General features: G+C 34.1%; 142 protein-coding genes (2 of these 142 running past the window's edge). 82 read left to right on the top strand and 60 right to left on the bottom strand.

Translation table 11 applies throughout. The features are described from left to right. On the top strand, window positions 1–1,020 hold the 3' portion of the coding sequence (locus JRJ22_RS20150; RefSeq protein ID WP_206101209.1) for a pyrimidine-nucleoside phosphorylase. It extends 279 nt beyond the left edge of the window; only the last 1,020 of its 1,299 coding nucleotides appear in the window; its start codon lies beyond the left edge, outside the window; the stop codon is at window positions 1,018–1,020. Between the two features lie 102 nt (window positions 1,021–1,122). Here the strand turns inward: JRJ22_RS20150 and JRJ22_RS20145 are convergent, their stop codons facing one another. The 59 genes from JRJ22_RS20145 to JRJ22_RS19855 all read right to left on the bottom strand — a co-directional run bounded on the left by JRJ22_RS20145 (window position 1,123) and on the right by JRJ22_RS19855 (window position 62,286). Then, complete coding sequence (locus JRJ22_RS20145) at window positions 1,123–2,001, bottom strand: endonuclease NucS domain-containing protein (RefSeq protein WP_206101208.1); 879 nt, start codon at window positions 1,999–2,001, stop codon at window positions 1,123–1,125. Continuing rightward, complete coding sequence (locus JRJ22_RS20140; RefSeq protein WP_206101207.1) at window positions 1,994–2,641, bottom strand: helix-turn-helix domain-containing protein; 648 nt, start codon at window positions 2,639–2,641, stop codon at window positions 1,994–1,996. The genes JRJ22_RS20145 and JRJ22_RS20140 overlap by 8 nt, the downstream gene beginning before the upstream one ends. Window positions 2,642–2,817: 176 nt before the next feature. Then, complete coding sequence (locus JRJ22_RS20135; protein ID WP_206101206.1) at window positions 2,818–3,096, bottom strand: hypothetical protein; 279 nt, start codon at window positions 3,094–3,096, stop codon at window positions 2,818–2,820. A gap of 219 nt (window positions 3,097–3,315) precedes the next feature. Continuing rightward, window positions 3,316–3,714, bottom strand: coding sequence for a hypothetical protein (locus JRJ22_RS20130; protein WP_206101205.1), 399 nt, complete (start codon window positions 3,712–3,714; stop codon window positions 3,316–3,318). Between the two features lie 35 nt (window positions 3,715–3,749). Next, window positions 3,750–3,941 (bottom strand): hypothetical protein, encoded by a 192-nt coding sequence (locus JRJ22_RS20125; protein ID WP_206101204.1) that lies wholly within the window; start codon window positions 3,939–3,941, stop codon window positions 3,750–3,752. Between the two features lie 22 nt (window positions 3,942–3,963). Next, on the bottom strand, window positions 3,964–4,686 hold the full coding sequence (locus tag JRJ22_RS29485; RefSeq protein WP_206101203.1) for a M15 family metallopeptidase: 723 nt from the start codon (window positions 4,684–4,686) through the stop codon (window positions 3,964–3,966). 82 nt (window positions 4,687–4,768) lie between these two features. Next, window positions 4,769–5,242 carry a phage holin family protein gene (locus JRJ22_RS20115; protein ID WP_232380901.1) on the bottom strand — a complete coding sequence of 158 codons (474 nt, stop codon included), beginning with the start codon at window positions 5,240–5,242 and terminating at the stop codon, window positions 4,769–4,771. Window positions 5,243–5,321: 79 nt separating this feature from the next. Then, complete coding sequence (locus tag JRJ22_RS20110) at window positions 5,322–7,133, bottom strand: DNRLRE domain-containing protein (RefSeq protein ID WP_206101201.1); 1,812 nt, start codon at window positions 7,131–7,133, stop codon at window positions 5,322–5,324. A gap of 37 nt (window positions 7,134–7,170) precedes the next feature. Beyond that, window positions 7,171–9,237, bottom strand: coding sequence for a hypothetical protein (locus tag JRJ22_RS20105; protein ID WP_206101200.1), 2,067 nt, complete (start codon window positions 9,235–9,237; stop codon window positions 7,171–7,173). Between the two features lie 61 nt (window positions 9,238–9,298). Continuing rightward, complete coding sequence (locus JRJ22_RS20100) at window positions 9,299–10,468, bottom strand: discoidin domain-containing protein (RefSeq protein ID WP_206101199.1); 1,170 nt, start codon at window positions 10,466–10,468, stop codon at window positions 9,299–9,301. Window positions 10,469–10,581: 113 nt separating this feature from the next. Then, on the bottom strand, window positions 10,582–11,745 hold the full coding sequence (locus JRJ22_RS20095; protein ID WP_206101198.1) for a discoidin domain-containing protein: 1,164 nt from the start codon (window positions 11,743–11,745) through the stop codon (window positions 10,582–10,584). A 98-nt stretch (window positions 11,746–11,843) separates the two neighbouring features. Further along, a complete protein-coding gene (locus JRJ22_RS20090; RefSeq protein ID WP_206101197.1) occupies window positions 11,844–13,574 on the bottom strand; it encodes a discoidin domain-containing protein in 1,731 nt (576 codons plus the stop codon). A 3-nt stretch (window positions 13,575–13,577) separates the two neighbouring features. After that, on the bottom strand, window positions 13,578–14,597 hold the full coding sequence (locus tag JRJ22_RS20085; RefSeq protein ID WP_206101196.1) for a discoidin domain-containing protein: 1,020 nt from the start codon (window positions 14,595–14,597) through the stop codon (window positions 13,578–13,580). Between the two features lie 54 nt (window positions 14,598–14,651). Further along, window positions 14,652–15,224 carry a hypothetical protein gene (locus tag JRJ22_RS20080; protein WP_206101195.1) on the bottom strand — a complete coding sequence of 191 codons (573 nt, stop codon included), beginning with the start codon at window positions 15,222–15,224 and terminating at the stop codon, window positions 14,652–14,654. 14 nt (window positions 15,225–15,238) lie between these two features. Continuing rightward, on the bottom strand, window positions 15,239–15,589 hold the full coding sequence (locus tag JRJ22_RS20075; RefSeq protein ID WP_206101194.1) for a hypothetical protein: 351 nt from the start codon (window positions 15,587–15,589) through the stop codon (window positions 15,239–15,241). Window positions 15,590–15,608: 19 nt separating this feature from the next. After that, window positions 15,609–16,232: a hypothetical protein gene (locus JRJ22_RS20070; RefSeq protein ID WP_206101193.1), complete on the bottom strand. Its 624-nt coding sequence runs from the start codon at window positions 16,230–16,232 to the stop codon at window positions 15,609–15,611. Between the two features lie 391 nt (window positions 16,233–16,623). Next, window positions 16,624–17,184: a hypothetical protein gene (locus tag JRJ22_RS20065; protein WP_206101192.1), complete on the bottom strand. Its 561-nt coding sequence runs from the start codon at window positions 17,182–17,184 to the stop codon at window positions 16,624–16,626. A gap of 29 nt (window positions 17,185–17,213) precedes the next feature. Further along, a complete protein-coding gene (locus tag JRJ22_RS20060; RefSeq protein ID WP_206101191.1) occupies window positions 17,214–18,365 on the bottom strand; it encodes a hypothetical protein in 1,152 nt (383 codons plus the stop codon). Beyond that, the gene (locus JRJ22_RS20055) at window positions 18,358–19,278 is read right to left on the bottom strand and encodes an HNH endonuclease signature motif containing protein (protein ID WP_206101190.1); all 921 of its coding nucleotides are present in this window, start codon (window positions 19,276–19,278) and stop codon (window positions 18,358–18,360) included. The genes JRJ22_RS20060 and JRJ22_RS20055 overlap by 8 nt, the downstream gene beginning before the upstream one ends. Window positions 19,279–19,298: 20 nt before the next feature. Continuing rightward, window positions 19,299–19,940 carry a phage tail family protein gene (locus JRJ22_RS20050; protein WP_206101189.1) on the bottom strand — a complete coding sequence of 214 codons (642 nt, stop codon included), beginning with the start codon at window positions 19,938–19,940 and terminating at the stop codon, window positions 19,299–19,301. A 1-nt stretch (window position 19,941) separates the two neighbouring features. Beyond that, window positions 19,942–20,586 carry a hypothetical protein gene (locus JRJ22_RS20045; RefSeq protein ID WP_206101188.1) on the bottom strand — a complete coding sequence of 215 codons (645 nt, stop codon included), beginning with the start codon at window positions 20,584–20,586 and terminating at the stop codon, window positions 19,942–19,944. Between the two features lie 23 nt (window positions 20,587–20,609). Continuing rightward, complete coding sequence (locus JRJ22_RS20040) at window positions 20,610–21,215, bottom strand: distal tail protein Dit (RefSeq protein ID WP_206101187.1); 606 nt, start codon at window positions 21,213–21,215, stop codon at window positions 20,610–20,612. A 13-nt stretch (window positions 21,216–21,228) separates the two neighbouring features. After that, a complete protein-coding gene (locus JRJ22_RS20035) occupies window positions 21,229–21,618 on the bottom strand; it encodes a hypothetical protein (RefSeq protein WP_206101186.1) in 390 nt (129 codons plus the stop codon). Between the two features lie 233 nt (window positions 21,619–21,851). Beyond that, a complete protein-coding gene (locus JRJ22_RS20030; protein WP_206101185.1) occupies window positions 21,852–22,220 on the bottom strand; it encodes a hypothetical protein in 369 nt (122 codons plus the stop codon). Continuing rightward, complete coding sequence (locus JRJ22_RS20025) at window positions 22,217–22,429, bottom strand: hypothetical protein (RefSeq protein WP_206101184.1); 213 nt, start codon at window positions 22,427–22,429, stop codon at window positions 22,217–22,219. Before JRJ22_RS20025 ends, JRJ22_RS20030 begins: the two co-directional genes overlap by 4 nt. A 438-nt stretch (window positions 22,430–22,867) precedes the next feature. Next, on the bottom strand, window positions 22,868–23,551 hold the full coding sequence (locus JRJ22_RS20020; RefSeq protein ID WP_206101183.1) for a stalk domain-containing protein: 684 nt from the start codon (window positions 23,549–23,551) through the stop codon (window positions 22,868–22,870). 75 nt (window positions 23,552–23,626) lie between these two features. Continuing rightward, window positions 23,627–28,099: a phage tail protein gene (locus JRJ22_RS20015; protein WP_206101182.1), complete on the bottom strand. Its 4,473-nt coding sequence runs from the start codon at window positions 28,097–28,099 to the stop codon at window positions 23,627–23,629. A gap of 39 nt (window positions 28,100–28,138) precedes the next feature. Further along, a complete protein-coding gene (locus JRJ22_RS20010; protein ID WP_206101181.1) occupies window positions 28,139–34,879 on the bottom strand; it encodes a phage tail tape measure protein in 6,741 nt (2,246 codons plus the stop codon). 69 nt (window positions 34,880–34,948) lie between these two features. Then, complete coding sequence (locus JRJ22_RS20005; RefSeq protein ID WP_206101180.1) at window positions 34,949–35,368, bottom strand: hypothetical protein; 420 nt, start codon at window positions 35,366–35,368, stop codon at window positions 34,949–34,951. Window positions 35,369–35,483: 115 nt separating this feature from the next. Continuing rightward, a complete protein-coding gene (locus tag JRJ22_RS20000; protein WP_206101179.1) occupies window positions 35,484–35,711 on the bottom strand; it encodes a hypothetical protein in 228 nt (75 codons plus the stop codon). Between the two features lie 29 nt (window positions 35,712–35,740). Continuing rightward, complete coding sequence (locus JRJ22_RS19995) at window positions 35,741–36,013, bottom strand: hypothetical protein (protein WP_206101178.1); 273 nt, start codon at window positions 36,011–36,013, stop codon at window positions 35,741–35,743. A 47-nt stretch (window positions 36,014–36,060) separates the two neighbouring features. Next, entirely contained in the window at window positions 36,061–37,062 is a 1,002-nt protein-coding gene (locus JRJ22_RS19990) for a tyrosine-type recombinase/integrase (protein WP_206101177.1), read from the bottom strand. 56 nt (window positions 37,063–37,118) lie between these two features. Continuing rightward, window positions 37,119–37,559, bottom strand: a complete 441-nt coding sequence (locus JRJ22_RS19985; protein ID WP_206101176.1) for a hypothetical protein — start codon at window positions 37,557–37,559, stop codon at window positions 37,119–37,121. Beyond that, complete coding sequence (locus JRJ22_RS19980) at window positions 37,549–38,046, bottom strand: hypothetical protein (protein ID WP_206101175.1); 498 nt, start codon at window positions 38,044–38,046, stop codon at window positions 37,549–37,551. The genes JRJ22_RS19985 and JRJ22_RS19980 overlap by 11 nt, the downstream gene beginning before the upstream one ends. Before the next feature lie 34 nt (window positions 38,047–38,080). Continuing rightward, window positions 38,081–38,740 (bottom strand): glycosyltransferase family 32 protein, encoded by a 660-nt coding sequence (locus tag JRJ22_RS19975; RefSeq protein WP_206101174.1) that lies wholly within the window; start codon window positions 38,738–38,740, stop codon window positions 38,081–38,083. Next, complete coding sequence (locus JRJ22_RS19970) at window positions 38,733–39,497, bottom strand: NUMOD4 domain-containing protein (protein WP_206101173.1); 765 nt, start codon at window positions 39,495–39,497, stop codon at window positions 38,733–38,735. The genes JRJ22_RS19975 and JRJ22_RS19970 overlap by 8 nt, the downstream gene beginning before the upstream one ends. 24 nt (window positions 39,498–39,521) lie before the next feature. Beyond that, complete coding sequence (locus JRJ22_RS19965; RefSeq protein ID WP_206101172.1) at window positions 39,522–40,304, bottom strand: glycosyltransferase family 8 protein; 783 nt, start codon at window positions 40,302–40,304, stop codon at window positions 39,522–39,524. Window positions 40,305–40,359: 55 nt separating this feature from the next. Next, window positions 40,360–41,109 (bottom strand): glycosyltransferase family 2 protein, encoded by a 750-nt coding sequence (locus tag JRJ22_RS19960; RefSeq protein ID WP_206101171.1) that lies wholly within the window; start codon window positions 41,107–41,109, stop codon window positions 40,360–40,362. Window positions 41,110–41,223: 114 nt separating this feature from the next. Further along, complete coding sequence (locus JRJ22_RS19955) at window positions 41,224–42,003, bottom strand: hypothetical protein (RefSeq protein ID WP_232380900.1); 780 nt, start codon at window positions 42,001–42,003, stop codon at window positions 41,224–41,226. A 69-nt stretch (window positions 42,004–42,072) separates the two neighbouring features. After that, entirely contained in the window at window positions 42,073–42,786 is a 714-nt protein-coding gene (locus JRJ22_RS19950) for a hypothetical protein (protein ID WP_206101170.1), read from the bottom strand. Further along, window positions 42,783–43,259, bottom strand: a complete 477-nt coding sequence (locus JRJ22_RS19945; protein ID WP_206101169.1) for a hypothetical protein — start codon at window positions 43,257–43,259, stop codon at window positions 42,783–42,785. The genes JRJ22_RS19950 and JRJ22_RS19945 overlap by 4 nt, the downstream gene beginning before the upstream one ends. Window positions 43,260–43,290: 31 nt before the next feature. Beyond that, window positions 43,291–44,520, bottom strand: coding sequence for a hypothetical protein (locus tag JRJ22_RS19940; RefSeq protein WP_206101168.1), 1,230 nt, complete (start codon window positions 44,518–44,520; stop codon window positions 43,291–43,293). A gap of 1 nt (window position 44,521) precedes the next feature. Next, entirely contained in the window at window positions 44,522–44,956 is a 435-nt protein-coding gene (locus JRJ22_RS19935; RefSeq protein ID WP_206101167.1) for a hypothetical protein, read from the bottom strand. A gap of 25 nt (window positions 44,957–44,981) precedes the next feature. Then, entirely contained in the window at window positions 44,982–45,674 is a 693-nt protein-coding gene (locus JRJ22_RS19930) for a hypothetical protein (RefSeq protein ID WP_206101166.1), read from the bottom strand. Window positions 45,675–45,744: 70 nt separating this feature from the next. Then, entirely contained in the window at window positions 45,745–46,845 is a 1,101-nt protein-coding gene (locus JRJ22_RS19925) for a hypothetical protein (protein ID WP_206101165.1), read from the bottom strand. Window positions 46,846–46,880: 35 nt separating this feature from the next. Beyond that, the gene (locus tag JRJ22_RS19920) at window positions 46,881–47,393 is read right to left on the bottom strand and encodes a hypothetical protein (RefSeq protein WP_206101164.1); all 513 of its coding nucleotides are present in this window, start codon (window positions 47,391–47,393) and stop codon (window positions 46,881–46,883) included. 30 nt (window positions 47,394–47,423) lie between these two features. After that, window positions 47,424–48,944, bottom strand: a complete 1,521-nt coding sequence (locus JRJ22_RS19915; protein ID WP_206101163.1) for a hypothetical protein — start codon at window positions 48,942–48,944, stop codon at window positions 47,424–47,426. A 32-nt stretch (window positions 48,945–48,976) separates the two neighbouring features. Next, window positions 48,977–49,468: a ferritin gene (locus tag JRJ22_RS19910; protein ID WP_206101162.1), complete on the bottom strand. Its 492-nt coding sequence runs from the start codon at window positions 49,466–49,468 to the stop codon at window positions 48,977–48,979. Window positions 49,469–49,484: 16 nt separating this feature from the next. After that, window positions 49,485–51,047 carry a hypothetical protein gene (locus JRJ22_RS19905; RefSeq protein ID WP_232380899.1) on the bottom strand — a complete coding sequence of 521 codons (1,563 nt, stop codon included), beginning with the start codon at window positions 51,045–51,047 and terminating at the stop codon, window positions 49,485–49,487. A 59-nt stretch (window positions 51,048–51,106) separates the two neighbouring features. Next, window positions 51,107–52,939 (bottom strand): terminase large subunit domain-containing protein, encoded by a 1,833-nt coding sequence (locus tag JRJ22_RS19900; RefSeq protein ID WP_206101161.1) that lies wholly within the window; start codon window positions 52,937–52,939, stop codon window positions 51,107–51,109. Between the two features lie 6 nt (window positions 52,940–52,945). Beyond that, entirely contained in the window at window positions 52,946–53,821 is an 876-nt protein-coding gene (locus JRJ22_RS19895; RefSeq protein WP_206101160.1) for a hypothetical protein, read from the bottom strand. A gap of 261 nt (window positions 53,822–54,082) precedes the next feature. Then, on the bottom strand, window positions 54,083–55,168 hold the full coding sequence (gene tnpB / locus JRJ22_RS19890) for an IS200/IS605 family element RNA-guided endonuclease TnpB (protein ID WP_408637843.1): 1,086 nt from the start codon (window positions 55,166–55,168) through the stop codon (window positions 54,083–54,085). 63 nt (window positions 55,169–55,231) lie between these two features. After that, complete coding sequence (locus JRJ22_RS19885; protein ID WP_206101159.1) at window positions 55,232–55,843, bottom strand: ClpP family protease; 612 nt, start codon at window positions 55,841–55,843, stop codon at window positions 55,232–55,234. A 73-nt stretch (window positions 55,844–55,916) separates the two neighbouring features. Next, a complete protein-coding gene (locus JRJ22_RS19880; RefSeq protein ID WP_206101158.1) occupies window positions 55,917–57,107 on the bottom strand; it encodes a hypothetical protein in 1,191 nt (396 codons plus the stop codon). Between the two features lie 11 nt (window positions 57,108–57,118). Beyond that, a complete protein-coding gene (locus JRJ22_RS19875; protein WP_206101157.1) occupies window positions 57,119–57,313 on the bottom strand; it encodes a YonK family protein in 195 nt (64 codons plus the stop codon). A gap of 36 nt (window positions 57,314–57,349) precedes the next feature. Next, window positions 57,350–58,528, bottom strand: a complete 1,179-nt coding sequence (locus JRJ22_RS19870) for a PhoH family protein (protein WP_206101156.1) — start codon at window positions 58,526–58,528, stop codon at window positions 57,350–57,352. Between the two features lie 317 nt (window positions 58,529–58,845). After that, the gene (locus tag JRJ22_RS19865) at window positions 58,846–59,118 is read right to left on the bottom strand and encodes an HU family DNA-binding protein (RefSeq protein WP_206101155.1); all 273 of its coding nucleotides are present in this window, start codon (window positions 59,116–59,118) and stop codon (window positions 58,846–58,848) included. Window positions 59,119–59,331: 213 nt separating this feature from the next. Then, on the bottom strand, window positions 59,332–61,881 hold the full coding sequence (locus tag JRJ22_RS19860) for an RNA dependent RNA polymerase (RefSeq protein WP_206101154.1): 2,550 nt from the start codon (window positions 61,879–61,881) through the stop codon (window positions 59,332–59,334). A 117-nt stretch (window positions 61,882–61,998) separates the two neighbouring features. Beyond that, window positions 61,999–62,286: a hypothetical protein gene (locus JRJ22_RS19855; RefSeq protein WP_206101153.1), complete on the bottom strand. Its 288-nt coding sequence runs from the start codon at window positions 62,284–62,286 to the stop codon at window positions 61,999–62,001. A gap of 314 nt (window positions 62,287–62,600) precedes the next feature. On the opposite strand from JRJ22_RS19855, the gene JRJ22_RS19850 reads away from it, so the two are divergent. The 45 genes from JRJ22_RS19850 (at window position 62,601) to JRJ22_RS19630 (ending at window position 93,507) form a co-directional block, all read left to right on the top strand. Further along, window positions 62,601–63,653, top strand: a complete 1,053-nt coding sequence (locus JRJ22_RS19850) for a tyrosine-type recombinase/integrase (protein WP_206101152.1) — start codon at window positions 62,601–62,603, stop codon at window positions 63,651–63,653. Further along, a complete protein-coding gene (gene recD2, locus JRJ22_RS19845; RefSeq protein WP_206101151.1) occupies window positions 63,654–65,831 on the top strand; it encodes an SF1B family DNA helicase RecD2 in 2,178 nt (725 codons plus the stop codon). It begins immediately after the preceding gene. A gap of 306 nt (window positions 65,832–66,137) precedes the next feature. Then, the gene (locus JRJ22_RS19840) at window positions 66,138–66,878 is read left to right on the top strand and encodes a hypothetical protein (protein ID WP_206101150.1); all 741 of its coding nucleotides are present in this window, start codon (window positions 66,138–66,140) and stop codon (window positions 66,876–66,878) included. A 1,631-nt stretch (window positions 66,879–68,509) separates the two neighbouring features. Continuing rightward, complete coding sequence (locus JRJ22_RS19835; RefSeq protein ID WP_206101149.1) at window positions 68,510–69,724, top strand: hypothetical protein; 1,215 nt, start codon at window positions 68,510–68,512, stop codon at window positions 69,722–69,724. 115 nt (window positions 69,725–69,839) lie between these two features. Then, entirely contained in the window at window positions 69,840–70,793 is a 954-nt protein-coding gene (locus JRJ22_RS19830; protein WP_206101148.1) for an LPD29 domain-containing protein, read from the top strand. A 91-nt stretch (window positions 70,794–70,884) separates the two neighbouring features. After that, a complete protein-coding gene (locus tag JRJ22_RS19825; protein ID WP_206101147.1) occupies window positions 70,885–72,243 on the top strand; it encodes an LPD25 domain-containing protein in 1,359 nt (452 codons plus the stop codon). A gap of 120 nt (window positions 72,244–72,363) precedes the next feature. After that, window positions 72,364–72,858 (top strand): hypothetical protein, encoded by a 495-nt coding sequence (locus JRJ22_RS19820; RefSeq protein ID WP_206101146.1) that lies wholly within the window; start codon window positions 72,364–72,366, stop codon window positions 72,856–72,858. Between the two features lie 134 nt (window positions 72,859–72,992). After that, entirely contained in the window at window positions 72,993–73,253 is a 261-nt protein-coding gene (locus JRJ22_RS19815) for a hypothetical protein (RefSeq protein ID WP_206101145.1), read from the top strand. A gap of 7 nt (window positions 73,254–73,260) precedes the next feature. Beyond that, complete coding sequence (locus JRJ22_RS19810; protein WP_206101144.1) at window positions 73,261–73,476, top strand: hypothetical protein; 216 nt, start codon at window positions 73,261–73,263, stop codon at window positions 73,474–73,476. Window positions 73,477–73,770: 294 nt separating this feature from the next. Beyond that, a complete protein-coding gene (locus tag JRJ22_RS19805; protein ID WP_206101143.1) occupies window positions 73,771–74,691 on the top strand; it encodes a hypothetical protein in 921 nt (306 codons plus the stop codon). 482 nt (window positions 74,692–75,173) lie between these two features. Beyond that, on the top strand, window positions 75,174–75,728 hold the full coding sequence (locus tag JRJ22_RS19800) for a hypothetical protein (RefSeq protein ID WP_206101142.1): 555 nt from the start codon (window positions 75,174–75,176) through the stop codon (window positions 75,726–75,728). 94 nt (window positions 75,729–75,822) lie between these two features. Beyond that, window positions 75,823–76,263, top strand: coding sequence for a hypothetical protein (locus tag JRJ22_RS19795; protein WP_206101141.1), 441 nt, complete (start codon window positions 75,823–75,825; stop codon window positions 76,261–76,263). Between the two features lie 158 nt (window positions 76,264–76,421). After that, a complete protein-coding gene (locus JRJ22_RS19790; RefSeq protein ID WP_206101140.1) occupies window positions 76,422–76,838 on the top strand; it encodes a hypothetical protein in 417 nt (138 codons plus the stop codon). A gap of 270 nt (window positions 76,839–77,108) precedes the next feature. Next, on the top strand, window positions 77,109–77,996 hold the full coding sequence (locus JRJ22_RS19785; protein ID WP_206101139.1) for a hypothetical protein: 888 nt from the start codon (window positions 77,109–77,111) through the stop codon (window positions 77,994–77,996). Between the two features lie 88 nt (window positions 77,997–78,084). After that, the gene (locus JRJ22_RS19780; protein WP_206101138.1) at window positions 78,085–79,518 is read left to right on the top strand and encodes an LPD29 domain-containing protein; all 1,434 of its coding nucleotides are present in this window, start codon (window positions 78,085–78,087) and stop codon (window positions 79,516–79,518) included. An 18-nt stretch (window positions 79,519–79,536) separates the two neighbouring features. Further along, a complete protein-coding gene (locus JRJ22_RS19775) occupies window positions 79,537–79,701 on the top strand; it encodes a hypothetical protein (protein WP_206101137.1) in 165 nt (54 codons plus the stop codon). Between the two features lie 28 nt (window positions 79,702–79,729). Further along, window positions 79,730–79,885 carry a hypothetical protein gene (locus JRJ22_RS19770; RefSeq protein ID WP_206101136.1) on the top strand — a complete coding sequence of 52 codons (156 nt, stop codon included), beginning with the start codon at window positions 79,730–79,732 and terminating at the stop codon, window positions 79,883–79,885. 94 nt (window positions 79,886–79,979) lie between these two features. After that, window positions 79,980–80,432, top strand: a complete 453-nt coding sequence (locus JRJ22_RS19765) for a hypothetical protein (RefSeq protein WP_206101135.1) — start codon at window positions 79,980–79,982, stop codon at window positions 80,430–80,432. A gap of 103 nt (window positions 80,433–80,535) precedes the next feature. Further along, the gene (locus tag JRJ22_RS19760; protein WP_206101134.1) at window positions 80,536–80,745 is read left to right on the top strand and encodes a hypothetical protein; all 210 of its coding nucleotides are present in this window, start codon (window positions 80,536–80,538) and stop codon (window positions 80,743–80,745) included. A gap of 28 nt (window positions 80,746–80,773) precedes the next feature. After that, window positions 80,774–81,058, top strand: a complete 285-nt coding sequence (locus tag JRJ22_RS19755; RefSeq protein WP_206101133.1) for a hypothetical protein — start codon at window positions 80,774–80,776, stop codon at window positions 81,056–81,058. An 80-nt stretch (window positions 81,059–81,138) separates the two neighbouring features. Continuing rightward, window positions 81,139–81,297, top strand: a complete 159-nt coding sequence (locus JRJ22_RS19750; RefSeq protein ID WP_206101132.1) for a hypothetical protein — start codon at window positions 81,139–81,141, stop codon at window positions 81,295–81,297. 390 nt (window positions 81,298–81,687) lie between these two features. After that, window positions 81,688–82,107: a hypothetical protein gene (locus JRJ22_RS19745; protein ID WP_206101131.1), complete on the top strand. Its 420-nt coding sequence runs from the start codon at window positions 81,688–81,690 to the stop codon at window positions 82,105–82,107. A gap of 200 nt (window positions 82,108–82,307) precedes the next feature. Further along, window positions 82,308–82,556 (top strand): hypothetical protein, encoded by a 249-nt coding sequence (locus JRJ22_RS19740; RefSeq protein WP_206101130.1) that lies wholly within the window; start codon window positions 82,308–82,310, stop codon window positions 82,554–82,556. 81 nt (window positions 82,557–82,637) lie between these two features. Beyond that, window positions 82,638–83,681: a DNA cytosine methyltransferase gene (locus JRJ22_RS19735; RefSeq protein ID WP_206105212.1), complete on the top strand. Its 1,044-nt coding sequence runs from the start codon at window positions 82,638–82,640 to the stop codon at window positions 83,679–83,681. A gap of 17 nt (window positions 83,682–83,698) precedes the next feature. Beyond that, window positions 83,699–83,974 carry a hypothetical protein gene (locus JRJ22_RS19730; protein WP_206101129.1) on the top strand — a complete coding sequence of 92 codons (276 nt, stop codon included), beginning with the start codon at window positions 83,699–83,701 and terminating at the stop codon, window positions 83,972–83,974. A gap of 116 nt (window positions 83,975–84,090) precedes the next feature. After that, a complete protein-coding gene (locus JRJ22_RS19725) occupies window positions 84,091–84,336 on the top strand; it encodes a hypothetical protein (protein WP_206101128.1) in 246 nt (81 codons plus the stop codon). Window positions 84,337–84,434: 98 nt separating this feature from the next. Next, entirely contained in the window at window positions 84,435–84,602 is a 168-nt protein-coding gene (locus JRJ22_RS19720; RefSeq protein ID WP_206101127.1) for a hypothetical protein, read from the top strand. Window positions 84,603–84,710: 108 nt separating this feature from the next. Beyond that, complete coding sequence (locus JRJ22_RS19715) at window positions 84,711–84,914, top strand: helix-turn-helix domain-containing protein (protein WP_206101126.1); 204 nt, start codon at window positions 84,711–84,713, stop codon at window positions 84,912–84,914. A 14-nt stretch (window positions 84,915–84,928) separates the two neighbouring features. Next, on the top strand, window positions 84,929–85,939 hold the full coding sequence (locus JRJ22_RS19710) for a DUF262 domain-containing protein (protein ID WP_206101125.1): 1,011 nt from the start codon (window positions 84,929–84,931) through the stop codon (window positions 85,937–85,939). A 73-nt stretch (window positions 85,940–86,012) separates the two neighbouring features. Further along, complete coding sequence (locus JRJ22_RS19705) at window positions 86,013–86,774, top strand: AP2 domain-containing protein (protein WP_206101124.1); 762 nt, start codon at window positions 86,013–86,015, stop codon at window positions 86,772–86,774. A gap of 469 nt (window positions 86,775–87,243) precedes the next feature. After that, a complete protein-coding gene (locus JRJ22_RS29310) occupies window positions 87,244–88,176 on the top strand; it encodes a GIY-YIG nuclease family protein (RefSeq protein WP_232380897.1) in 933 nt (310 codons plus the stop codon). Next, window positions 88,173–88,334: a hypothetical protein gene (locus tag JRJ22_RS19695; RefSeq protein ID WP_206101123.1), complete on the top strand. Its 162-nt coding sequence runs from the start codon at window positions 88,173–88,175 to the stop codon at window positions 88,332–88,334. The genes JRJ22_RS29310 and JRJ22_RS19695 overlap by 4 nt, the downstream gene beginning before the upstream one ends. A gap of 61 nt (window positions 88,335–88,395) precedes the next feature. Beyond that, on the top strand, window positions 88,396–88,728 hold the full coding sequence (locus JRJ22_RS19690) for a hypothetical protein (protein WP_206101122.1): 333 nt from the start codon (window positions 88,396–88,398) through the stop codon (window positions 88,726–88,728). Between the two features lie 27 nt (window positions 88,729–88,755). Next, on the top strand, window positions 88,756–88,923 hold the full coding sequence (locus JRJ22_RS19685; protein ID WP_206101121.1) for a hypothetical protein: 168 nt from the start codon (window positions 88,756–88,758) through the stop codon (window positions 88,921–88,923). Window positions 88,924–89,286: 363 nt separating this feature from the next. Further along, window positions 89,287–89,436, top strand: coding sequence for a hypothetical protein (locus tag JRJ22_RS19680; protein WP_206101120.1), 150 nt, complete (start codon window positions 89,287–89,289; stop codon window positions 89,434–89,436). Between the two features lie 38 nt (window positions 89,437–89,474). Continuing rightward, a complete protein-coding gene (locus JRJ22_RS19675) occupies window positions 89,475–89,681 on the top strand; it encodes a hypothetical protein (RefSeq protein WP_206101119.1) in 207 nt (68 codons plus the stop codon). Then, on the top strand, window positions 89,678–89,869 hold the full coding sequence (locus tag JRJ22_RS19670) for a hypothetical protein (RefSeq protein WP_206101118.1): 192 nt from the start codon (window positions 89,678–89,680) through the stop codon (window positions 89,867–89,869). Before JRJ22_RS19675 ends, JRJ22_RS19670 begins: the two co-directional genes overlap by 4 nt. Further along, window positions 89,866–90,144, top strand: a complete 279-nt coding sequence (locus tag JRJ22_RS19665; protein ID WP_206101117.1) for a hypothetical protein — start codon at window positions 89,866–89,868, stop codon at window positions 90,142–90,144. Before JRJ22_RS19670 ends, JRJ22_RS19665 begins: the two co-directional genes overlap by 4 nt. Window positions 90,145–90,212: 68 nt before the next feature. Beyond that, window positions 90,213–90,875 (top strand): hypothetical protein, encoded by a 663-nt coding sequence (locus JRJ22_RS19660; RefSeq protein WP_206101116.1) that lies wholly within the window; start codon window positions 90,213–90,215, stop codon window positions 90,873–90,875. Window positions 90,876–90,910: 35 nt separating this feature from the next. Then, window positions 90,911–91,084 carry a hypothetical protein gene (locus JRJ22_RS19655; RefSeq protein WP_206101115.1) on the top strand — a complete coding sequence of 58 codons (174 nt, stop codon included), beginning with the start codon at window positions 90,911–90,913 and terminating at the stop codon, window positions 91,082–91,084. Window positions 91,085–91,315: 231 nt separating this feature from the next. Next, on the top strand, window positions 91,316–91,477 hold the full coding sequence (locus tag JRJ22_RS19650) for a hypothetical protein (RefSeq protein ID WP_206101114.1): 162 nt from the start codon (window positions 91,316–91,318) through the stop codon (window positions 91,475–91,477). A gap of 68 nt (window positions 91,478–91,545) precedes the next feature. Then, window positions 91,546–91,791: a hypothetical protein gene (locus JRJ22_RS19645; protein ID WP_206101113.1), complete on the top strand. Its 246-nt coding sequence runs from the start codon at window positions 91,546–91,548 to the stop codon at window positions 91,789–91,791. 72 nt (window positions 91,792–91,863) lie between these two features. Further along, a complete protein-coding gene (locus tag JRJ22_RS19640) occupies window positions 91,864–92,097 on the top strand; it encodes a hypothetical protein (RefSeq protein ID WP_206101112.1) in 234 nt (77 codons plus the stop codon). Window positions 92,098–92,131: 34 nt separating this feature from the next. Continuing rightward, a complete protein-coding gene (locus tag JRJ22_RS19635; protein WP_206101111.1) occupies window positions 92,132–92,428 on the top strand; it encodes a hypothetical protein in 297 nt (98 codons plus the stop codon). 683 nt (window positions 92,429–93,111) lie between these two features. Continuing rightward, on the top strand, window positions 93,112–93,507 hold the full coding sequence (locus JRJ22_RS19630) for a type II toxin-antitoxin system PemK/MazF family toxin (protein ID WP_206101110.1): 396 nt from the start codon (window positions 93,112–93,114) through the stop codon (window positions 93,505–93,507). Between the two features lie 23 nt (window positions 93,508–93,530). On the opposite strand, the gene JRJ22_RS19625 is transcribed toward JRJ22_RS19630, so the two are convergent. After that, the gene (locus JRJ22_RS19625; protein WP_206101109.1) at window positions 93,531–93,761 is read right to left on the bottom strand and encodes a helix-turn-helix domain-containing protein; all 231 of its coding nucleotides are present in this window, start codon (window positions 93,759–93,761) and stop codon (window positions 93,531–93,533) included. 411 nt (window positions 93,762–94,172) lie between these two features. On the opposite strand from JRJ22_RS19625, the gene JRJ22_RS19620 reads away from it, so the two are divergent. The 36 genes from JRJ22_RS19620 to JRJ22_RS19450 form a co-directional block, all read left to right on the top strand. Beyond that, complete coding sequence (locus tag JRJ22_RS19620) at window positions 94,173–94,454, top strand: hypothetical protein (RefSeq protein WP_206101108.1); 282 nt, start codon at window positions 94,173–94,175, stop codon at window positions 94,452–94,454. A 205-nt stretch (window positions 94,455–94,659) separates the two neighbouring features. Continuing rightward, on the top strand, window positions 94,660–95,079 hold the full coding sequence (locus tag JRJ22_RS19615; protein WP_232380896.1) for a hypothetical protein: 420 nt from the start codon (window positions 94,660–94,662) through the stop codon (window positions 95,077–95,079). Window positions 95,080–95,093: 14 nt separating this feature from the next. Beyond that, a complete protein-coding gene (locus JRJ22_RS19610; protein ID WP_206101106.1) occupies window positions 95,094–95,867 on the top strand; it encodes a hypothetical protein in 774 nt (257 codons plus the stop codon). Window positions 95,868–95,941: 74 nt separating this feature from the next. Then, the gene (locus JRJ22_RS19605; protein ID WP_206101105.1) at window positions 95,942–97,267 is read left to right on the top strand and encodes a DNA sulfur modification protein DndB; all 1,326 of its coding nucleotides are present in this window, start codon (window positions 95,942–95,944) and stop codon (window positions 97,265–97,267) included. Then, window positions 97,257–98,252, top strand: a complete 996-nt coding sequence (locus tag JRJ22_RS19600) for a tyrosine-type recombinase/integrase (RefSeq protein WP_206101104.1) — start codon at window positions 97,257–97,259, stop codon at window positions 98,250–98,252. The genes JRJ22_RS19605 and JRJ22_RS19600 overlap by 11 nt, the downstream gene beginning before the upstream one ends. A gap of 122 nt (window positions 98,253–98,374) precedes the next feature. Continuing rightward, the gene (locus JRJ22_RS19595) at window positions 98,375–99,031 is read left to right on the top strand and encodes a hypothetical protein (protein WP_206101103.1); all 657 of its coding nucleotides are present in this window, start codon (window positions 98,375–98,377) and stop codon (window positions 99,029–99,031) included. Continuing rightward, window positions 99,024–99,560 (top strand): accessory gene regulator B family protein, encoded by a 537-nt coding sequence (locus tag JRJ22_RS19590; RefSeq protein ID WP_332461340.1) that lies wholly within the window; start codon window positions 99,024–99,026, stop codon window positions 99,558–99,560. The genes JRJ22_RS19595 and JRJ22_RS19590 overlap by 8 nt, the downstream gene beginning before the upstream one ends. Continuing rightward, on the top strand, window positions 99,553–99,687 hold the full coding sequence (locus tag JRJ22_RS29480; protein ID WP_269751855.1) for a hypothetical protein: 135 nt from the start codon (window positions 99,553–99,555) through the stop codon (window positions 99,685–99,687). Before JRJ22_RS19590 ends, JRJ22_RS29480 begins: the two co-directional genes overlap by 8 nt. A gap of 70 nt (window positions 99,688–99,757) precedes the next feature. Continuing rightward, window positions 99,758–100,153, top strand: a complete 396-nt coding sequence (locus tag JRJ22_RS19585; RefSeq protein ID WP_206101101.1) for a hypothetical protein — start codon at window positions 99,758–99,760, stop codon at window positions 100,151–100,153. 233 nt (window positions 100,154–100,386) lie between these two features. Continuing rightward, the gene (locus JRJ22_RS19580) at window positions 100,387–100,866 is read left to right on the top strand and encodes a hypothetical protein (protein WP_206101100.1); all 480 of its coding nucleotides are present in this window, start codon (window positions 100,387–100,389) and stop codon (window positions 100,864–100,866) included. 196 nt (window positions 100,867–101,062) lie between these two features. Continuing rightward, the gene (locus JRJ22_RS19575; RefSeq protein ID WP_206101099.1) at window positions 101,063–101,356 is read left to right on the top strand and encodes a hypothetical protein; all 294 of its coding nucleotides are present in this window, start codon (window positions 101,063–101,065) and stop codon (window positions 101,354–101,356) included. A gap of 192 nt (window positions 101,357–101,548) precedes the next feature. Then, entirely contained in the window at window positions 101,549–102,706 is a 1,158-nt protein-coding gene (locus tag JRJ22_RS19570; RefSeq protein ID WP_206101098.1) for a hypothetical protein, read from the top strand. Between the two features lie 112 nt (window positions 102,707–102,818). Further along, window positions 102,819–103,667, top strand: a complete 849-nt coding sequence (locus tag JRJ22_RS19565) for a GIY-YIG nuclease family protein (RefSeq protein WP_206101097.1) — start codon at window positions 102,819–102,821, stop codon at window positions 103,665–103,667. After that, window positions 103,668–104,807, top strand: a complete 1,140-nt coding sequence (locus JRJ22_RS19560; protein ID WP_206101096.1) for an AAA family ATPase — start codon at window positions 103,668–103,670, stop codon at window positions 104,805–104,807. 107 nt (window positions 104,808–104,914) lie between these two features. Further along, window positions 104,915–105,475, top strand: coding sequence for a 3D domain-containing protein (locus tag JRJ22_RS19555; RefSeq protein ID WP_206101095.1), 561 nt, complete (start codon window positions 104,915–104,917; stop codon window positions 105,473–105,475). Continuing rightward, complete coding sequence (locus tag JRJ22_RS19550; RefSeq protein WP_206101094.1) at window positions 105,472–106,014, top strand: AAA family ATPase; 543 nt, start codon at window positions 105,472–105,474, stop codon at window positions 106,012–106,014. The genes JRJ22_RS19555 and JRJ22_RS19550 overlap by 4 nt, the downstream gene beginning before the upstream one ends. Window positions 106,015–106,029: 15 nt before the next feature. Next, window positions 106,030–106,173, top strand: coding sequence for a hypothetical protein (locus JRJ22_RS19545; RefSeq protein WP_206101093.1), 144 nt, complete (start codon window positions 106,030–106,032; stop codon window positions 106,171–106,173). A 47-nt stretch (window positions 106,174–106,220) separates the two neighbouring features. Then, entirely contained in the window at window positions 106,221–106,427 is a 207-nt protein-coding gene (locus tag JRJ22_RS19540; protein WP_206101092.1) for a hypothetical protein, read from the top strand. Window positions 106,428–106,480: 53 nt separating this feature from the next. Beyond that, complete coding sequence (locus JRJ22_RS19535; protein WP_206101091.1) at window positions 106,481–106,789, top strand: hypothetical protein; 309 nt, start codon at window positions 106,481–106,483, stop codon at window positions 106,787–106,789. 3 nt (window positions 106,790–106,792) lie between these two features. After that, entirely contained in the window at window positions 106,793–107,089 is a 297-nt protein-coding gene (locus JRJ22_RS19530) for a hypothetical protein (protein WP_206101090.1), read from the top strand. Between the two features lie 32 nt (window positions 107,090–107,121). Then, on the top strand, window positions 107,122–107,298 hold the full coding sequence (locus tag JRJ22_RS19525) for a hypothetical protein (RefSeq protein WP_206101089.1): 177 nt from the start codon (window positions 107,122–107,124) through the stop codon (window positions 107,296–107,298). 182 nt (window positions 107,299–107,480) lie between these two features. Beyond that, the gene (locus tag JRJ22_RS19520; protein WP_206101088.1) at window positions 107,481–107,846 is read left to right on the top strand and encodes a hypothetical protein; all 366 of its coding nucleotides are present in this window, start codon (window positions 107,481–107,483) and stop codon (window positions 107,844–107,846) included. A 37-nt stretch (window positions 107,847–107,883) separates the two neighbouring features. Then, the gene (locus JRJ22_RS19515; RefSeq protein ID WP_206101087.1) at window positions 107,884–108,168 is read left to right on the top strand and encodes a hypothetical protein; all 285 of its coding nucleotides are present in this window, start codon (window positions 107,884–107,886) and stop codon (window positions 108,166–108,168) included. A 58-nt stretch (window positions 108,169–108,226) separates the two neighbouring features. Beyond that, window positions 108,227–109,030, top strand: a complete 804-nt coding sequence (locus JRJ22_RS19510) for a DNA-methyltransferase (RefSeq protein ID WP_206101086.1) — start codon at window positions 108,227–108,229, stop codon at window positions 109,028–109,030. A gap of 1 nt (window position 109,031) precedes the next feature. Further along, window positions 109,032–109,256, top strand: coding sequence for a hypothetical protein (locus JRJ22_RS19505; protein WP_206101085.1), 225 nt, complete (start codon window positions 109,032–109,034; stop codon window positions 109,254–109,256). Continuing rightward, window positions 109,243–109,566, top strand: coding sequence for a hypothetical protein (locus JRJ22_RS19500; protein WP_206101084.1), 324 nt, complete (start codon window positions 109,243–109,245; stop codon window positions 109,564–109,566). Before JRJ22_RS19505 ends, JRJ22_RS19500 begins: the two co-directional genes overlap by 14 nt. Before the next feature lie 369 nt (window positions 109,567–109,935). After that, entirely contained in the window at window positions 109,936–110,226 is a 291-nt protein-coding gene (locus JRJ22_RS19495) for a hypothetical protein (RefSeq protein ID WP_206101083.1), read from the top strand. Between the two features lies 1 nt (window position 110,227). Continuing rightward, on the top strand, window positions 110,228–110,596 hold the full coding sequence (locus tag JRJ22_RS19490) for a hypothetical protein (RefSeq protein ID WP_206101082.1): 369 nt from the start codon (window positions 110,228–110,230) through the stop codon (window positions 110,594–110,596). Between the two features lie 20 nt (window positions 110,597–110,616). Continuing rightward, window positions 110,617–111,237 (top strand): hypothetical protein, encoded by a 621-nt coding sequence (locus tag JRJ22_RS19485; protein WP_206101081.1) that lies wholly within the window; start codon window positions 110,617–110,619, stop codon window positions 111,235–111,237. Between the two features lie 34 nt (window positions 111,238–111,271). After that, window positions 111,272–111,613 carry a hypothetical protein gene (locus tag JRJ22_RS19480; RefSeq protein ID WP_206101080.1) on the top strand — a complete coding sequence of 114 codons (342 nt, stop codon included), beginning with the start codon at window positions 111,272–111,274 and terminating at the stop codon, window positions 111,611–111,613. A 42-nt stretch (window positions 111,614–111,655) separates the two neighbouring features. Beyond that, on the top strand, window positions 111,656–111,844 hold the full coding sequence (locus JRJ22_RS19475; RefSeq protein WP_206101079.1) for a hypothetical protein: 189 nt from the start codon (window positions 111,656–111,658) through the stop codon (window positions 111,842–111,844). Window positions 111,845–111,857: 13 nt separating this feature from the next. After that, window positions 111,858–112,118, top strand: a complete 261-nt coding sequence (locus tag JRJ22_RS19470; RefSeq protein WP_206101078.1) for a hypothetical protein — start codon at window positions 111,858–111,860, stop codon at window positions 112,116–112,118. Window positions 112,119–112,159: 41 nt separating this feature from the next. After that, window positions 112,160–113,242 carry a hypothetical protein gene (locus tag JRJ22_RS19465; RefSeq protein ID WP_206101077.1) on the top strand — a complete coding sequence of 361 codons (1,083 nt, stop codon included), beginning with the start codon at window positions 112,160–112,162 and terminating at the stop codon, window positions 113,240–113,242. Window positions 113,243–113,302: 60 nt separating this feature from the next. Beyond that, on the top strand, window positions 113,303–113,824 hold the full coding sequence (locus tag JRJ22_RS19460; RefSeq protein WP_206101076.1) for a siphovirus Gp157 family protein: 522 nt from the start codon (window positions 113,303–113,305) through the stop codon (window positions 113,822–113,824). Between the two features lie 139 nt (window positions 113,825–113,963). Next, window positions 113,964–114,176 (top strand): hypothetical protein, encoded by a 213-nt coding sequence (locus tag JRJ22_RS19455; RefSeq protein ID WP_206101075.1) that lies wholly within the window; start codon window positions 113,964–113,966, stop codon window positions 114,174–114,176. Between the two features lie 348 nt (window positions 114,177–114,524). Next, a protein-coding gene (locus tag JRJ22_RS19450; protein WP_206101074.1) for an RNA ligase crosses the window boundary here: on the top strand, window positions 114,525–115,343 show its 5' portion. The gene runs 423 nt beyond the window's last position; 819 of the gene's 1,242 nt are visible here — the first part of the coding sequence; its start codon is at window positions 114,525–114,527; its stop codon lies off the right edge, out of view.

The following is a 115,343-nucleotide window of genomic DNA, read 5'->3' as shown; positions in this document are numbered from 1 at the left end:
ATTGTGTTGCCTCTTGTTGCTTCAATTGGAGTTCCTGTTGCAAAGATGTCAGGAAGAGGATTAGGTCACACAGGAGGAACGTTAGACAAGTTAGAAGCGATTAACGGTTTCAAGATCGAGTTATCTAACGATGACTTTATAAATAACGTTAATGAAATAGGCATTGCTTTGGTTGGGCAAACGTCTAATCTGGTTCCTGCGGATAAAAAGTTGTATGGGTTAAGAGATGCTACTGGAACTGTTGAATCAATCCCATTGATTGCGAGTTCAATTATGAGTAAGAAAATTGCTTCGGGCGCAGATGCAATTGTATTGGACGTTAAAGTGGGTGCTGGTGCATTCATGAAAAACATAAACGATGCTAGAGAATTGGCAGAAATAATGGTAAGTATCGGAAACAACCTTAATAGAAAAACTGTAGCAATACTTAGCAATATGAATGAGCCTCTTGGCTATGAAGTCGGTAATGCTAATGAAATAAAAGAGGTTGTTGATGTTTTAAAGGGAAAGGGAGAGGCTAAGTTAACAGAGTTATGTTTAGAGCTTGCTTCGAATATGGCAGTTTTAGGCGGAAAATACACTAATAAAGCAGAAGCGCATCAAGAGCTAAATGAATCGATCTCGACAGGTAAAGCGCTTGAGAAATTCAAAGAGTTTGTTCTTGCACAAGGAGGGAATGTGGACTTTATTAATGACTACAAATTACTCCCTCAAGCAAAGGAACACATCTCTATTACAAGCGAAAATGATGGGTATATTTCTTCGATCAATGCAGAGGAAATTGGAATTGCTGCAATGTTATTGGGGGCAGGACGCAAAGTAAAGACAGATAACATTGATTATGCAGTTGGTATTACAATCTGCAAGAAAACTGGTGAACAAGTTAAAAAGGGAGACGTTATTGCCATAATTCACAGCAATGGACAACATACCGACAGTATTGCTAAAACTAAGGCTGCATTTGAGATTCAAACTTCAATGCCAACAGTTGATCCGATTATTTACGATGTGATTCAGTAGTATAAAATTTGGATGCTGAGGGAAAAATAATATTACAACTTCAGACCACACAGAAAAAAATAACCCCCAAATGGATTAATCCAAATGGGGGTTATTTGTTGTTTACTGAATAAAATCTTTAATCATTAACCTGTCTTCATCATAATAGTATTGTTTTATTTCTACGCCATCTAATGACTGCAAAGATTCACATAGTTGAGTAGAGTAATCTGGACATATGGTGATCATTCTGACTTCCTCTTTAAATTGCTGGGGATAGTATACTGATTGTTGAGTTAGTCTAGGATCATTGTTTTTAACTTTTAATTCGATAATACACAGAACATTGTTCTTATCTCTCGCCAGTATATCAATAATACCATCTTTTACTTCGTACTGTGTCTTCAGTAACTTCATACCGCTTTCAATAATGTCCAGATTATTAGCCAAGTATCTTTCAATATCTTTTTCTGTTTTTATTCTAGTATGAAGCTTTGTTTTGTATTGACTATCTTTATTGTTTTTTGTTATAACTTTATCTGAACAAAACTCTGCAATATATCCAATCAAATCAAAGATGGCAACAACGTCTAAATCCAACTCTTCGTTGTGATGAATAAGATACGGATTCATCACATAAAAAGTTTCGTTGCGAGTACTTATCTTATGTATTAATTTTGATTCTTCTAGTTTATTCATGTTGCGTCTAATGGTTCTTACATCTACGCACAACAACTCTGAAACAATTCTTTGATTCGCTGGTATCCCATTTTCATCACATACCATATTTAATGAGGTTGAAATATAGGGAATTAAGCTTAATAAAAATTCTTTACTTCCCGGATCTAATTTATTTGTTTTGAGTAAATAGCTTAATTCTTTGCTATTCAGTTTTACATAAGAAAATTCGTCAAATTTATGAGGAACGATCTTTAAACTCTTAGTTAAAATCCTATCTGACACTTCTTCAGAATTTCCGATTTCAGAATAAAAATTATTCATTAATGTATTCCTCAATCTTTTCATAATCACATTCCAACAATTCAAACATCTTCAACGTCTCTGTAAGCAAATCTTTTCCCGAAGCATAATATTCAGGATTCACATAAATTGCTTTACGATGGCTTGATTGAACCAATTTAATTAAGTTTTTATCTTCCAATGATTTTAATGCTTTACGTATCGTTCTTTCTTTTAATCCAATAATGGATTCTAACTCTATCATGGTTGGAATTTGTCCGTTAATCATAATACAATTAGATGGATAAGATATAAAGTCACGAAGTACGTAATACACCAATTTTTCATTAATTTCCAATTTCATATCGAAAACCCTTTCAATTCCCGATCTATAAGCCATATTAAATTCTCCGCCATCATACTTAGATCTATTACTAATAGGCTTAATCTTTGATCTCTTCTTTATCAGTGTTTGTTCTGTAGAAACTCCAAGTGTTTCAAAAGCCACTCTTTTGGTTTCATCAAGGTTTTTATGTATCAATATATCGACTTTTTTTGCGATATATTTCTTAACTTCTGCTAAAGTAAATAACTCGCCAGTATCAACTCTAACAAATGAGCCTCCAACCATTTCAATAAATTCATTGTTTATATTTTCTATTTGCTGTTTTATCTCTGACATACTTAAATGTCCTCCTTGGAGGTTACCTGAATTCGGTATGTGGATGCCGAATTGGAAAAGTTATCTTAAAATTAAATGTCGTGAAATGCCGATTTTTTGTTCCGAGAAGGAAGGGTATATTGAAAAATTAAGGCTTATCATATATGGATTTAAATGATCCCTTCTTCTTTCTTAAATTAAATATTGGTAGATTTATACTTTAAAATTTCAGCCTTGATTAATTTATTAATTGACCTTCTGTTGGCAGAAAAACTCAATGGGTCTATCTTTACTGAACTTTCCTTGTATTCTACAAGTCGATTCAGAAGCTCAGTTTTGTCTTCATAAAAGTGAACAAATGCTTTGGGTCTATCTTTGTGATCTTTCGTGATTTCTATAGAAGTGTGTTTGTAGCCTACAGAAAGAAGGTATGAAACAAAGTCGGTATCACTATAACGAAAATCTACTTTTTGCATACTTAAATGCCTCCTTAGATTTCTGATTAAACTGCAAATGATTAATTCTCACTAACGAGCCGTGAGGGTGAATTGCCGCAAGGCAAGAGGGTGGTGCGGCAGGTCGGGCGTTACGCAGTAACGAACGAGATGGTATCAGCACCCTAAAATAACAAAGAAGAGGCACATCTCTGCACCTCTCCACATAACACTTTTATCACATAACACTATATTTACTTTTTACTTATTAACTTTCCCCGCAAACTCCAATCCCTGTCTTATCAGAATCTCAATCAATTTCTTCTCATTCTCACTTGGTTTGACTCCATGATGTTCACAAATACTATCAACAACACTCAACGCAAGTTTAATTTCATCGTCTTCACTCAATGTCCCATTAGCATATGTATTAACATACTCAACAGTCTCAGCAGCAACATCTAATACGAAGTTTGCTTTTTCTTTATATTTATCCGTCAACGGTAATACATCAACAACCAAACGTTCAACATTAACTAAACTCAACGCTTTATTCACGTTCTTGATTGTGATCCATCCCTTTTTATCCATCCAAGGGATAGCGAAAAATCCAGCAATAACGATCAAGACAGCGCCAGCAATAATATACAGATCAGTCATTATGATTCCTCCCGGTTTAACTATATTTATTTAAGTTAATATGTTTTATTCTTATCTATAGGTATGATCTTTGTATACCCGTTTGGAAGTATTTCTTCATAACAATTATTACGCAGATCAATACTCTTGGCGTTCTGTAAACGTTCAAGCATAGAAATATCAGCAAAAGGGTTAGCCATTTTCTTTCTTGTCATTAAATCTGAACATATCCTGATATTGCTTTCCATCTCAATCCTTCCTTCATCGGAATTAGTTGATATACAGCTTCTTATTGATATTGTCCCAGGATGCTTTAATCAATCCTAGTCGTTTCAAATCTTCAACGGACACATAGTTTTTATTATCCTTCATAAATCCATCAACGAGAGAATTATCTTTTGTGTAAACAATCTTTACTTTATCCACTTGATCATCATCCTTTACTGTTGGTTGAGGAGGTGTTACTACGGGAGCAACATATCTATACTTATTGATCAACGCCAAAGCATCATTAACCTGTTTTTGAGTTGGAGTTTTTCCCGATCTAAACTGAGAAGTTTTAAGTCCAAATATCATCTGGAAATGTGGATAATCCTTAAATGATGTCCAATCACCACCCCATTCAAAACCAAGTTTCTTTGCTTCATCTACAACCTCAGTCCAGTCTTTAACATTGTTACTGTTAAAGTCTGTTTTCAAATCCCAAGTTACATTTTTACCATCAGGAAGGATAAGAACAAAATCGATAGCCACTCCGAAGTTATGGTAGCTTGTTCCGCCTTTAGCATTGGTTACAATATTTCCTGGTTTAGTTCTGCCTTGGGCATATAGAGCGTCTTGTTCGGCGATGGTGCGGAGTCCTTGAGTAACTTGAATACAAATACCTTTTCTATAGCAATTCTCAATGAGTACTTTTGTGGCTTCCTGTAATATGGGATGGAGTCCAGCAATCTTAGATGTAGATTTATTCATTACTTGCTCTAATGTTAACATTAATTATCTTTACTCCTTTCGAATCTTATGTTATAAAGCATTTGAGACGATATTTATGTGGGTGCTCAAGCAGGGCGATACATTAATTATCGTCTTTTTGTTGTTCTGATTTCCCTTTATCTGTTACCTGGATTTCAGCACGTTCCTGGAATATAGTAAATATCTTTGTAAAAACCGGAGGGACTTTGATTGTACAGCGCCCATAATTTTCGATTATTGATACCCCTTCATTAGCCATCCAAAAGAAAATAGTTCCGTTCATGACTATGCTCATGTTCATAGCCAAATCAATACGATGACCCAAAAATACCATAAGAAGCATCAAACCTTTTTTGATCAATCCCCAGAAACCAACACTACTCTTCAATCCTTTGCCAGATATAAGACTTGCAGTAATGCCTGAAATATAATCAATTGCAAACATCAATAAAAGCACTTCCAACAAGCCACTCCAACCTCCAAATGCATAAGATACTAACGTGCCTGAGATACCAGATACAGCATAGAGGAATGTGTAGTCCTTATTGGCTAATAGTTTTAAATTAAAATCATTCACTGTAACACTCTCCAAAATCAAAATAAAAAAGAGGGTATGATAAAACCCCTCTTTCATCAAATTTTATTATTTATTTACTTTAAAACATAATGACAAAGTTTCGATTTCCTTGTCCTCGAACACTAATGTAGCTGTTCAAGTCAGCAACATTTCTTTTCTTTATGAGGATTTCAGCATCCAAATTATTCTCACCAGTAACTCTAGGCGATAGTAATCCAAATAATTCAGGATTATTTATAGTAATTTCACCATCAATTTGGTTGAACGCCTTAACCATCAAGACACCAGATATCTCGCTGATCTTTTTTACATCAATCAGCATATCTAAGTATTCTTTCTCTTTTATGTAGATTTCGCTCTCGATGTCTGAAACATACTTTACTGTCAAACTGGCACTCAAATCAGGATGTGAATAGCCAATGGTTGAATCCAAATATGTATATGAGGGAACATCGATCATTCCAGATATAGCACTATCAGCAATGGCTCTAATATACATAGTCCCAGGTAAGTCTGGGGTCGAGGTGGCTATGTATGAGTCAATAGTTGTCTCATATTCTGTTCTAACCGTTAGAGTAGAATCAGTATCGCCATTCGCTCTAATATGATTGGAGATAGTTAATGAGGCTCCTAGATCGGGCTGGGAAACAGTTATAAATGCTTCCATAAACTCGTGTGCAGGAACATCGATATAACTAGTTAATGACATATTAGAATCGACAGTCAACCAAGAGTCTATGTCTGGATTGTTTATTCCAATACTTGAATCAAGATCGGTCAAAGTTCGAACATCCACGGTAATTGATGCATCTAAATCTGTAAAATCTCTATTTTGTACCGTTAATGTTGAGAATAAATCGGGTTTTGAAACAGACATAAAGGTATCTATATCGCTTTGCATATAATCAGTAGCGCGGTGGACATAGATATATGAGATTAAATTTTCAATTCCTACGTCACTGTCTACAGTCAGTACTGCGGAGACATCCTTATGCCCCCTACCATAAACAAATAGACCACCTTCAAGTTCACTGCGGCCAACACTGTATACCTGCGATGTAACGTAATCTACAATCAACTGAGGCGGGTAATCAGATTCTCTTGTAAAAAACGTATATCGAGCATCATCCATTGTAGAGACGATAAATCCAAAATTGTTGAGTAGACCATTTTGCCATCGCGTAGCGACATCTTTAACATCAAACTCGATATATCTTTGTGCAGTATTTGCTGTATAAGTGTCATTAAGCTTTTCAATTGAATGTGGTTTATTGGCATCTGTAATGCCAAACTCACGCCAAATTGTATTCGGCTGATGAAGTTCAATATTTGCTCCTGAATGAAGATTGGTATAATACAATCTTAGCTTTGCTGATTCAATAAACTTTAAATCAGGTATTGAGTTCGCAAAATCTGCAAATTGCACAAAAGCTCCAAAGGTTTCATCGGTAGTTTTACCAGTTAACATACTGCGTGTATCGCCATAGTTAATTGTCCGTAAATCTTCACGACTACGAGTTGTTGCATCTGCAATAGGAGAGAGGGATACGCTTTTCTTAGGAGCACCCATTAATTCAAATTTACCAAACATCCGATTATGCGGTCTTACTTCGATCATTGCATCTATGTATTTTGCTGCTACTGCCTCAATTTGCCCTACGGTGTCATTCGTGCCTCGATACACAATATCAATCAACGAGTTAAAATCATAATCTCGCTTGTTTCTAATCTCAATAATACTTCTTAAATCATCGCCAGTATTCTTCTTGATAGTAATTTCAGCGTCAATATCATCAGTCATTGGACGGTAAAGCTTAAAACTTCCTGCCAACTGATTAGCAAACCTATTTTTAATTGTAATAACACTACTTATTTCATCGATTTCATCCACATACACACTTCCTATCTCATTGTATTGAGATCGTTAATCATACCGGATCTGCTTTAGCTCTTACTTCAAACTCTCCATTTGCTGCTGGAGGAGCTTGAATATCTGTTACAATTCGAGTATAGAACTCAAACTCTTCGTCCGCATTAAAGAACATATTAAATAACAAAGGATCTTCAGGAGTAAAAGGGAAATTAGAGCGAGACATTTCTATTTTCACTCCTTCAGGCAACTTCTCTTTTTGCACTTCTAGAATTAGATTCTGCACTTGAACTCCTAATTGATTTTTCACAATCACCTTTTGCTCTAGCGTAGTTTGACCAGCTATCACAACACCAAAATCAAGATGCTTTAATATCTCACCGAATGAATTAGACAAATAAGTTCCGGTTTCATCCTTGAACATGATTCCTGAGTAGGTTCCTACAAACGGTTTTTCCCAGAAATCCATCTGCCCCCAATAATCTTGGAACTCTACTCGAAGAACATTGTCCTGTCCGAATTTAATATCTTTTTCGTTTAGATTTAACTGAATGTTAAGAGGAGAGGGAGCAAGAGAAGAGAATTCACCCGTTAGAGGATAATAAGGATTACCATTGAGGAGAACACGATACTGCACTTTACCTGTGTCACTATCATCTAATGTACCAACGATCTTATTACCCTGAAGAGATAGTTTAATGGTTGCTATCGTGTTTAACAGATAAAAGGCAACATCGCTGAACTTCACATCTTGAGTAGGAGAGCTAGTGCTTATTTTTAAAGAATCTAATTGAGCAATCTCAGCACTTCGATGAATACTATTGTCAAGGTAGTAACCAACTCTTTTCAATCCAACTAAAGCACTTTCAGGGATTGTATTAATCGTATCAACTGTCATCCCGTATCTTCTGATATTCTCAGTATTGGTGATATTGATAATTTTCCATTTTCCAAATCTATAAGACTTCCATGTTACTCCAGAGTCAAAAGAGACTATAAATCGTAATGTACCTTCGACGGACTGATTTATTTTTTTTGCAACAATAGTCTTAATTGTTCCATATGATGCAATATCATAAGGTGTAATAATTAGTTGCTCAAATGGCAAGGCTTCGTAGGTCAATGTTGGCTCGTGTCCCACTTCAATATCGGCGTTTGTCCAAGTAACAACATCAAAATCACTATCAATCTCATCTAGTGGAGTGTAATTGGCTGTTACAGTTAGATTAGCAGATGTTTTTGAAGTGTTATCTGTGTAATACAACACATCTACTGTATCGCCTAATTCTTCATATATGCTGAATGGTTCGGTATCAAGCGTGACCACAGATTCGGTTAGTGCAGGATTATCAGTATATTCAACTACTTTGATAGTCTTATCTTCCCATTCTTGAGCAAGTGTAAATGGAGTTGTTTCGATTCCAAATTGCACTTCTGTTTTCGTTGGATTGTCGGTGTAATAATATAACTCCACATTTCCCGTAAGTTGTGACCAAGCTGATTCTGAAATAGAAGAGACTTCCTCTAAGTTATTTCCATTTGAATAGTCGCTCTCTGTTGGTGTAGCTGATGTTACATTTTGCCATCCTAATACAGTGTCGTATTTTTTATATGAACCACCAGATAAGATTAATGCCTTATCACTATACAACATCTCCATCATTTCAAGTTGTCCAATACTTACATATGTGTCTCCATTATTTGCCGACACACTCAATCTGTATTTCTTATATGCGTTTGGCGTGGAGATAGTGAACTCTTTTTTTGTACCTACCGCCCAACCAGTTACGTTTGTTTGTGTATCTACATTCGCCCAAGTGCTGCCTCCGTCATTAGAACCTTGAAAAATCCAACTTTTTGGACACCTAGTTTCTCTGCCACTACTGTTCGGTGGTGCGATTGTATATTTATATATAATTTTCGCTACAGGAAATTCATAAGACAACCATTGTCCTGTAGAAAGTGTAACCATCCATCCATCATGACCAGATACAGTTGTATTCTTTTTATCAAATGCATACCATGCGTCTGACCCTGCGGCATATATAGCACTTGCACTAGCAATACCACTTGGAGCGGTGTTGCTAGTCATAATTGGGATTACATCTGTTAAAATATATTGCATCCAAACTCACCTTCCTTTCATTTTTTCATCTCAATAAAACAATCATTTTAATGAGATGTATTTATGTGATTGTTGCTTTTTTAATTGGTATTTTAGATGTGTCGATGATATGCCTGAACACTTTCCCAGAGCCTACTGCTGTAGAATCCGTTCTAACATTCACAACCTTAGTAATAGGTTTACTTAAATCAATCGAAATGGATTTATCCATTCCATGTGATAAAAAGAAGCCCTCAGATTGAGAAGGTAATGCTTTAAGATATGGCTCAATAACTTCAAACATTTGTAATTCCGGTAGCAATGCTCCTGAACCATTAGTAGAAGTAACATTTATTCTATATTGAGAAAACTTTTGTGGATTCGATATAGTAAATGTTTTGAAGTCAGTACTATTTGCACCTTTCACGTTTCCTGATCTCGTATCCAAAACAGTCCAACTATTTCCATCATTGCTTCCTTCGAATGTCCATGCGGTAGGTATTGGGTCTACGTGAGTCAAGATTGAATATTTGCCGATTTTCTTCGGTTCTGCGAATTTATATCTCAGCCAAAAGGCGTTTGATGTTGACCATATCGTACCGCTACCTAAACCATCAAATGCTTTCCATGCTCCATACGAGGTGTGGTTATTATTGTATATTGTTGCGTTTGTATCAGCTTTTGCTGTATCATCTGCTGTCATAACAGGTATTATATTATCTGTATATCCTCCACCAGATATAGAAACATTGATTCCATCACCCGATGAAATCAAGAATTTATTCGAATACTGAACTTCAAACAACCCCAACTCTTTTATAACTGTATACCCTGTATCGCCATTATTTGAAGTTATGCTGATCCTATAATACTGATAGCTATTTGTATTGCTGATACTAAAACTTTTCGACTCATTTTGAGTCCAAGAGGAAATATTCAACTGCGTATCTAATGTAGTGTAACTCACATCATCATTACTACCCTCTAGAGACCATGATTTGGGTGATTGTGTATTATACCCACTACCATTTTTTGATTGGAGCGTATACTTGCTAACAATTCGTCCCTTATCAAGTTTAATTTTTATCCATCCCGTCAGAGTGTTTGCCGAAAACGCAAAGTAAAAGTCAGCACCATCAAATGCCCTATAAGGTTCACTTCCACTTAAAAAAGTAGATGATGATGCTATATGAGTGGATGGAGTGTTATTCGCTGTCATCAATGGTACTACACTTGAATAATTAATAGCCATACTTCACCTTCTTATAGTTTATATTTTTTCTTCTAGCATCTAAATAAAACACATCTTCAATTGATATCGAAGATGTGTTTTGATATTTCTATTCTCTATATAATTGATAGTCGTTAACCTAGCGTTATTTTGTTAATCTGACTCTTGGACATATTGATCGAATGTTCAAATGTTTTCCCCGAACCTAAAACATTAGTGTCAATGCAAATATCCTCTATAATATTCATTGCACTTGTTAAGTCTAATCCTGTGGAGAGTCCTCCATACTTTATAAGAATATCTTCAGTTATATTTAACGAATTTATCTTAGTAGTTTTATTCTTAACTTTCCGCACGTACATTTTAACCTTATCAAGTGTCAATGGTGCTGTTGTACATGTCATATCTGAAAATTCGTAATAGGAATAGGGAGTATTGTTACTTGTAGTGAAGTTTTTTTCAACCGCACTTGTCCAAGTTAAGGATGAAAAAGTATCAATTATTGCCCAATTGACTCCATCATTGCTACCCTTGAAAACTATTTTTGTAGGACTTTGTGCTGCATTATTCCAACCTACCGAAGAAAAAGCGCCAATCAAAACAGGATTTGGAAATTGTATTCTCAGCCACCCTGTACTAATTCCACTACTTACTTGCCACGTTGCGTCATTAAAAGCATTGAAAGATGATGTGCTATTCGTTGATGCTGATGTAGTAATCCCTAATGATACATCTGTAGCAGACGATAAAGTGGGTACGTAGTCAGAAGTTGAATCTTCGTTAACAAATGAAGATGCAAATTGTTCACTGCCACTTGAAAGTAAGATTTTATTTGAATATATAATCTCAAACATTTCTAATTCCGATATATCAGTATACGATGTATCTCCGTTATTAGACGAAGAATTTATTCTATACATCTTATATCTCTTCACTTTAGTAGAATCTATAACAAACTCTTGTTTAACATTGGCGACCCAATTTGTTATATTAGTTCGCGTATCTAGAACATCCCATGCTGTGCCGTTATTTGAGCCTTCGAAAGTAAAATTCTTTACGGCTCTACTAACAACCGTAGTAGCAAGAGAATACTTCGCTATTGCTTTAGTAGTTGTAAACTCATAGCTTAACCATTGATTAATGTTTCCAAGTCCACGCCAGCCAGTGGAACTTAAAACTCCATTAAATGCTAAATAGGCAGGAAACGAAGCGTCTGCGCTACTAGCATTAGCAATTCCATTGGGAGATGTATTCGATGTCATAACTGGTATTGCGTTTAAATTTGAAGTTGTCGCCATTTGCTAAACCCCTTTCACACTTAAATTGTTTCTTTTAGCTAAATAAAGCACATCTCCAATCGAAACTTGAAGATGTGCCTTGAAATTTATATATGATTTTACTCCACTTTAACACCTGTAATCTCGAATAACTTCTTCAAGTCAACACTTTTCTTGTACACTTTTCCACTTCCTAACACACCATTATCGCTCATAACATCGACAAATGTAGTTGACTTCCTATTCATCACCGACAAGTCGCTCATTCCGTCACTCATAAAAGTGTCTACCGAAGGCAAAGTTGTTGATATTGTCTGCCAATAGGATGGTGTTGCTGGAGTGCCTTCAACCCACTTCTTATACACTCCATCAAACTTAACGAACGATCTGTTGGTAGTTAACGTTTCAATTATTAATACAGGTCGGAAGCCATCAGTAGCGGCAGCACCAGTAGACTGTCTTCCTCCCCATCCAGATGCTGCTGTGTTACCTCTTTCGACTCTGGCAGTAGCTGTCGTACCTGTCGTAGATGTATAAGAAAAAATCCCACTCCAATTCCACACACTACTATCACCAGCAGTTATTGCTCCGTTGAGCGTAGAGTTAACAATATACTTGTCCCACTCATTATCTTTGTCTGTAGATAAGATACCGCCTGTCAGAAGACGAAGAGTGGATTCATATGTGTTTTGACTTTCTAAAAGTTCTAATTCACCTATACTACTTGCATCAGTAGCTCCATTAAATGCTGATATGCTTATTCTGTAAATTTTAAACAGTCCTACAGTTGCGGTTTTAAATAACAATCCAGAACCACTCCAAGCTGTTACATTAGTTCTAGAGTCCAAAGTATTCCAATTTACTCCATCGTTAGACCCTTCAAAAACCCAATTTTTTGGAGATTGAGTGTAACTTGCTCCATTTGGATAAATTTTATATCTATCAATTCTTCGTGGAGTATTAAATTGATATGAAAGCCATCCAGCCTTGTTTGCTGGAATTGCCCAACAAGAGCTATTTGCTATGCTGCCATCAAATGCTTTGTATGCGCTAAATGTTGACAGTTCTTCGCTTGCCAATACAATATGACCATTAGATGATACATTTGATGTTGTGAAAATATCATTTGACTTAAAATATATCGGCACACCACTCCCACTAGCAATACCAGCCGAATTCAACGAATCCCAAGAAATAGTATGTTGAATATTTCTGTCAGCAATCAAGATTTTCTTCTTGTTTATATCTTCTACCATAATCCAATAGAAGTCACCGTTAGGTGTTGCTGTACTGGCAACAGGAATAAAATCAGATGATTCTTGTCCTAATCCACTAAAAGTGCCTACAGCACCAGAGATTGCAGAGTAATGACAACGAATACGTTTGCCTATGGCAAGGTCTTTAATGTCTGTAATCTCGTCTGGATGTAGTAGACGACCTGTGGAGTCAATGTCAATAGCATCAAGTGTAAAATTGTTGACTGTATCAGTTTTACTGATGATAACTTGATGGACTTTATTTATAAGTTCGTTTTTCTCATAAGCAAGTGATTGGAGAGCTGAAGCAGATGCATAACACGAAAAGCTTTCCACTACTCCATCAATAGATATGCTCATAGAACTCGATTGACTAGCAGCCATGTTAGTTATAATCCTTAATTTTGTGCCTACGAAATTAAACTTAACCAAACCTGTATTTGTAAGGTTAATGGTGCGTGTAGTTGAATTGTAATTACTCGTTTGCCCCGTGTTAGCTCCCCACGTCCCTGAGTACGATAAGGAAGGGTTCGTGTCATCATACCTTTTCCACCCACTCTCTGGGGCAGTTAATACTTGTCCTACTGTTGCCATATATTACACCTCCTTATATTCTAGAACTGGCCGAAATCCAATTGCTGTCGTTGTCTGTGCAGAAGTGGGTGAAAATACAGAGTTTGCTGTGTAATTCCCACGCATGACACGATTACTGGCAGCAGCCCAAGACAATATGGGAGTTTCAGAAACTAACGTATGAACACCATTCCAGTGAAACACATCATCAAGAGTTTTACCCGACTGAATTTTACTCGCAGGAAAGTTGACAATATATTTATCCCATTCATTGTTGGTAGGCCACGCACCTAAGTTGCTATTTGAAATCGAACTATTGCCATTTGCATCAGCATAGGCTACGCCACCTGTTAAAGAACGGATTTTGCAATCATTAATCGAATACTCTATGTCTAGACTATCAATCCTAATATTTGCATTACCATTGTTTGCACTAATATTCAATCTAAAATACCTGTATTCCGTTGAAGAACTAACTACAAACGTTTGTTTTGCATTTTCTGTCCATGCAGTTATATTGGTTCGAGTGTCTAATGTCGTCCAGTTAGTATTATCGTTACTTCCTTCAAACGTCCAAGTTTTAGGTGTTTGATTTGTGCTAGCGCTTGTGATTGAATATTGAACCACTTTATATGTTTTTCCGAAGTCAAGTTTAATCCATCCACTTGTTGCATTAACGTACCACATCGTACTTGTTGTTTTATCAAAAGCCTTCCAAGGTTCATACACTGTATTGTAGGAGGAAGCCGAAGCGACAAATGGTGCAGGAGTATTACTTGAAGTCATCGCATCATTTGACATTAAAAACGGAGTTCCCTGAATGTACTTTCCACTATTCAAAACATCCCAACTTATCGAATTTTGAATAACCCTGTCTGAGATCAATAATCCTTTCGCTGTCTTGACAAAATAGAATGTTCCATTGGGAGCTACTGCACCTAAAACTGGTATCTCAGCAACCACGCTTGTTCCCAACTCACTAAACACACCAACTGCACCAGATGATGCAACATATTTGCAAATTATATAATCACCAACTGCCATATCATTTACATTATTGCGTAATATCCCCGTAGTCGCTGGAACTGTTATGATACATCAACTCTTTTCTGTATATATTAATTTATCAACTTTTTTATATGTTGTTTTTGGTACGAGCGCACTCATGATTTTCCCACTACCAGCCCACGTTGCATCAATAGCATAAGGAGTTGCATATGACTTTTTCAACTCAAGAACACCAGATGTAGAGTTAACAAATTGATTATTGTATTTTCCAGGTGTATCAAAACTATCTACTGTAAAAGGTACGACTGTCGATGTAGCGAACAAAAATATTTTTACTCTAGCGTAGTAACCCACTTGGGTATTTATTGATCCGTCTGTTAATGTTTCATTCCATTCAGACCAAGAAAATCCATCATTTGATGATTGAGTGTATATTTTATATAGACCTGTTCCTGTAATGCTTTTTGCAACATATTTAAATTGAGCAATTTTATCGGCAATTCGGATGGTTTCTGATATCCAATATCCTTCTGGTGAGTAAATCGAAGTGCCGTCATCGCTTTTTGTTAATTCAATTAGCTGCAATTTCCCATTACTGAATATTGTATTATTATAAGTGCCTTTACTTAAGTCAAGAGGGATACCAATTTCTTGCGTTGCCATTTTAGCTCACACCCTTATACAGAATCAAAGAAGGTATCAAAAAAAGTACCTGAAATATTTTCAATTACAGAGTTATCGGAAAGGTTAAATACAAGAGAATTGTATTTTACATCTTTATGATTGCCCCCAAAATGAACTTCAATAGGGAAGGAGTTGTTTTGAATAGTCTGTTTAATAGCAGCGACTAACTCGGAAACTCCGGTTACAAACATGGAATTATACGTACCTTCTGGAATGGTAAAAGTATAATCATGAGAACCCGATGAAATGGTAATTTCATTGTTAGCTGTCGTGATCACGGACACGTCGCCAATGGCTTTATTCCCCCAAACTCTTCCATAGTTATCGGTGTAGAAATTTTCCATTATGTATCATTCCTTTTCTTTAAATTAATTCCCAATTATATACGCCTGCACGATTCCTAATGAGAGGAGCGTGAATGCGGTTGGCCTCAAAACCATTAACTCGAAATACAAGTTCACCATCTAAGTCCTTATCTACGGATATTTTTATTTCAAGATAAGGAGGAATGTTTTTATCTTGCGGAATATGTAAGAGGTTTTTAAAATTAATATTCACATCTGCTAGATCCATTGCTTTCTTGTATCCAATGACATGCTGAGTGATGTGATTTTTAATTCGACCACTGGATGTTTTTGATAGTAATTTACCATCCCCAATGGCATCCTTATATTGAGTAATGTCATTATATAAAATGGCCCTACCTGTTAATGGGTACTCAATGCCATCGGCAATGTAGGACACTTGAATTCTGTTTTTGTTGATATTGAAAATTCCATTTGCTACATCAAAGTATATTTGAGATCCCATTCCGATTAAACCAAAACGGATTAGCACATCTCTCTTGATTTGATAGTAGCTATTCTCTTTTCTGTCATCGAAGTTGTATTCTGATAGATAAGAACCATCCATATAATCAGCTATCCAAACGAAGTTTTGTCCTTGCGGAACAGGGGAGAAGCGATATTGCATATTACCTAAAATCATATAATCCCTCCACATTGTATTGTTGAGAAAATAAAAAAAAGAGACACAACTAAATGTGTCTCTAGAACTTATTTAAACGTATCTGTAACTGCCTGAGAATACCGTTCCTTTCGGAATACTTTAACACTCGTTATAATTGAGTCGGAGTAGAGCGCACCATTATCCCATAAGGATACTCTTATTACGCTCGTTGAAGGTCTCTCTTTAATAAGAGATTTCCCTGCTACGATTTCCCATTAAAAGTCCTTAGCACCATCGAAATACGTGATGGATTTTTTTCAGCATAGACCATATTTTCATTTTTTTCTGTCTTTCGACCACATTCACGCTCACCGTTACCAGTCACGTTGTAGTATGAAAATCTTTAGGGGGTTCCAGCAATTTAAAGAGTTTACGCCACATCGTTACCGATATAGGGGGCCATATTGTTAACCCGAATTTTAAACGCTTGCTGTCCTGATTTGGCTTCCAGTGGAACGTCTGCTTGAAGACTTACTGTTGCAAAGTTCCCTGCAGCATCTGCGGGTACTCCATTATTCTTTACCCCAAGAATTTCTTTTGCTCCAGGTTGAATGGGAGTGGGGTAGGAGGCACCAGTATTATCTTTCTTAGTCGTACCAGTCGTTCCAATTGGTTTTGTGTAATCTTTACCGATTCGAGAAGATTCTTGAACTAGATCGGTTTCTCCCAGCGAATCAACCTGACAGTGAAACCAGTTATTTTTAACAACTTCTATTTCACTACCTACAGTATTACCGAGACCGCCCGACATGTCACGAGTGGTAATTGTGCAATCTTCCATTTTTGACACATCCGTAGTGCCGCCTTTATTATTCCAGATGTTAAAAGTGAAAACTGGTGAAAGATCGTCGGCATCTATTACACCGAAATTAAAGGGGGTTGTTACTACAGCAGAATGCGTAGAATTATACCAACTGATGATAGGATTCATATATGTATTTCTCCTTTGAGTAATTTATTTTATATCTTTATTTTTAAACTTACAGTTAAATTGTATAAACCCAATCCCTGCTGGGTTAAGTTTATACGAAAAATGTCTCCTTTTTGGACAACGGCATCGGTAAACGTTACATTTTTATCATCAAAATTATGATTGGGTTCAAATTGCAATCTTCGGTCAGTTAATTCTGTCCAATTTTTCATATCTCTGGTTCGTTCCAGGGATAATGTAGAAACAGTTTCTCCTGCAGTTGCACAATAGGCGCTTAAGTCCGTAATTTCTCCATCAAAGGGGAAGGGAATGAAGTTTTCTATGGCTCCTTGTACTGCATCGGGCAAAGAAAAACTTATTACGCGCTCCTTAATATCTACCGGAAACGTTTTTAGTTTTTGATAATCTGCAATAGACATTAATCCATCTTTAAATTCATTGACAACTTGCAAATTAGAACCAAAAACATCGATTTCAATCCAACGGCTACCATCAAAACGATATCTTTTTCCATCTTTATATGTTTGTACTGTCCAACCGACAAGAGGAGAGGGGTAAGTCGAAGGAATGTTTGTAAATTCAGCCACAGGTTCTTTGAAGACGAGTCGAGTAGTATTATAGGCGCTTTGAGCTAATGCTGCTGCGGATTGTGCATCCTGAGTTGCTATATTAGCATTATCTGTTGCCAAAATTGCATTATCAATTACGAGTTTAGTTTGATTCATCAGGTCTTCAACATTTTCAATAACTAACTTATTTTCATTAATTCTATCTTGAATTTGATCTATGTAATCTTGAAGAGTAGTTACAACATCTGGATTACGATGTATCATAGCGTATACGCGACTTGCGGCAATCATCGTCAATCCACGGCCTTTATAATTGCATAAGAATGACATTCCTTCTTTGGATGGATGGAATTGAATAGCGCCCACAGAATAATTAACTAGGAACTCATTTTCCTCAAGAAATTGTCTATTACTATAAATTTCTTGATCAATTTCTATGAGTGATGGTATTTGCACGTGATGTGCACGAGATGGAAGCTCAAATAATGTTATTAGTCCATTAATAACAGGCAATAAATCCGTGCGATCTACATAGGGATCATCATCTGTTCCTTTTCTGAGCAATGAAATATTTGCATCATTGTACTGTAACTGAGTTATAAGATCAGGCAATTAATTCACCTCCAATTTGCTTTCTTAGCCACTCTTTAAATTGAGCCTCAGTATTATGTATTCTTGTATATTCATTATGAAAATCGGCATGACATTGTCTACAAAGGGTTGCACCATTATTAACATCGGTTCTTCTTTTTACACACCAATGGTACGAATCCATATGGTGCGCTTGCAATTCTGTTTCTGAGCCACATGCGATACATTTATGTTCATCTTTTTCTAATACATTTCTTCTCCATTCTCTATCATGGAGATTAAATGTTCTTTTTTTGTTGATCTTAAATGGATTGTTTTTATGTTTTTCTCTTAATGTGTTTGAAATCCTTATCCTACTACATTTTTTACACTTAACTCCTGCTCTTATTTTTACCAACGACGAAAATGCAATGTTGCCGCATGCACATCTATATTTCAATTTTGTATCTTGACTTTTATAGTCGCTTGCCTCTGAAAGTAAGAGACAATTATTTAAAACAAAAGTCTTTTGAACCTCTGTATATTTAAGTCTTCTTGAATTTGAAGCAATTTTGCTTCTGCATTTTGTACACGAATGACCCTTCATAATATTTTTATAGCTCATTTGAGTTTTGTTCCCACAGTGACAGATAACATGTAACTTTTGATGATTGTTTAAGTATTCCTCTGACAGTAAAACAAATTTCATACTTTCTATATTTTCTTTTACTGTCTGAAAGGATAATCTCTGCTTCTTTGAAGATTCAATATATTTACATTTAGAACATCTCCTACCCAAGACAAAGTTTCCTATTGCTACCCTTCCTTCGTGTCCATTCGAACAAACATAAGACAATGGAGTATTGCTATTTATATATTTATCTGAGGTCAATACATATCCACACTCATTAAATATTTGTCTTGCTAATTCCAAATTGTATTTTCTTTTGCCCAATATATCACCTCCTTGTCGGATTATTGGAGCAGTCCAAATTGATACCTGAATTTTATTTTTGCTTTTCCGGTTGCTCTTAAGATGTTCTTCCCTGGAGGGAAGTTTAAGTAATTATCATTAAAATCTTTATAGCGATAAGTTACTGCATGGCTCGTCTGAATATCCTCGCGTTCATTGTTGACATATATAACTTCCTGATCAACCAAATTTACAAATTTGAACTCATCGTTAATTCTTGAAGTATTTATTAAGCTAAAATCTCCACTATCAATTTTAGTAATCCAAATTTCAGGTTTGCATTTGACATCGCCTTTATTGTTAAAAACTATGACGGGTTCAAAATAGAGAGTAATGTCGTTCGAAATTAGAGGAGGAGAAACGTGGTCTGTTGCATCAATAATTATACGAATTACTATTTTTGTGTTAGCGATATATGTATCTTCACTTATATCAGGAATACTTCCGCCATTTACGCATTCACGCCATTCAGTCCAGTTGTAACCATCGAATGATACTTTGGATTGAACGACAACTTTATCTCCTTGCCCAAGTGTTTGACTCCATGTAATACTACTCAAAGCACCATCACAGATAAGAGGAAGCGTTAGTGTGGGAGAGGTATAGTAACCAGTGAGATTGCAAATATTTTTCCAATTAGTCACTTCAAATCACCTCATCAAATTTCCCAAACGCTTTGAATAAGGCTGCTGGGCCAGATTCTTTCCACTTTGCAATTCGATAGCTTCTCCAGGCTACGTTTTTATCATAAGTTGTATTACCATCTACCAATGACCAGACAGGTTCAGAAGCATTTGATTCTCCTGCCTGTACACATAGGTAGAAACGCCCATTATCGATGCTTGGCAGTGCAATATCATTTACTTTATACATGTGCGATGCTATCCAAGTATTCGAACCTCTAACATCTTGAACTTGACCATTTGCTGAGACGGGAAAAATTGGTTCAGTAACACCAGAATTTCCGGCTTGTACACATTCATAATAATGTCCATTATCTCTTACAGGAACAACTTTACTTCCAACCACATAGGCTTTAGATGATTCCCAAATCGGAGCACAATTCCCGGTTCTAATGTTTGACCATCCTGCATGAGTTTGAGTCAGTTGATAGTTGTTCCACATTCTTTTTCCAGCATTATATAGCCCATCTAGTGGAGGCTTAGATACATATTCTTCAGAAACGTTGTCAAGTGTCTGGAAATTCCCTGCTAAATCATTCAATGTTGCTTCCACTTCATCAGTAAATGAAGGGATTTTTAAACCAAGTTTATTTGATGTTGTCGCCAAATTTCATTCTCCTTTCTTAAAGATTAAAGATCGCTCCATTTTGTTCCAGTAGGAAAATCACTCCATTTTGGCTTATTCGGATTCAGAGTAAGTTGTCCTGAACCATTAACTATGAGTGATTTCTTTTCTCCTTGAGAAAAATCAGTCAGCCCAATACTTTCTGAAGCCTTATCCCAAATATATTCTCTACTTGTTGTAATTGGAGTATAGGAGTAGGGGGAGTCACAACGGAAGGTTAATTTTACGTATCCTTGCTTCAAACTGTTATGTACAAGAGTGGAATCATCTACAACCATGGCATAGAATATGCGTTCTGGGTTATTACCTTGTTCATTCGTAAAGTAAAGCTCTTGGTAATATTCTGGAGATGTTAGCCACTGAGCAACTTCTCTAATTTTTTGTGTGTCCCAGGTATCTTCAAAAGCGAAGTTAACTGAGAATTTTAATGGCTCTCTTTTTAGTCGTTGAAAATAAGGTTTATCTCTTCCTTTAATTGTTTCCTCGACTATCTCTGCTGTGGGAGCAAAGGTTTCTTCTTGCATTCCCGAATCAATATTCACATTATAGATCCCATAGTTAATTGATTTCTTGCCCGCAAAAGAGAAGTAAAGCGAGTCTCGTATTGTCATTTAATCACCCTCTTTACAAGTTAATAAGATCAATTCCGTCTTCAATCGTCGATACTGTATCTAAACAAGTAGTGACTTGTGATCCGACAACGGCTATCAACTTTCCATTTACTTTAGCGTTCTTACTATTTCCGCCCGTTATCTTTCCTTCCCCAACCCCTGATGTTGGAGAAGTTGGTCTGTAATCAGTCCAACCGTTACCAGAAGGGATAGGCGGATATGCTTCCCATGTCTCATTAGTTACGTTATCAACTGTGGCAACCGCTATTCCATTAACTTTCATTGTTGAGTTTGATGAGACAGTGCCTGTAATCTTGGCTCCAGTCGAGGAAGAACCACCATACCACCAGTATCCACCTGTATCTTCGTCTCCATTGTCCCAATAATAGATATCATATGTCACATGACCAGTTTTGGTGGATTCAGCGATTTTTGAGCCATCGACAGCTACTTTAGCGATTTAGTTCACATCCTTTTAAAAGAAGACAAAATAAAAAACCCTTTGTTTATAAGGGTTTTATGTGTTGGATTTCCTTATGAAATTGTTATTTTATTTGAATGGGGAAGAGGGGCAGCGCATTATAAAAGCCACTCCGATGATGGAGTGACTTTAAATGGTCTAACTTATGTAATTTATTAATGCTCAAATCCTTTAATGCTCATATACTTAAGAGCCTCTCCAACTATTCTTAAAAAATCTTCTTCGTCTAATTTCCCGATTGGATTATTTAAGACGTTTAGAGGAAGAGGCATATTCTTATTGACTCTAGCATATGACTTTTTGTTGAGTCCAGCCTGACTCCATTTTCCTATTGGCTCCCTAAACTGATCATAATGGGTAGGAGGTGTTTTTGGCCCTTGTGTGGTTATTTGAGTCATAATTCCTATGTCTAGATTTTCTCCAACAATGTCAGTTAAGAGAAGTCTCCGAAAATCCTTGGTTCCGGGCTGATCTTGATACTGAAAATATCCTTTATAAACATTTCCAATTTCGTGCTTACTCACTCGTTATCTTCACCATCTTCTAGATTAAACCATTTCACATGAGCTTCGTTCTTGGGGTTGAGAATAATGGTATCATCTTTGGATTTAGGAAGTTCGAATGATTCGAGCATTTTTTTGTAGTCAAGACCGACTTTTAAATTCGGATACTTTTCTGCCAATGCGCTCCTCATCTTTTTTTCCTCCTCATTTTCTTCCTCGTTCTTTTTCATGTTTTCACCTCCTAGTTTTATACTAGAAGATGCGTAGTGCAAATACCCTCAAAACATGTACCGAATTATAATAGATTTTCCCCAAAATAAATTACATTCGACATGCATAAATAATAGACTGTCGGGATATAGTATATAGTAGAGTAATCTATCAGAATTGGTCTGGTTAAATTATAACATAGAGTTATATTATGTGGTAATATTTTGCCCTAAATTTTGTCACGAAAAACGATGGATTTCTTAAGAGATTTTCAAGCAGATTCTTAGAGGTGAAATGTGGTCATGTTTTTACTGCTTTTCCGATCAATAAATGACTCATAAAAATGTTCTCAATAATACTTAGTAAAAACAGCATGAGATTTTACTACTTAATTCAATATAAAAAAGAGCCTGCCAGATCAATTCTGAAGGCTCTCTTTTTATATTGTAGTTTTTTGATTATAGATCTCCATCTGTGTCAATGTAAAAAGAGTATGTACTTGCCCCAATTTCAATATGAAAAACAATATTCTTCGTTCCGGAAGAAACTTTTTCTTTTGTAATGATACCATTAATGGTTTCCTTCGCCGCAACCATTGAAGGGAAATTTTCTTTGCCGTAGAATGTTCCTTTAGTAGAGAATGGAATTCCTTCAACTCTCAGGTTAGACCCCATTGACAAATCGTATCTAATGTTTTTTCGAGAATCAAGAGAATTAACAACGGTCACATCCAGGTCGGTCGAATTTTCCCCCTGCGAAACCCTATTAACCGTTACTGATATTCCATTTTTCTCAATGGTTATGGGTAATTTCTTGAATTTAATTACATCTGATTCCGTGCTGACATTTGTTGTAGTCGTTGTATTTAGGTGATCAATGATTACTGCTTCATTATCCAAACTTATTACTCCATTCTTAAATCCGACTTCATACCCAGTAATTGAACCAACATCTCGAACAGGCACATAGGCTGATCCATCAATGGTGACTGGAGATTTTGCTAATTTCTGTTCTTTGCCGTTTACTACAATTTTAAATTTCGAAGTTTTAGCAACAAAGTCTCCGGTAGCAGCAAATGATACACCCGAAAAGAGCAGTGCCCCGCATAGAAATGCTGAAGCAATTTTAAACTTTTCTTTCATTTTTATTTCACTCCCAAATAATTATATTTATTTTAATTATACAATATTAGACAAATTACGTCTATCAATTGTTTATTAAATAAAATTATACTGTGGAGCAGAGAACGACATATTTCCAGTTGATTTTAAATCCAGTGTTCCATTAATATCAGCGGTCATTCCGTTCGGAGACAGTCTGATTTCTCCAGAAGTGGGATGAGCCATCCTAATGATCGTGCCATCGCTATTAATATCAAACATAACTCCGCTGCTGTGCTTAATTTGCACTGTTCCGTTCTGAGAATATAAAGAGACGGAGGTATCGTCGAACTTTAATGATCTTTCCTTGGCATTTGAATCGCTTGAAAAATACTTGAATTCAAAACTCCCATCCGGCTTTGTAATAAACCCCTTGCCAGCATTTTCAGAGGCTCCAGTTCCTTCGCCAAATGTCATTTTAGGAAAAGCCATTTCTCCAGAATCTTGAAATGAAATAGATAATTTTGTTTTTTTATTGATTGGATATTCTAGAACGGGCCAAGCGGTAACCTCTGTTGTCATTTGTCCGGTCTGAGACGAATTTAACCAATACACAGGAGTGCCATCAGGAAGGGTCTTTTGCGTGCCCGAACCACTAACCTTTCCTGTTATCCAATTGGCAGAGTTATCTTTAATCTCAATAAAGTTTGTCCAATCACTAACTGCACTATTAGACAAAGTGGAGACTTTTGCGGCAATGAGGTCTGTAATATATCCAAAATCGCTACTTAGAAATGTTGCGGCCACCAAATCAGAACTTAATGATGCCAAACCAACGATTGACCAACGATTCATGTAAAAAATTTTGCTTTCGGCATCCAACAATAATTCATCCTCTGATGATCCACCAATAGGGTCAGATGTGATTTTTAACTTTTTGGCTATCAAGCTATTAGCTCTTAATACTCCGTATGTATCGAGATAGAATACCTTCTCATTGTTTCTGTAGATAGAGAATCCTTCTGTTGCATTAAGTACTGTTTTAACAACATCATCAGAACGAGTAACGGTTAGGCCATTAACAGCATCAAGGACTAATTTATTATAAGGCAAACCAAGTTGAACACTGCCCCATTTAACAGCGTCCGTAATTTCATTAATAATTCTCTGAGCTTCATTGTAATAACTCTGAAATTTGGATTTGAAAACTTCTCTATCGATATCTGTTGTAGCCGTCATATCAGCGAGTAGAGGTGCAACATAATTATATAGATTATTATAGGCATTGGTGAATGGAGGAATATCAATAAGGATTGTTTGATAATTATCTCTAGTAGATGTCTTATAAGCATTAGCCTGAGACAATAACTTTGCATATTCTGTCTGAATAGTCTGCCATTCCTGCTTAAGAGTTAACTTTTCAATTGAAGTCAATTTGTTATCGGTGATAATTGTAGTAAATCGTCCAATATCTAAATAGCTGGTATCAACATCTAAAAAGATATCATTCAAATCGTTGACAATTGTAAGTTTCTTGGCTACTAATTCTTCAACCCAAAGGCGACTATCTTCCACATTTACATAGAATTTTCTAGTCCACACATTGTTAACTTTTTTCTCAATTGATATACCGTCGGTAGCATTGAGCCTAGTTCGATACAATTCATCAGAACGTGTTACAGTGACACCATTTATGCTGTCCAGGAGAACTCCATTATACAAACTACCCAGTTGTAAACTACTATATCTAATAGAGTCATTAATCGCATTTAGCAGATTTACAACTTCATCATAGTAGGTTTTGAATGTATTATTAAAAACTGTTCGATCAACAACCGTAGTAGCATCCATGTCAGTGAGTAGTGGGGCGAGATAAGCAATCAGAGCATCATATGTATTCGTTAGATTAGTTGGATCAATCCTTAATGTATCATCTCTCGTTGTAGTCTTATAATCATTTGCTTGTGCTAATAATTTCACATATTCACTCATGATTCTTGTGCGTTCACCCAAAACCTGAAGTTTTTCAAGTGAAGTCAATTTACCATCGGTAAGAATTTCATCAAACTTACCAATGTCCATGAACTTTGTATAACTATCAAGCATCAATTCTTCTGTGTCGGATACAATTTTTAATCTTTTTGTGGTCATATCTTCAGCAAATAAATACCCTTGATAGTCCGCATACAGTTTATCTTCAAATGATGATCCAGTCCAACGTTGAATTTTAAATCCATCTTCTGAATTGATGACTATTCGATTAATGAGAGCAGAGGTAGACAAGAAACCATCATAACGATTTACAATAATTCCGTAATAGTCTGGGTTCTCTTCATATAAGCCAAGTTTCATTGCAACACGACCATATCTATCTGTTATGGTTGTTTGTGGTCCTTCGGTCATCCATACACCGTCATCTGTACCTATGACCACGCGTTGACCAAGAATTATTTTACCCAATACCTGTTCTGCGATAATACCATCTGCCGAAATAGCAGTTTTATATGATAGCCCACCATCATTTGTTAATCCCAAAACTCCATGTGTTCCTCGAAGAAATCTCAAAGGGTCATTTGGGTCAACAATTGTTAATCCAGACCTATCGAAAGTTACATACTCATTGGAAGCCATATTGATCTCATTTGTAACCTTGTTCCAAAAGTTCTCAAACAATTGACTCATTTCAGACGTATCAACAACTGCTTTTCCCCAAGGATTCTTATTCAAATCAACAGTGACATTAGTATTTTTGGCATCATTAAGGAACTTTTCTAGTCTTTTTGCTTCATCATTTGCATTTTTAGCATTAGACAAAACTAATTTAATATTGAAATTCTCATAATCGTAATCGATCTGGGTTATTCTTGCCGTTACATTCGTATTCGTAGGTTCATATTTAACATTGACGAAATCACCTAGATTTAACTTATTCCAATTCGCTTGTTCTTCAACAACTTCTAAAAAGTTTACAATGTCAACCGATATTTCTAATTGTGGTTGTTGTAACTCTCTGAACTTTTCAAGGGCTGCATCATATAAATCTTGAGCATCAATAATAGTATCATCGCTATATTTATACTCAAACATATATAAATTTAGTTCGCGTAATTGTTCAGTTGTGAAGTTATTCTCAGCCGCAAGAAGAGTTTGAAGTGTTGAGATCTGACTTTTGACGGTATTAATATCGTTAGTTTTATTGTTGATTTCAGTTTGTTTTGCATTAATCTGCATCTGCTTATGGTCTAAACAATATCTATCAATAATTGTAGCTTCGTTACCAATTGTAGTATTCTCGGAAATGCTTATATTGGCAACTTGAATAAATACTTCGGTATTGCCGCCAATAATAGTTACTGTTGAATTTACAACACCATTTACCTTCTCCAAAACAATCCACTGATCCATTATGGTCGGTTTGATTTGACCATCTAAATAAACACTTACACCTGTATTATTTGTGACTTTAATCATAACGGCATATGCATAATCAGGTTTTAAAGTGAAAACTCTCTGAGTTGTTCCGGTAGATGTATATTTATCCTTAAACATCATTGCAGTATTAGGAAGCCCATTAACCATTAATTGTGCCAATTCGACTTGTTGTACTGCTGATGCTTCATTTTGAAGGGTAGTCATTTGAATGGTAAGAGCATTTAAATCAGTTTCAAACGTTTCTAGATAGTTTAAATACCCAGAAAATAAGCTTTTTTTACTTTCTACTAGTGCTTCATAATCAAGCAGAGCAGAGCATAGACTGTCGCTCATAAAATAACTTGATTGCAGTATATTCCCGCTAAGGTCTCTTTCAAATGGATACATCCAATATCCATAATTCTCAATATAGTTTTGTCCTGTGGGATTAACTTTCTGGATTCCCAGACCATCCTGACCACTAGCAGACATTCGCGTGACTACTTCATCTGTCCTAATGGTGTGATCCATAGATTTGAGATATTTACCATATGAAAAAGTTAATCCGCGATTTATTCCAGTAAGTTCAGGCTTTGTCATGTCTATAGTCCGTAGATCTGTATTAAAGGTAAATATTGCGTTAAATGTTTCACCAACAGAGAACACACAATCTAAGATTTTATTCTCAGGAAAATCAAATGCTCTATACGTTAATTTGAAATCAGCATCAATATACCCTACAGTCCACAAACTTCGTTTTAGAACAAGGTTTAATATTTGTTCAGCATTATATGATTCAACACTTAAACTTTCAATAATTAAATTTGTTAATTCATGATAGGCAGCATAACATTTTACCATTTTTATATCAGAGTCAACATCAACGGCATTGCTAATCTCATTTATGATAAACCATTCAGTTTTACTTCCCAATACTACTTTAATACAATAGTTTTCTCTCAATAAATCAACATTTTTGTTGCGTTCTAAGCGATGATTAACGTCTATGAAAAACGGAAGAGAGAAGTTAAGTGTGTAAATGTCATTTATTTTTGTTTCTATTGAAACACTGTATGCTTCGGACAGTTTGCTAATAATTTCTCTATTTGGCTTAGCCAAAAATATCTGTGGCTTAATTGGTTTTCTATTGTAATCAATATCTCCTAAGATTTTAAACACCCTCCTTTACATACAAAAAGAGAGGGTGTTTGCCCTCTCTTAGAACTTTTTAAACTTTTGTAATTTTTTAATTACCTTATCAGAAATAGACTCAGCATCATCCTTGTCGTTGGCATAGATGTTAATGTTCTCAACAGTAAAAGAACTAGAAGACGAAGATGGGCCAGCAGCAGATGGTGCAAAAGTAGGAGAGATGTTCGCAAATCCAGATTTGAAATTATCATAGATATCTCTGGAGATATTTATGATTTTCAAGAGTTTACTTGTATCAAATTTATCTAATACAAGCTCTTTTTCGTGAGCCAACAGAAACTGCCCTTCGGCTGGCATGTTATCTGGGGTCATGCCGCCAGTTCTAGCACTGAACACTTTTTTTTTAAGTTGTTCGTAAGACCCATCTGGAAAGTCGGGGTACTTTTTACGTAACGCATCATTCCTATTTTGCAACTCTAAAAACTGAGATTGTTTATTCTTGTAGTCTGTAGAATCAGCCATCAAGGTTTTCATATCAGTTTTTAACTGTTCTGCTTGCTGTTTATTTGAGAGATAGGTCTGCCAGTCATTTTGCTTTTCACTACTCGAAGAATCCGGTGTTCCAGAAACCGGATTTCCGCTACTGGTAGATGGGGAGGAGGTAGAATCGGAATAATCACCATTAGAGAATTTAGTTAAATTTTCTTGCATTTTAATTAATGCATCGTTTAAGTTACTAAATGCTTGAGTTGTCGTAAATGCATGACCTTGCAGCGTTGTGAAATAAGTGCCGTAAGCACTTTGAATTTCCGCAATAGCAGCCTTAGACGTAGCAGAATCTTCACTCATCAACCGCTTTTTAAGGTCATAGAAATACTTCTCATTATTCAATCTGTCTTCATATTCCTGGTCAATTGCTTCTTTTTGATTGTCCAGGTTTTTTGTAACAGATTCGGTTATGCTATCTTCAATATCTTTAATCTTCTCGGTGTAGTCGGATCGGTCCTGTAATTGATCTTGAAGGCTTTCGTCTCTAACCGTTCTTTCTCTATTGAGTTTAAATTTTTCAATTTCCTTATCTTTACTGGCAAGTTGTTCGTTTAAATCTGCTCTTTTTGCTTTTGCAGACATAGAGTTGTCAGCAGATAGGACATCTAAATCAGAAATTATCTTTTGTCTCTCTTTGAGCTTCGCTTGAAGTTCAGTTTCATAATCATCTGAAGCATCGCTACGACTCAATAGTTTCTGCTGAGTATTAATATAATCTTCGAATTGCTTTTGTTCGTCATCTATGTTCTTAATTCTGGCATCATGACGTTTTTCTTCGGCTTCGATCTGATCATCAATTGCCTCAAACTTCAAATCACGTTCTTGTGCGATTACTTTCTTCAACTCATCAATGATATTGTCCGCCGCAGCTTCACGCATGTCTTTAAGATTTTCATTAACATCTTTAATTGAATTGCTATATTCATAATTAGCTAAGACAAGTTCTTTGATTTGTTCTTTTAAGTTGACTTTAGTAGCGGCGGTCAATTGTTCATTCTTAAGTTGCTTTTCAAGAAAACCAATCAAGGTTTGATTAGCAGATATTTGCTTCTGGGTGAAAGAGGTTTGGTTTTTAAGTTCGGCATTGTACTCAGCAGTTCCCTCTTCAAACTGAGACATTTTAGCCTTAGACAAATCAATTTCATAACCAAAATCAGAAATAGTCTTTTTTGATGCAGATATTTGGCTGTTGATATTCTCGGTTAATCCGCTCAATTTATCAGATTGAATATCCTTGACATCGGTATCTAATTGTATTAAGAAATCATCATATTCATCAGATGAAATGCCCAATTTTTTCATCATAGTCTGAAGATTTGATTTCTCCGTAGCCTTGAGGGACTGAATTTGAGTCTGAATATTTATTTGTTTATTATTTTCAGTTCTCCATTCGACAGAATTAGGATCAAGAGTATCTTGAACCTTTTTAGATGCTTCAATTTGTAACTCAGCAGAAGCGACTAAACGGTCATACTTTTCTTTGATAGAATCTAAAATAAGCAAATTATTTTGATAAACTTGATCATTGTCTTTATCATTCTGTGCTTTTGCGTTGTCAGATGCTTCTTGCATTTCCTTCGCTGTTGCACCATCTGTTTTTACTGTTGTACCGCCAACTTTAGAGGTTGTTTTACCAGCAATTGAAGAAGGAGTCGATGTTGAAGTTCCAGTCAATGAATTATAATTACCTAAGACTTTCGGAGCATAAGCCTTTGTTTCTGCGAACGGGATGTTATTTATTTTCCCATTCTTTAGCCACTTATCAACATTCCCCTCGCCCGCATTATAAGCATACAGTGCAAGTTCAACATCACCGTTATATTTTTTGAGTAATCTAGCAAAATGTTTTGTTCCTCCAGCAATGTTCTGTTCTGGATCGTAACTATTCTTAACGCCTAATCCCTTTGCAGTCCCAGGCATGAGCTGCATAAGACCTTGAGCACCAGCACCAGATGTTGCATTGGTATTATATCCACTCTCAGTTTTAATGATGGCAGATATTAAGTTAGGATCAACATTATACTTACTCGCATACTTATTAATTAAATCTGAGTATTGCGAGTTAGCAGAGGATTTGTTGGATGCACCTACTCCAACAGAAGAAGAATCTTCTCCTGCTTTGGTTTTGACTGTCGTAGTAACTTTAGTTGAAACCAACTTAGACGGATCAGCGATCCCCTCTTTACGAAGTTTAATCTGTTCCTGAATAAGTTTGTTTTCTTTTACAAGAGAATCACGATATTCTTGCGATCCTTTACGCATACGCGAACGCTTATTTTCTTCTTCGTCTCTAAGTTTCTGAATAGAGATTAGAGACTTCTGAAGTTCAGTTAAAATCTCAACCGTATCAGAAATAGAATCGTAATTAGCATCTGTTGCGCTTTTGGAAGTAGTTGTACCATTTTTAAAATCAGAAAGAGTATTAGATAAAATTCCATATTTAGACTGTAGATCTTCTAATACCTTCTTAGATGCTTGTAAGGCATTGAGTCCTAATTTTTCAGCGTTTAAATCGTCAGAAGAACCTACGCTTAAAAGCGCCATTTTCGCGTTCATTTCATCTGTAATAGCCTGAATACGCTTTTTGGTTTCCTCAATAAGAATTTTCGTTTTATCCATTTCCGTCTGGATAACTTCATTTTTTTCTTCTTTTCTGGCTTTAATAAATTCATAAACCGCATCTTTGCTAAGTCCAGTAACTTTGATAAAATCAGAATACTTCTCACTTACCTCTTGGACGGTAGATGCTGACAATTGATTGTTATCTTCGAGTTCTGCCTGTGCCTTATTGAGAACGTCGATTTCTTCTTTGGATGCAACAATGATCTTAGTGAATGCAGCCATCTGTTCATTTGAACCATTAAGACCGCCATCTAAAGCCTTCATTGCATCTTCTAGTGTTGTGAATTGAGTTACGGCTTCATTTGCTTTCTTAGTAGCTTCGGCACTACTTTTAGCAAAATTATCAAGGTTTGATACGATTTCTGGATTGCCCTTTATTAGTTCAAATGATTTCAATCCAGAAACAATAGTGTTTAAGTTTTTACCGTCAAACTGTGAGGCATACCACGCAACACCTTGAAAATCCTTGTTGATATCCTCTAGCGGTCTTTTGTTGGTAATTCCTGTAAGAGTATCATAAAGCTTCTTTTGCTCATCATTCAGGTTGACCATTTCAGCGCCAGTTTGTTTTAACTGTTCTTTCCTTAAATCTTCAAGATTAGAGATTTGCTTATATGCTGGTTCTATTTCAGTTATTTTATCTTTAACAACATTTAATGCTAATTCCCATTCTTTTGCGCTCTTTGGGATTAATGACTGAGAAGCAAATACTTCAGTATTCTTGTTGCGAATCTTATCTTGAACATCTAGTAAGGATTCATAATACTCTTTTAAACTTAAATCTGTACCTTGCCCGCCACCATCTTGAACTTTATATCCAGTTCCAAAGCCCATTCCTGATTTAAGATTTGCTCCAAGAATTGGCTTACTATAACGCGTAGCATTTGCAGCATCTGCTATAATTTGATTATCTTTGATCTGATCGTCTAACTTCTGCTTGTTCAGGTCTTTAAGTTTATTTATCTGCTCATCATATTTGCCATTAACCAAATCAAGACCATTTGCTTCAGCACCATATGTATCAATGAGTTTATTTTGGATCTCGAATAATTTATCTTTTACTTCTGCGTTTGTGCTGATCGAGTCAAAATTCTGTTTATAGTATGACTCTGCTTCTGATAGAGAATTAGTCAAGTCCTCATACTTTTTATTACTGTCTTCAATTAACTTATTGTGCTTTTCAAGAGTATCTTCGTTATCATGGAATACCATATAAAGAACAGATAGTGCAGTTGTTGCTAATCCGATCCATCCAAAAGCCCTTTGTAACCCCGTCATAGCGACAGCAGTAGTGTTTGCTGCACTGGCGGTTGAGGTTAGAGCTGTAGTAGTTGTAAATAGCGCTTTGACAGTAGAGAAAAGAGAGGTAATTAATCCGGCGATAGCTTTTGACTTAAAAGTTAAAAATAATCCACTAATAAGTATTACTGCATTACCTAGATTATCTAACCGTTTTATGAAGTATGATATTGCATCTACGACACCTTTGATAAATTCCGAATTAATGCTACTAGTCCAGAATTTTTCAATTTCATTCTTAAGGAGATTCAGTCGCCCAGCGATTGAATTAAGATAGGTCTCGTTCTCCCTTGCTGCGGAACCAGTACTATTTAGAGCGGTGTTGAGCGATTTCTGGGCTGTTTCAAAGTCATTAATCAGTGAAGCAGCGATGTTACCTTGAAGTTTACCCGCCACCGACTCAAGTATGTCGGCTTTTTGAAAGTCATTTAAGTCTTTCCAGACTCCACTTAATTCAGAGAATATTTCATATGTACTCTTGAATGTACTGTCATCTTTTTTAAGAGTTAAACCTAGAGCAGAAAACTTCTTTTCAAGAGTCGGTACGAGATTGCTTAAATCCTCGCCATCTTCGCTTATCCCGCGCAACCTCATCGAGATGGTCTTAAGAGCTTGACCTACTCGCGCTGGATCTTGAATTGTACTATTTGCTGCTGTTGCCAACGCCACTGCTTCTTCAATCGTATTACCAGATTCATACAAACTTGCAGCAGAACGACGAAGAGCTTCACCAATGCCGCTGGAAGAAATTGCATATTTATTTCCGACCTCATTAAACACATCGACTATGTGGGTTATGCTCTTACCTTGTGCATCTACCTCAAGATTAAATCCTTTGATGGTAGAAATCAAAGACTTAGAAGCTTCCTCTGCACTCGCTAGGTCGCCTACATTTTGATACACTAGAGTTTGTTTTGCAAGTGTTTGAGCTTGTTGGATATTGTATCCCAATCTTGCCCACTCAGATGAAGCTTTAACAACATCAATGGTCAGACCGCCAATAGAGTTTGCTGTTTCATTAGCGTACTCTAAAAAACGACCATAGGTTGTATTTGTTTCGTCAGTAACTTTCTTGAGATCGATCATCGCTTTATCTAATTCAAAAATTTGCTGTACTCCGCTACGAATCGCACTGGTTATACCAAAAAATATACTCCCAACACCAGAATAGATGAGTATATTAGACATTGCAGATTTAAGCGAATCCCCAAAAGTACGAGTATGCCTATTTGCTTCTGTTAACCCAGAAATAGTCCTTCTTATATCTGAATTGAGAGCAGAGAGGGGGGATTTAAAATCTCCAATATTCTTAATTGATTTTAATTTACTCTCAAGTTCATTTAAATCAGCAACAGCCTTAGCATTTCCGCTATATTTATTCCTAGCATCATTAATCTTGCTTTGAGTTTCGGCAACAGATTGAGCATATTGTTGATCTCTTTTTTGATTCTGCTGTAAAGCAAGATAGTGTTGTTTATCCGCTGCTTCAATTCTTTGTTGATTTGTTTGTAGTGCTTGATAATATGCGCGATCAATAGTTTCAGCTTCTTTTGTTTTTTGCTGTTTAGATCGATTATCCATTTCCCTATTTTTTTGTAGCGCAAGGTAATGGACTTTATCCATATCTTCGACAAGTTTAGTATTACTTCTTAAAGCCATAAAATGAGCACGGTCTAATGCCTCTGCTTCTTTTAGTTTTTGTTGCTTATCTTTAAGAGCTTGATCGGCAATGGCTTTCAGTTTAGCTTCTTGTTGCTGCTTAAGTTTTAAGAATTCTTCAAGTTCGGCAGATTTATTTACATATCCATTTGCATCAGTATTGATTGTTACAGTTTGACCTGTATTAGCATTCTTATATGTATTAGTGATACTATTTATTTCGCCAGCTTTATTTTTATTAGTTCTGGTTGAAACTTTTTCATATCCTTCAAGTTGTGACTTTAAATCAGCAAGTGTTTTCCTCTGTGCGTCATAAGCCTTATTCTCATCCTGAATAGTTTTTTTGTTGGCATCATGCTTAACCCTAGTTTTCTCAATCACTTCACCAGTAGCAAGTGTTTGTTGAGTAACTTTAGTCATACTACCATCAAGATTTTTCATCTCAGTAACAGTTTCTTTGATAACTCGATTCTGAGATTCCATAACAGCATTTAGTTTTTTAGAGGCATCAACAAATCCGTTGATTGCAGAAATAAAACTTTTATCAATGTCAATCTTCAACTCAAGTTTTTTGAGGTTAGGGTGTTTTGATAGTACATCGAGAGAAGTATTGATATCTTTAACTGCTAAGTCAGGAGAGAGTGCAGCACTAATTAAAATCTTCATATTGTCAGCCATTATATTTGAGTCACTTCCTTTTTATATTTAAACTAGAAAAATAAAAAAGAAGAGATTCAAAATCTCTTCTTACATTTCATCATACTTAATTTGTTCAACAATTTCAGCGAGACAATCATATATATCTGCGTCAGTTCCTTCTAATTCAGAAGGGCCGCGATTCAAAACAGATTCTTTAATTGATAGTAACATTTTCTTATTTTCTTCATTTTGATCAATAAAGATCTCTTCCATGCTTAAGTCTTTTATCTCTTTAAGGCGTTCATCGTTGTGTTCAAAAGTCATCTTGTCATCATTGATAACGACTTGACCACTTTCGTCTTTGATAGCATAATTCTCATTGATCTCGTTTAGCTCATCAACAAATTCCTGATATTTGTTTATAAGAATCTTTTTGAAACGTGAACGCATACGACTGTCCACCCGATCAAGTTTAAGCGAGTGGAGGTAGGCGATAAATTGATTCAATTCATACTTTTTGATTTTCATATATGTATAAAACACTCCCAAAATTTAATATATTTATCCATATGTAGATTTAAATGTCTTAATATTACTATATATAGATGTCATTTCTTCATGAAATTGTAGTTTTATTCAACAATCACCAGTGACCAATTTCCCGATTACCATTCTCATTTACATATTCATAATCAGATGTAATAGAGTTATCAATAAGGATGCCACAACTAGCCGACACTCCTTTAAAAGTATCAAGTTCAGATATCGTCAAATACTTACCATCATAAAATTTTGAATAGTCGTCTCTAGAGAATTTTTCGTAGGCATTAGCAAGATTCATTACAATATGGGGTTCTGTAACTGTAATCATTACATTTACTCCTCAATTTTATTTTAGTTTTAATTATACATTCGAACATTTGGATCTTGCTTACAAGTAACACTTCCGCTGCCTGAGAATCCGCCGCACCAAACCTGTGGATGCATGATTGGATTAGGATTGTCCACAGAAGGGAGAGGAGTACCATAAGCTGGTGGATAATACTCGTATGTAGGACAGGAGGGAAAATTAGAGGCAGGTGGCAATTTTTTATTCTCTTCAATTTCAAAAATAAGTCTAGCGATTTCTTCGGCAGTTCCTTCAACTTCGATGCCTCGAATAGTGGCTTTCATTATTTAACTCCTTTATTTCTTGCTATCAGCGATAATACTAAGTTATATTAACCGAAAATTTTATTTCTTTCTTCTGCAAAATCTCTAAGGTCATAATGAGCTATAGTTGTAGCAATATTTTCATGATGAGCTACATACTTGGATACAATTTCAATAGGAACCTTTTTAACTTCTAACAAATACGTAACACACGATGCCTTAAATAGATGGGGATTGATCCGTCTCCCAAGAATATTTGATAGAGTTTCCTTACAAAACTCATTAGCCCACGCTTCAGACATCGAACTTATTTCTCCGCCATATTTAGTAGTGAAAATATACTCAGATTCATAATCACGCTTTTCAATCCATAACTTTGCATACTGAATTGCTTCTTCATTAACCATATAAGGCTCTTGTTTGCCGTCTTCCCCTCTACCTTTGAGGCGAATTATATGTGACATGGCATAACCTCCACCTTCAACGATGGGATAATCTAAGATTTCCGTTTTAAATTGAGGAATCTCTGCCCGTCTTGCTCCCACATTGAAGGCAAATGCGACCCATGCAGCACCTAGATAGTTCTTATCATTCAACAATGTCTCCATTAGCAAGTCGTAATCATCTTTTGATATTTTTACTTTGGTGTATACGTGGTTCTTTGTAATAGCTGGCAATCCGCGAGTAAAGTTTCGGAATGTTTTATAATTTTTGTCGTCATCTGCTACGACATTTTCTATATAATTGCAAAGACTGGACACACAGGCTTTACGTAATCCTATGGCGCTAGATGACATTTTTCTTGTATCTCTTAAGAAACTAATATATCTTAAAAAATCACGTTTGCTGATCTCATAAAGCGGTTTGTTATTCATGCTTTTAAAAATATAGTAACCGAATTGTCTTAGGCACGACTTGTATTGTATTTTAGTTTTTTGACTATGCGCTTGAACCGAAATATACTCTTCGACCAAGTTGCGGTAATCTTCATTAACCAACAGCCATTTTTCCTCGTCAATAGGAGGTAGTTTACTGGCTGTTTCTCTGAGCATATTTTTATTTATTTGCATAACTGATTCACCTTATTCTATTTTCTTAAAATAACCATTTTATCAAAACTCACAGACTATTTCTTCACATTCAATCCTTGTCGTTTCAGCCCATTATAAATAGCATGTTCAACACTACCGTCATTCCGAATCTCGTCCCTTGTGACCTCCGTAAAGGGTCTGGCCTTATGAGTATAGGGGAAAGGCCATTCTTCGTTGTACCCAACACCAGTTTCGACAATTACAGATACGTCTCTGTTATCATCCATGCGCTTACTCTCAATAGACACTGTATTTGAATTAACCATATCTACATGAATATTAGCATCATCAATCAAACCACCGTTTTCGCCTAAGCGTTCATAAATAACTGGTTCATAAACATCATAGACCTCAGACTGAATGTTTTCCTTCATCTTCGGTCTAACTAATTTTTCACCAACGTCTTCTTTGAGCGTTTTTGATAAGACTTGTTGGTTTATGTATTTGGCTAAATCGTTGACATTCTTAAAGTTCATCAGAATCAACTTCAACGTTTTCTTCTGTTTTTGCTTCTTGTAATGCTGCTTGAATTGCAAGTTCTGCTGTAGCTTCACCAATTCCCTTAGAAACTTGTTCAAGTTTAGCCTTAACTTTTTCAATTTGATCCTTTGGAATATGATTATATACTTCAACCAGAATTCCATTATCAAGCAGATTATGAGTGAACTTAATCAAGTTAGGAATATCATTTTTCTTTGGAATAGGGAGGTCGGTGAATTCTCTAAGAATCAATGTATCCAGAAGCACAACAGTATTTTTAATAGTCTCATTGGTTACATTTTCGCTTTTCTTTAGGTCTTCAAGCAGTCCAATATAGGTCATAACTACATTTTCAATCAAAGATTCACGAAAACTAGTATGAATGAATACTTCATATTGATTGTCAAGAATATGTACTTTTTTAAGTTCATTAAATTTGGAACTGAGTTTATTTAACTCAGCCACAGTAAGTTTCTTTGCCATTTATATAATCACTCCCATTGTATTATTATATTAATTACTTAACTTTTGGAATCTCAACATCTCTAACCTGTCTACCAGTCCAAGAGCCAAGGAATAGATGATACCCATAAGCGTCTTTATGCGGAATTATTTCTAATTTTTGATGTTGGAAAGAACAGAAGTAACTTACTGGATAAATGGTAACATCACCTTTTAACCATCTAAACCCGTATTCATTTTCACGAATAACAAGAGGTTTACTTAGTTGTGTAATAATGTTCGTGTTAGTGTTTTCACCATATGGACGATCTTTATAGTAGTCGAGGAGTAATTTAATCCACTCGTGACCCTTGACACTGCCCATTATAGCCGTAACCATTAAGTCTTTTGTTTCATGTCCAGTGAAAGCGCGAGTTTCAAGGAACCTGTCCAGTGGCCTAACACAGAAAAAATCGCTGTCGCAATAGACACCGCCCATATTTAGCAAACCCCACAATCTGGCGACATCTGTGGCAAAGGCATACTTTTTACGTTTCAGAGCTTCTTGAACAAAAGGATACTCGTCAATGGGGAAGTTGTTTTCATTAATCTCAACAATCTCCCAAGTTGGATTATGTTCCTTCCAACTAGCAATACATTTCTGTACCATTGGAGGTTTTTCGTTATTTCCAAACCAACAATATATCAATCTGCGAGGGATAAGCTTTTTAGCCATTTTGCACCTCTGAATCTTTCCAGATAAATCCTTCAAAAGATTCTATTTCTCCATTCATACACATGCTTATTCTTTTTTTATTTAATCCTAATTCATTATAAATGTCCTTAATCATGTTCCATTCTTTTATAAAATTCCCCGACAAATCATACTGATAGACACGTCTGTTTCTTTTTGTTTTATATGGAGTTGCTGAAGACGATTGGGTGTTTGCATCCTGCCATATAAAGCCTCCAGCCGAACTATATTGTCCATTTACATTTAAACGTATGGCACTTTGTTGTATGCCAGTCTCCTTTTGAACATCTCTTGCGCTATCCCATGTTCTTAAAAAATCTCCGTTTAGAGTGTATTGATTTACAGCCTTTTTACACTTCTTTGCGATTGTAACATAGTCTGTATTTTGCGATATCCGTAGTTTGCGATTACCGTAATTACTATTTTCCAAAGGAGTACACCATTGTAGGTTTTCTATGCGATTATTGTTTCTTATTTCATCCAAATGATTTACTTCAGGTTTATTGTCTGGGTTTGCAATAAAAGCAAGTGCTACTAGTCTGTGCGCTCTACAAGTTTTATCTTTTCCGTTTTTATACAAATGTACGGTAACATATCCTTGCGTGTCATAGCTTGGAGTAATGATTTTTCCTTTAAATCTACGTCCGCTGTCAATCACTCTATCTAAACTTCTGATTCTTCCGTGAGTACTGACTTGATAATATCCCTCAAATCCCTCGATATCCTTCCATATTTCCAAATATAACAACTCCCGAAAGTATATTTATTTTTTACTGACTTCAAATGCCTTGCGATAGTCTTTTAGTGTTCTGAACCAAAAATGGGGGTGCGGAACGCTGTTTTTATCCCAGGGCTTGTCATTTCCCGCATAATGAATAATATTAATATTCTCGCGTTCCAAATTTAGACCAGTGGATATAGAAACATTATATTTATTATCAATGAGCTTAATTTTCTTTTTACAGGTCTTATTCAAAATACATTGGTCATGACACATATATTTTTTAGTGTTTACTTCATACAACCATTTATCATAAATTTTATCTTCTCTAATCTTCCGCAGATTCATCAATAGAACTCCAGCGTTCACATACACATCTTTATCAGTCAGTCCTAATGGTTTCTTCAAATTGTAATGATCTGCATGAATATCCACCGCTCCAGCAATATAATAGTCATCTATATTTGTATTATACAAATCAGTAACATCGCCAACAACTAAAGCATCGGCATCAATATGAAGCAGCTTATCGTCCTTGACTAGTTCAGGGAGCATCAATCTATATAGAGCATATTTCGTAAATCGAGAACTCACATTAACAGTGCTAGGAATCAACTCTTTGAATTTATCCTCAGCATTAATAAACTCAATCTTACATCTATTCCCAAAAGGATCTGTAATGTAACTAGCATCAAATATTCCATCTTTATCAGAAATTAGATATACTTTGATATTTCCTTCATTGGTTTTGAATATAGAATATGTCTCAACCGCTGCCCATTCAGCCCAATTCGGACTATATATAATAGCAATGTTCATAGTCATGTTAACGATCTCCCTGTAAATTTTATAGATTTATTTTGTATGTATAACTCCAAAACTACATATCTTTACTCATAATATGTCTTGAAAAAGTTGCAATGTCACACCACAATTCAAATCCTTGATCCTGTGCCATCTTACAAAAATAAGCGTCTTCACCTTGAGGGTGATAACCAAACTTTACATTTTTATATACTTTCTTATCCAATAAAAATACTGCACCAGTCAAATCAACTTTACATAATTTCTGTTCGGTTAGAGTAGAGGCATTCTTGACATAATAATTAGAGATATGCTTATACTGTCCGTTTTCTTCAAGTCTCATAATATTTGGATATTTATGAGGTGCTTCAGGCGATACCAAATAACCATTATAAATAAGCGAAGATATAATATCTTTATCTGCATTGAGCAAATTGTTAATTATATCATCGGGAACTAAAATATCTGAATCAATAAACAGAAGTTTATCTGTATTGACTTTGGACATGATATGATTCTTCAAAATGCTCAAGTGATTGTATATATATTCATTTCTTACTTTGGTGCTACGAATATCTTCTGGTACTTTGCGGTTCATTGTCTCAATTGTAATTGAAGCATATTCGTGGTTATGTAATTGTTTAAATTCACGCAAGATCGATTCCGTTTTATCTTTGCTATCATTGATAAGAAAACATAGTGAGAGTAGATGTTTAGGATATGAGATGTTGTTAATATGATCAAGATATCTATCAATAACAAAATCTCGATTGCGACATGCTGCCGCTATGGTGATTGTGGGTTGATTGTTCATAAGTTCTCCCAATTTTTTATTAAAAATAGATATAAAAAAAGCCCATCCACTATAAAGATGGGGATGGGCTTAATATATTTATCTTTTTATTAAGCCAGATCGCTTTCGTCAAAGATAGAGATTTGTTTATGCTTCGTCATAGATAATTTCTTCGCCATAGCTATCTTCACCATCTACCTTAATTGGAAACAGGTCGAATACGAGTGTCAATACCGAAGGATCTCCTGTAGCATTATGAGTTACTGTGTAGTTCGGTTGCAAACTTGCCTTATGATATACTTTTTGAACAGGAACAAGTTCGCCTGCAACTTCATCAGCATACACGCTATCTCCAACAAGTTTAACATACCCAGGGAATCCTTTAGTGGTATAGTTTACAGAGTGTGTGCTGGCTACAGTTGTCTTGTAATAAACCTCAACTTCATCGCCAATAGCGATATCGGCGGCAGTAAATTTAACAACATTCGTTGTTACGGAAGTGATGGTTGCTGGGCTTCCTGTTTTTACACCATTAACAAACTTATAAACGAATGTAAGACTTGCCCCCACAGGACTCTTATCGAGTGTTACTTGTTTACCAGAAGATCCATCGGATTCTACCGTAACAATTTGAGTTTTATAAACATCTTTTTCTCCAGACACAATAGGATTCCCAGCCAACATCGCAAGATGATCCATTGTAAAGATTTGAGTTTCAACAGTAAGGGTTTTAGTTTTTGATCCATCGAATTTAATACGACGAACACCGCCGGAACCCCCAATCGCAAAAACTCGATCACTCGCCGTCTCGTCTGAAGATCCAGTACTGTAATCAAAGTACATTCGCGGCGTTGGGGTAGCCCCGAAATCAAAAATCTGAAGCTTTAATAGCTCCCTTGAGCCATAACGTCCAAGATCCAAAGCCATTTATTATTTCCTCCTTGTGTAATTACATATTGTTACTTTATAAAAATACCGCACAATAATAATGCAGCATTATAATTTGGTTCGTTTAATCCATTCTGGCAATTTATCTTTTTCGCCTAGATGACCATTTGCCCATACTGGCAATATTCTCTTGAATGTATCTTTAAGTCCAACTCGTTCCATCTCTTCATAGACCTGATAAATAGTTAAATTAAATACATTAAATATATTTATTCCATTATCTTCAGCATTACAGAGGATAGAGAGGATGTCTTTTAATTCAAGTTGTTCATCTTGTTTTTTTGTTTTATTTCTGAACTCGGCCATTTTTTCAAATATCTCTTTAGCCTTATTATTCTTGAACTTTATTTCTTTCTTTTTGTTCTCAACAACATTCAGTGCATTGATAATATCCGATAGTTCTCTATAGTTTTCGCTATTGCAGAGCATAATTTTATCAATACAAAAAGACTTTGACTCATCATCAAAGTACACGTCTTTTCGAACAAAGAAAGATAAGCCAGAACATATGTATTGAATTATTGATCTATGAGAAGTTAAAACGAGATAATCATCTTGATCTTTTAGAAGATCATATTTCTCTAGGTCATAATTGAATAAATCAATTAATATTTTCCCTTTATCGAATGACGCAAACAACAAGTGATAATAATATTGATCTTCATCAATATCCAAAATGTTATTGATAGTTGGAGAGTAGATATCTATCCCATTAAAATTATGGGGGCGACCAGCAAATGCTTTTAGTCTTGAGATAGTCATTTATTAAAGTCCACAGACCTGTATGCAATACAGTATCCTTGGAAATTTTCATTTACAACATACTCTTTGAGATAGTCAAATTCTAACTTACCAACACCAATGCCATTTTTCTCATTCATCATTTCATCAATTTTATTTACAATATAATCCACACGAGTACACCCATAATGAGTTTTAAAAGTTGTTCTGTGTGTAAAAACATTAATAGCAATAGTTCCAACTTTAAAACTTCTTTTGACTAACCTAAAGTCACCTAATGCCATTGTTACATACGTCCACATATCTTGGTCAATAGTAGGAATAAAACGATGAGGATAGATGTTGTTGTATATCAACATTGATACATCTTCGATATCTGGCTGTTCAAGAAAATCAGGAGTTTGATAGTATAGTGCCTTACATAACTCCTGATCGGACAACAGCCTATTGATTATTGTATTTTTATAATCACTTATTTCAGAAAGGAAAGCCACTTCATCACTTCCTAATTAACTTCTAACCAGACTAGTACAACGGTTTAATCCAAACCCTCTTCACAAAACTACTCTTACCATCTACATCTCCAGCAATCAACTTCACATATCCAGTTTTACTTCCAGCCAACACGGTAAATGTATTTGCTACACTATTCTGAGCACTAATACTAGCCAAATTAGTCACACTAACCCCATCATCAGCTTTTAATGAAATTACACTTTCATCAGTATATTCGACTCCATTGTCATAAAAATTAATCACATAGGATTGAGTCTTACCGACTGTAATCTCATCTTTACCAACGATTTCACAAGTGTAATTATGTGTAACGACATCAGTGATGTTGATCTGTATAGACGCTGTTTGACCTTTAAATCCTACATCAATTATTACAATTCCAGACCTCAGAGGGGTAACTAGACCTGTTGTTGATACCGTAGCTACATCTTCAAAATCAATTGAATAAACTAAGACAGGAGACTCTATAATTCGATCATTGTTTTTTGCTTGAACATTCAGTTGTAATGTCTGGTCTGTGCTGATTGTCACATTCTCACCATTCAATATAGTTACACTATAATCGGAGACATTATTATAATAATCAGCAATACCAAGTTCAACATTATCCAAGTCTTTATTGATCAGGTTCTCTTCAAGAGTGAGGGTTATAATTCCATCAATTAGTCTATTGACTCCAATGACACGCCAAGCGCGACCATCGACAATAAACCGTTTATTCTTTTCAATTTTTCTGGTGTAGATAGTATCTTGAATTGTCAACTCTCTACGTTCATTGGGGAGAATTAATACTCGACCATCCTCAATACCAAAACTAGACGTACTATTGGATTGCATACAGAACCAAGATGATCTTATATCGCCATTTTCGTCTAGCCATTTAATTGACGAATAGCAGCGCAAGATGACGCCTCGATCATATATACCACCTAATTGATAGTCATTTTGGATTGTGAGCCAGTATTCATTATTCCAATAGTAGAGATATCCCGCATCTACAGATTGACCAGGAATAGCAGTAACGACTTTCTGGCTTTTTAATTCAGAATCATCTGTAATCCAAACATCAGATGGGGTGGATGATAGGGGGGTAGAGGGAGTATAGACAGAGACATTGTAATAGGATGGACTTGCTTTAAAACCTGACAATATTGTTCGTTTAGTAATATCGACTTGTCGGTCTCTAGGGCTGCCACCTTTGATTCTCAAATATACTTCATAGGCATCATAATTTCCCATATTAATTCAACCCGAAATCAAAATTTAAGAGCGCATAGTCTGTCATTAGTTTTTCTGAACGTTCTATCGTTCTGTCTCTTAAATCTCTTTTAGCATTCATGTTATTGGCTTCAGCATATCTTTTAAAATCTGAACTGCTCAAAGCCAATCTCATTTCTAACAGATTGTTGACTTCCTTTTCTAGCCACTCAACAAGCATTAGGACGGACAGAATTTCTTCTTCTTTCTCAGTTAGAGTTGAGTTAAATTCCATCAAAATGTCATCTCTATTTGATAGATTGTTTTTACAGTTATCAAATTTTGTGAGTGCAGATTTTAAAAGAGAGGTCAAATACAATTCATAGGAATCTATATCGGAAACGAATAGTTCATCTAAAAAATAATCTTGAACCTTCCCTTGAAAACGTGCAAAAATGTTCTGAAATGGAGTAGGCATTCACCATCCCTCCTTAGACAAAATATTAATTGTTATCAATACGTTCCTGCGCAATCTTACTGAGATTTTTGTCGCACAAACGACTAATCAGGTCGATCTTATTGCGGTCTCCATATCTACGATCATTAGAGATAATACCTTGAATAACAATATCTTCTACTGTAAAGCGAAGTGCAGGTGTAAGATTCGTAATGATATCCGTAATTTGTTGATCACTCAAAGTGATAATTGATTCAATTGTTTGTTTATTAACAATATTTTTATAATTATCTTCTAGATAGAGCGCTTTAATAACATTCTTATCATGGATATAGAAACATCCTTCTTCAGCCAGCTTGCGATGATTACTACAGATGTAATTCAAATCTTCATAAGATACTGGAAGCGTCACACCAAATTTCTCAAAAGGAATACGTTTGTTGTTTGATCCACGAAGGACCATACCTCCATAGAACAAACTCGTTACTTTAATTAGTTGATTTGGCTGAATATCAATTGTTGAGTATTCATCCTCTTCTTCGATAATTGGAGTAACAACTTTTGCTTCATTTTGTGACTGAACAGTGCTCATAAGTTGTTGAAACATTGCTTTAAGGTCGTTAATTTCTCGTTTCAATTGTTTGTTTTCTTCTTGTGTAGAGTCAACCTTTGTGTCGCCTTGTATTTGTGGTACTTCAGCGTTTGCGTCAGCATTCTTGTTTCCTGCTGGTCTAGCCATTTATTAATTCACTCCCCATAAGATTAAAGGTGGACATCATAATGACATCCACCAATTATATATTTATTAATTAAACGTGCATAATACCATAACGAGCAGAAGTAGCTACCATAGCATCGTAAGACTGCTGATATGTATAGTTCTGAGTCAAATCAGCATTTGCAGTTGCAGTATCTTGAATAATCAGAGGACTACCTTCAAAACCAATCTTAACTGGACGGTCAGTACCCATGCAGACGAAATACAGGGAGTCATCAGCAATTGCAAAATCAAAGGAGTTTGGTTTCAGGCGCTGATCGATCATCAAAGTATCTACACCAAACATGCTGCCCAGGTATCCCATACGGATGTATTCTTCGCCTACGCCCACGCCGAAGTTTGCAAAGTTTTCATTTGGAACGACCTTGCTTAGAGCAAGTTGCGTACCGAAAACAGTAACTTTCGCGCCACGGTTAGCGGCGGATACACGTTGAGCCAATTTAACAAACTGATCTTTGTCATAAGTAGCTTCTTTGAAGTTTGCGTTCAGACCAGCGTAAGAACCATACAGGCCGCTATATACCATTGTGGTAATGTCTGTTTCAACAGACTGCGCAATACGAGTTACCCAATCTCCGAAGTTAACCTTGCCCGCAACTACACGATACCAGTCTTCCTGGATGGTGATTTCACGAGGGGATGGAGTCAGGAATACTTCACCATTATAGATACGTTGTGGTTCGCCACGACGAATACCCTGAGCAGTCTTTGAAACTACAAACAGATCAGGATTTGGAATAGTGAATTTGAAGTTGTCACCCCAGTTGCCATTTCGGACTTCAGCGAAACGTTCAAAAGAGTTCAGAACGGTATTTGGGATAATAACACTCAGTGTTTCAGAAAGCAGCGCAAATACTGCCCACTGAACGTTCGGGCTGCGCATCATAACTTCATCTTTAAATCCAGCATTAGCAACGCCAGCACGTTTGAAAGCTTCGCGCATCAAGCCTTCAGTGAACAGTTTTTCTTTTTCTTCGTAAGAAGCACCTTGGGCAAACTCTGCATACTGTGTCTTGGATTTATTTGTGTACAGATAGTGCTTATAAAGATCAACACCACATTTAACTACATCTTGCTCGTCTTTGTTGAATCTCAGGAAATTTCCAGAGTTGATTACATCCATCTTTGCCATTATATATTTTCCTCCTAATTATATTTACTAATTAATTAAAGTGCGCGAACTACAGTGAGTTTATAGGCTGCTACACGTTCCAATCCAACACTAATATTGGTAAGCAAGTCTACTTTATAAGCCAGCAGAGTGTTACCAGAGAGATCGGCGGCAGGGGCTAGTTTCGTTGATCCGTTAGCGGGAACGGCATACTGTCCTACGGTTGGAGTACTAGAGAATCCATCTACGGACATAGTAAAGCTGTCGCCAACAACAAGTTTGCGTGTACGGAATGGACGGTTAGCAGCGTTTGTAAATTTTCGTGGATCCTGCAAATCAATACGCATTCCTTCTACTTCGATCAATACAGGAGCCTCTACCAGAACAACTTCTTGAGTGGTAACAGACGATGGAGTGGAAGCGACATATGTATTCAGATCACCAGTCAACAAAGCTCCCAGTACTACATGAGCACCATTTTCGAGTGCAGCAGTATATTGGGCAGGTTTCAGATAAGCATCAACATTTGTAGATGCCATTTTACCGATTTTTACGATAGTATTAGCCATTAATTTATAACTCTCCTTGTTTTGTAATTTTTACTTACCAGACTTTTCTTTCATTCTGTCCCAGTGACTAAGTTCTTTCTTTTCTTCTTTTACATCATCAATAAGGGCCATTGTAATAAATGATTTATTTTCATCTTTTGTTTGATTCTTAATCTTATCAAAGGCAAAAGACTTAATATGAATTTCAAACTTTTCAATAGAATCAAATTCAGAACGTTTTGTCTTAAATTCCAGTTTTTCGTCTTCAGATAAAATAGCGGTAAAATTCTTAAGCAATTCATCTACGGCTTTTTCATCTTCTTTTTGGGCAAAAGATTGAACTTTCTCATTAAGCTGTTCGATTTCTTTTTCTTTTTCATTAACAATTTCTTTCTGTGAAGTAAATTGTTTTTCAAGTTCACTATATTTATTTTCTACAGCAAAAACTGTGTCTTCATGTTCTTTGATCTTAAGATCATATTCGGATACTTTTTCTACAACAGTAGATTTAGCTATTTCTGTATATTCTTTAATATAGTTAAAACTCATTTCTTCTTCGCCTTCTACTGCTTGAGTTTCCCAATCAGTAGGCGTGTATTTTACACGAGTGGGGGAATCGAAATCTACTTTAATGTCATCTCCTTCCTTAGAATATGGAAGTTTTACGTCAATATAATCATTCTGAACATCGATGACATATACATATGCCTCATCAAAATCACGCATATAATATCTTGCCATTTCGCACTTTTCGCCCCACCAATTTTCACCGATGAATGTTTGTTGTTCAATCACTCTGCTCATTTCATCGTATAGTTGCATAATTGTAAGGGCGAAATTAGTAGCAATCTCAGCTTTAGTTTTCACTACATCATTCTCCTTGTTATTTATATTAGTAAAATCAAGAGAATTATCTTGATTATCACTGTTAGAATTATCTTGATTATTCAAAAGAGAATCTTCTAGTTCTTTAACCATTAAATTGAATTGTTGTGAAAATTCATTCTTTTCATCGGATTCAACAGTGAATAGAGAGATGCTAGCACTTTCGAAACAAGCTTCCACATCTGAACCCAAAATACATAGACCCGAAAAGTTAAAATCAGACACAACAAATTGCTTGTTATCATTAAAGTCACCAACAACATTAGCAATTTCCATTGATTGCGGGAGGCTGTGATTTTCTAGGGCATCAATTACCTCTGGATATCTATCTCCCCACAAGTATCCGGTGCAAGTTAGATATTCTTTTCCGTCAATGAATTCCCATTTAATATCTGAACTCTCTGGAACAACTCCATACGGGATAGTGGTTGTTACATATTCTAATTCTCCATCTTTATTGACTACAACTTTTCCACCATGATCTAAGAAATCTTCTTTTACTTTTGAGTACTCACCGACTATTGGACAATTATACAGAGTATGTAATTTATCATTAATCAAACTATATGGAATGACTGAATTGTTTCTATTTAGATCAGCATAGCAAATGAGAATCTTGCACCTAGAGAATAAAGAATTCACCTTTTCGATATCTTTGATTTGTACATCAAATCTCAAACTATCCATTATTTTTATTCACCTCCTTTGAGAGAAAGAAATTATTCCTCTTCCATCTCTTCATTCAGGAGAATAATTCCGGTTCCATCTTCATTAATCAAATCAAGTTTAGATTTAAAATTCATTGCTTCTAACTCTTCTGATATTTGTTCATCAATAAACCATTGAATAAATTGAAATGTCATGTAGTCTTTAAATTCAAGAGCTTTCTGAGCGATATCATAAATATCTTGAGTTGTTTGTGACTCAAGTTTAATGTATAGGTCGCCCGCATCAGAAAATTTATCTAAATTTACCGTTATTTCTGGCACAGAAAGCATTTTTACCTTCCCGGAAATACGATCATTTAGATATTTAATGAACTTATTCTTATGACTAATCTCATCTTCTGCCTGTTTTCTAAAGTATTCACCAAAACCAGAAAGATTCTTTTCTTCAAACCATGCAGACACTTGTAAATATGCATTGGCATTTCTACCCTCGTGCATAATTTGAGTATTAATTAGATCATTTATCTCTTTAGGAATATCCACTTATTAATCACCCACTTTATCTATTTTCGTTCGATTGAAGATCTCTAGTTTTTACTCCGGCATCTCCCAAATCTTTTGCGTCCATTTCTGGCCTACCACCTTCACCAGTTTGAACATGGGAACTTTGCAGAGGAAGTAGATATTTATTGATCATATCTATGCTATTTTCATACATAAGCAAAGAAATCATATCATCTGGATCTATTCCGAGAGCGACAGATATAAGGGTTTTACTATAACCACTTTGGGCTGCCTTTAGGTATTGATCTAATTTACGCTCACGATTGAAGATAGTAATGTCGGGGAAATGAATTTTAAATCTATAACGAGAAGATTTAGTCTTGAGATAGGCATTAATAAATCGCTCAAACTGCCGATACATATGAATGACATAAGATTCGTCAACTATTTTTGACGCTTCTAGTCCAGTACCATTCACATTCTTTTCTCCAAATAACACAGGAGACGTACCCGCAGAACCATAGAAATTGTCTTGTCCATAACCAACAATATTGTCTCTGCTTTGTGACTGATTGAAATCAACAGCATGAACTTTTAATGGAGTAGTCATTGCCTTATAACCATCTGGCAGAGATGCTTGCATTTGGGCTGTGAATTGTGCCGCAGTTCCTGGGTCAATAGCGAAATTATTCTTAGTTTGAGCGCCCTTTGAATCTGAATGCATTGGTATTTCATTTACAAGAAGTTTAATAACATCTAATTGTGTTTTTGTCTTAAGTAATTTCTTGTAATTAGCAATCTCTGCGCTATCTAAAAATAAGCCCAGTAAAGGAGGAGTCAGTCCAGCATGTGTTTCATCAAACTTAAATACGGGAGCTTTAATTGGATCGAGTCTCTGCCAGTAAAAATATGTATCTGTTGATTTCTTGTTTTCAAGAAAATTCTCAAGATACTCAATAAAATCTGGATGAAAATCTCTAATATCAACTCCAGCTTGTAGAAAATAAAACATATTAAAGGCATATTGATGTCCATGTTCTGTGTTTCTTACAATCTTGCAGTATTTAGATGGCATTTCTTGCAGAGTAACAGAATCTTCAGACTCTCTAACATAATAGAACTTTGCATCCTCAAGTAAAACACCACTCATAATTTTTGGGAATGTTGATTTGGGATTTAATTTATCAACCCAACTCTTTACGTCTTTACGAGCCTTTTTAAATTTATTTGTTTTATAATCTTCTTCATCTGCGTTCGTTGGAACAATATAACTGTCAAAAGTAAGTATCTTTGCGTATAAATCTACTAAACGATTGAACTGCATGATTACATTTTTCAGGTATTGTCCCAAGTCTTTAAGCGCATCTTCATTCGATTTTGGATCAGCAATCATTTGTTCGATCTTGTCTCTATCAAACGTATTTGGAGACATATTAAGATTTTTAAGTATTTCATTCTGCCAAATAGGATTAAAGAGTGACGGATTGCTGTATGAACTTAGAAGGTCTTTTGCAAAATGAAGAGCGAAATCATCCATGCCTTTTATCTGAATATTCGATTCGTCCTGAACTTCATTTGATTGTACTTGAGACTTTTGTTTGTTACGATTAATTGCCAATATTTATCCTCCTTTCTTGGTTATTTGGTGGAGTGGAGGGAGGTGGGGGAGAGTGAAAGTTAGAGAAAGAGGTAGTCGAGATAATCTACGCTATCTTCTTTCTTTTGTAAATTCTCCTGCTCTAGAATTCTTGCTATGTAGTTTGCATAACCAATACTACTATATCTATCCTTTGTAGAACGTCCCTTTTCGAAGACTTTAATAAATCCGTTTCGCACTTCTGATTCTAGATTAATTAACTCATTGACCAGTGCTGTAGTTTGTACATATGGACGAAGTAACATAGCGTGTTCATATGGATTTTTATTCATTAAGTCTTGTTTGTCGATTAAATACTCTTTGCCTTCGGCATCATTTACAAGCAATCTAATCAATCTCTTTTCCAATGCAGTCTTAAGCCAAACTGCAATTTCGTGGTTGACTTCAGACTTAACAACTTTCATTGAATAGATAATAGGAAGAGCGTTAGGATCATTCGTTCTTTCTTTCATTTCTTCGTTGTTTATGGCACACCAAGGCAAGTATTCAACATCTCGCTCTGTGTCATAAAGCATTCTTGAACAATAATCATAAATGGACATACCAGCTCCAGCGGTATCCATCACCACATAATCTGCTTCGAAGTCGTTGTGTAGTTGCTTGAGTCTTATAGCTTGATCTTCTGAATGCATTCCATGCATACTTTCAATATAAGGAACCTGTCTAACGTAATTAGTGCCATCTGGAATAAGCCTCATACAAGTAAAAATGGTGTTATCGTTATCATTGCCCTTCATCAATGCAACGTCCATAGAGACTAAACGTATTTCTCCCGCTTGTTTTTCGAGAGCATTGCCAGATTTTTTATTTCTAGACTTAGTTTTTTCTTTATTCTCTACAAATGTAATATTGTCTGTGGGGTAGAAAGGCTTAACTATTGTTCTACACTTTTCAATATCATTAAGTTTAAAGAAGGCATTTTCGGCTGCTCCATAGGGAAGGGTGTCCATTTCCATTTGCCAGCCGATTGCGTCAAGATCGTCCTCTGTTCGCATTTGTTCGACACGGCGCTCAGACAATAATCCATGATGAAGAGCTAATTGATAGGGGAAAGCACATGCAAAATAATCCCTTCCTTTAACCATTGCTTCGAGAAAGGATCTGAATTTTTCATAGCTCCAGTGAGATGTGTACCACGCAGACGAGATATAAATTTCCTGAGTCTCTTCATACTTAATGAATTCTTTTTGTCTACCTTTGTACTCAGGCAAACTAAGGAATTTTGGAGTTCTAACATAGTTCAGAAATGGTCTAAGAACGCGAGTAAGAATGTCTTCTTTGATAAGCCGAAACTCATCATTTATTAGAATTGCTGCTCGATATCCACGCGCATTGTCATTACTTGCGACAGCAGAAATTGTACTGCCATTATGCATAATTACAACACATTCATCTGAACCAGTTTTAACTGTTTTAATTTCTCTTGCTATGTTCGGATACTTTAACCTAAGCTCTTTATCAATCTTAAGTGTAATTACGGCTCTAGCCTGATTTTTTGTACCCGATGCAACCACAATGGGAATTCCTGGTTTTAATGATCCCATTGCTAAACAGTAGAGGGCAACGATAAAACTCTTGCCTATACCGCGACTTGCCCACCAGAGGAAGAAGGAATTCTTACTCATCATAAATAAGATAATTTTTTGAAATGTGTGCAGTCTGACCCCAAAATAGTCTTCAATATATCTATGTATATTACTTCTATAAAATCCAGCCCAAGTCTTGATCCCATTTCTCATTTTTTGATCTTTAGACAACTTCTCAGCGGTGTTGTTTACTTTTTTCTTCTTTTCATACATATTTAAATCTTTATTTTTATTTCTGCTAACTTGAAAGTTTTTTATACCTGCCATAATTTATCAACTCTTTTTTGTCGCTTCTTTTTCATCGTATTCTTCCATGGTTTCATTCGACTGACCAATAAATCTCTTCATATGATGCAGGAACCACTTATTGATATATTTACCGATCCCATCAACATCTTTGAATTCATCTCTTGGTTCTGGAATTGGCTCAGTTTCTTCAATCATTTTTATAAACTCACCAAAAGAAGATATCCCATTTGCCTCTGCTCCAGTTTCTTGGACTGGTTTGATGTTGGCGTCATTCATAAGTTTACTAAGCGTTCCCATTAACTTATCAAATTCCGTAGGTGTCTTTGCGTTGTCTGCCATATATTGTGTGATTGTCATATTTCGATATAAAGATTTTTGAATAGGAGTTGAGCATTCATATGTTGAAGTCAAATCTTGAAACATATTCTCTAAAATTACTATTTGCTCATCATTGTAACCCCTCCAAAACATACGTAATTTAGGAGTTACTATGACTTCATAATCATTTTCTTCCACTTCGTTTTTAGATAGATTTTCCAATACAGAGTCTTGTTGATAAAAATCACTATCTTTAAATGTAAGTGTTTTATATTGAGGAAGAGAACTTAGAGGAGTAATATATTTTGCCCACTCTCCAGAAGATGTAGACCATAATTCTTCAGAAAAGGGCTTATCTAGAATTGCCAGCATTGAAATTACTCTTGATTTATATCCTTCAGTTTCTTTTGATCCAATAAATTCTTGAATGCACTCTTTACAAATTTCAAGTTTTTCGGAACTAAAAAGATTATTTGTATTATTATAAAAATTCGCAGTGTTTGGACTTTTTAATTTTCCACACTTGAGGCATTTAACCTTTTCGAGTTCATCTTTTTTTACAGGAGACTTTTTAACTGCCATTTTTGAATCACCTAATTTATATATTGTTATAATTTAATTATTAATGAAATGGCATGGGGTAGGAGGGAGCTGCCACACAAGTGGTCTTACTTTGTCCTGTTTAAAGACCCTTTCGGCAGAGTCTCCCCATAAAACCACAAAGATTTAAGCAAATAATTGCCTTTTTTATTGTTCGTGAACTGTTTAAATTAAACTTCCTGGTCAATAGATTTAACTAAGTTTACCCAGGCTCCAAGGACTGTCCCATTCCCAAAATCCGGCCTATTTATTGGCTAATTTTAATAAATTTTTAGCAGCATTTATGTCACGATTATGATCAGTATTGCATATTGGACATGTCCACTGCCTAACATTTAATTTTTTTATATCTTTATTTTTATGGCCACAGATTGAACATAGTTGACTGCTTGGGTAATATGTTGGAGCAACAATTATCTCTCTTCCATACCATTTTCCTTTGTACTCAAGCATACGTCTAAAGTTAGACCACGAGGCCTCAGAGATTACTTTTGCCAACAAACTATTTTTCATCATATTTTTCACATGTAAATCCTCAATTACAATAACTTGGTTATCGTTAATTATCTTTGAGGATAGCTTTTGTAAAAAATCCTTTTGTTGATTTGCTATTTTTTCATACATTTTTGCAACTTTTACTCTGGATTCTTCTCTGTTCTTGGATTGTATTTGCTTTCTTGCGAATGATTTTTGTAATTTTGCAAGTTTCTTTTCGGAACTTCTGAAATACTTTGGATTGTTAATTATTTGTCCATCGGAAGTAATTGCGAAGTCTTTTAATCCTAGATCTATGCCTATCTTTTTATCAGTACTAATATTGTTGATGTTTGCACTTAAAGACTCTGTTAAAACAGATATAAAGTATTTTCCAGAAGGCGTTGCCACTATTGTGCAAGACTTAATATGCCCGTTTATCTTACAGTGATCAATGACTCTAACTCTTGATTTTAATTTTGGTAATCTAATCTTTCCATTTTCAATTTTTATTAGATTATTTAGATTATTTGTTGTATAGCTTCGTCTATTAGACTTTTTATTCTTAAATTTTGGGAATCCTGTTTCAATATTTTTGAAGAAAAATTTAAAGGCTTTATCTAGATTCATTTGAGCATTACATAAAGCATATGAATCAACTTCTTTTAACCATTTATTGTCTTTTTTATATTGTGCAGGAGTGTTTTTCAACATTGTTTTCGTCATCTTATAGTGTTCTATTTTGTCAGCCAACATCTTGTTGTATATGAAACGCACCGCCCCGAAGTTCTTTTCGAAAAATATACGTTGTTCTTTGTCGGGATAAATACGAAACTTATAACTCTTATGTATCAAAAAAATCAACCCTTAACGTCAAAGAACCGCAACTAATTTATAATTGCGGTTCTTCTTATTTTTTTAGATAATCTCGTCAATAACACCAAACTCAAGTGCAGTTTTAGCAGTCATCCACCATTCGCGGTCAGCCATATCTTTATATTTATCTTCTGTAATTTTACTATTGCGAAGAATAAAGTTCTTAACCTGTTCATCTTTTTCTTCTTGGAATTTAACATGGTCTTTAACTTTATTACTCGATCCAAACAATACAGTGGAGCCATCGTGGAACAGTACATTCGAGAACTCGTAAGCTCGTCTCTTACCATGTTTAGCGCCAGATACAAGAATTAGTGCTCCCATAGAAGCCGCATTACCAATTACGGTAATGGCAATAGGAGTGTCTGATTTTTCAATAACAGAACATAGCGCCATTCCAAGATATACGTCTCCGCCAGGAGAGTTTAAGATGATTTCAATTTCTTTTCTATCTGCCAAGGGAATATTCTTATCTTCTTTATTCCATTTGATAATTTGGAATGCAACACGCTCAAGAAGATAGTCTCCGACTTCATCATTAAGAATAATCTGACGATCCTCAAGGGCTTTGAAAAATACGTATTCTCCAAAATCTAGGATAGAGAAGGGCAGTTTTTCATATTTATCCTCTTTATTCTCACATTTATCGCACATTGCATTGCCTCCCCTAAAAGATAATTTTATTGTATGTGTACTTACCGTGTATGTATATTTATACTTTTATTTGTTATTTGATATCCTGCAAATTAATATCAATCTTGTATTCTATTCTTTCATTCTCATCAAAAATATGCATCTTTTGCATAGCATCTGCATACATGCGTTTAGAAACTGCATAAGAATCTGCCCCACATAGACTACCGTTTGAGATTACAATTGTTCTGCCATAATCCTTAACTGTATCATGATGAATATGGCCCTGGAAGCAGTACGAGGGGATAATACCGAGGAATTGAGGAATGGTTCTTGCAATACTAGATACATGATCTAAATCGCCATGCACATACAAATGTGGTTTACTAAATGTCTCATCTACAAAATATCCGTCTTCACCTTTTAATACTTCTACATTATCAAAGTCTCTTAAACGGCTTTCAAGATACCAAGGAATAATGTTCTCGAAGTTCTCTTTCATAATAGAATCATTCTTATTTTGAAATGTTCTTGAATGATTACCGATAATATTAATTACTCTAACTTTACGAACATGTTTAGAGATTTCCGCAATTGCTTCGGCAAGTCTCTCAGAAATATACTGAATTTGAGAAATAACATCTTCGCTTTGTTCAATACGGGATGTCAAATGAATGAATCCTGCAATTTGATCTCCTAGTGAACCAATTGTTAGCTCATCAACACTATGTTTTTTACAATAATGAATTGTTCTCGAAACTAAATGTTCAAATCTCTTATCAAATACATCTGGATTGAACACATTTAAGGTGTTATTGGATTCCTGTCCATAATGGAAATCTGAAAACAAAACGTTGGCTCTAACATCAGAAAAACTCTCCTTAACGGGAGAGTAGGGGAGAGGTTTAATTTTTTCAAGTTGTTTAATTGCAGAAGCAATTTCATCTTTCAAATGTTCATACTTAGCAATCAGCTTGATTTTATTATTGTATTCTCTTTTTTGGTCTTGGAACTGGTACTTTTGCTTCTGTAATTCAACGGTCTTATCTTCAATCTCGCGAACGTATCCATTATCGGCCGATTTTTTAACACCAATAGTAATTCCTCGACTTAGCAGATGAAATTCTTTTCTGTATTTAGATTCAGAGAAGTCTTCGCTAAGATGTTCGTTCATGATAGAAGCAATTTTACCCCAAGACAAATCTAGTTCATCTTTACTAGATCCGAGTCTGATGAGAAATTCTTCGTAAGACTCGTTGTCAAGAATATTCAAAGGAGTTGACATTCAATCACTCCTTATTCTTCAACTTGATGACTAGGCTCGAAATCAGATGCTACAGTGATAGAGATGTTGTTGCCATCAAAGTCTTGAAGGAGAGACTTGAGATCAAAAATGTAAATCCCGTTTTTATCTTCAGCCGTTACCGTCATTTTGTCCATTTCAAATAGACCAGTACGATTAACTGTCTTACTGTCCTTATTTTTAGCCATATTTTATTACTCCCTAATATGTATTTTTATTAATATTTATTCAAGACAGGCAAACACTTTGCTGGCATTAGAACGCACGTCTTCCTCAAGAACAACGATGCCAACTAGAGGATTTCCTTTAAGTTTGTCAATTGCTCTCATGAGGCCATTATTATTTTTATATTCATTTTCTGTCTGATTGTAATCTCCGGCAAAAATGACGGCAGAATTACTGCTCAATCTAGTACCAATCAAACGAATAAGTTTAACATCTAAATCTTCTGCTTCGTCACAGATGATGATAGTATCTTCAATACTCAAACCCTTCATATAGAAAGGAATTTCACGACTTAGTACTCCTCGTTGTTCTAAGAAATAAGCTTCTTGATCTCCGCCATCCAAATGTTGAATGAACGGTTTAAAGAAGCCTTCAGTTTTTTCGTTTTTCCCGCCAGAAAGATAGCCAATTTCCTTGCCTGAGCCAATTGGGTTTCTAACCATCATGATTTTTGCGTAATTTCCTTTGTCCAATACATTATATAGTGCTGTTTTTACGCTCAAGATTGTTTTGCCTGAACCATAATTGCCAGCAATAATTTTAATTGGAATTTCCTTATTAAGAAGAATATCGATAGCGCAATCCTGAAGATGGTTCATGCTTTTAATCTTTTTAGTGGGGGAGTGCTTCAATTTAACGTGTTCTTCACCATTCCAACGAAGCTTATCTAAGACAAATCCATGGTTGTTTTTGATAATTAGGAATTGATTAGTTAGAAGATTATATGTATTTTTCTTTAAATTTTCGTACAAAAGAGCCAGTTCGCTATCAGATGGAGCGATTTCCCTGTATCCAACATATGACAAATCAGACACTTTGCCATCACTCTCAACCAAATCAATTCCATACATTCTAGCTTTTTGTTTAAGCAGTAAATCATTAGTGGTGAGCGAATATCCATTATCAATACATGCCTGGATAATCTTATTATCTGTATAGTTATTGTCAAAATCTTCATCGAATGAAACTTTATAATCTTTGACATCGAATTCAAAATTATCTTGATGCTCTTCAATAAATCTAACTGCACGTCGAGCCTTAAATTTCAATTCTCCATCGCCATGCACTTTATGCTTATCCAATTCTCTGTTTACGTGAGACAATAAAATATATTTATGTTCATTGTTAATCTCGAAACCTTCAAGTAATAAATTCGTGTCAACTAAAATACGTTTCATAGGCGTTACCTCGTTGGGTAGGATGGAGGGGAGGTCAGTCCCCTCAGTGTATTCTTCGGTTTAAATGGTCGTCTAAAATCAACGACAGTGTTCCGGCAATGGTGAATCAGTTCCTACAATTTGAAGTTAGTTAATGGTACTGCATTATAATAGTCGATAGCAGGGCGGCGATCCTGCATTTCTGATAACTTGGAATATACACAACGTGCGTTCCAAGCGCGTAGAGAACCTTTTCTACCTTACCGACTATCCAATTGAGATATTAAATCTCTTGAATGCTTATGTATGATAAAACTATTGTTTTATATGAATGTTTATTATTTAATTGCGTCTTTAAGTCCCTTGAGTGCCTTGAAGGTTGGTTTTTTACTAGCAGGAATCACAATTTCTTCACCGGATTGAGGGTTGCGACCCTTACGTTCAGCAGTTGGCTTAACGCCGAACTTTGCAAATCCAGCAATATTTACCTCGCCACCATTAGCCAATTCCTGTGTGATTGCTTCAAATACGGCATTCACCGATGCTTCAACATCTTTCTTAGCCAATCCTGTTGTTTCCGCTACTACCTTAGTCAGATCTGTCTTATTCATTTTAAATATCTCCCTTAGTTTAGTTTATTTTGTGAGAGGATGATAATCTCTTAATTTTGGATATTAAATCATCATGCTCCCTAAAAGACCATCAATATTTTAGCGTGTTTTTTAAAAAACGTTGATTTTTAGGGCTTTTCCGAATTAATAATATTAAGTAAATATATATTTATTATATAAAATACCGCGAAAAATCAACGTATAACGAAAAAGTTAGGAATGTCGGACATTATGCCTGTTTCTCTTATTATTTCTATCCCATTCCCGTTTTTGTATAAGTCTAATGCTCTTTTGACACTCGGAACAATATTTTCTATTCTTATTATCTTTTTCGATTCTTTCTCCACATGACTCACATAAAATTATCGTTTCTTTGGTATCTTTAATAATATTGTTTTTAATATTTTCAACAATAACATCTCCGAAACTAGACCATAGTGTTGTCTTATAACTGCTTTTCTTCTTTTCATACAAGAATTGTACTAATACATCAACCACATGCTCTACGTCATCACAGACATCCAGTATCTTTTCTCTGATATTTTTGTAAACAAACAAACTATCTCCTGTATAGTGCCCGTCAACCGGACGGGTATCCATAAATCGCTTTTTAAGGTCTAATTCTTTATATTTTTCAATGATTTGATTATCTATATCTCTCTTGGCATATTCTTTATTCATCAAGACCCTATAATCAAATTCTCCTATATTCATTGCAGAGAATTTAATTCTTGGATTAGGGATAAGTTTACCTAGTCTATTAACAACGCTCTCATTAGCTAGTTCCACATTAATCTTTTCTTTATCTTTTGCATAAATGAAGAAATGAGGCGTTTTAGATTTAGTGTATTCTGTGATGATTTTTTTCTTATTATTTGGTCTCTCGGGTTTATACAGAGTTTTTGCATAGTCGATAGTAAAATTGTTCTCCATACATAGTAACTTAATGACATCCAGGTTAACATTATTACTGTTCCATATTTTTGTAATGTCATTGCTGATCATCCCGATATTCCCGCCTGTGTAGGCAGATTTCAATCCCTCATATATAGTCTCATAGTTAACAGGTTGTGCTTCGGCTTTTGCCATATTGTAAAACAAAGGATTAATTCCTTTCATATTTCTTTCTGCAACACTAACAATAGTTTTGTCATTACAAACTAGACTTTTATCACCGTCCACATCAAACATAAGTATCTTGCTGATAGCATCATGACAACTTGTATATAGATTCTTAGTAACAAACCAACGCTTCATTTCTTTGTTTACTTTATTTCTCCGCACAGCGTGTTCCCGATATAGATGGGGGCTACGCAAGCAATCAAGTTTTTCCTCATCATTATAAAGGAAGCAAGAAACTTCTCCATCATCAATCAACCCTTTGGGGTCTTTATCGTCTTTAATTAAGTATTCACAAAAAGCATATAAATCTGGACATATGAATGTGTATTTGCCGCTTATTGAAATTTTCCCGGCTTTCGCAGACATTACCATGCTCTTTTTAGTCTGCTTAAGGATTTCTTTGCTATATGTATCATTTAATAGTTCTGGATAAATCTCAAGCGCTTGCTGGACATAGTTTTTGTTTATATTTGTTTCTGTAGCACCAAGTATTTTAAGCATGGTACGCCGATCTGTTCCAACATTAATAATATTGCTTCTAGTTTCTTCACTTATCGTTCTTAACTCATCATCGGTGATGTCTGTTAGGGTTTGAAGCATTTGATAGTTCAACTTGGCATTCTTAATGAATGATTCTTCTTCGTTGCACTTTCCTGCATGGCATTTAAACTTTTTATAAAATTTCTTGTACTCATCCCAGGAAGAATAGTACTTCCACATTTTAAACTGGCTTTTTGTGAATATTACTTCAATTTTTTCAGCGTTTAGATCATGCTCTTTACCATAAATATCTTTAACGGTGCCGTAGAGTCCTTTTTTTGCCTTCTTGTTTTCTTCACGAATGAATTTATCGAAAGGAAAGGGGACTAACAAACCTTTTACCCAAGGCAGACGCACCATCATACTATTCTTACTAACTCTTGGCAGGATCATTCCGCAACCATCTGTGTGTTCGATGGGAATGTCCATATTCTTTGTTTCAATTTCATATGTCTTGTCATCAATGAAGTCAACAGTACAGTTAACAAGTGTTTCCATGTCATTGACCACGATAGATTTGTCAATATCAAACTCATCCCATTTTTCCGTTGCACTATTGCAGAGAGCGAGATAGGCTAGATACTTGTTAATATTGACTCCTTTATGATCATTAATCTTTTTAATGGTAAGACCGCACATCAGCGATTGTTGATATTTATTAAATGTTTTTTCTTTAATGAATACCGTTTTCTTTGTTCTAATTTGTCCCGCGCTTGCTGTAAAGCATATGTATTTTTCATTATCAAAGATAAATCCATTATGTATAAGATCTTTTAAAATATCAAAAAAGTAAGTTTGAACAACAAGTATGTCTTTGGTTAAAGTATTCTGTTTAACCTTTAAAGTTCTTGTTAATACAGAGTCGAATACTGAAATCGTATTTTTTTCTCTAATCAACTCACTACACAAAACTCTAAGTTCTTCATTCTTTGCAAATAGCTCGTACAGCGTATCCTTTAGTTTTTTAATTCGAGTGGAAGTCCTTGAGATTTTTTCTTCAAATCTTTTTTTTGTGTCATCTTCTATGTGAGCTGATTTTATTTTACCTTTTAATAAATATCGATATCTGTAGTTCTTATTTAATCTTCTATGTATGGACATTTCACTTTCGTTATAAAAGAAACTGGTATCGATGCTGTATACATGGACTTGTTTGTCTAGGCTAATCTCAAATTCCTCCTGTCTGGTATTTTATGATTTCATATGTATATTTATTAATTAAATAATTTCCAAATTCAGAGCACTTACTCCAACCTGTGGATTAAACGGTTCTCTATAAAACACTCCACTATTAGCATTATTCATCATCCAAAGTACTTCATCGTCTACCACATTAGAATCAACATACTTCATACAATCATTCATTCCTAACTTCATTTCTTTAGAAACAAATTTCTCGTCTAAATAATCAGCATCACCATCATAATACTTATCATCCATTTCCTTAATTGAAAAACCTTGATAATTCATTTTAAATTCTTGCTTAATCTCCTGTGTATTTTTCATAATATGTATTCCCTTACCCTTTCTTTATACCCTCGTATGTTTTATTCAGGATCGGTTAGTTTGTTTACTAATCTCTCTCTGTGTTTATAATATAACATGACAATGATTGTTTCGTCAATATATATTTATTTATTAAATTTATCTAACGGTATATAAGAGTGAGTTTATATCCTTTCATTATATATAACAAAAAAGATGCTGATTTTAATGAATAAATATATACAAATAAATAATTATATGATATGATGTGTTTATGAGACAGATAAATGCAGACATAAACAAACACAATACATAACAATAAGGAGGAGAGCAATATGAGTGCTATATCAAATAATGTAGTCGGGTTGCATACAGGTAGTGTGTGGGAGGATATTAGAACATTTCTGGGGGACTTTGAAAGTCAGCATACTAAGAATGGCTACGAACGTAATTGTCGTAATTTTTTTAAATGGTTTAAAGGAAAGGATTTAGAAGTTCTTACTGTTGACGACATCTATATTAGAAATGCCGATATCAAAGCTTATCGCATCTTTCTTTCTGAACATGAAGCAGATTACTCAAACGCAACGATCAATAATATCATCGCATCTATCCAAAGTCTCTATGGGTTTTTTGAAACCAATGAATACAATGTAAAAGCAGCAGTTACAAAACTAAAGGCACTTCCTGACGACTCGGAACGCGCTGGATCTTTTCATACAAGCGAGATCGAAGCAATTCCAAATGTATTGATCAAGACAGTAAAAGGATATGAGAAGATTGTATTTATTGAGATGGCATATACCACTAGCTTTCGTAAAAGTTCATTACTCGCTTTGACATGGGACGATATTCTAGTTAAAGAAGATTCCACTTGCGAAGTCTCAACTATTGGTAAAGGAGGGAAAAAACACAGTGTAGATATTCCATTTGAACTGTATCAGAAGTTGATTGAAATTAAGGAACTCCCTTACTATAAACGATATGACGATAATAGAATATTCCACCTAAGCACCAAGGCAATTCAAGATATGATGCAACTAATCAAAGAAAAACTCAATATCCCAGAAAGTCGTAATATTGTTTTCCACAGTTTCCGCAATTTCGCTTCAATGTTTGGAACATTGGAAGAGGCAAAGAAACATTATAATCACTCATCTATTGTCGTAACTAATAAGTATTATGGCCGAGACAATAAAAATAAAAATAGTACTATTGGTCTCAGGATTAATGAGAAAATTGAGGATGGTGTTTTTGATGAGTTAAGCAAAGATGAAATAATTAAATTGGTTATGAGACAAAACGAAGGAGTGATTCATCAAATGAAGAGAGAAGCACAGAAAATTGTTAATGATAAGATTGAAAATAAAAAGGAGAGTGTTGAGTAATTGAATCCTATTATTGAGTTGAAGTTGATACCAGTAAGAAAATTGTTTTATGGGAATGATTTTGGTGTTTATGCTTGTGAATCAAAGTCACCAGATGTTGAATATAACGCCTTTGATAATTTTGTTATAAATGGTGGAATGCAAGAACTTTCATTAGGCACAGAATATATCGCTTCAATTCAATTTAAAGAACATAAGAAACATGGAAGGGGTTATGAGGTTCATAGTATTCGTCAGGAGCTACCAACCACTATTGAGGGACAACACGCCTTTTTAAGAACTATTCTAAGTGAATCTCAGTGCGAACCACTTATAAAAGCATTCCCTACTCAGGATATTATTGAAATGATCAAGAGCAACACTCTAGATTACAAAAGAATTAAGGGTATAGGAGATAAGAAATTCAGCAAGATCAGAGAGAAGGTCATTAAAAATATTGATATTCAAGAAGCACTTGTTGAGTTATCTAAGTATGGAGTTTCCTATACAATAGTTCAGAAATTATTGGCGAGATACAATAATTCCCCAACTCTGGTGGTTCAAAAGGTAAAGCTTAACCCCTATATTTTATGCGACGAGGTTAATGGATTGGGGTTTGATAAAGTTGATAAGTACGCATTAAAAACTGGAATAGAGATTGATTCACCATATCGAATTGAATCTGCAATATATTACATGCTTAAAAAAGCAGAGCAAGATGGTAACTGCTGGTCAAATAAAAAAGAGATCATTCAACTAGCCGCTGGTATGTTGTCGTTATCAGAAGAAGCGATTATTGAATTTATGAATAATGATAATTTAAAATCTGCATACATAGATGATAGTAAGATCGCACTAAAAAAGACATACGCTCAAGAAAAGAAAATATGTGATAAAATTTCACAGTTAGTAAGAAGTGAAAATATATTCAAAGTAGATAATATTGAAAATAAAATCAAGTTAGTTGAGAACGAACAAGGATTTCAATTTACAGATGAACAAAGACAGGCAATATATGATAGCATAGATAGCAATGTAATGATTATTTCCGGTAAAGCAGGATGCGGCAAGACCGCACTGTTAAAAGGAATCATTAAAATATTGAGTGATTATACATATGATACATGCGCATTTTCTGGTAAGGCAGCACAACGAATTACTGAATCAACTGGACTAAAATCACAAACCATACATCGGATACTCCAGTTTAATCCAAAGATCGGTGAATTTACATGCAATGAAAATAGTCCAATTCCAGTACAATCTGTCTACCTGGATGAAGGAAGTATGACTCCAACAAGTTTGTTTTACCATTTATCTATAGCAGTTGCAAATGGACATAAGTTGATAATTCTAGGTGACGTAGGTCAATTATCTGCTATTGGATGTGGTCGCCCATTTATAGACCTGATTGAAAGCGGAGTTATTAAAGTGTGCGAATTAACTAAGGTTCATAGACAAGCAATGAAGTCTGGAATATTGTTAGCAGCTAATGAAGTCAGAGAAGGGAAACAGATCATTAAAAGTGGAGATTATGAACCAAAAGTTATTGGAGAATTAAAGGATTTGTATTTGTATCCTAAAGAAACTAGTCAACAAATTTTCGAGCATATTATCCATTTGTGTAAAAATAATAAAGACAGATTTGACTTGATGGAATTCCAAGTTGTCGTGATGCTTAAGAAAAAGGGTATTATTAGCGCAAATAATTTGAATATTGAACTTCAAAAGATATTCAATGACAAAGATGAACGGGGATTGAAGAGAGGCGACTTTGTTTTTAAGACCGGAGACAAAGTTATCAAGAACGGCAATGACTATGATAATGGGGTCTTCAATGGAACACTTGGCAAGATCGTTGAGATTGACTATGATGAAGATACTTTAAGCATTGAATTTATTGGAATTGATGACATTGTGACATATAAGCGAGATCAACTATTACAAATTGATTTAGCTTATGCGCTTACCGGGCATCGCGTTCAAGGAAGCCAGTTTAAACAAGGAATATTTGCCTTGGATTATGCAGCGTATAAATTATTGAATAGACAGGGTGTATATACTGGCATGACTCGATTTTCAGAGATGTGTGTGATGATCTTTGAGTTGAAGGCATTGATTAAGGCAATTAGAACGAATGATACTAATAAGAGAAACACATTTTTGAAAGATATGTTGATTGAGGAGTTTAATAAATGAATATAGGAAGGAGGTATTAAAATTAATATTGATAATATTTGTGTTGGATTTATAGCAAATAATTATAAACACTTATGCAGAGTTCTCGAAGAAGAAACGAAGTCCGGTAAATCAAAACAGTTACAACTAAAAAAATGGAGTTGTTATTTTGATATTGAAAAAAGAGGTAATAAGTTTGTCATTACTAAAATAAATGAAGAGCCAAGAGAGCTTCCACAACGGGGAGGCTCTAGAGATGTTATTCATTATATTGAAAATATTAAGCAGCTTATTATTGAGTTACTACTTAGTTCAGATGAGGGATCTGTGAAACTAGCCAAAAACAGGTTACTTAATTCCCTAAACATGGTTAATTCAAACTACAGAGAATGCAGACAATACATACCAAGCTTAAGCGAATACATAAATATTGAACAGTTTGATATATTTGAATTTTATAGAAGTGCTGACTCGACTTTGAAGAATAACTTAGAAAGGGCTTTAAATGAATTGCAAAATAAGAAAAATATATTCTGGTCACAAATTATGATGGTTAGTATCCAAAACATAATTCGTCCAGCTAGAGACGGCCAGGAATATGAGAATATTTTAAGGATACAAGGAGAAGTCTTAGACGAATTTAATTGTGAAGATATGAGAGGAATAATTGGAACGGGAAAATATGATGAGTATAGTAAAAGAGTAAATGAAAGGCTCAATAAGGAGATGGGGATTCAATTTATTTATGAAGCATACGACATTCAATTAAATAGAGAGCGTCTCAAACGTGAACTGGTTAGGATGAAAGGTGAGGAAAGGTTGATGATGGAATTTGAATTAAATCAATCAATTCAGGAACGCCTAACAGATAATATTCAAAAAAGACATAACAGAGCCTTAAACAAAGTGGATGATTTTTTTAGTACAATGAATAAAAAGGAAGAAAATCGTATTGATGAACAATATGTCTCAGACCAAATAAAACTTGTTGATACCCTTATTAATTCCAGACACGAAAGAATATTCCCTGAGATAAGAAAATTGAACAATGAAAATATGCTTGAATAATATAGGTAAATATAAAAGTTGTCACTTTGAAAATCTTATATAAATAATAATGTAAAGCCAATTTTCAAAGTGACAACTTTTTAAAAGAGAAAAGATCAAAGGCAAAGAGCCGTCATAAAGCTAAAGCTTTATTCCGTAGCCATCCAACTTCGTTGGCTGTCTCCAACTTAGATCTTCTGGAATAGTGTATAAGGTTGGTATGTGATGATAACGAATAGTTCATTATAATTTATGTATGATTTTATGGGTGTATGGTTGAGATGAACAAATAGATAAGTTACATAGTTGAGTTGGGAATTTATAATAAATTATAAAGGAATCTGAGTTTAAAATTGAAATTGAGATATTTGGTAAAGTGTAATATGTAATGAGCAGAGTATGATGTGTGAGAGGGATAAAAGTTAAAATTATATTTGAATATTTTATACAGGGTAGTATCCAGGATATTGGGTGCTACCTTTTTTATGTTAATGTACCCCCTCCCCTGGAGTATGGTGATAGGTTGATGAATGATGAATAGTTGGGATGATAAATTTTAATCGTGAGTGGTTAGGGAGGTAAAATTGATTCCGATTAGAATGTGATTAGAATGTAAGAGGTGATGATAATTGGGGAGAGAAGAGAGGTGAAAAGCGTAGATGGAATAAGGGGAATTGTGTGGTTGAGATGGTGGTTATGTGAGTTGGGGATAGGTGGATAAGATGAGAAGATAAATTCGATATATAGAGTAATCGTAAAAGTATAGAGATTATAAGGGTTATTGAGGTGAAATTGATGATAATAGGGGGAAATTGAGTAAAAATTTGAGAAAAATTGAGGAAAAAAGTGTAGGGAATATAAGGGGATTGCGATTGAAATTGCGATTGAAATTGAAGGGAAAGTGGGGGATAAGTGACGTAAAAAAGTGTTGATGAAATTTTATTAGATCATGATGAGAAAAGTAAAAATTGAGTTGAGTGTAGGAGTGGAACAGATAGCGGACTATTTTCCATAATTACCATTATTTAGGTTGTAAACTACCCCCGGTATCCCTTCATAGATAGCATATAAGTATAGTTGTATGCTATCTAGCATGCATGATCCATGTTGACAACCAGCTATTAATATGCAGTATATCTCACTTAATTTTATTTAAAAATTTTTCTAAAATGAGCATATTTTCATTTAAAATTTTTGATTCCAGGCAGCATTTATAAAGCACGTATATACGTTATCATATGACGTAATTGCGTAATCGCTCGATAACGTGAAACCGCAAAATCATGACTTCACATTTATACAGTTACTGTATCATAACTATTATTATCTGTTATATAATACAACTATAATATAGATATAAATCTATATGCCTTTATCGTCCACTATATCATATGCTCTGTTTCTTCTATTATCAATCTGTTATAGCATGTATCAATCCTGTATTAATGCTGTCACACTCAATTATTTAAAGTGTTTATCATGATATTTATTAATATTTCCATATCTGTACTATTAATTTATATAACTGTTATACAAGCAAATTTCCTCTCGCGTTGGTGAGCTTTACACCTCATTTAATAAATAAAAATATATACATTTATTAATATCCATGCTATAATGAATTATAAGTTAAATAACAGGAGGTTATACATATGTCTAACAATAACAGCAATCTTATTTATTCTTCTATCCGCTTTACTCAGGATGATTCCAAACCTCACCAAATTAATATCATCGCTGAAGTTGATGACAATGGATGGTATTATACAGACGTTGTAGGCCGTTTCTGCTTTATCTCCAATGAAGGCTGTATCTACCTTCCAGACGGTTCCAAGAAGAACTATAAACGCTTCTCGGCTTTGGCTAACAAGGTTTACACTATTGATGCTTTAGCTATGATGAACTCTAACTTAATTGAAACGGTAAAAAATGCAGTTAATACAGTTTCTAACATTGCCGAAATTGAAACAATTCAAGAATCAGAAGTAACAGTTACCGAAACAATGGATCAAACTATTGCACCTGTATCTGATATTAATATTAATAAAGATAATGAAACAGATTCAACCTCATTCACAGCCTATAACCGTTCTTTCCCATCTTACAATGAGGCCTATAACTTTTGCCTAACTTCTGATTTCGATCCTTCTTATATCGTCTATGAGTCGCCTTGCATGCCTTCAGATTCTTTATTGAAACTCGACTTGCAACTATTCTCATCCATTACTCAGGAGTCACCAGAGGCAGCACAAGAGGCTACACGCAACATTTATGAATCCAACTATGATGCTGTTAATATTCAAACTATCAACGGTGAACTAATACAGGCACGTATTCATCCTTCAGATATTCATAACAACATGCACAAAGTATGTTATTCCTCAGATGATTATTTTTATATTCCTGATTCTGATATCGTTTCTGTTTCTCCAATCACTTACACTAAATCCAGAACTAAAAAAGGTGTAATTTATCGTAACTTTGGAACGACTCTAGAATTATCTTATATCATTGAAACGACTAAATGCGACGATGAACCAAATATAAACTATTCTAATATTACTAAAAAATTATGTTCAAATTTAAATAGTGTTTTTGATACATTTAACCTATGGCAAAAACAAGGATACAAAAATATATCTGTCGGTACAATTGTAAAACAAAATGGTAATGATATTATAGATGATTATTCAGATACTTTAGAAACTGCTATAAATAATAATGAAATGGATAAACTAAAGAAACAGAAGGAACAACTTAATTTAGCATTACAGGAAATACAATTATATAAAGAATTCATTCAAAAGTATAACGCCGATAAAATGTTTAAAAAGTTTATTGAAGATCAACAAACAGTTAACCGTTAACAACTCAGAAGAATACGAATTAAGAAAAAAGGAACATAATAAATAAATATATATACAACATATATAATAGTGTGCTATAATGAATTATAAAGTTAAATAACAGGAGGTTATACATATGACTAAAGTATCTTCAGTATCCGCAGAACTTAAAAAGGAACTTAAATCAACTTTTCCTGGTGTTAAATTTTCCGTTCGTTCTTCATCTTATAGCACTGGTTCATCGATTAGTGTAGAATGGAACAACTTGCCTACGGTCGCAGCAGTTGAGGCCATCACTAATAAATACTCTCACATTAACCGTTGTGAAGTTACTCACGAGATCCTCAGCGGAGGGAATACCTATATTTCTACTTTTGTGGATTATACTCCTGAATTTATTGAGCAGGTGGAAGCGCTCATGAGTGAAGCAAGTAAGGAAATTAAGGGTAGCCGTTTTTATAATTCAAGCTTCAGCAAAGTTGTTGATCAAATTTGGAAAGAACAGAATGCTCCAGTAACTCCGGCGACTGAAGAAGTTATTACAGAATCAGCAGTTAACGAGATACCGGATCAAACAGAAGCAGCAGAGGAGCCAACAAACAGCAATGCAACTTTAATGGGCCAGATCAACACAATTCAAGGTGTAAGCACTAAAGAAACAAATATGTTTAACTTGCACGAGTTGCACATTGATGGCGTTCATGTTGGATATACTAGATTAACAAATAATAAAATAGAAATCCTTTCACATATTAATTATGCAGTTAGCACTGCTAAACAAATCTTTGTAACCTTCGACGAGCTTCACAACGTTATTGATCAATACAGAAAGAAAGGTATTATTTATTACAATCTCGCTCATAAACCTTCCCATTCGGTTACGCCTAATACTATCCACATTCCAGAATTAGGCCATTTTTCCGGTTCATGGGTTGTCAGCGGAGTTAAAGACGGATCTGTCATTGGTGAATTCTATGAACGTTCAAATATTGAAAAGTTTAACCCTGAAGCATGTCTTATTGAAACAGCATTACAATATTTGCAACGTATTAATAAGAGTATTAAAGAATGGAGCAGTATATCAATTTAATAAATAAATATAAGTTGCAATCAATAATCAATCATGTTATAATGATCTTAGTTAGTTAATACATTCTATCATCACAAAGGGGATCATACATATGTCAATTCAAACTCAATCATCTATCTATCTCGCCACATCCAACCTTATCGGCCTTAAAGTATTCGGGAATTGGGGTTCTGCTGGATGGGATTATGGTATTATCATTAATGAATATTCTGACTCTTACGGAAAAGACATTGTTATTGAATGGGAGAATGGTGACACGAAGCAGATTGACGTAAAGGAAGTTATTGTAATTGAACAGCAAACAGATATTCACAATGTAGGCTACTACATTGATCTAACAGGCGAATATCTGAGCAATGAAACTCCTGTTACTGAATCCACTAATACACCTGTTGCAATTCCAGTCCAATCCATTACATTTAAATGGTCAGAAGCTTCCCATATCATCGCTGACAATACTACAGTTTCCACCTTCACAGAAACTAACTCACTAATCCATTCCGTTGCATCTGACATGTATCGTCATAATGAAGAAGGATACACAAAAACATCTTTCACTATCACATGGGCTGATGGTTACACTCATGAAGGCCGTATAGACATCACTCCTTCGCTTATTAATAAATATAATCCAATTGGTGAACATGTTAAAAATTTCTATGAATCTATTGCAGGACTTCGCAAGCCTTCTCACTGGTCAGAAGAACAATATAAGGGTTATCTCTTGTCTGTTTATAAAATGGATGAAGCTAAAACAGAAGAGGTTAAAACTATGCTTAATACTTATCTGTTTGAGGATATCGCTCCATCAGATCAAACTTGCCAGGATAACGATATCATTAGAGAGTTAGCAGCTAACATCCCAGCACCTTCTGAACGTTCTTCCGGAGCCTCTGAGACCGTTCCAGAACCAGAAGTATTCTTCTTATACTCTGGCACCTTCCCGAGTTATTCAGACGCCTATAATCACGCTATTCAGAACAATATAACAACGTCTATGATCCTGTCTAATAAAGCTAACATATCTTATCATCAATTAATGGATCTGGAATCAGCCTACACAACCAATAAACGTAACATGTCATTGCAGGACGCTACAGCCTATTATAATCACCTTGTTACTATTCCTTATTCCTCAGACTCAGAAGAACGTATAAACGCTTTAAACAGGCTCATAGAACGTCACAGCAACAAACAATCAGCAGCAGATAAGAGAGAGGCCGAAACAATAGAATTGATTCATAAATTTGAATCCTTGCAAACTAAACTTTACTCACTTGGAGTCACTAAAAAGGATCTCGGTGATTGCGGTTCATATTACACTAAATACTTTTATAACGGTGAATGTATTTATACTTATTTCAGCGGTTCCCATGTTTCAAAACTATACAGCGACTTATTAACCGTTTATGATAAATATTTTAAAAGTGAATCATCTTATTCAGCCTAACTTTAATAAATAAATATAAATAAACCACTTGAAAGATTATTTGGTATGTGCTAAAATGTATTTATAAAGGTAATACATATTAACAGCACAAACCAACTAAACTTTCGGAGGTTTTTAATCATGAAAAAGTATTTTCAATCCTGCAAAACGAAACAAGAGGCTAAAAAGTTGTTCCGCGAATTGGCTAAGATTAATCATCCAGACGCTGGCGGTTCTAATGATGAAATGGTCGCTATCATTGCAGAATATGAAGCCATGATGAAAAAACTTCCTTCCCAGAAAGATGAACATTCCAACACCGAGAACCAGACAGAAGAAGAGTTTAACTTACATGTTTCTGAAGAACTTAAAACAGTTATCAATAACATTTCACATTTACCACTTGATATCGAAGTCATTGGTACATGGATCTGGGTGTCTGGTATTAATACATATAAATATAAATCTTATCTCACAGCTAACAACTTTGTCTGGTGTCCTTCTAAAAAAATGTATTCCTGGCACATGGAAAAGGCCAAAAAGGGATACTATGGCAAGCCTCAAGAAATTGAAAAAATCCGTTTCACTTATGGCAGCACAAAAGTAAATAACACTAAGCAATACGCAATCAGATAATAAGTAAAAATATTAACGCTTGAATCATTGAATGGTTCAGGCGTTAATAAATAAATATATTGAAATACATCATAATAAATGTTACAATGTTCTTAACCAATCAAATACATATTCCTAAAGGGAGACGATCTATAATGAAAATCCAAATCACTGAATTAAACTATAACATTCTTCCGTGTAACCGTTCATCTTATACGAATGACTGGGGAATTAAAAAGTCATTTAACGCATTCAAGGTAAAGGAAACAAGTGGATCAAAAGTATATATTACCGTTCTTGATGGAGAAATGAAGCTTTCGACTATTGGTAAATTGATGGAGTTTAAAGAAGGTTCGATTATTATCAAGTTTGGCAAACAGCAGATTGTAATTGGTAAATATAATAAGGTGGCTTAATAAATATATGGATAATAAAACTATTAAATTTAATGTATGGTTTTGCCGTGAACGCCTGGGAATATGTGAATCAGTCAGCGATGCACAGAATATTATTTATTCTCATCCAAAATATAAAAAGTCGCTTTTCACAAAGAGGGGCAAAACTAGTTCTAATAATCCAAATCAAAATGAATATTTTTCTATCTATGACAGTGAAGGTTATGGCTGGAACATTAGATAAATTTTCAAGGAGAATCCGTTCTCCTTTTTATCATATATTCTTTCACCGACTCAATAACACAATAATAATCAAAAGGGAGGCATTCACATAGATACATCTAAACTTAAAAAGGGTTTTACATTCAGGAACTATAAAGAGTTATGCGCGTTTGTCAATGAACCAGTAAAAACAGGTCAAGCCAAGCAATTACAGTTTGAAGAGTGGGAACGTTATTTCTCATATATAAAAATAGGTCACAAAATAAGTATTGAGAAGATATACCGTAATCCTCGCGGGAAAATAACTCGGTATGGCTTGATCAATGACCTAGAAGAGTTGATAATTAATATTCTTGTCAATGACCAAAAAGGTGAAGTTATTTTACCTAAAAGTAAGATATTCATGATTTTGAACATGGTTAATAAGAATTATAATTATGCTAAATATCACATGCCGAAACTTAGTATTCTGACCGATATCTCAGAAGAGGAAATAAATGAGTTTTACGGATTGTCAAACGATTCATTAACAAATAGTTTAGAAACTGCTTTTAAGAATCTTAGAAAGAAATCTTTGTTGATTAAAGAAGAGGTTATGACTGTATGTGTTATTGATTCTAATATTCAACATAATGAATCAGAAAGCGGAGTAAGCATAAAAGAAATTGTTACAGGTAAGGACGAATATGGAGAAAATACATATAATTATGAGTTAGGAAATGTCTATAAAAAACATAGGCCAGCGACAAGCGAAGAAAAGAAATGGATACTTAAATCAGAAATACAAGCCCTAAAGGATATGGAGTTAGAGAATAAACAAGAAGCATTTTTATCTGGTAAATGGAAGGAGTACACACAAAAGATAAAAGAATATATCTTTGATAAATACAACATCATATATTATTATCCATCCTACAAACTTACTTTTAACTTTGACACAATATCTGATATTTATGATGAAATAAATTCATTATCTGCACATGAATGTTTATTGAAGGAGGATAATGTAAATGAAAATATTAAAATTTTGTTAATAAACAATGCACAGAAAAGACATGTTAAAGCAAAATCTTTAATTAGTGATGAAGGGGAAAGAAAGAAGAAATATACAACAAGAGAGCAAATTAATTATTTAAAAAATAATCAAAAACTCGTAGATATGCTTATTGATAATGATCAAAATGATATTAGAAATAAGATAAAAAGCATTGATTTAATTGATAAAAATAGCAAATAAACTTCAAAAATTGTCGCACTCTGCTATATAATATAAATATATTATTTAGGTAGGTGCGACAATTTTAAGTGTACTTTTGCCATGAAAGTCCTTATAAATAAAGGATAATTTCATAAACACTAATTCATACTTTACACAATATCACTTGTCAAATAGACAAATTTTATTCCTTATTACGCTTCCAGGCGACAACCTTTACAATACAAAGACAAACCAAAGGTCAAGAGCCGCCACGCTTGTTCAGGCTCTAGAGAGCCTTTCACTGCCCGTTCCCGCATCGGGACGAAGCGTCCCAATGCAATAATTAATATCTTAACCGTCATTCTCGCCCATTCTCACGTTTAATGAATAAATATAAGTAGACAAAATAATAATAACAATGCTATAATAAGGTATCACCAATAAGCAATACATATGATCCACCGTTCAATGTTTCAGCCAACAGGCCGGATACACCGGATGAGGTGAAAGGAGCCTTTTACATGACAACTCAAACTATTTCCGTATATCCTTCACTTTCTAACTTTTCTACTCTGTCAACCGCTGACCAAATTGATGTTCTTTCTGATACATTCGCCAACATCCTTTTTAGTGAATTTGACGGTGTTCCGTTTACTTCTCTTTCTGCAGAAGTTAAAGAAATGGCTTCGGCTCTTTTCGTTAATGAGTTGATCAATGCAGATATTACTATCTCTTCTGAGCTGTTTCAGGCTATTGAATCGGAGGGAATGTATACAAATATGCTTAACATTATCCGTAAGCACATGGCTGCAACTTTCACAACAGAACAAATTAACTCAGAACTCCAGATCGTTAAGCTTTCTGGTCAGAAATTCGCTGTCACTAAAAACAGCTACACTATGCCTTCAGGTTTCGCTCTGTATCATCCTGTATTTGGTTTCTTAGGCTTTGCTGATAGCATTGCACCTTATCAGCCAGGAGGCGGTAAAAAGTCCTTACAATCCATTTTAAGCGGTGGAGGATTTTGGACATTTGAAGGAATGAAATGGTGGAAGCCGATTCAAGTTAATGAATAAATATATTGATTATCATTATTCTATGTGGTAAAATGATTTTAGATAGTTAATCAACGTTAACCCTAAATCATTTACCACATAGGAGGCCGTTACAATGTCAACATTAACTCAAATCAATGCCACCGAAATCGAATACATTCTTAAAGATTTTCTTTCTGCTAACTCCATTCATAACATCTATCTGAAAGATACATATAACTGTGAACTAGGATCATTCCTCTATGATGATTTCATGTCTGAAATAGAAGTAAATATATCTAATGTTATCGAATATGCTCGTAAACATTCATTAGATCCCGTTCATGCTGCTAAAGCCATTCTATGCCATGAATTAGGCCACTATATCGACTTCACAACCTATAACGGTATCCAGCGTTCAAACAACGCAGAACGCGCTACAGGAGACCGTAAAGCACGCTTACAACGTAATCTGGAATTGTCAGCCTATAGACACGGCAAACAGTTTATAACTACTGATTTTGCTCATGCTTATGAGGTAGTTAACGAAATCAATCTGCAATGTTATACAGTGTAAATAAATATATTGAACAAAGAAGAATCCTTAACAGGGTTCTTTTTTATTTACCTATTTTCCTTTTAATAAGTAAATATATATTGAAATAAATATAATAGTATGTTAAAATGAATTATAAGTTAAATTAATCATTTCCATCTCAAAAGGAGCAGATACATATGATCATCAGTATTAATAAAGATAACATGACTGCAAAAGTTGAATTGCATCGCGCAGATGATAACGCTCCTCATATGTTGTCATGGTGGTCATTAAGCAAAGAAACTGCTGATTTTTATGCTAAACGCAATGATGCAAAGATTAATACTTTAGTTCTTGATCTGCCTATCCGCAGGATTGTTAATTCTAATATGGGTTATGAAATGGTAGAGTTAAAGAGTAACGCTCCCTATATATACGGCAATAACGGAAAATATAGTATAGGTTCGTTCGGCGTCGCTCTAGACGAAATGCACGAATGGTTCGAAACACCTGTTAATATGGTTCTTGCTTCAGATAGGGATTTAATTCCTGTAGGAAGTGAAGTAAATATAAATTTATGCTTGGGGCAAAACTTGGCTAAGGTTACGGCTTAGAATTATCATAAGATGATTTGATGAAATACTTGTTTTATGATGTTTTTAATGTATGAATATACATCGTCTGATGAATAATAGTCTATATTGAATGAATAATATACATAAAAATGTATAAATATAATATGGTTGATTTTACTTAGGGAGAGAACGCGAATTATCTCTTTTTCATTTAATAAATAAAAATAAGTTGACAGTAATTAATTATTCGATTATTATTATAGACAAGAAGAACAATACATAGCGGCTAGGCCGAGAGGAGTTTTTAAAATGACAAAACAAATCACAGTTCGCGGACTCAATACAGAAGAATATGCTGCAATCAAAAAAGCAGCAAAAGAAGAAATTCCTTTCACTGTATGTATTCGTATCTGCAAACGTAAATATGCAGAAGGTGCAATTGATATTCGTCCAAAAACTCCTCGCGGTTCTGCTGATCCTTTTTACAAATGGACAGAAGAAGAGTTTAAAATTGTCCTTGATTTTGTTATCCGTCATAAATTACTCTATGCTACAACTCTGATCACTGAAGTTAAAGCAGGAACACATCATGATCAATTTGGAATGCAATTTATGTTCTGGAAAGGTGGATTTACTTTTCTTCAATTTGTAGAAGGATACGAGCCTCCACAGGCTGTTGTAACTGAAGAGGTGACTGCTGTTGAGGTAATGACAGAAGAAGCCGAAATGACAGATACAGAAGTTTGTGAAGCGCCTGATGCTGTTTCTATTGCGCTTGATAATAAAAATACAAAAGTCGTGCACACGACAGAAATTCTGTCCAATAATGCCCGTCATTACGGCTTTATTCCTGATACAATTGATACATTAATTGAAAAAATGAATACTTATACTCTAGATCCTACTTTTGAAGAGTATGGTAACTTTGCAACAGATTTTAATCCTAAAATGTGGACAGATGAAAATAAAAAATATAAGGGCATGACCTGTTTCTTTGGAAACTTTCATTCACTATCTAACGTGTTTAGAATCTATACGAATGATCCTGAAGTTATAGACAGACTCACTCAGGCTATTAGATCAAATCAACTTACGGAAGCTTACAGAGCGGCTAGGGTTGAAATTGAAGAGCGTAAGAACGAGTGGAATAGGATTCATATAGATAATATGAATAAGAGAGTGTATAAGGCTATTTAATAAATAAATATATGTTGACAATACATTAATAAAGGTTTAATATATAGTTATGAAGTTAATACATATTATTCACGTGGAGGTTTTACAAATGACAAAAACAATGACAGCAACTACAGCAGCCGCAATTAAAAAAGAACTGAAAACAACTTTCCCAAATGTTAAATTTTCGGTTCGCAAATCTGCTGGCGGTGGTTCGATTAATGTCAAATGGGAAAACCTTCCGAGTGTTAACGCTGTTAATGCAATTGTAAAGAAATATGAAAACGTCTCATATGATCATCATTCTGGCGAAGTTTTGAGCGGAGGAAATACTTTTGTGTTTGCAACGGCTGAATATACACCAGAATTTAAAAAAGAAGTTGAAAGCAGAATGAACGAATTTGCATTAAACAATCATACTCATTATTATAGAGGATTTATCGAAGTAGTTAATCAAATGTGGGAAGAGAAAAATGCCGCAACAGCGGTTGAGGTTGATACTGTCGAAGAAATTCAAACAGAAGGATTCGAACCTGTGACAGCAACAGAAGAAGCGCAACAAAAAGTTGAACTTAGCGAAAATAACGAAGCAATAACGCAAAACTGTGAATTGCAGGTTTCGGTTACGCTTAACAACGAATTGAACGGTATTGAAGTACGTTTTGACCCTAAACCTGAGCCAGAAGTAATTGCACAGCTCAAGTCTAACGGTTTTCGCTGGTCTAAACGTGGATTCTGGTATGCCAAACAATCAGATAAAACTATTGCTTTCGCTAATTCTTTAGTATCCACTGACAGCCATCCAGAAGCCACACAAGAAGACGTAACGCCTTACACATATCCAGAAATCATTATTGATGACCTGGAACTATACACCGTTTCAGACGACCTACAAAGCCGTTTAAATTCGGCTAGTATGTTCGAGGTTAATTATCAAAAGGAATGCATTAGCACATTTCAATCAATCCAATCAGAAGCAGTAAAAATAATTGAGTCAACTAGTGTAGAATCAATTCAGTATCAAGTTAAAAAGTACCTGCAATCATTCAAGAAACGGTACTATGAGCAATATCTTAAAACACTTAGACACAAGGCTAACAATCCTAGTTGGATGGTGACGGGCAGAGGTGGCCTGAATGTTAACAAATATAATAAAATGCAGGACAGATATGGAAACATGATTTCTAAACTTTCTGAATTGTCGGAAGAATTCGAACGCAAATTAAACCAGTTTAATAATGCCATTCGCAAACAAGAACAAGAAGCAATTAAACGGACTGTGAGCGATTCTGTAAGCTCCGATAGTGCACCAGTACATTTTACTTCCGAGACGAAAGTTATGACCTTATTGGGGCTTACAAAGCGCCTCAGAACGTATAATGCAGGATACTATACTATTACAAAAATTTGGGGACGTTTTAGAATATTTGATAATAATGGCGAAGAAATTGATGCTAATTTAAAAGGAACAAGCACGTTAGAAGATGCTAAGAATTATGTAACATATCTCATACGTTCACAGGCTGTTAATCAAGCCGTTTGACATAAAGGAGGTTTTCCAATGATCCAAGCAATCAGCAAAATTCTCCCCATTCCCAACAAATCAAACTTTACCAAAACAATGCAGCATGAATCTAAACTAAAAAAGAAAATCAACAAACTAAATCAGACAGACGTCTACCCGTCATTTGCCGATCAACTAGAATTGGCTTGTAAATTCAACTAAATAATAAATATACAGAGGTGTTTATATAATGAAAACAAAAACAATCAAACTTATTAAGCGTGACGGATCGGTAATTTTGAAATGCGAAGGTGATAATTTGAAGGTATTAGAACTTGCTACTTGCTGCAAACATGATGTAATTTGTATTTATGGCGATGTTGTGGAAATTAAGGTTAGTGCTTGATGGAGTAAAGAGTAAATATAAAAAACATTGTAATGTATTTTGATATGTGTTATTATTGATTCATGAAGTAATACATATAGGAGGCAAAATTATTATGAATGATGTTAAATACAATAAAATTGCTAGAATTAATGTTTATGGTAAATCTGAAGAGGAGTATAACAATATTAGAGCAGAAATAACTAAAGATATTAAAGATAACAAAATTAAAATATACAATACCGATATGGGATGTTTTGGCGACTATAGAGGTTGGGGCAACTATTGTTTACCAAATATTCCGTATGAAAAAGCTTTAGAATATGCCGAAAAATTTGATCTGGCAATTGATTTAGAAAAAGACATTATTCAAAAAGAAGAATTGTTGAGTTTAGAAGTTGGTCAAAAGATACAGTATACTATTGATTCCTTCTTTGGTATGAATACCTATAAAGGTACTGTTTATGCAAAAAATGAAGACAGTATTACAGTAAGACTATACAGAAGCAAATCAAAAGGTCATACACTTAAGGTTGGGAATGTAGGGAAGATTGTTTCTGGATGGTGATTTAATAAAACACTTATTTCAAACGGTTTAAGGAATAAATATATGTTGTAAAACATTATAATGTGTGTTATACTTTAGATATCCTAATAAAGAGGTGATACATATGTATAGTGATAAAATTATTGAAATTCTAAATAAAGACGAAAGAGCGAAAAATCTTCTTGGGGCATTTGAAAGAGCAGCAAAAAATCAGGGTTTGACTGGTGAAGAATATAATCAGGCGAAAAACACAATAATGATGATGGCTATTAGCGGAAATGATGAAGCCATGAATATTATGGCTAAACAAGTTTATGAAGAGTTAACAGCCTAAAATAAAATATCATGAAGAGGTGATACATATGACGACTGCAATACTAACGCAAGTTAAGAAAGTAACTCCAATCGAAACTCTGATCAAGAGAGCGTCTAGGGCCGTTTCTGCTGCAACATGCGGAGATATCAAGTGTAATGAGTATACATCGGCAGAGCTTCGCAGAGTGTTCCTGGAGCTTGCTGAAGATGGAGCGTGGGCAGCGTATCAAGGTAACGGAATGTTTGAAGATGGTTACAATGAAATGCATATAGATGAAATGTCTGATAGATGGATTGCAAGAAAGTTGATTTATGAATTTGAATGCGAATAGGTTTAATGAGTAAATATATGTAGACAACAATAAATATATGTGCTATGATGTAAATATCAAATGAAGCGGAGATGATACATATGAATTTAGCAAAAATGACTCGTGAAGATCTTGAAGTGGCAATCATTGAAAATGATATTGTCGATGTAATGGAGCTTGATGACGATATCAGCACAGAAGAGCTTAGATCAATTGTCCAAAAGTGGGTAGAAGGAGGCGACGAATGCTCTGATTGCTAAGGTCGGAGCTAACGAAATGATAATTTCATTAAAATAAAAATACATATTAGGAGGAATAAAAATGTTTGAATTGTATTTGTTTGGAACTATGTTTTTACTGGTGTTGATTTCGACATTCAATAGAAAATTTAAAGTAAAACTGAATGGACGCGAAAGAAGAAATATTACTACCAGGTTTTTGGTTTCTTTCTTTGTTATTAATTTTATTGTTGGGTTCCCGTTATGGATTATCGGAAGAGTAGTAATTTCGTTTTTATGAATTAATGATGTGTTTGATGAAAACCATATTTCATTCGCCTTTTAATAAGTAAACATATTAATAGTTGACTTTATATTGTGACTGTTATATAATTAACTCATAAGGAAGATACATATTAGGAGGCGGTCAATATGGTGATCAAAGCAAAATTTGCAAGTATTTGCCCAGTTTGTTCCAAAGGTATTGAAGTTGGCTCAAATGTTGAGTGGAGCAAAGGTCAAAAGGCAACTCATGCAGGTTGCTCCAAGCCTCAGAAAAAAGCAACAAAATCGAGCACTCCGAGTTTGAGAGTGGATATCATGGAAAAAGGATTTCATATTACTGGATACAATATAACACCAGTGATGAATGGAAATATTACTGGATTTATTCAAAAAACTTTGATCAATGATGAAGCAAAATCTTTCTTACTTGAAAAGGGTTATGAGTTAGTAAAAATAGATTCAGTTAGATTTGAATGGTGCAACGTAGACAGAATAAAAAGCGACGCTGAAGCAGGAAAGATAAAGGCAAAAAGAGATAGTAAAGGTTTAATTCATGTATACAACTAAAGACTTCATAAAAACAAGATTTCATCAAATTTTAGATGAATATTTATACGATACTTAGTTTATAAGTGTCGTATTTTTCATGAGAATATACAAAAGAATGTATAAATATTCTCATAGTAACTTTAATAAATAAATATATACATAGCTTTAAATGTGTGATATGATGTATTCATAAGGTTAATACATAGGAGGCGGTAAGAATGGGAATTAAAAACGTATCAGCTAAAAAATACACAAAAGGAAAATATTACAGTCTGAAAGTTGGGTTTTCTGATGAATATAACATCTATGAGAAGGCATTATTCAGAGGCGAAACCCAAAACGGCGAACTGATCTTCTGGGATGGCGGAACAAGTGACGGACTTATTGTTTTGCTGCACTGCAATATACTCGAATCTACTTCTAACGAAATGGAGAATAAAAATGATGAACTTGATTGCTTTTTCTAATGATCTTTCATGTCTAGGGGGGTGGTTATGAAAAGAGTTTTTCATTCTATAAAGCAATTAAATTAAGAGGGGGTATAATAAATTAAGAAATTAAAAGTTGCTGAATTATTCGCTGGAATCGGTGCATGGAGCAAAGCGTTAGAGAAGTTAAACATCGATCATGAAGTTGTTGAGGCAATTGAGTTTGATGAAAAGACAATGCATAGTTACAATCTAATTCATAATTCTGATTTTAAAAGTAAAGATATTACATTAATTAATCCGAGTGAATTTCCAGATCATGACCTCCTTTTCTATTCTCCTCCATGCCAAGCTTTCTCAGTAGCGGGAAAACAAGAAGGTTTTGATGACTCTAAGGGAAGAGGAATGCTGTTCTTTGAGGCACTAAAAGTTATCCAAGCAAAGAAACCAAAATACGCAATCATGGAAAATGTGAAGGGGTTGACTCAAAAAAAGTTTCAGTTTGAATTTGAGACTATGCTCCAATTGCTCGAACAAGAAGGATACAATAATTATTGGAAAGTTTTAAATGCTGCTGATTATGGAATAGCTCATCATAGAGAAAGAGTATTTATCGTAAGCATAAGAAAAGACATAGAACAAAATTTTATGTTTCCTGGAAAAGAGAATGAATTCACATCGCTATCCGATTTGCTTGAGCCTCATGTAGATGAGAAGTATTATTTATCTGAAGTTGCTTGTCTAAGATTGAACACAATTGATAAAAGAGCAAAGGATAAAGGTTTGGGCTTTAAGAATATATTCGTAAACATACATATTAACGACAATGGAGAATTTTATGAGCAAGAAAGTCAATTGTTTTTAAATTTGGACGCTAACTTTTTTAAAGGCCCAGATGGGAAGAGAACAATGATTAACGTTATACCAGATTCTATTTCTCAATCTGAGTATTCTGGTTTGAGGATGCCAACGCCTCTTGAATGTTTAAGATTAATGGGTTTTGAGGATAAAGATTATTTTAAGTTAAAATTAAATAACATTTCAAATAGCCAAATATATAAAATGTCAGGAAATAGTATTGTCGTTAATGTGGTTGAGAAGATTTTAAAACAATTAATCCCACAATACATAAAAAGCAGTGAAGCTTTATCCATACATAATTAAAAATGGAGGAATACAGAATGAACAAAATTGAAGAAAATATCGCTGAAATCGCATTATATGTTGGTAGCATGATGTCAAACGGTGATATTGATAAACAAGAATTAGATATCTCATCAACAGAAATGTGCGAAGAAATTGTAAAATGGGGTAGCGAATTCGAAGTGAATTATGGAGATACCGATCTATTTCAAGAAGAAGGTGTTATAGATGGCTTGGGAAATGTCTTTGGTTATTTAGACGCAATAGATAAATTTACAGATATCAAGGTAAAAGAAGTGGGATGGGTTAAATAAGCATTTAATAAAACCCGTCTTTCACGTAAACTTAGGTGCTTAGTGAGTTGATCGCTGAGCACTTTTCCTTTATAGACAAGAAGATAAGTTAAATATAGAGTGTGGAGGCCGTAAAGATGAAGCTTAGATTATTAGAAAGAAATTATTGGTCAGATTATGATTGCTGGATAGGTAGAAAGTCAGGATTTAGGATTGAAATATCTACTCCATACAGAGTCAGTCACAATGATTTAGGAAAGTTCTCATACATAGTCAAAGAATCAAACAAGATCATAAAGTCATCTGTAATGGATGACAAGTTGTTTAGTACGTTAGATGAATGTAAAGAATTCTTAGAAGATTGGATTAAAAAAGCAAAATGACGTTTAATGAGTAAATATATGTTTGACAATTATATGTGGATAGTGTATTATTATAGATAAGAAGAGGAATACAATACATAGTGCGGAGGCGGTACAATATGAAAATCAATTTAAAAGACTTTATTGAGATCGATGAACTAAAATATCCAAACCTGAGCAAAGCAGAAATTAAGAAACAAGTACAGGGGATATTCAATGGATATATGCAAGCACTGGAAGATGAAGCAAATAACCTTTTAGCTGATCAAAATGCTGAGGCTAAATAATTCCGAATGAAATGTCAATTTTATGGTGAGTCAATAATCATGTTGACATTTCACGATACAGTGACATATAATAAATATATAAATAAATATATCTAGAGGTGAAAACATTTGAATGTAAAAGACAGCGAGTTAAACCTTGACGATGAAAGAATATTGTCTGCTGCTGAAGCTTGTGATAAGTGGGGAATTGAAAACTCTACACTAAGAAAAGCTATAGACAGATTCCCAAAAGGAACGATACGCAAATTTGGTAAGCAGTGGGTTGTTACTAAGTACGGAATGGATAAAGTGTTCGGAAATAAAAATGACTGATGGAGGTTTTATAAATGAAAAGAGTCAGCCCGTTCAATACAAATATTAATCAAATGGTCAGCATGATTGATAAAGGCACAATTGTTTTTGACAATCCGTATCAGCGGCCCAGCGGTCAATGGAAAAACGTTGATGAATCACTACTTATACATTCCGTTTTTGCCTTCTTTATTCCAGGAGCAACAGCCATCAAAGAGAAAAGAATAATCAATGAAAAGGAGGTGAATGTATATAGCATCGCTGACGGAAAGCAACGTATGACAACACTGTACAAATTTAAAAAGGATCAACTTAAATTAGCTAATATTCCTCCCTTTGTCTCTGACATTGATGGGGAAGAATATGATATTTCAGGAATGAAGTATTCTGAGTTACCAGAAGCCGCGAAAAACGAATTTGACTCATATGTGTTAAATATCTATCCGGTTGAATTAGAAGAAGGAGATGACAAAGATGAAATTTCACGCGAGTTAATTTTAAGGCTAAATAATGGTGTGAAAATGAGTGCATCTCACCTTGCTTTAGTTGCAGCTAAACCAGAAACAAATGCATTTGTAAAAGACAAAATTGACAATCATAAATTATTTACAACTACAGCTCACTTTGCTGAAGGTAGCACTATCAAGTCGGAACCTCAAATGTCTGTTCTTCAATCACTTGCACTTGTCGGGAATTATGAATGCAGTTCTTTTGGTACAGCGGATATAAAAACGCTTTTCATTAATCAAACTGTAAGTGATAAGGTATTTGCGGAAGCAATTAGGGCGTTTGACATGATTAGTGAAGCACTGCCCGAATACACAAAATTTGTGACAAAAGTATTCATCCCTGTAGCGGTGAAATTAATTGTAAATAACGATTTCAATGATAATTTATCTGATTTTTTGAAATACTATGTTGTTAATAATTCCAAAAATGATCAATACAGAAAACACGGAACCGGAGGCACAACTAAAAAAGATAGTGTTATGGGGCGCGTTAATGGTCTGCAAAAGATTTATGAAGAATGGTTGCAAAAACAGTAAGATTATTATAATTGAGCATTCTATTCTCTGTACTGGAATGCTTAATTATTAAATAATAAATATAAAAAGGAGAATGATTAATATAAAGCATTTAGACCAAAAGAAAAATAGAGTCGGTGAATTATCAAGCAACAAATATGGTAGTGTTATGAAAATAACTAAATATAATAGTGCTATAGATGTTGAAGTGGAATTTGAAAATGGGTATATGGCAAAATGTTATTATTATGATTTTAAAAATGGAGGAGTGTTTAATCCATTAGATATAACAAGCTATGGCGTTGGATACTTTGGAATTGGAGAATATAACTCATCTCACCATGCATACTACGTATGGAAAGGTATGTTTAAAAGATGTTATGATGAAAAATATTTACAAAAGTATGAAACCTATAGGGGTTGCTCTGTGTGTGAAGAATGGTATGATTATCAGAATTTTGCGAAGTGGTATTACGAAAACTACTATGAAATCGACACCATTGCCACAGAACTTGACAAAGATATACTACAAAAAGGAAATAAAATATACTCTCCAGACACATGTGTTTTTACTCCAAAAGAAATAAATTATTTGTTCGTTAAGAGAAATAAAAGTCGAGGAAAATATCCTATTGGAGTATATTTACATACTGATAAAGATAAGTATGTTGCTGGATTCCACAGTAATGGCAGATCAGTTTATTTAGGACGATATGAGACAGTAGAAGAAGCTTTTATGGTCTATAAATACCATAAAGAAAAAGTCATAAAAGAAACCGCTGATAAGTATAAAGATAAAATACCGAATAATTTATATGAAGCAATGTATAAATACATAGTAGAAATAAACGATTAAATACATATGCAATTATTCTTAAAGAAAGGGGTGATTCCCATTGATCAAAAATCACACCTGCACTTACTGCAACAAGCCCGTTACACAAGCAGCATACAATTACTGTCTGTCTAATGGGCTTCCTGTGGCTTGCTACAAGTGTCAGTATGTTAAAGGAATAAGTAAATATAGTATACATCAGAGAATGCGGCATAAAGTCAAGGAGGAGGCTGTGACGATGAATATAGATAATGAGGAGGAATAAGAATGAATATGATAAAGGTGAGAGTAAAAGATTTTTGGGTTGATAATTGGACGTTGATTGCTGCTATTGTGGTATGGGGATTTTGGATTGTAAAAGTTGTTGGTTGATTGTATTAAAAAATAAATATATATTGTACAATATTATTAAGTATGTTACGATTACATCAAGAAATACATAAGAAGTCTTCGTAAAACAGTTAATTTATTAAAAAGAGGAGTGAACTGAGTGAAAAAATTAGATAAATACTCAAATGCGCAATTGATAATCATCGCTAAAATACTAGGAGGAATAGAGTCATCACTAACAGAGCTTTCGTTCATTAGCTTTTATAGAGATTATCAGATTAAGTACTATTCTAAAAACTTCAACAGAATAAATTTTGACTTTATGTGTAAAAACGATGAAATGGATGTTCGAAAATTAATAATAAGTTACATTTTAAGTATAGAGAGAAACATCTCAGAAGATTTATGTGATGTCATACTGGAGTATAAAAATAAAACTATTCCAACTAAATATGATGAAAGATATTTTGATGGATTTATAATGTATTATGTTTATTTTAAACACTTCGGTATCGAAACAATAAGAATAATTGCAAGAGATAGAATGCAGGACGAATGTAAAAATCATAAATTTAGAGATACTTTATTCAGACAGTTATCAAATTGCTTTTTCAAATCTTTGTGCAAAGTGGAAAATAGACATTTACTAAGAGAACAAAAGGAAAAAGAGAATATAGAGGAATTCAGAAAAGAACTTGAAAACATAAGACGTAAATCAGAGTATAATAACGGTATTTATAAAATATTAAACCGCATTAACCAAAAATGTTATATAGGTAAGTCCACATATATCGAATCTAGATGGCAAATACATAAATATCAACTTAGAGCAAATAAACATCACTGCAAAGAACTACAAAAAGAATGGAATACTTTTGGAGAAGAATCATTTCTATTCGAAAGAGTCGTGGAAGTACCTAAATCAGAGTCTTTAGAAGAAAAGGAATATGAAGTATGGAGTTATTATAAAAGCAAAGAATTATTATTGAATTTACATCCGCCCATGAGTGAATTTTCAGCGTTAAAATTAGAAGCTGAAAGACTAAAAACTGAATTAAAAAAATATAAACTTTTGGAGATGAATAATGTATGAAGAAAGTAGTATTTGCCGCCTCAATAAAAGATTCAAAGGGGAACAATGTATTGTTAAATAATTTGTCAAGCATTCGAGCAGCCGCAAAAGAACAAGCATTGAACTTTTGTGCTAAAAACAATTATGAATTTATAGAATTATTTCCTTGTTTACAATAAGTAAGTAATAGAACCATATGAAAGTCTGATTTCATTTCATTTAAAAAGGAGAACAATAAAAATGAAAATTACTGAATTATTACTAAAAGAAAAAGGTTACAATGCTTACAGCGCAGCTTTCAGAATTGATAATCCTGCATATGTACAATCCTGGCAAAAAGTATTTTATGACAGAGGAAATAAATATTATATTGATATTGATCAATTTGATTTTACTAAAGTCCCACAATATAAAATTCCCTATGATAAAGCATTTGGTGCTCATGCTCAATTCATCACAGAAGAAGATGAAACATTTAATATTGAATATTTTATTAATAAAGATACTGATCTGATTGACGTTGAATTATTTTTTAGAAAAGTGTTCGATGTAATGGATTGTAAATCAGAATAGTTATATTTTGTAAGGAGTTGATACCTAATGCAAACCATCATCCGTTATCGCGATGATAAAGGCAACCTCATCATGAGTATGCGCGAAGAAAAGTTAAAAACTTTGTCTGATGTAATCAAAGACATTGAATATGCTTTAATCATTGTTAACGTTGCCTTCATTGCGGTTGTTACTGCTGTAGCAATATTTTTATAAACAAAATAGAATACATAGACTATACACATCTAGATAATGATTAGATGTGTATTTGTTTTCGATAAAACTAAAAAGGAGTTATTGTCTATTGTCATCTAATGACCGTTATCTAATTGAGGCAGAGATTATGTCTCATCAGTTTGAAACTGGCCTTATATCGTCTTTTGCGGTGGCTAACACAGTATATAAACGATGGCAGAGCTATCCAAGAGTACAAAATGTTAAGCTGATGAAGTGTACCAATCAGGGACGAACAAATATAGAAATTTGAGTTTAATAAATAAATATATATTGACTATAATAAATTAATGTGGTAAGATAACTACAGATAAGAAACATACATACAGAGGGTGAAACGCAGTAATGTATCAAGTTAAAATCATTGAAAAGATTTGTGGCAAGTTGGCGGTGAATGTGTACAGTTTTGAAAAAGAAGGAGATATGGAATTATTCATTGAAATGTGTAAGGATGATAAAGGGATTATATTATTGCACAGAGTTAAGGCTGCGTAAAAGTTGATGAAATTATGTTTTTAAAAGGAGAGTGTTCTATGAAATATCACATTGAATGCTATGTTGTCGATGATTTGGGACGAGCATTCACTAATGCAATTCTTGAGAAGGAAAGTGAACTTAACAGAGAGGACTTTGTTAAGGATACAAGATTGGCGCTTTCTAAAGAATTCAATGTAAAACCGTCTCAAATATATGTTGAAGAACTTACGGTTAAACGACTTAAAAAGGAAGTGGAATTATGAAACCTGAAAAAATGATTGGTAAAAAAGTATCAATCGTCAACAAAGAATCTTCATACGTGGGACATTGGGGATTTATTAAAATATGGGACGGAAGATGGTTTCATATCGGTGGAGGTTCTATATCAAGCGAACATGGTGAGATTACACCAGTATTTGAAAGAGACGAATTTAAAATTATGAGCAAATGAATGATTTAAAAGGAGATGAAGAGATGAAGGTATGTTTGGATGTTGAAAATAAGGAAATGGATCTCAATGTAGGAGATGTATTCGTAACCAAGAAAGGCAATCCTCATATGGTTATCTATAATAATTTCAATGCTAAGAGGTTTCAAGTCATTAAACTCAGTGGTCATAGGCAGTCATTTGTAATCAAATGTTTTGCTACGTTAAAGGATGTTGTTGAAAACTATGATATAGCAGAAGTGATTAAATCAAGCAATGTAGTCTTAAATAGACGATAAAAGAAGAGAAATTTTATCATGAATTTAAACAAATAAAAAATCCTATAATTAAGGAGTTGAAATAACATATGTCAACTTTATTAAATGAAAAGAAACCTTTTTTAGATTTTAAAACACTTGAAATAGACGATCACGCAGTTAGAAGAGTAGAAGAACGATTTAAACGAAAAGGGAGAAACGAAGCGTTAAATTACTGCAAGTGTCTACTGGGTCAATCGAGATACATAGGAGAAACTACATGTGAGAGAGGAAATAGGGCACATATGTTTGTTGCACCAAATAAAGTAGCAATTTATCTAACTCTTGATTATCACGAAATAAAGACGATTATGAAGGTAAACGACAAACCATTTTTGATTTATGATAATGATAAAGACGTAAATGCGGAAGAAAACGATAAGACCGAAAACACTTCAACCGAGTTGTTTAGTTCGGATAACCCACTTCAAGAAAAACTAATCAAATTATATCAAGTTGAGTTTAGAAAAATTGGACGAGTAGAAACAAAAGTATCCAGAGAAGTTAATGAAGAAAAATTGAAATTAGATATTGAAATATCGGAGTTAAAATATAGATTATACAAAAGCAGATCAGCAAAAGTAAAAAATCAATGTGAAAAAAGAATTGAAGAGGTTCAGTCTGTCATCATTAAAAACAATTTAAGGCTAAAGAAAGTCGAGGACGACAAACGAAAAATAGCCAAAGCGCTGGCCTCAATGCTAAGTATATAGATTTAAAAAAATAAATATAAAAGGATGATACACAAATGAAAAAATGGGACTTTATTGTTAATAATCAAGTTGTCGAAACTATTGAACAGCAACAAAGCAAAGAATCATTTTACTGGATTGTATTGGATAAAGTATATTCTCTCACACAGCGTTATGGGTCTTCTGTGGCTGTTTGTAATCGTTCGGGAAAGGAGTACAGCTATGTATAGGAATGGACGAGTCAAAGGCGGGAAATGCGTTGTAGTGACTGTAGAAGGGGTAGAAATTGAATTACTTGATGCTGCTAAAAAATACAATCAAAATCATAAGTAAGTGATAAGGCGAACAGAATAAAGTGTTCGCCATTTTCTTTTAATGAATAAAAATATGTTGATTGACTGTATTTTTAGTGGTAAAATAAAGTAGTAAGAAGGATACAATACATATAAAGGAGAATGTAATTGAATACAGATAATGCTAAAATTAGATCAATGATTGCGGTGCAGATTAGAGACCTGGAAGCGCTGAGGGATTCTGCCGTTGCTCAATCATCACCACAACGTTTGATGATGGTTGAAGCTGAGATTAAGGGATTGCAAGTTAGAATGGAAAGGTACACTTGAGATAAATATCTGTAACTGAGAAAATTAATTAAGTGTGCAGTAGACGTAAACTGTGAAGGAGGGGCAAAATGCTTGCTAAACACAGTATTGTTTGCAAGGTGAATAATCCCAAAAATGTTGTGGTGTGTACCAGCGAACGATTTTTAAAAGGCCCAACAGGTAGAGTTGTATCACGAAAAACCTTGCTAAATCAAGTAGAGAAGCATTGTGTTGCATATAGGGATGGGGATTGCAAAGATTGTGAATCGGAAAGGGAAATACCGTGTATCGAAGCGTGGAAATTGACTGTCGGTAAAGGGATAAAGCTCTACTAAGTTGTTGTGCAGTACGAAGATTAAGCGTATGAAAGACATCTTTTATCAGAAATTGAAGGAGAGATTGTTGAAATGAAAGATACTATTCTCAAAGCATTTTCAAACGTAAACAAAACAAAGTATGAAGTGGAAAACGCAAATAAGAAATTTGAAGAGGCGCAAGACGTACTTAGAGAAGCCAAAGTGAGTGAATGTATTGATAACATTATAAATGTCATAAAAGATGAAGGTAAGATTACTGATCGCGATTTGAGGTTGTTCATTGGCTCTCTTGGATTAGACATTAAACAGATATACTTTAAATGAATTGCAAGTTTTAAGCAGAGAGGGAGTGTTAGATTTGAGGAAAATAATCAGGAATTTCATTAATGGAGATTCTAAAGCGCTCAAAGATTTAGATATTAAAGATTCAATTAAATATGTTTACACTATTATTGATGAAAACAAATACACATTCAATCCAAAAACGGGAAAACAGGTGGACATAGATTCGGACGATGCTTATTTGGGTCATTTAGACAATGTTTTTCTTGAAGATTATTATCATGATTGGCGCGTAGATGAAGGAGTATTCAAATTTTACGGACATTCTGGAAAGAAAGGACAAAAACACGATCTACTTATTGTATATAAATAAAATGTAGATTTGATTAAGTGCAAATAGGAGGTGTAAGTATTGGACATGGAGAAATTAGCCTTTATCATCAGACTGGGAAACATCTGCGTATCAATTACCTCATTGTTGCTGATCATAATTTACCCCTTCACACCTCTAAGTTCTGACATTACGCCAATATTCATAGCAATAACAGGCATTAGCTGGTATGTTATGCTATTTCACAATCCACTATTTAAAGACTTGTGGCACAATTTCAAGAACCGTAAGTAGATTGCATGAAATACGAATTTTATCAAGAAATAGATATGAAAAAACCCTTGTAAATCAAGGGTTTTTATTTTGTCTTTTTATAAATTCGGTAAAATTGATCCGTGTTGGTGTTTAATAGTAAAAATATATGGTTAATAAAGAGTACAAAAGACATTTATCACAATAGACGCTGTATTCCCGGTAGGTATGTAATACTTTTAATATCTCAGAAAATGTCAATACCAAAATTCACTATTTCCCTAATTTATGTAAGAAAATTTTGCGCCTCATAAATGTTCTTGACAAACCAAAAAAACAAAGAATTTAGAACGAATGTTCGCTTGTTAAAACAACTATCACTAGGTATAATAAATATATAAATAGTTAATAATAAGAGTACATAGTGATAGAAAAGATATAGTAAGGCCAAAAAATATAGGAGCGTGGTACATATGAGCATGGTAATGGAAAAAACGGATATTAATAAAAATATTAACATCACAACAACACAGTATGAAGTTTGGTTGGCAGACTTACAAGCAGATGGATCGGTGCAAGGAGGAAGAAGACCAGTAGTGATTTTATCCAATAACCTTCAGAATAAATTTTCGCCTACAGTAATGGTAGCACCAACAACCGGAAGTAAAACAAAAAGACCTTTACCAACACACGTTGATTTAATTGCTGAAGAAATTGGGTTTGTAAAAGATAGTGTTCTACTTTGCGAACAAACAACATCAATTAATAAGCGAAGACTAATCAAAAAGCTGATTGATCTTCCTACTAGTTATCAAAGTAAAATTGCCGAAGCGATTAGAGTAGCATTTGCTGAAATAAGTGTTTATTAATAAATATGAAAAAGAAGAGGATTCTATCCCTCTTCTTTTTTAAAATCATCTTTGTGATATACAAATAAATCAACAATATCCACATCTAAAATATCACATATAGACACAATATTACTAAGAGGTATTTGTTTAGCCGTATTGTTACACATTTCATTAATTGTTCCAGGTCTAATTTTAGTACGTCTTGACAAATCTCTTCTGGTTAATCCTTTAGAATCTAATATGTATTGTAATTTGATTTCGACCCATGACATTACGCAGCCTCCTGAAAATGAGTATTGACTATAAAATGATAATCTAGTATATTTAGGGTGAGACGATTATCGTCTCAAATTTAAAGCATAGAAAAATCTCTCCATATTAAACTGAGAGATGCCTAAATAAGATCATAACAAAGTTAAAGTGCAAAACATAGGAAAAATATTACAACGAGGTGCAGTCACAATTGACAAAGAGATATTGCTTGCAGAAATTGATTAGTCGAGATACTAAGACTAAACTTGAAATATGGAAAAGCACCAATTTAAAAAGCGATGATGTTGAAGTATTTAATAATTTCAATACTTCATCTTATAGAATTTATGATACAATATTGAGAAAAGTAATACCATTTAAAAAAATGTAATTATCTTTTAATAAATGAATATAAAAAGGAGTTTGTTACTATGGAAGATGAAATTGAAGTTGTTGCAAGGCTTGTGCAAATGGAAACAGGTAAAGATTATTTCGATAGATATTTTAGGCCAGCACCAGTACATACTTATGTCTTTGAGACTTTTGATAAACAATTCTTTATATGGCAACTAGACCATAAATATTCGCTTGAATTAGTTGAAGATCATGTATATCATCTCAAAGCCCACAGAGGAAGAAGATTACTCGGTGGGAGAGGCGTTGCAATAAAAGATGTTAAGATTTTAGGGGAGATGAATGTAGATACTAAATAATACGATTAAACATTTAAATTAAGGCGGATTGTAATAATACATATGGTTATAAACAACACTATTGTTGTCAATCATATATATTATTATAATCCGCCTTTTTCGTTGGTTGAAAAAGGTTGCAAAATAATTAATGAATGGTAAATTAGTCTGTGGAGGTGATTTTCTGAAGACTAATGACGATAAATTGCACATCATGACATATACGATGTCTAGTGGCATTAAAAATACCATACCTCTACACTGCGATCAAATTAACACATGGATAGAATGCTATAAGAAAAACGAAATGTTTGTCGTAAATGTTGGGAAAGAGGTATTCGGATTAAATCCAAGTTTAATTGCAGACTTTAGAGTACATAATGAATTCTCAGAACAGCGCAACGTTATAAGTACTATAGATCAAGCAAATTTCAAATTGCAAAACGCTTATGAAGACATACAGGTTTTAGTCAAGGTTGATTGTAAGTGTGGTACAGTATATACAGCAGAAACAAATAAAAGAAAAGTGTGGTATTGCAGCAAATGCAAAGCAGATATTTATTTGAATGACGAACTAATGGTTGAGACAAATAAAGGAAAAGCTTATCTTATGTCGAATAAATTAGATAATCATAAAGAAACTTAGGAAGGAGTTTATAGGTGATTGATAATAAACTAAAGACTAAACTGAAGCAATTAGAAGAAGAATATGGTTATGTAAATGTAGAACTATATGATTCAAAACGTGGGACAGAGTACCCATCCAGCACAACAATTAAAAAGATGTATGGTTTATCTTTGTTAGACATATTAAAAGATCAAAAGATAAAAAGTAAAGATGAATACCTAATAATAAAAAATAGACCAGTATCAATAAGCAACATGAAATTATTATATTTAGAACATGGAGAAATATCTAAATCATTATATAGTGAAGCAAAATTACTACCTAGCAGTGAATATATAACTAAACATTATGGATGGGAAAACATCGCAAAAGAAGCAAATGTAAAATTAGCAAATGCACAATATAATTCAAAAGAAGATGTAATAAAGGAATTGAAAATTATCATTAAAGAGCTAGGATACATCCCAACAAGTAAAGAGTATGAATCGCTTAGATTAAAACCATCGCAAGAAACCCTAAGAAAGTACGGATTTACCTTTTCAGAAGCAATGAGAAAGTCAGGTTATAGAACGTATAATAAGAGCGTTACCATAAAAGACAAAGTGTGTAGTAATAAAGATTGTTATAGACAATTCACTCCAACCGAAGATGAGATATATTGTGAACCATGTTTTAAAGAATTGAGATCTAGATTAATTAAAGAAATAGAAGGTATGAGTCCGCAACGTTTAAAGGAAATATGTCAAAGACTAATATACGCAGGAAATAAACAAAATACAATTCTTGACATTTTTAACAATATGTAAAACAGTGTTTTTAACAGCAATCATTTATTATATTTATATTTTTATGTTATAATTTAAATAAGGAGATGAGTAAATTGAAAAAGGACAGAGAGCGACTTGAATTGTTGATTGCAGATTCAATAACCGAAATCAAAGTTGATCGAAAAAAAGTTTTAAAAGTAAATAATCTTCTTTCTGAATTAGGTGTTCCATTCGGTACTTTTGATGAGATTTCTAAAGGAGATAAACAATTATCTACGGTTGATTCTTCTCTACTTTGTGCTCTTTCAGAGACCCTATATGAAGTCAGTGGAAATACAAATTTAAAGTCAGACCAGTGGTTTACAAATAAAGAAATAAGTTATGCAAAAAAAGAATTATCTAATAATAATGAAACAAATAGAATAATATTACCTATAGCACTGGAAAACGTTGAGATTGTAAATATTGATAACTATATAACAAAGATAAAAATGGTCGATTTAGTTCAGTGGTTTCACTCACAACTAATTATTTATGATTTCGAAACCCAAAGAAGTGCTAAATTTAAAACTGGCAAAAATGGCGTTGTGCCAGTGCCAGATATTAATTTAAAAAGCGTTAAAGATATTGCAGACAATATGTTGAATGGTACATATTTAGAAGACATGATTACTTTAAACATCTACTCAGACGAGACGGAAGCTGTTGAGTATAACCCTAAGACACGTATATTAACTATTAATGAGCAAGCAGCAATATCAATACTGGATGGATTCCACCGACTCCAGGGCGGCGTTAGAGCCTGTGCAACGAACCCAGAGTTAGAACAAATGATGATACTCTCAATAAGGTCATATGATACCGACACGGCTAAGAAGTACTTTGGACAAATTAATACAATCAATGTTGTTAAAAAAGAACGACTTAAAGAATTGAAATCTCAAGAATTCTCGGACTTAGTTGTTAGAGACCTACAACAAAAAACAGATCTAAAAGGAAGAATTGCTTCGGCATCAAAGATAAGTGAATTAGCTGGGCAGTTAACCACATTTGATATACTTTCTTTTGCGATTGATAAAGTATTTAAGCCAAAAAGCAGACTGGATGCAAGAGAGGCATCTGAGACATTAATAAAGTTCTTTGATTATCTAATCGGCAGTTTTGTAGATGAGTTTATGTTAAATCCCAATAAATACAGAGACGATTTGATTAATCATTCTTTGATGTTTGTTGGATATGTGGTTATCGCTAAATATTTTGAAGATAACAATATGCCTATTAAAAACATTAAGGATTTTATTGATAAGAAAATTAACTTTAAAGATAAAAATCTAATTGAATTGTTGAATAGTAAACGTGGGATAAATAACGCGAAGGTTAGAAATGAAGTAATTAATTATTTTGAAATGTTACTAGGAGTGAATGAAAATGTCCAATAAAATATATGAAGATGGATTTTACAATGAAACACAAAAAGAAATGTATCTCAAGGATTTGGCTGAAAAAACTTATACCTCATATGCCAGAGTCTTAAAAAGGGCAAGATATGTAGAAGAACAATTAGGCAAAGACTTATACAACTTTAATGTTTCAGAGATAGAAAAGTTGCTTGTGTTTATGAGTCCTGGTTCGTACTCCGCCAGTGCGGGAAATGTTAATGTAATTCGAACCTATATAAGATGGGCAATTCAACAAGATCTAAGAATAGATAACATTAATCCTTTAGACTCAGTAATCAGTGATAACTTTATCAACAAGTTTATTGATACAACAAACAAAAAACTGTTTACAGAAGAAGAAATCGCTACTATAGTTGGTGGACTACAAAGTTTCCAAGATGCTGCAATAGTTCAGTGTCTTTTTGAAGGAATAATGGGGCATGAGTATTCTGAGATTTTGAATATTCTTAAAAAAGATGTGGATAGAGATAGCGATGAACTAGAGGTAAGGAATTCTCCGGCTTCTGGGCCAACAGAAATACGCAAAATCAAGGTAAGTACAAAGCTTATGAATCTCCTCTATAGTGCAGCAAATGAAACATCATATATCAAATCAAACGGACTTAGTGATGCAAAAGCAAAAGAAATTGAATTGATCGACAATGATTATGTTTTCAGATCGGTCAAACTAAGAGTTGTGAATTATGACAGAGCCAGTAATCACCTTGTGCTAAGGAGAATGAAAAGTGTTAGAGAATGGTTTGATTATCCTCATTTAACAGCTACAAGCATAAAAAATTCAGGAATGTTAAAGTATGCTAAAGATTTATATATGGAAGATAAAACATTAAGCAGAGATCATATTGGGAAGATTTGCAAGCGTTTTGGAGTGAATTCAATTGCTACAACAAGACTAACTAAAGACTTCTTAAACATAGAAACGATAAAGTCGTTATACCCAGAAGTTGACGAAGAACAAGCGTAATACTTGTTCTTCTTTTTTTTGTTAAAAGTGTTGACACGAATATAATAGCGTGTTATATTGAATACATAAGATATACATATATTTATTCATTAAAATAAAAAATAATAAAGGAGACAAGAAAAATGTTGGATGCAATTGTGTATGTGGCGTTTGCGGCAATAGAAGTTTTCTCAATTATGTTTTTAATTATGGCGATAGCAAGGATGAATATTTTTGAATACATAAAGGAATCCACTGTTGGAGTAGTTATTGTTTCCATATGCACATATCTGTTCAAAGAATCTTCTGTGCTAAGTCAAATATCCCCGATGATTTGTCTTCTGCTATTTTTATCAATATTAATATTAATCTTCAGGATTTCAACAATTCATTCGATAATTATTGTATTGATTGGCTATATAACATGCCTTATTATACAAGGAGTATTTATTTTTATCCCAACAATATTTTCGAGTTTAACTTTTGAAGAAATAAAATCCAATGATGTTTTAAGATATTCTTTTCAAACATTTAATGCAATAATTATTTTTATAATGGGTAGTTTGTTTAGAAAGAAAAATATTGGTTTTCTGTTTGTTCCGTATTCACCATCATTAAGGTTTAAAATAACAAAAACAAATCTTAACATTGTTTATTTATTGATTCTCGCTGTTCTGGCATTGAGTTCGATTTTAGAGGTTAGTAGAATGTTGATTGGAATTTTTATGCTAATTATATTATTTATCTTCGCACTCTTTATGGGGCTGCGTCGAGAGAGAGGGGAAGTAAAATTTGATTGATAAGATATGCAATGCGACTACAAATTATTTATACAAATATGATGGAATGCCAGAAAAAGATGTGATTACTTATTCATTAAAATTTATTCTAACTAATCTAATTACATTTTTATTAATCCTATTAATTGGAATTACGACAGATAATTTATATAACATTTTGTTATCCGCACTATCATTTTCTTTATTAAGGGTTTTTTCAGGAGGATTTCATATTAATAATCCTGATCTGTGCATAGCATCCTCTTTGATTATAGTTTATTCAATAAGCAACATCTCTCAATTTACTGCATCGAATTATAATTTGTTTTTTGGGCTAGTTAGTTTAATCTTGGTTATCATCTTCGCCCCTTCAAGAATAGAAGAACATTCAATAATTAACAAAAACAAGCATTATATTTTTAAAATTATTTCAATAATGATAATAATCATTGGATTTTTAAGTAAGAACGAAATTATACAATTTTCTTTTTTCATTCAAAGCTTAACCCTCATCCATTTGCGCCTGAAGGGAGGTGAAATAAATGAATAAATTCATGAAAAAATTCGCGCCAATTATGGGAGCACTATTTTCAGCAGTAGCAGTTCTGAGCACGTCTTCCACAGCATCTGCTTTGTGGTTGGGAAGTAATCCAGCACCAAAAAGCCTGAGAAAGTAAAATTATGTGGCGAATTGTCTCCTCCTGTCGAAAGATGGGAGGACAAGTCGCCAAATTGGAGGCATTTATAGTGAGTTATAATAGTAGAATAATGGGTATAAAAGTTGTATATGATCAAAAGAAAAAAGAATACATAAAAGGTGAAGCACAATGGATTGAATCAAATAAGATTTTGAATACCAGAGTAGAAAGAATTAAAGGTGACGACAAAATTATTATTACTACTACCGAAGGATTATTCTTCTATAACACGCTTGTAGATAATTTCACCAACCTAATGTCTGAACTTGAAAATTTCGAGTATGCTGACAGGGGAGTTGTCGTCAATCTGGCGCATGATTTAACGTTAGACATAGATAAAAGAATGATTATATTCGAGGGTTATCCAGAAGTAACATCAACTGTAGGTATATCTCGAATGAGCAGTATTAAAAAGTTAATAAAGAAATGGGTACTCGGAAAATAAGAAGATTTAAAAAATAAAAATATATTTCTAATATTATAATATACTAATTGCAATAATGATAAATGATCTGTATAATCAATAAATAAGAACATAAGTTCTTATAATCATTATATGACACGAACCGACAAATTATGATCAACGTTGAAAATTATGGGAAAAGTCAACAAAGAAATTGTTGCCCTTTTATAGCATTGAAATAATATGACATCAACTATATGATATATTTACCACCTATGGACAAGGAGGCGATGTATATAATCAACTTGAAAACAAGTGAATACACTAACATCAAAAGTGAGAGCACTTCAAAAAGGGGATACGTAAATATGGAAATGAACGATGAACTCTCGTTAGCACTAAATGTTGATTCTAAAGCAGTTGGATTCTGGCGGAATATCCTTTACTTATTTAAAACAGAGGCCGATATCGCAATGTTGCTGCATGAGTGTGCTGGAAAAAGCAGAAGAGAGATTGATAAATATGTAACCAGAGTAAGAAAAGATAAAATTAATAATGAAAAATACTCTTCCGTAGATGAATTTATAGAATGTTATATTGAAGATAAGACAGGCGCATTGGAAAGATTGTTCCAGGAGCCGATTGACGCAACCAAATTGTCAAAACTAACAACTAACGATCCTAGACATATTTTCACCATACATAGTAAATTACCTTTCGCAGTATGGTTCATGAGCTTTGTAATTTATTTGTAATCAGGTGGACTGTGAAATTAGTCACATTACTGTTAGCCGGGAGTAAATTCCCGGCAAAAAAATATTAATAAATAAATATATAAAAAGTTGTTGACTAATAGTAATGATGAGAGTATATTAAAGAAGTAGAGGAAAACAAAACGAAATAAAACTTAATAAAGTAATAATTTTATCAGAAAAATGGGGGACGAAGAAAATGAGCAAAGAAACATTAATGAGAGACAATAAAGATTTTGAATACATATTGAATGATTTCTTTGGTAGCAAGCATAAGAGAGATACTATTGCTCAAAATGACTGGAACAACTCAAATGTAATAATTATTGAAAAAGATCAAGAAATGTACCTGCGTCAATCGAGATACTATCCTTACGACTTAAACAAGAGTAGAATGCTGGATGAAGATGATTATGAGTACATTATAAACAAACAAAATAATATTCTTTATATTTTTGAAGATGGATCATACAGCATCATCAATAAAGAATGATAAAACGCCATGCGAAAGCATGTTGAATATATAGTCTTACGTAAGTGAGGTTATAGATATTCTAATACTGAAAGGTGGTGGTTTGGATCAAGAATGAACCAAGAAGTCCTCCCTTTAATATGTTTATCTCATAAGAACGATGAAAGATAACATATTAAATAATAAACATATAAAAGGGAGATACAAATACATATGGCAGATTATAAAATTACACCAAACAAAAAACACGGCGGCAAACAATTTAAAAACTCGTTTCGCTTCATCGGGAAAGTTAGCCAAGTAAGCAAAAAAGATGAGTCGGACAGTTGGATTAAACAGCCTATTGCAAAACAGTACACTACTCAATCAGGCAAGCAACGTAGACTTATTCAGTTTGAAATTGAAACAGCATTGAGCAATCGACTACGGGTTGAACTATCAGGTATGGAACAAAAATTCGCATATCCTTATAGCAGCACTCATAAAAAATCTGTAACTGTAGATTGGGCTGACCGAAATAATAAAGATAAGTTCCCAGATAATACATATCATCCAATCGAAGTTGATTGGGATAAATGTGAACGACTTGGAAAAATGATTAAGGCAGATGAGTGGTACGAAGTTCGCGGTAACTATAGTTTTGAAGAATTTACAAAAGACGATGGAAGTACAACATTGTTTGTAAAACGTAATATCAACTCTGCGCGTCCTATTGTTAATGGTCAAATTCAGCAAGAAGACGGAACATTCCAAACAGTTAAACATGCTGGCGAAGAGTTTGATTATGTGACGGACTTCAGCAGTCCATTGTTCCGTGAAGTCAATTACTTCAGTATGCAAACTGGTATTCGCAGCACATATCAAAACGAAGAAACAAAAGATACAAAGGTAAATGGTGTATTCCTTGATTATGGAAAGGAACGCTCAGAACCAAAAGATGTTGAGCTTATTGTCTATCAAACTGAAGTTCCAGAGGGTAAAAAATCCCTTGCAGATGCCTTCGCTTCGTTGAACACAAATGACTTTATTGAAGTTACAGGCCAAGACAATAATCGAGCCACGTTTGCCTATGTTGAAGTTACTGAAGAAATTGACTCCAGTGATCCATTTGCAGACGTAGATGATACTCAGCGTGTTGTACGCAAAGAGCGTGTGACAAATGGAGATAAGAAGGGGCTTGAGATTACCGGATATGTTGCTAATAGCCTCATGAGAGATCTTCTTACTGAAGAAGAGGTTAAAAAGACTGTCGCAGTCACAAATGATAACCCGTTCGGCTCCAACAGCACAGCAACGGATAACCCTTTTGGCGATGACCCTTTTAGTTCTACTAAAAGCAGTGACCCTTTCAGTGATGATCCCTTTAAATGAGAATGATTAGTTGAACAGTTAGAGAGAAAATATTTAAACCGTTGGCCTATAAATCAAAAATAGGTCAACGGTAAACTACAAATTTTTCAAGGGAGTGCAGATTGGAGGATGATTGAACCTAAACGTCAGCGGAATATATGCTATTGTAAGAAAAGATGAACTTAAAAGAGAAAAAATATATATTGGTTCGTCAATTAATGTAGCTGTAAGATGGAGGACTCATAAAGCAGATCTTAAATCTAATCGCCATCGAAATGCGCACTTACAATTTGCATGGAATAAATATGGGAAAGAAAAATTCCATATAGAGTTGTTAGAAATAGTTAAAGACAAGGAAGAGTTAGTGTATCGAGAAAATCTTTGGATATACGCTTTAAACACTGGTGACTCTGAACATGGATATAATATGTTGGTTGCCGATGTGAATGGACGTACGATACATAGCGATGAAACAAGAAAGAAAATGAGTTTAAACCATTATGACTGTACTGGTAAAAACAACTCATTCTTCGGAAAAACACATTCTAATGATACAAGAATGAAGATTAGCATAGCTAATAAAGGCAGAGTAAGGAGCATTAAAGCCAGACAGAATATGAGCGAATCACATCCCAAAGGCGAAGATAATCATTGTTCTAAGTTAACAGTTAATAATGTAATCGAAATAATCAAGATGCTAAAAGATTCTTATCCATTAGCGTCAATAGCAAAAAAGTTTAAAGTTTCAAGTCCAGCCATAGCCAGTATCAGAGACGGAGAAACATGGAAAAGTGTTACTGGAGGGGCTATTGAATGCAAGAAGTATTCTAGAATAAAGATGACTCAAAAGCGCGCTGATGATATTAGGATATTATATTCTAATGGAAAAACAATAACTGAATTGTCTAAGATGTTTAATGTGGGTACGAGTTGCATAAATAAAATTGTTAAAAATCAAAGATGGAAAAAGGAGAATAAATAAATGGCTGGATTTCGCAAAAATGTTCGTACTAATATTCCCAAGGTAGATTTGCAATCTTATAAAACGATTATTGCTTCTGGTTACAAAGGTGGTAAAACTCGACTCTACAAAGAATTAACTGAATTACATTATCCAAATGAGCCAGAAGCTGATCTCCACATCGCTTTTGAGCCCGGAGAAAAATCGTGGCACTTGAGAAATACAATCGCTCTATATGACCAAGAGAAGCCTTGGGAATACTTTAAAAACGAGATTGTTAGGGGGCTTGTAGAAGAGGCTAAAACAGGATCTGTTACTAAGCTTATTGGTATTGACACCGTAGACCGATGCATTGAAAATTGCTCAGATTACATCATTGAGCTGTGCAGTAAAAAATATGGTAAAAAATTTACTAGTTTGCAAGATATCACTCAATCCACCAACGAGAATGGCTATATTTTGCTTCAAACCGAACTTGCAAAACAATTTGATATCCTAACTAAAATCGGAATTGGATTCATCTATATTTGCTGGACAAAAGAAAAGGAAGTTACAACAATTGATGGAGTGAAATACAATTCACTCGAACTTATGATGAATGCGACAGGTAAAAAAGTATTTGAATCTCAAGCCGATCTTATTTGCTGTTTGCATACAGAGGTGAAAGTAACAGATAAAAAAGGTGAGGTTATCGAAGAAAACGAAAAAACTAAAAAAGGCAAAGAAATTGCATCCAATTTCCATACAACAGAAGTGCAGATGTATTTTAGACCTTCGAATTACATCAGTATTGCAGGGGGGCGTTTTACTAACCTTCCTGAAAAAGTAGAATATGGCGCAGAAAACTTCTTTAAAGTATTTAAGGAAGCCGTTGAAGGACAAATCGGGAATGTAAATAAATCGTTTGAAGATATTAAATCTGAAGAGATTATTAATCGAGAAGAAAAAGCAAAAGAATTCGCAGAAGCCGAAGATAAAACAGCTAACGCTGAAGATTTAATCGCACAGATAGACGCTGAAACAAAACGATTCACTTCAAATGATCTGAAAGAAAAAGTGGTTCCTAAGTTTACTGAACTATTAGGATCTCCTAATTATCGGAAAGCTGAAGACGTAGAAAAATTGGAAGAAGCCCTTAAATTCATTAAGGAAACAAAATAAGTAATACATATTGAGTTTTAATAAAAGACAGATTTGATCAAATTTAAGTAAATAAAAATACATAGCCTCACAGTAAAATGTGGGGCTATATCTAAAATGTGGAGGTCATGATGCTACAGGAAGCTATCCTATCTTTGTATTTGTTTTCACATCCGGTTTTAACATTTGAGCCGATTCAGAATGTGAACCTAATCGAAGAAATGAAAAAGACGAATGATACATATAAAATTGCCGAAGCAGTTAGGAATGACGAGAGACAGGAAGCAAAATATCATATTATGCAAGTTGCATCAACTAATAAAAAAGAAGAAGTGAAGGCAATAGAAAGTAAAAAAGAAGAATCTGAATGGTTAAAATTTGAAATTTCTGCATATACAAACGGAAAAGAGTCCACGAACAAAGTAAAGGGCGATAAAGACTATGGTCGTACAGCATCGGGGCGAATGACAAAGGAAGGTCGTACTGTATCTGCCGATGTTAGCTTGTTCCCTTTCGGCACAGTACTTTACATAGATGGAGTTGGGGAGCGCGTCGTGGAAGATACAGGAAGTGCAATAATTGGTTACAAATTAGATTTGTTCATTGAAGATTTAAAAGAAGCAAGACAGTTTGGAAGAAAATACGATGTTAAAGTCAAGGTTATCAAGATGGGAGAGAAGAAGAAATGAAAAAAAAGTGCTTTGTACTCATGGGTTACAGCGGTTCAGGCAAAACAGAAATTGCTAAAGCATTAGAAAAGTATAGTTACAATATCCTTCAGTCATATACTACGCGCCAGCCGCGCTACGAGGGCGAATATGGGCATATGTTCTGCACAGTAGATGAATATGAGCAGTTCGAGAGAAACGGCGAAGTAGCTGCTTACAGCTTGATTGAGGGCAATCATTATTTTAGCACGAAGGAACAGATTTATAATACGCCGAACCTTATTTATGTTTGTGACCCTGATGGAATTAAGGATTTGAAAGAGAAAATCACAGATATTGAATTCATCACAATCTACATCAAAGTAGACAAAAAGACTCGCATGAGACGTATGCATGAACGCGGCGATAGTGTTGACAAGATTCTTAGTCGAGTAACAACTGATGGAATCAAATTTGCCAAGAAACGCTTTGACTACCAAGTCATCAATTATGAATTCGATAAAGCAGTAAAGATCATCAAGAATATTATCGAAACGGAGAACGAACAACCATTAAATTAAAAGGATGTGGCATTTATGTTCCCGATTAATTTAGAAATTTACAAAGAAGTCCTGGATATTGTTGCAAGTGGAGATTATACATATAGTGATTTGTTAGAACTTAGAGACAAGACGAAGGACATTTTGGACTATGTAGAAAAGAAGATGGATGAAGAATAGATTTGATAAAACTGTTAATTTATGAAGAAATCAAAGGAGGATGTTTAATGGATAAATTTGAGGTAGGATCAAAAGTATTGTTACTTGAAACTAGTTATGCGGAGAATTTGGGGATCACAGGAATGACTGGATACATTATTGATGAAGATAGCGATCATTACGATTATGCAGTAGAATTTTCTCTTACTAAAATTAATAAAAAAATGAAAGATTTTTTTAATCATGAAGAGTTAGCTTTAGTCACTGAGGATTAATAATGAACAGACTTAAAACTATCAAATACATATCAGAAACATCGGTCGAGGACATGATTAACGACATCAAAAATAAAAATATGGACGTTAATCATGTCATTGCTGCATCGCTTGAGGCACGTAAGGAATTTGGACTTAAGGTTGGAGAATTGATTGATGAGTTGAGTAAACTCTTACCAAAGTTAGAAGTTGGAATGATTCTAGAGGCTAAAGAAGACTGTATGAATAATTTTCGAAAAGGTCAGCGGCTAGAAATAACCAAAGTTAATCAAAATGGTGATTATGTGATTGATGGAGTTGTTGGAACTAACGAGGAAACAATTCATAAGTATTTTGATATTGTCAATATGAGAGGAGAATAAACAATGATTAAAATTCCTGGAAGAAAATCTGATCCTCACGTAACAATTAATGGCATTGAGGTAGATGTAGAGAAGTTAAGAGATAGTTCTGTTTCATTGGAAGAATACAAATCCGTTCGAGCAAATACTGATGGATTCAGGGCGTTGACCAGCAAACTTTGCCTTGAGGCACTTGTATATAGTGTAGAAAACAATCTGAAAAATTGTAGAAGAGAGTACGAGTCTACCTATGATTGGTCACTTAAAAATGTTATTGTTCCTGAACTGCTGAAGAGATTAGAAGAACGGTCAATGTTTTAATAAAAACGTATTTCGTTATAAAGAGGTGAATCATGGACATCGATAAAGATTTTGGTTTTGGTAATGAAGTATGTTCTAAATGCGGAGAAGAAATATATAATTCAGAAACATTGAGCAGATGCTTGAGATGTGGGAAATCAACTCCAAGGGAAATGAGTGGTAAGGAATATTATAAGAATAAATATGGGGATGGTGGGTTCATTGATTGATTATCTAAAACGAGTAATTGAATCTGATGACGGAGACAGACAGACCAGCAGACCACCTAATAATATTGAAATTATGATGAAGATTAATGAGATTATTCAGGTGATCAATAATGACCTAGTAAAGAAAGATAGAAATCCGTTTAGAACACGCTAAGATAAAAAACTATGAAGGAGGAATAAAAATGAAAGTAGAAGTACCACTATATAAAGAATCAGAAAATTATATTAAAGAAACATTTTCACGATATACCGAGAGCAAGGAGCTGCCATTTTCATTAAAACTTGACAATTGTATTATCCATATGTATCCACATAGCGATACATATGATGAAAATGGAGAGTTGAATGGTTATGTGGACGCTTTGTTTTTTAGAGCACACATTTATGATCTGAAAAATAAGGTGGTTTATAAATCTGAAATTCATGATGCTATTTTTGCTGAAGCAAACTGTCAAATTAAATATTTTAAAGACATGAGTACTATGGTTCATTTTGAGAGACCAATAGAAATAGTTATGGGTAGAGCAATTCATGTAATGAATGTTTAATGAAATGGATCTTTGATCAAGAAAGGAGGATTGTAAGATGAGCATCACTATAGATTTTGGTCAGGAATGGATTAGCAAAGAATCTCCTCGTGAAAATTTTAAAATATATGGTGGAACAGAGTATAACGATGAATTTATTTGGTTTTGGGAACGTGCTAATGAGTCTGCTTTTGAAGAATTCATTATACAAAAGAAAGGTGCATCAATTAAAGAGTTGATTAAACAAGGTAAGAATACATATCCTTATGTATTTGCTGGTGAATGTAATAGTAAGACACTGAAAGAAAGAATTAAAAAGTATAATATGCAATTAAAGATTTGATAAATTCATCATTTTATTAGGAATTATAAAAATAAAAATACATAGGAGAAGTGATAATTTGAGTAAAAAACTATTGGGAAGCATGGAACTAAATAGAATCTATCAAATAGACTGCATTGAGGGCATGAAATTTATTCCAGAAAAATCTGTAAAATTAGTCATTGCGGACCCACCATATAATATAGATATAGCGGAGTGGGATACATGGGATAATGCAAAAAACTATCTAGAATGGTGTAAGAAATGGGTTAGTGAAATTGCTAGAGTAATGTCTGATGATGCATGTGGATTTGTTTGGTGTTCTCAAACATTTATGGCTGACATAGAAATGATTCTTAGAGAACACTTTGTAATTCAAAATAGAATTATCTGGAGCTATGATAACGGCCAAAGAATGGCTACAAAAAAACTATCTATGGGATACGAACCTCTATTTTGTTTTAGCAAAGGTAAAAACTTCACATTCAATTTAGATGAAATGAGAGACGGTGTGATTTGGGAAGGAAAGAGAACGAAAAAACATAAAAACGGACATGTTACAGTGACAACACCACACCCGCTTGGAAGAAGACCATTGGATGTTTGGAATGTTGCACGTTTGACTGGTGGGGCAAAAAATGGTCATCCCTCACCTAAACCAGAGAAATTGGTTGATAGATTAATTCGAGGATATAGTAATGAAGAAGACATAGTTCTAGATCCGTTTATGGGTAGTGGGACTACGGCAATCATGGCTAAACATAATAAAAGATATTTTATAGGATTTGAAAAGGAACATAAATACATAGAATTAGCAAACCAAAGACTTGAAAGCACATATAATGAAAAAGGTGACATCGAAATAATCCAAAAGGAGAATTAAAATGCAACTATCCTATGCGCAAACTCAATATATATCAAAGCAATATTTAAAATACCTTGATGGAAAATTAAAATTAGATAAATTCAACACCAACCTTCAGAAATTTTTTAATGTTGGTGTTGATTTTAGGTCAGTCATTAAAGACTGTGTTAAACGAAATAAGGGGTCTTATGATATTGGATGGGTGCTGTATGACTTAGAGGAAGTAAATAATGAAAATCATTAATCTGCTAAATGGTGAAACGGAAATAACTAAACATAATGACGAACTTATTGAATTAGTAAAAATACATATGGGATATGATATGTCTGCTGTATTTAGGGAGTTGATTGAAGAAGCAGATGGTAATAAATTGAGAGTATATAGTGATTTATTAAGTTATGAGATGAGTCTAGATGACAACCGGAGTACATTCAATGATATATATGATATTCTAAAATTGATTTCAACTGAGTTAAATAAAACAAGAATTAATAGAAAAGAATTGATGAGATGCATAGTTAGTATAGACACTTTAGTTTCTGCACAATTATAAAATAATTGATAAATAAGGGTTTTATCAATGAAAAGTACGATGAAATAAAACTTTTATGAAGAAAGGTGTGAGTCAGAACTGATTAGAGATAGTGACTATATAAAATGTGACAATGGTAAAACATATCATTTATTAAAAAACTGGGATGATAAGAATAACTGCTGGAACAGTAAATATAATTATAAATTAACAGAAAACGGTGAAGTGGTAAACGAAGTAAACCATTCACATATCAATGACTCTTTTAAATTTAGAGAATCAATTTGTGTTGGAGAATCATATAGCAGATGTCCAGAATATGCAAAGATACTTGAAGTCTATGACCTTTTAGGTAAACTCAAACATACATATGAAAGTGGGAAATAATAAATGGCATTGGCGGAAGAACGCGAAACGGTTATTAGAATTTCGGACGCAGAAGATCAGTGGGTTATCTATTGCGCTTCTGGAAAGCTCCAAACTCGCATGGAGAAAGCAGGGTTCGAAGCTTACAAAACAGATTCAGAAGGGAATAAATATTATAAAGTTGATTATGAACAAGTTTCATTCCGTAAAAAGAGTGATTCAAAACGAACAATGAGCGATGAACGTAGAGCTGAGTTGGCTGCTAATCTTGCAAAAGGCAGAGCAAATAAGAAAAAGAAATTACAGGAGGTTTAACATGGATTCTGAAACTAAAGTAAGAACTGAATCACAGAGACTAAAGATCCTGAATCTGCTGCGGTCTGCCGGAAACAACGGTGTAACCAATGTGGATTTGGTCAAGGTCGCTCTGCGATACAGTGCAAGAATCCAGGAGATGTATGTTGCTGGGTACGAAATCAATGTTGAGGAATTGGCTGGCGGTTTGACTAAGTATGTATTGGTAAAAGAGCCTGAAACAAAGAAGAGTAAACCAGATAAAGCTTTGAATGTTTTGATTGAAGGCATTAAGAATAAATATAGTGGGAACATAAGTGTTGAACAATTAATTGAGGAATTAAATAGTAACAATTTTACCGTCAGACGGAACATTGGGACGTTTTGCTAAATTGAAAAGGGGATGATTAGTTGAGTAATAGTCCAAGAGCAATTGAAGATTTTAAGGATATTTGTTTTAAGTGTCTAGCAAAGAAGATCACTACAAAATACTCTCTATATAGAAGCAATTACGGAAGTAGTTTTGATAACAATTATACATATATGCAAATCTGTGATGAGTGTAAGCCTAAAGATATTGAAAAATGGTTTGATGAAGATCCTGAATTGATTGACGGATGGTGCGAAGATTATAAATATGAAGATAACATAATTGAATTTGTCAACACATTTCCAGTTGAGGGACAAGAATTGTTTTGGAACAGATGTGCTTATGGAGCTTGTGCCGATACAATAGAAAGTCAAGATTGGATTGGTATGCAATTAGGAATCTTACCAGATGAAGTATATGAAGACTATGGAATGTATTCTCCCAGACAAATCAAGGCATACAAAGAAAGGTTCCCTGTTTGTAAAAATACATATATAACGGAATATGAAGATGGTAGTAGAGGTTCTAGTTGCCCATATGGAGCATTTGGAGATGAGAATGGGGCTGACGGATTAAATATTTCATCTGAGTGCTATGAGTGCTCAAGGTTTCAAGAACGGGGTTGTGGTGAACAAATAAACATTGTTTACAAATCCCAATAAAAGGAGAATTTGATTATGAAAAGAGGAAAGCTTAGTGAGTGAACATGCAAGCACTGGATTAAAAGAAGAAGTTGGAACTATAGTTGATAAGCTCTTGAAAAACGAAGATCGTCCTAACACAGAAGTCCTAATTTATTTTGATGCCGAAGAAGGTAAATGGTCTATTACAAGAGATAGACGCTTCTTTTCTTATGGATTAAAAGTAGAAGATAAGTTGGCTCACTTAGAGAAATTAATTAGTATGTGTTACGGTCAGTTAGTTCGTACAGATGATATGACTAATATATACAATATCAAAGGGATTCTTAAAGATGTGGCGTGGGAACTAAATGATGGTATGTTGAAGTATAAAAATAATGAAATTGAGTGGTCATAATAAAATATAACTTTCATCAAATTAAAAAACGAGGTGAATTGAATGAGAAAAGTAGAAATCAAGGGATATATAATTTTCGATGAAGAAGAGTTAAATCATGGTGTCCATATGGTTGAACAGATCAATCATGAACTTTATAACGTTGATGGAGTAGTGGAGTGGGAATTAGAAGAAGTAAGTAATATTGAGATGGATTATGAAAATATAGAAGGGAATGAAGAGGATGAATAACTATCAATTTTACATGTGGGATTGGGATGGTGAAGAATATACTACTATCCCCGAAGAGAATATTGTAGATGCAATATATTATGCTTGGAATGAAGAATGCAGAGTATATGACTCTAATATAGATGAGCTGGTATTTGATCCATTCCAGGACAACAAAGAAAACTCAGAGATGCTAAGATCCTACGGCTACAAACTTATAGACCACGAAGGCAAAAGAAGATTGCAACACATTGAGACCGGTGAAATCTTCAAAGCGCCATGGGACAGAGATTAAAATGAAATCTAAATTTCGTTAGGAATGGGAGATGAGTAGTTTTGGGTGTTTGGGAAACAGATACGCTAGAAAACAATTTTAATGAGATCACAAAAGAGATTGAAAAGATGAAAGAAATTACAATTAATAAATTTAAAAAGCTAGAAGAGTCTACGGGGCTTACTAAGATAAAGCAATTTCTTCCCCTACATCTGACTTCGTTTAAAGCACGACTTAGTGAAAAGCGAGGCAGTTGGAATAGTCAACCTATTCTAAGAGTTGAGTGGAATGACTATAAAACAGATAAACACATCAAAGAGAAAGGATTGGCAAAAGGTATTTTTTTTGAGGAGAACTGGCATTATGTTTATGTCATCTTCGACGAAAACAAGCAGGATAATTTAGAAAAGATGATTGCCTTCATCAATTCGGTTGCAGACTCAGATTTAGAAAATCATTTGGAAAACGTAAAAAGACAAAAAATCAACGCCTCAACTCAAGAAAAATTATTTAATATCTTTTCTGAAATTGGCATCAGCACGACTTATCATGGTTACAAAACCAGTCGATCCAAAGATACGACTAAAATGAGTTATGAGTTTCCATCTGAGATTAGAAAGCAGATACCAACTCAGTATTCAGAATCTAAACTTGATGACCTAAAGAAATCATTAACAGATCAAGTAAAAAAGATATGGGATAATGAGGTTAATAAAATTAAAGCAGAAAAAGCTGCAAAAGCAAAACAAGAAAAAGAAAAGGAACATAATAAGAAGTTGGCTCTTCTTTTGGCTAAGTATGACATGGAATTAGAAGATACATGGAGCGAACTACTTGATGTAATTGTTAGTAAGAATAAATATCTTAGACTGGCTCATTATCTTGAGGAAAATAGAAACGATTGGAACGATGGGTACGATTTTGCTGAAGGTGGTTTAAGCACCTTTACAATTGAAAGTGAGCTTGATAAGGAAATTGAAGACGACATTACATCTCATATGTATGAAAATTGGAATGGGGATGGTCGGGTGTTCAGAGATTGTAAATATAATTACAGCGTTATTTATGGTATTGCCGCTGAAAGTGACCCTCAGTTGTATAAAGATTATGAGATAGTAAAAGAGCATGTTGATTCAGATCATTAAGATTTCATAAAACAGAAGTTTCATGAAAATAAAAATACATATATTAAAGGAGAATAATAAATGCCAGCACTTTATACTTTAGGGGAGCAATATCGAGTTTTTAATCAGTATGTGGACGCAGCTTGGGACAGTGAGGATCTTACAGAGGATGATTTACAGTCTTATATCGACACTCTTGAATCAATCGAAGATGAAATCAATAGTAAAGTAGAGAATATCACCAAATTTATGAAAAACATTGAGGGAGACATTGAAGCATTTAAGGCAGAAGAGGCTCGACTTGCTAGGAAGCGTAAATACCTGGAGAATAAACATAAGGGTCTTAAAACATATATGCAGAGTGTTCTAGAGGTTAATAATATAGACAAGGTGAATGCCGGAACATTTAAGGTAAGCATACATAAGACAAATCCATCTGTTGGTATTATTGATGAGAAATTAATCCCCGATACATTCAAAATCCCACAAGAGGCAAAACTGGATTCTAAAGCATTGTTGGCAGCACTAAAGAAACTTAAAGATGGAGAGACTATTGACGGTGCAGTACTTGTGACGGATAAAAAACACATTAGAATTAGCTAGAATTATTTAATAAATAAATATATACAGAACAATAAGAAGGTAGTATAATCAACTTGTGAAGAGTTGTTATACTATCTTTTTTTATACATAAAAGTACCCCACATCACGATTAAAAACTGGAGGGGAATGATAGTTAACAATGAAGGATTTATTCGAGATTATTCAAACTCTCAAAGAGGGGGAAGTTGCAGAAGCAAGGCTATCGGAAAATGAATATTGGTACATAAGGAAAAATGAAGACGGATCATTTGTGTATTGTGATGAAGATGGCAGCAGGAACAGCGAGGTCGTTAGGTTAGATCGAGTGGACGTAAAAGCAGTGTATAAAATTCTGAATCGAATTATAGCTTAGATACGAATCAACAAAATACCGAAGAAGGGAGCACATACATAGAGAGTTTTAATGTTAATGGTATTGAAGCAGAAGTAAATCTAAATTCTTGATTAAATTATTCTTTTACTGAATCTCAAAAAAGGGGAGAGATTTATGAATTCCGGCATTAATAATGAAGAATTAGAGCTTGAGGCTTGTCAAGAGTGCGGCGAGATTGAATGTGAATGTCCTCACTGCAAAGTTTGTGGAACAAATTTAAATACCTATAACGAATGCTATTGTATATGAAAGGCACGTTTCATCAGGTTTTGTGGTTAGAAAACACGAGAAAATGAAAGAAAATAAGATATTAAGGGAGATATTAAAATGAGTTGGAATCCAGTTTTGAACTTGGTGATAGAAATAAAAAATACATACTATAAGAAGTTTGGGAACTATGGTTCATATATTTTTGAAGATTGGTTGATTAAACTTAATGAGAATAAATATAATAATATATTTGAATGTTTACAGTTTAACCAATCAGAAGAAATCCTCTTGATTCGCTATGGATTAGCAGAGATGCAAAAAGGAATGTGGGAGGATGTAGATTCTGTTTATAGGGAATGTCGAAGTGTTGTAATTAATCTTAAAGATGAAGAATTGGTGCTAACTCCGTTTAGAAAATTCTTTAACTTAAATGAAGTTGCTGAAAATATGGTCGAAGTTGTTTCTAAGAGTATTCAGGAAGCCAAAAACTTTGAGGTAGCTGACAAACTAGATGGATCAATGCAAAGTGCCAGATGGTACAAAGGCAGAGTGTTTATGTGTGGTAGTATGGCTATTTCAGAAAAAAGTTCTTGGAGACTTGAAGATGGATATTCGATGCTTAATGATAATTATATAAATATGATCAAAGATAATCCGGATTTAACATTCATCTTTGAATACATTTCTATAAAAGACGCCCATGTTGTTATTTATGAAAAATCAAAAGAAGGACTTCATCTAATAGGTATTAGAAATACACTAACGGGAGAGCAGTATAATTATAGCGATGTACTTAAAATGGCTAATAAGTATAATGTGTCTGCTGTTAGTCTAGAATCAATTACTCTTGATGAGATGTTAACAAAGATGAAAGAATTAAAATCTCATGAAAAAGAAGGATGGATTCTAAACATTGACGGTCATTTGATTAAAATG

The sequence above is a fragment of the Paenibacillus tianjinensis genome (genome assembly GCF_017086365.1).
Classification (GTDB): domain Bacteria; phylum Bacillota; class Bacilli; order Paenibacillales; family Paenibacillaceae; genus Paenibacillus_AQ; species Paenibacillus_AQ tianjinensis.
This window is presented reverse-complemented; position numbering and strand designations above follow the sequence as displayed.

Bases quoted from the DNA above. Each gene is read 5' to 3' on its own strand.
- JRJ22_RS20145 (WP_206101208.1), bottom strand. From the start codon at position 2,001: ATGAATAATTTTTATTCTGAAATCGGAAATTCTGAAGAAGTGTCAGAT.
- JRJ22_RS20140 (WP_206101207.1), bottom strand. From the start codon at position 2,641: ATGTCAGAGATAAAACAGCAAATAGAAAATATAAACAATGAATTTATT.
- JRJ22_RS20135 (WP_206101206.1), bottom strand. From the start codon at position 3,096: ATGCAAAAAGTAGATTTTCGTTATAGTGATACCGACTTTGTTTCATAC.
- JRJ22_RS20130 (WP_206101205.1), bottom strand. From the start codon at position 3,714: ATGACTGATCTGTATATTATTGCTGGCGCTGTCTTGATCGTTATTGCT.
- JRJ22_RS20125 (WP_206101204.1), bottom strand. From the start codon at position 3,941: ATGGAAAGCAATATCAGGATATGTTCAGATTTAATGACAAGAAAGAAA.
- JRJ22_RS29485 (WP_206101203.1), bottom strand. From the start codon at position 4,686: ATGTTAACATTAGAGCAAGTAATGAATAAATCTACATCTAAGATTGCT.
- JRJ22_RS20105 (WP_206101200.1), bottom strand. From the start codon at position 9,237: ATGCAATATATTTTAACAGATGTAATCCCAATTATGACTAGCAACACC.
- JRJ22_RS20100 (WP_206101199.1), bottom strand. From the start codon at position 10,468: ATGGCTATTAATTATTCAAGTGTAGTACCATTGATGACAGCGAATAAC.
- JRJ22_RS20095 (WP_206101198.1), bottom strand. From the start codon at position 11,745: ATGGCGACAACTTCAAATTTAAACGCAATACCAGTTATGACATCGAAT.
- JRJ22_RS20090 (WP_206101197.1), bottom strand. From the start codon at position 13,574: ATGGCAACAGTAGGACAAGTATTAACTGCCCCAGAGAGTGGGTGGAAA.
- JRJ22_RS20085 (WP_206101196.1), bottom strand. From the start codon at position 14,597: ATGGCAGTTGGTGATTATATAATTTGCAAATATGTTGCATCATCTGGT.
- JRJ22_RS20080 (WP_206101195.1), bottom strand. From the start codon at position 15,224: ATGGCAACGCAAGAAATTGGTATCCCTCTTGACTTAAGTAAAGGCACT.
- JRJ22_RS20075 (WP_206101194.1), bottom strand. From the start codon at position 15,589: ATGGAAAATTTCTACACCGATAACTATGGAAGAGTTTGGGGGAATAAA.
- JRJ22_RS20070 (WP_206101193.1), bottom strand. From the start codon at position 16,232: ATGATTTTAGGTAATATGCAATATCGCTTCTCCCCTGTTCCGCAAGGA.
- JRJ22_RS20065 (WP_206101192.1), bottom strand. From the start codon at position 17,184: ATGAATCCTATCATCAGTTGGTATAATTCTACGCATTCTGCTGTAGTA.
- JRJ22_RS20040 (WP_206101187.1), bottom strand. From the start codon at position 21,215: ATGACAATACGAGACTCGCTTTACTTCTCTTTTGCGGGCAAGAAATCA.
- JRJ22_RS20025 (WP_206101184.1), bottom strand. From the start codon at position 22,429: ATGAAAAAGAACGAGGAAGAAAATGAGGAGGAAAAAAAGATGAGGAGC.
- JRJ22_RS20020 (WP_206101183.1), bottom strand. From the start codon at position 23,551: ATGAAAGAAAAGTTTAAAATTGCTTCAGCATTTCTATGCGGGGCACTG.
- JRJ22_RS20010 (WP_206101181.1), bottom strand. From the start codon at position 34,879: ATGGCTGACAATATGAAGATTTTAATTAGTGCTGCACTCTCTCCTGAC.
- JRJ22_RS20005 (WP_206101180.1), bottom strand. From the start codon at position 35,368: ATGAAAATCAAAAAGTATGAATTGAATCAATTTATCGCCTACCTCCAC.
- JRJ22_RS20000 (WP_206101179.1), bottom strand. From the start codon at position 35,711: ATGATTACAGTTACAGAACCCCATATTGTAATGAATCTTGCTAATGCC.
- JRJ22_RS19995 (WP_206101178.1), bottom strand. From the start codon at position 36,013: ATGAAAGCCACTATTCGAGGCATCGAAGTTGAAGGAACTGCCGAAGAA.
- JRJ22_RS19990 (WP_206101177.1), bottom strand. From the start codon at position 37,062: ATGCAAATAAATAAAAATATGCTCAGAGAAACAGCCAGTAAACTACCT.
- JRJ22_RS19985 (WP_206101176.1), bottom strand. From the start codon at position 37,559: ATGAACTTTAAGAATGTCAACGATTTAGCCAAATACATAAACCAACAA.
- JRJ22_RS19980 (WP_206101175.1), bottom strand. From the start codon at position 38,046: ATGGCAAAGAAACTTACTGTGGCTGAGTTAAATAAACTCAGTTCCAAA.
- JRJ22_RS19975 (WP_206101174.1), bottom strand. From the start codon at position 38,740: ATGGCTAAAAAGCTTATCCCTCGCAGATTGATATATTGTTGGTTTGGA.
- JRJ22_RS19965 (WP_206101172.1), bottom strand. From the start codon at position 40,304: ATGACTATGAACATTGCTATTATATATAGTCCGAATTGGGCTGAATGG.
- JRJ22_RS19955 (WP_232380900.1), bottom strand. From the start codon at position 42,003: ATGGCTTTGGATCTTGGACGTTATGGCTCAAGGGAGCTATTAAAGCTT.
- JRJ22_RS19950 (WP_206101170.1), bottom strand. From the start codon at position 42,786: ATGACTATCTCAAGACTAAAAGCATTTGCTGGTCGCCCCCATAATTTT.
- JRJ22_RS19940 (WP_206101168.1), bottom strand. From the start codon at position 44,520: ATGGGAAATTATGATGCCTATGAAGTATATTTGAGAATCAAAGGTGGC.
- JRJ22_RS19935 (WP_206101167.1), bottom strand. From the start codon at position 44,956: ATGCCTACTCCATTTCAGAACATTTTTGCACGTTTTCAAGGGAAGGTT.
- JRJ22_RS19930 (WP_206101166.1), bottom strand. From the start codon at position 45,674: ATGGCTAGACCAGCAGGAAACAAGAATGCTGACGCAAACGCTGAAGTA.
- JRJ22_RS19925 (WP_206101165.1), bottom strand. From the start codon at position 46,845: ATGGCAAAGATGGATGTAATCAACTCTGGAAATTTCCTGAGATTCAAC.
- JRJ22_RS19920 (WP_206101164.1), bottom strand. From the start codon at position 47,393: ATGGCTAATACTATCGTAAAAATCGGTAAAATGGCATCTACAAATGTT.
- JRJ22_RS19915 (WP_206101163.1), bottom strand. From the start codon at position 48,944: ATGGATAGTTTGAGATTTGATGTACAAATCAAAGATATCGAAAAGGTG.
- JRJ22_RS19900 (WP_206101161.1), bottom strand. From the start codon at position 52,939: ATGGCAGGTATAAAAAACTTTCAAGTTAGCAGAAATAAAAATAAAGAT.
- JRJ22_RS19895 (WP_206101160.1), bottom strand. From the start codon at position 53,821: ATGGCAGTTAAAAAGTCTCCTGTAAAAAAAGATGAACTCGAAAAGGTT.
- JRJ22_RS19885 (WP_206101159.1), bottom strand. From the start codon at position 55,843: ATGTGCGATAAATGTGAGAATAAAGAGGATAAATATGAAAAACTGCCC.
- JRJ22_RS19880 (WP_206101158.1), bottom strand. From the start codon at position 57,107: ATGTCAACTCCTTTGAATATTCTTGACAACGAGTCTTACGAAGAATTT.
- JRJ22_RS19875 (WP_206101157.1), bottom strand. From the start codon at position 57,313: ATGGCTAAAAATAAGGACAGTAAGACAGTTAATCGTACTGGTCTATTT.
- JRJ22_RS19870 (WP_206101156.1), bottom strand. From the start codon at position 58,528: ATGAAACGTATTTTAGTTGACACGAATTTATTACTTGAAGGTTTCGAG.
- JRJ22_RS19865 (WP_206101155.1), bottom strand. From the start codon at position 59,118: ATGAATAAGACAGATCTGACTAAGGTAGTAGCGGAAACAACAGGATTG.
- JRJ22_RS19860 (WP_206101154.1), bottom strand. From the start codon at position 61,881: ATGTCCATACATAGAAGATTAAATAAGAACTACAGATATCGATATTTA.
- JRJ22_RS19855 (WP_206101153.1), bottom strand. From the start codon at position 62,286: ATGAAAAATACACAGGAGATTAAGCAAGAATTTAAAATGAATTATCAA.
- JRJ22_RS19850 (WP_206101152.1), top strand. From the start codon at position 62,601: ATGAGTGCTATATCAAATAATGTAGTCGGGTTGCATACAGGTAGTGTG.
- JRJ22_RS19835 (WP_206101149.1), top strand. From the start codon at position 68,510: ATGTCTAACAATAACAGCAATCTTATTTATTCTTCTATCCGCTTTACT.
- JRJ22_RS19830 (WP_206101148.1), top strand. From the start codon at position 69,840: ATGACTAAAGTATCTTCAGTATCCGCAGAACTTAAAAAGGAACTTAAA.
- JRJ22_RS19825 (WP_206101147.1), top strand. From the start codon at position 70,885: ATGTCAATTCAAACTCAATCATCTATCTATCTCGCCACATCCAACCTT.
- JRJ22_RS19820 (WP_206101146.1), top strand. From the start codon at position 72,364: ATGAAAAAGTATTTTCAATCCTGCAAAACGAAACAAGAGGCTAAAAAG.
- JRJ22_RS19815 (WP_206101145.1), top strand. From the start codon at position 72,993: ATGAAAATCCAAATCACTGAATTAAACTATAACATTCTTCCGTGTAAC.
- JRJ22_RS19810 (WP_206101144.1), top strand. From the start codon at position 73,261: ATGGATAATAAAACTATTAAATTTAATGTATGGTTTTGCCGTGAACGC.
- JRJ22_RS19800 (WP_206101142.1), top strand. From the start codon at position 75,174: ATGACAACTCAAACTATTTCCGTATATCCTTCACTTTCTAACTTTTCT.
- JRJ22_RS19795 (WP_206101141.1), top strand. From the start codon at position 75,823: ATGTCAACATTAACTCAAATCAATGCCACCGAAATCGAATACATTCTT.
- JRJ22_RS19790 (WP_206101140.1), top strand. From the start codon at position 76,422: ATGATCATCAGTATTAATAAAGATAACATGACTGCAAAAGTTGAATTG.
- JRJ22_RS19785 (WP_206101139.1), top strand. From the start codon at position 77,109: ATGACAAAACAAATCACAGTTCGCGGACTCAATACAGAAGAATATGCT.
- JRJ22_RS19780 (WP_206101138.1), top strand. From the start codon at position 78,085: ATGACAAAAACAATGACAGCAACTACAGCAGCCGCAATTAAAAAAGAA.
- JRJ22_RS19775 (WP_206101137.1), top strand. From the start codon at position 79,537: ATGATCCAAGCAATCAGCAAAATTCTCCCCATTCCCAACAAATCAAAC.
- JRJ22_RS19770 (WP_206101136.1), top strand. From the start codon at position 79,730: ATGAAAACAAAAACAATCAAACTTATTAAGCGTGACGGATCGGTAATT.
- JRJ22_RS19765 (WP_206101135.1), top strand. From the start codon at position 79,980: ATGAATGATGTTAAATACAATAAAATTGCTAGAATTAATGTTTATGGT.
- JRJ22_RS19760 (WP_206101134.1), top strand. From the start codon at position 80,536: ATGTATAGTGATAAAATTATTGAAATTCTAAATAAAGACGAAAGAGCG.
- JRJ22_RS19755 (WP_206101133.1), top strand. From the start codon at position 80,774: ATGACGACTGCAATACTAACGCAAGTTAAGAAAGTAACTCCAATCGAA.
- JRJ22_RS19750 (WP_206101132.1), top strand. From the start codon at position 81,139: ATGAATTTAGCAAAAATGACTCGTGAAGATCTTGAAGTGGCAATCATT.
- JRJ22_RS19745 (WP_206101131.1), top strand. From the start codon at position 81,688: ATGGTGATCAAAGCAAAATTTGCAAGTATTTGCCCAGTTTGTTCCAAA.
- JRJ22_RS19740 (WP_206101130.1), top strand. From the start codon at position 82,308: ATGGGAATTAAAAACGTATCAGCTAAAAAATACACAAAAGGAAAATAT.
- JRJ22_RS19730 (WP_206101129.1), top strand. From the start codon at position 83,699: ATGAACAAAATTGAAGAAAATATCGCTGAAATCGCATTATATGTTGGT.
- JRJ22_RS19725 (WP_206101128.1), top strand. From the start codon at position 84,091: ATGAAGCTTAGATTATTAGAAAGAAATTATTGGTCAGATTATGATTGC.
- JRJ22_RS19720 (WP_206101127.1), top strand. From the start codon at position 84,435: ATGAAAATCAATTTAAAAGACTTTATTGAGATCGATGAACTAAAATAT.
- JRJ22_RS19710 (WP_206101125.1), top strand. From the start codon at position 84,929: ATGAAAAGAGTCAGCCCGTTCAATACAAATATTAATCAAATGGTCAGC.
- JRJ22_RS19705 (WP_206101124.1), top strand. From the start codon at position 86,013: ATGATTAATATAAAGCATTTAGACCAAAAGAAAAATAGAGTCGGTGAA.
- JRJ22_RS19695 (WP_206101123.1), top strand. From the start codon at position 88,173: ATGAAGAAAGTAGTATTTGCCGCCTCAATAAAAGATTCAAAGGGGAAC.
- JRJ22_RS19690 (WP_206101122.1), top strand. From the start codon at position 88,396: ATGAAAATTACTGAATTATTACTAAAAGAAAAAGGTTACAATGCTTAC.
- JRJ22_RS19685 (WP_206101121.1), top strand. From the start codon at position 88,756: ATGCAAACCATCATCCGTTATCGCGATGATAAAGGCAACCTCATCATG.
- JRJ22_RS19680 (WP_206101120.1), top strand. From the start codon at position 89,287: ATGTATCAAGTTAAAATCATTGAAAAGATTTGTGGCAAGTTGGCGGTG.
- JRJ22_RS19675 (WP_206101119.1), top strand. From the start codon at position 89,475: ATGAAATATCACATTGAATGCTATGTTGTCGATGATTTGGGACGAGCA.
- JRJ22_RS19670 (WP_206101118.1), top strand. From the start codon at position 89,678: ATGAAACCTGAAAAAATGATTGGTAAAAAAGTATCAATCGTCAACAAA.
- JRJ22_RS19665 (WP_206101117.1), top strand. From the start codon at position 89,866: ATGAATGATTTAAAAGGAGATGAAGAGATGAAGGTATGTTTGGATGTT.
- JRJ22_RS19660 (WP_206101116.1), top strand. From the start codon at position 90,213: ATGTCAACTTTATTAAATGAAAAGAAACCTTTTTTAGATTTTAAAACA.
- JRJ22_RS19655 (WP_206101115.1), top strand. From the start codon at position 90,911: ATGAAAAAATGGGACTTTATTGTTAATAATCAAGTTGTCGAAACTATT.
- JRJ22_RS19645 (WP_206101113.1), top strand. From the start codon at position 91,546: ATGCTTGCTAAACACAGTATTGTTTGCAAGGTGAATAATCCCAAAAAT.
- JRJ22_RS19640 (WP_206101112.1), top strand. From the start codon at position 91,864: ATGAAAGATACTATTCTCAAAGCATTTTCAAACGTAAACAAAACAAAG.
- JRJ22_RS19630 (WP_206101110.1), top strand. From the start codon at position 93,112: ATGAGCATGGTAATGGAAAAAACGGATATTAATAAAAATATTAACATC.
- JRJ22_RS19625 (WP_206101109.1), bottom strand. From the start codon at position 93,761: ATGTCATGGGTCGAAATCAAATTACAATACATATTAGATTCTAAAGGA.
- JRJ22_RS19620 (WP_206101108.1), top strand. From the start codon at position 94,173: ATGGAAGATGAAATTGAAGTTGTTGCAAGGCTTGTGCAAATGGAAACA.
- JRJ22_RS19615 (WP_232380896.1), top strand. From the start codon at position 94,660: ATGTCTAGTGGCATTAAAAATACCATACCTCTACACTGCGATCAAATT.
- JRJ22_RS19600 (WP_206101104.1), top strand. From the start codon at position 97,257: ATGTCCAATAAAATATATGAAGATGGATTTTACAATGAAACACAAAAA.
- JRJ22_RS19595 (WP_206101103.1), top strand. From the start codon at position 98,375: ATGTTGGATGCAATTGTGTATGTGGCGTTTGCGGCAATAGAAGTTTTC.
- JRJ22_RS29480 (WP_269751855.1), top strand. From the start codon at position 99,553: ATGAATAAATTCATGAAAAAATTCGCGCCAATTATGGGAGCACTATTT.
- JRJ22_RS19580 (WP_206101100.1), top strand. From the start codon at position 100,387: ATGGACAAGGAGGCGATGTATATAATCAACTTGAAAACAAGTGAATAC.
- JRJ22_RS19575 (WP_206101099.1), top strand. From the start codon at position 101,063: ATGAGCAAAGAAACATTAATGAGAGACAATAAAGATTTTGAATACATA.
- JRJ22_RS19570 (WP_206101098.1), top strand. From the start codon at position 101,549: ATGGCAGATTATAAAATTACACCAAACAAAAAACACGGCGGCAAACAA.
- JRJ22_RS19560 (WP_206101096.1), top strand. From the start codon at position 103,668: ATGGCTGGATTTCGCAAAAATGTTCGTACTAATATTCCCAAGGTAGAT.
- JRJ22_RS19555 (WP_206101095.1), top strand. From the start codon at position 104,915: ATGATGCTACAGGAAGCTATCCTATCTTTGTATTTGTTTTCACATCCG.
- JRJ22_RS19550 (WP_206101094.1), top strand. From the start codon at position 105,472: ATGAAAAAAAAGTGCTTTGTACTCATGGGTTACAGCGGTTCAGGCAAA.
- JRJ22_RS19545 (WP_206101093.1), top strand. From the start codon at position 106,030: ATGTTCCCGATTAATTTAGAAATTTACAAAGAAGTCCTGGATATTGTT.
- JRJ22_RS19540 (WP_206101092.1), top strand. From the start codon at position 106,221: ATGGATAAATTTGAGGTAGGATCAAAAGTATTGTTACTTGAAACTAGT.
- JRJ22_RS19535 (WP_206101091.1), top strand. From the start codon at position 106,481: ATGATTAACGACATCAAAAATAAAAATATGGACGTTAATCATGTCATT.
- JRJ22_RS19530 (WP_206101090.1), top strand. From the start codon at position 106,793: ATGATTAAAATTCCTGGAAGAAAATCTGATCCTCACGTAACAATTAAT.
- JRJ22_RS19525 (WP_206101089.1), top strand. From the start codon at position 107,122: ATGGACATCGATAAAGATTTTGGTTTTGGTAATGAAGTATGTTCTAAA.
- JRJ22_RS19520 (WP_206101088.1), top strand. From the start codon at position 107,481: ATGAAAGTAGAAGTACCACTATATAAAGAATCAGAAAATTATATTAAA.
- JRJ22_RS19515 (WP_206101087.1), top strand. From the start codon at position 107,884: ATGAGCATCACTATAGATTTTGGTCAGGAATGGATTAGCAAAGAATCT.
- JRJ22_RS19505 (WP_206101085.1), top strand. From the start codon at position 109,032: ATGCAACTATCCTATGCGCAAACTCAATATATATCAAAGCAATATTTA.
- JRJ22_RS19500 (WP_206101084.1), top strand. From the start codon at position 109,243: ATGAAAATCATTAATCTGCTAAATGGTGAAACGGAAATAACTAAACAT.
- JRJ22_RS19495 (WP_206101083.1), top strand. From the start codon at position 109,936: ATGGCATTGGCGGAAGAACGCGAAACGGTTATTAGAATTTCGGACGCA.
- JRJ22_RS19490 (WP_206101082.1), top strand. From the start codon at position 110,228: ATGGATTCTGAAACTAAAGTAAGAACTGAATCACAGAGACTAAAGATC.
- JRJ22_RS19475 (WP_206101079.1), top strand. From the start codon at position 111,656: ATGAGAAAAGTAGAAATCAAGGGATATATAATTTTCGATGAAGAAGAG.
- JRJ22_RS19470 (WP_206101078.1), top strand. From the start codon at position 111,858: ATGTGGGATTGGGATGGTGAAGAATATACTACTATCCCCGAAGAGAAT.
- JRJ22_RS19460 (WP_206101076.1), top strand. From the start codon at position 113,303: ATGCCAGCACTTTATACTTTAGGGGAGCAATATCGAGTTTTTAATCAG.
- JRJ22_RS19455 (WP_206101075.1), top strand. From the start codon at position 113,964: ATGAAGGATTTATTCGAGATTATTCAAACTCTCAAAGAGGGGGAAGTT.